At 35.3% G+C, this 115,343-nt stretch carries 101 protein-coding genes (2 of these 101 only partly in view); 45 read left to right on the plus strand and 56 right to left on the minus strand.

The features are described from left to right. The 3 genes from OLM58_RS13615 to OLM58_RS13625 form a co-directional block, all read left to right on the plus strand. Nucleotides 1–692, plus strand: the 3' portion of a protein-coding gene (locus OLM58_RS13615) for a UDP-3-O-(3-hydroxymyristoyl)glucosamine N-acyltransferase (protein ID WP_264529340.1). The gene continues 253 nt to the left of window position 1, outside the view; only the last 692 of its 945 coding nucleotides appear in the window; its start codon lies beyond the left edge, outside the window; its stop codon occupies nucleotides 690–692. Nucleotides 693–768: 76 nt separating this feature from the next. Further along, nucleotides 769–1,767 carry a UDP-3-O-(3-hydroxymyristoyl)glucosamine N-acyltransferase gene (gene lpxD / locus OLM58_RS13620; protein ID WP_264529341.1) on the plus strand — a complete coding sequence of 333 codons (999 nt, stop codon included), beginning with the start codon at nucleotides 769–771 and terminating at the stop codon, nucleotides 1,765–1,767. Nucleotides 1,768–2,017: 250 nt separating this feature from the next. After that, nucleotides 2,018–2,164 carry a hypothetical protein gene (locus OLM58_RS13625; RefSeq protein ID WP_264529342.1) on the plus strand — a complete coding sequence of 49 codons (147 nt, stop codon included), beginning with the start codon at nucleotides 2,018–2,020 and terminating at the stop codon, nucleotides 2,162–2,164. Nucleotides 2,165–2,355: 191 nt separating this feature from the next. On the opposite strand, the gene OLM58_RS13630 is transcribed toward OLM58_RS13625, so the two are convergent. Then, nucleotides 2,356–2,820 (minus strand): DUF1456 family protein, encoded by a 465-nt coding sequence (locus OLM58_RS13630; RefSeq protein ID WP_264529343.1) that lies wholly within the window; start codon nucleotides 2,818–2,820, stop codon nucleotides 2,356–2,358. A gap of 515 nt (nucleotides 2,821–3,335) precedes the next feature. On the opposite strand from OLM58_RS13630, the gene OLM58_RS13635 reads away from it, so the two are divergent. Both OLM58_RS13635 and OLM58_RS13640 read left to right on the plus strand, forming a co-directional pair. After that, nucleotides 3,336–6,467 carry a SusC/RagA family TonB-linked outer membrane protein gene (locus tag OLM58_RS13635; protein ID WP_264529344.1) on the plus strand — a complete coding sequence of 1,044 codons (3,132 nt, stop codon included), beginning with the start codon at nucleotides 3,336–3,338 and terminating at the stop codon, nucleotides 6,465–6,467. A 10-nt stretch (nucleotides 6,468–6,477) separates the two neighbouring features. Continuing rightward, nucleotides 6,478–8,010, plus strand: coding sequence for a SusD/RagB family nutrient-binding outer membrane lipoprotein (locus OLM58_RS13640; RefSeq protein WP_264529345.1), 1,533 nt, complete (start codon nucleotides 6,478–6,480; stop codon nucleotides 8,008–8,010). 40 nt (nucleotides 8,011–8,050) lie between these two features. On the opposite strand, the gene OLM58_RS13645 is transcribed toward OLM58_RS13640, so the two are convergent. From OLM58_RS13645 to OLM58_RS13655, 3 genes are read right to left on the minus strand one after another with little or no spacing between them, the layout of a single operon-like run. Next, entirely contained in the window at nucleotides 8,051–9,082 is a 1,032-nt protein-coding gene (locus OLM58_RS13645; protein WP_264529346.1) for an aminotransferase class I/II-fold pyridoxal phosphate-dependent enzyme, read from the minus strand. Nucleotides 9,083–9,087: 5 nt separating this feature from the next. After that, nucleotides 9,088–10,098, minus strand: coding sequence for a dipeptide epimerase (locus tag OLM58_RS13650; protein WP_264529347.1), 1,011 nt, complete (start codon nucleotides 10,096–10,098; stop codon nucleotides 9,088–9,090). A gap of 16 nt (nucleotides 10,099–10,114) precedes the next feature. Further along, complete coding sequence (locus OLM58_RS13655) at nucleotides 10,115–10,918, minus strand: alpha/beta hydrolase (protein WP_264529348.1); 804 nt, start codon at nucleotides 10,916–10,918, stop codon at nucleotides 10,115–10,117. Nucleotides 10,919–10,974: 56 nt separating this feature from the next. On the opposite strand from OLM58_RS13655, the gene OLM58_RS13660 reads away from it, so the two are divergent. Further along, nucleotides 10,975–11,376 (plus strand): hypothetical protein, encoded by a 402-nt coding sequence (locus OLM58_RS13660; RefSeq protein ID WP_017495447.1) that lies wholly within the window; start codon nucleotides 10,975–10,977, stop codon nucleotides 11,374–11,376. 24 nt (nucleotides 11,377–11,400) lie between these two features. On the opposite strand, the gene OLM58_RS13665 is transcribed toward OLM58_RS13660, so the two are convergent. From OLM58_RS13665 to OLM58_RS13720, 12 genes are all read right to left on the minus strand, one after another. Next, nucleotides 11,401–12,630 (minus strand): hypothetical protein, encoded by a 1,230-nt coding sequence (locus OLM58_RS13665; RefSeq protein WP_264529349.1) that lies wholly within the window; start codon nucleotides 12,628–12,630, stop codon nucleotides 11,401–11,403. Between the two features lie 123 nt (nucleotides 12,631–12,753). Continuing rightward, complete coding sequence (gene uvrB / locus OLM58_RS13670) at nucleotides 12,754–14,748, minus strand: excinuclease ABC subunit UvrB (protein WP_264529350.1); 1,995 nt, start codon at nucleotides 14,746–14,748, stop codon at nucleotides 12,754–12,756. 562 nt (nucleotides 14,749–15,310) lie between these two features. Further along, nucleotides 15,311–16,183 carry a T9SS type A sorting domain-containing protein gene (locus OLM58_RS13675; protein ID WP_264529351.1) on the minus strand — a complete coding sequence of 291 codons (873 nt, stop codon included), beginning with the start codon at nucleotides 16,181–16,183 and terminating at the stop codon, nucleotides 15,311–15,313. Between the two features lie 463 nt (nucleotides 16,184–16,646). After that, entirely contained in the window at nucleotides 16,647–19,766 is a 3,120-nt protein-coding gene (locus tag OLM58_RS13680) for a TonB-dependent receptor (RefSeq protein ID WP_264529352.1), read from the minus strand. Between the two features lie 337 nt (nucleotides 19,767–20,103). After that, the gene (locus OLM58_RS13685; RefSeq protein WP_264529353.1) at nucleotides 20,104–21,066 is read right to left on the minus strand and encodes an alpha/beta fold hydrolase; all 963 of its coding nucleotides are present in this window, start codon (nucleotides 21,064–21,066) and stop codon (nucleotides 20,104–20,106) included. 89 nt (nucleotides 21,067–21,155) lie between these two features. After that, nucleotides 21,156–22,115, minus strand: a complete 960-nt coding sequence (rlmF, locus tag OLM58_RS13690; protein WP_264529354.1) for a 23S rRNA (adenine(1618)-N(6))-methyltransferase RlmF — start codon at nucleotides 22,113–22,115, stop codon at nucleotides 21,156–21,158. Nucleotides 22,116–22,172: 57 nt separating this feature from the next. Next, on the minus strand, nucleotides 22,173–22,835 hold the full coding sequence (locus tag OLM58_RS13695) for a thiamine diphosphokinase (RefSeq protein WP_264529355.1): 663 nt from the start codon (nucleotides 22,833–22,835) through the stop codon (nucleotides 22,173–22,175). A gap of 173 nt (nucleotides 22,836–23,008) precedes the next feature. Then, a complete protein-coding gene (locus OLM58_RS13700; protein ID WP_264529356.1) occupies nucleotides 23,009–23,452 on the minus strand; it encodes a DinB family protein in 444 nt (147 codons plus the stop codon). A 5-nt stretch (nucleotides 23,453–23,457) separates the two neighbouring features. Then, the gene (locus OLM58_RS13705; protein ID WP_264529357.1) at nucleotides 23,458–23,940 is read right to left on the minus strand and encodes a GyrI-like domain-containing protein; all 483 of its coding nucleotides are present in this window, start codon (nucleotides 23,938–23,940) and stop codon (nucleotides 23,458–23,460) included. A gap of 3 nt (nucleotides 23,941–23,943) precedes the next feature. Continuing rightward, a complete protein-coding gene (locus OLM58_RS13710; protein WP_264529358.1) occupies nucleotides 23,944–24,765 on the minus strand; it encodes a DUF4249 domain-containing protein in 822 nt (273 codons plus the stop codon). Between the two features lie 37 nt (nucleotides 24,766–24,802). Continuing rightward, nucleotides 24,803–27,184 carry a TonB-dependent receptor gene (locus OLM58_RS13715; protein ID WP_264529359.1) on the minus strand — a complete coding sequence of 794 codons (2,382 nt, stop codon included), beginning with the start codon at nucleotides 27,182–27,184 and terminating at the stop codon, nucleotides 24,803–24,805. A 215-nt stretch (nucleotides 27,185–27,399) separates the two neighbouring features. Further along, nucleotides 27,400–29,622, minus strand: coding sequence for an NADP-dependent isocitrate dehydrogenase (locus OLM58_RS13720; protein ID WP_264529360.1), 2,223 nt, complete (start codon nucleotides 29,620–29,622; stop codon nucleotides 27,400–27,402). A gap of 398 nt (nucleotides 29,623–30,020) precedes the next feature. On the opposite strand from OLM58_RS13720, the gene OLM58_RS13725 reads away from it, so the two are divergent. Further along, entirely contained in the window at nucleotides 30,021–30,434 is a 414-nt protein-coding gene (locus tag OLM58_RS13725) for a helix-turn-helix domain-containing protein (RefSeq protein WP_264529361.1), read from the plus strand. Nucleotides 30,435–31,389: 955 nt separating this feature from the next. Here the strand turns inward: OLM58_RS13725 and rplS are convergent. The 4 genes from rplS to trmD form a co-directional block, all read right to left on the minus strand. Then, entirely contained in the window at nucleotides 31,390–31,740 is a 351-nt protein-coding gene (rplS, locus tag OLM58_RS13730) for a 50S ribosomal protein L19 (protein ID WP_017495434.1), read from the minus strand. Between the two features lie 240 nt (nucleotides 31,741–31,980). Beyond that, entirely contained in the window at nucleotides 31,981–33,111 is a 1,131-nt protein-coding gene (locus tag OLM58_RS13735) for an agmatine/peptidylarginine deiminase (RefSeq protein WP_264529362.1), read from the minus strand. A 113-nt stretch (nucleotides 33,112–33,224) separates the two neighbouring features. Beyond that, nucleotides 33,225–34,049 carry an AraC family transcriptional regulator gene (locus OLM58_RS13740; protein ID WP_264529363.1) on the minus strand — a complete coding sequence of 275 codons (825 nt, stop codon included), beginning with the start codon at nucleotides 34,047–34,049 and terminating at the stop codon, nucleotides 33,225–33,227. A 103-nt stretch (nucleotides 34,050–34,152) separates the two neighbouring features. Next, nucleotides 34,153–34,833, minus strand: coding sequence for a tRNA (guanosine(37)-N1)-methyltransferase TrmD (gene trmD / locus OLM58_RS13745; protein ID WP_017495431.1), 681 nt, complete (start codon nucleotides 34,831–34,833; stop codon nucleotides 34,153–34,155). A 277-nt stretch (nucleotides 34,834–35,110) separates the two neighbouring features. Between trmD and OLM58_RS13750 the strand changes: the two genes are divergently transcribed. From OLM58_RS13750 to OLM58_RS13780, 7 genes are all read left to right on the plus strand, one after another. Continuing rightward, nucleotides 35,111–35,440, plus strand: coding sequence for a hypothetical protein (locus tag OLM58_RS13750; RefSeq protein WP_264529364.1), 330 nt, complete (start codon nucleotides 35,111–35,113; stop codon nucleotides 35,438–35,440). Between the two features lie 104 nt (nucleotides 35,441–35,544). Beyond that, complete coding sequence (locus tag OLM58_RS13755) at nucleotides 35,545–36,000, plus strand: nuclear transport factor 2 family protein (protein ID WP_264529365.1); 456 nt, start codon at nucleotides 35,545–35,547, stop codon at nucleotides 35,998–36,000. Nucleotides 36,001–36,328: 328 nt separating this feature from the next. Then, nucleotides 36,329–36,790, plus strand: a complete 462-nt coding sequence (tnpA, locus tag OLM58_RS13760) for an IS200/IS605 family transposase (RefSeq protein WP_264529366.1) — start codon at nucleotides 36,329–36,331, stop codon at nucleotides 36,788–36,790. 116 nt (nucleotides 36,791–36,906) lie between these two features. After that, on the plus strand, nucleotides 36,907–37,257 hold the full coding sequence (locus tag OLM58_RS13765; protein ID WP_264529367.1) for a cupin domain-containing protein: 351 nt from the start codon (nucleotides 36,907–36,909) through the stop codon (nucleotides 37,255–37,257). Nucleotides 37,258–37,399: 142 nt separating this feature from the next. Next, nucleotides 37,400–38,545 carry an MFS transporter gene (locus OLM58_RS13770; protein ID WP_264529368.1) on the plus strand — a complete coding sequence of 382 codons (1,146 nt, stop codon included), beginning with the start codon at nucleotides 37,400–37,402 and terminating at the stop codon, nucleotides 38,543–38,545. Between the two features lie 51 nt (nucleotides 38,546–38,596). Continuing rightward, nucleotides 38,597–39,529, plus strand: coding sequence for a peptidylprolyl isomerase (locus OLM58_RS13775; RefSeq protein WP_264529369.1), 933 nt, complete (start codon nucleotides 38,597–38,599; stop codon nucleotides 39,527–39,529). Between the two features lie 92 nt (nucleotides 39,530–39,621). Further along, nucleotides 39,622–39,933 carry a c-type cytochrome gene (locus tag OLM58_RS13780; protein ID WP_070907020.1) on the plus strand — a complete coding sequence of 104 codons (312 nt, stop codon included), beginning with the start codon at nucleotides 39,622–39,624 and terminating at the stop codon, nucleotides 39,931–39,933. 112 nt (nucleotides 39,934–40,045) lie between these two features. Here the strand turns inward: OLM58_RS13780 and OLM58_RS13785 are convergent, their stop codons facing one another. Then, nucleotides 40,046–40,441: a GreA/GreB family elongation factor gene (locus OLM58_RS13785; protein ID WP_264529370.1), complete on the minus strand. Its 396-nt coding sequence runs from the start codon at nucleotides 40,439–40,441 to the stop codon at nucleotides 40,046–40,048. A gap of 333 nt (nucleotides 40,442–40,774) precedes the next feature. Then, a complete protein-coding gene (locus OLM58_RS13790; RefSeq protein ID WP_264529371.1) occupies nucleotides 40,775–41,338 on the minus strand; it encodes a thioredoxin family protein in 564 nt (187 codons plus the stop codon). A 215-nt stretch (nucleotides 41,339–41,553) separates the two neighbouring features. On the opposite strand from OLM58_RS13790, the gene OLM58_RS13795 reads away from it, so the two are divergent. Further along, the gene (locus OLM58_RS13795) at nucleotides 41,554–41,889 is read left to right on the plus strand and encodes a tRNA-binding protein (protein ID WP_264529372.1); all 336 of its coding nucleotides are present in this window, start codon (nucleotides 41,554–41,556) and stop codon (nucleotides 41,887–41,889) included. Between the two features lie 87 nt (nucleotides 41,890–41,976). Here OLM58_RS13795 and OLM58_RS13800 read toward each other — a convergent pair whose 3' ends face one another. The 3 genes from OLM58_RS13800 to OLM58_RS13810 form a co-directional block, all read right to left on the minus strand. Further along, the gene (locus OLM58_RS13800) at nucleotides 41,977–42,522 is read right to left on the minus strand and encodes an RBBP9/YdeN family alpha/beta hydrolase (RefSeq protein ID WP_264529373.1); all 546 of its coding nucleotides are present in this window, start codon (nucleotides 42,520–42,522) and stop codon (nucleotides 41,977–41,979) included. Between the two features lie 144 nt (nucleotides 42,523–42,666). Then, a complete protein-coding gene (locus tag OLM58_RS13805; RefSeq protein WP_017495419.1) occupies nucleotides 42,667–43,035 on the minus strand; it encodes a PUR family DNA/RNA-binding protein in 369 nt (122 codons plus the stop codon). Nucleotides 43,036–43,103: 68 nt separating this feature from the next. Continuing rightward, nucleotides 43,104–44,882 (minus strand): ABC transporter ATP-binding protein, encoded by a 1,779-nt coding sequence (locus tag OLM58_RS13810; protein WP_264529374.1) that lies wholly within the window; start codon nucleotides 44,880–44,882, stop codon nucleotides 43,104–43,106. Between the two features lie 205 nt (nucleotides 44,883–45,087). Here OLM58_RS13810 and OLM58_RS13815 point away from each other — a divergent pair, with 205 nt between their 5' ends. From OLM58_RS13815 to yajC, 3 genes are all read left to right on the plus strand, one after another. After that, entirely contained in the window at nucleotides 45,088–46,197 is a 1,110-nt protein-coding gene (locus OLM58_RS13815; protein ID WP_319802345.1) for a Glu/Leu/Phe/Val family dehydrogenase, read from the plus strand. A gap of 256 nt (nucleotides 46,198–46,453) precedes the next feature. Further along, complete coding sequence (nusB, locus tag OLM58_RS13820) at nucleotides 46,454–47,365, plus strand: transcription antitermination factor NusB (RefSeq protein WP_264529375.1); 912 nt, start codon at nucleotides 46,454–46,456, stop codon at nucleotides 47,363–47,365. A 113-nt stretch (nucleotides 47,366–47,478) separates the two neighbouring features. Beyond that, nucleotides 47,479–47,754 (plus strand): preprotein translocase subunit YajC, encoded by a 276-nt coding sequence (yajC, locus tag OLM58_RS13825; protein WP_202704413.1) that lies wholly within the window; start codon nucleotides 47,479–47,481, stop codon nucleotides 47,752–47,754. Between the two features lie 196 nt (nucleotides 47,755–47,950). Here yajC and OLM58_RS13830 read toward each other — a convergent pair whose 3' ends face one another. The 3 genes from OLM58_RS13830 to OLM58_RS13840 form a co-directional block, all read right to left on the minus strand. Further along, nucleotides 47,951–48,529 (minus strand): YdeI/OmpD-associated family protein, encoded by a 579-nt coding sequence (locus OLM58_RS13830; protein WP_264529376.1) that lies wholly within the window; start codon nucleotides 48,527–48,529, stop codon nucleotides 47,951–47,953. A 10-nt stretch (nucleotides 48,530–48,539) separates the two neighbouring features. Continuing rightward, nucleotides 48,540–49,817, minus strand: coding sequence for a peptidase T (gene pepT / locus OLM58_RS13835; protein ID WP_264529377.1), 1,278 nt, complete (start codon nucleotides 49,815–49,817; stop codon nucleotides 48,540–48,542). 225 nt (nucleotides 49,818–50,042) lie between these two features. Continuing rightward, on the minus strand, nucleotides 50,043–51,173 hold the full coding sequence (locus OLM58_RS13840) for a formylglycine-generating enzyme family protein (RefSeq protein WP_264529378.1): 1,131 nt from the start codon (nucleotides 51,171–51,173) through the stop codon (nucleotides 50,043–50,045). 351 nt (nucleotides 51,174–51,524) lie between these two features. Here OLM58_RS13840 and OLM58_RS13845 point away from each other — a divergent pair, with 351 nt between their 5' ends. After that, complete coding sequence (locus tag OLM58_RS13845; RefSeq protein WP_264529379.1) at nucleotides 51,525–52,559, plus strand: quinone-dependent dihydroorotate dehydrogenase; 1,035 nt, start codon at nucleotides 51,525–51,527, stop codon at nucleotides 52,557–52,559. Here OLM58_RS13845 and OLM58_RS13850 read toward each other — a convergent pair. Together OLM58_RS13850 and OLM58_RS13855 are read right to left on the minus strand one after the other, a co-directional pair. Beyond that, the gene (locus tag OLM58_RS13850) at nucleotides 52,545–53,261 is read right to left on the minus strand and encodes a DUF3307 domain-containing protein (protein ID WP_264529380.1); all 717 of its coding nucleotides are present in this window, start codon (nucleotides 53,259–53,261) and stop codon (nucleotides 52,545–52,547) included. The genes OLM58_RS13845 and OLM58_RS13850 overlap by 15 nt on opposite strands. Continuing rightward, nucleotides 53,258–53,872, minus strand: a complete 615-nt coding sequence (locus OLM58_RS13855) for a SatD family protein (protein WP_264529381.1) — start codon at nucleotides 53,870–53,872, stop codon at nucleotides 53,258–53,260. Before OLM58_RS13855 ends, OLM58_RS13850 begins: the two co-directional genes overlap by 4 nt. A 208-nt stretch (nucleotides 53,873–54,080) precedes the next feature. Here OLM58_RS13855 and OLM58_RS13860 point away from each other — a divergent pair, with 208 nt between their 5' ends. The 4 genes from OLM58_RS13860 (at nucleotide 54,081) to guaB (ending at nucleotide 58,642) form a co-directional block, all read left to right on the plus strand. Then, nucleotides 54,081–54,947, plus strand: coding sequence for a hydroxymethylglutaryl-CoA lyase (locus OLM58_RS13860; protein WP_017495408.1), 867 nt, complete (start codon nucleotides 54,081–54,083; stop codon nucleotides 54,945–54,947). An 80-nt stretch (nucleotides 54,948–55,027) separates the two neighbouring features. Next, on the plus strand, nucleotides 55,028–55,582 hold the full coding sequence (locus OLM58_RS13865; protein WP_264529382.1) for a hypothetical protein: 555 nt from the start codon (nucleotides 55,028–55,030) through the stop codon (nucleotides 55,580–55,582). Next, nucleotides 55,579–56,982 (plus strand): DUF5723 family protein, encoded by a 1,404-nt coding sequence (locus tag OLM58_RS13870; protein WP_264529383.1) that lies wholly within the window; start codon nucleotides 55,579–55,581, stop codon nucleotides 56,980–56,982. Before OLM58_RS13865 ends, OLM58_RS13870 begins: the two co-directional genes overlap by 4 nt. Nucleotides 56,983–57,169: 187 nt before the next feature. Continuing rightward, entirely contained in the window at nucleotides 57,170–58,642 is a 1,473-nt protein-coding gene (gene guaB, locus OLM58_RS13875; RefSeq protein ID WP_264529384.1) for an IMP dehydrogenase, read from the plus strand. Nucleotides 58,643–58,708: 66 nt separating this feature from the next. Here the strand turns inward: guaB and OLM58_RS13880 are convergent, their stop codons facing one another. The 17 genes from OLM58_RS13880 to OLM58_RS13960 form a co-directional block, all read right to left on the minus strand. After that, on the minus strand, nucleotides 58,709–59,863 hold the full coding sequence (locus tag OLM58_RS13880; protein ID WP_264529385.1) for an FAD-dependent oxidoreductase: 1,155 nt from the start codon (nucleotides 59,861–59,863) through the stop codon (nucleotides 58,709–58,711). A gap of 474 nt (nucleotides 59,864–60,337) precedes the next feature. Further along, on the minus strand, nucleotides 60,338–60,952 hold the full coding sequence (locus OLM58_RS13885) for a L,D-transpeptidase (RefSeq protein WP_319802346.1): 615 nt from the start codon (nucleotides 60,950–60,952) through the stop codon (nucleotides 60,338–60,340). Nucleotides 60,953–61,038: 86 nt separating this feature from the next. Further along, complete coding sequence (locus OLM58_RS13890; protein WP_264529386.1) at nucleotides 61,039–62,532, minus strand: S41 family peptidase; 1,494 nt, start codon at nucleotides 62,530–62,532, stop codon at nucleotides 61,039–61,041. Nucleotides 62,533–62,571: 39 nt separating this feature from the next. Next, the gene (locus OLM58_RS13895) at nucleotides 62,572–63,153 is read right to left on the minus strand and encodes an NUDIX domain-containing protein (RefSeq protein ID WP_264532442.1); all 582 of its coding nucleotides are present in this window, start codon (nucleotides 63,151–63,153) and stop codon (nucleotides 62,572–62,574) included. A 56-nt stretch (nucleotides 63,154–63,209) separates the two neighbouring features. Then, the gene (locus tag OLM58_RS13900; RefSeq protein ID WP_017495398.1) at nucleotides 63,210–64,481 is read right to left on the minus strand and encodes an adenylosuccinate synthase; all 1,272 of its coding nucleotides are present in this window, start codon (nucleotides 64,479–64,481) and stop codon (nucleotides 63,210–63,212) included. Between the two features lie 95 nt (nucleotides 64,482–64,576). Beyond that, the gene (locus OLM58_RS13905) at nucleotides 64,577–65,035 is read right to left on the minus strand and encodes a Fur family transcriptional regulator (protein WP_017495397.1); all 459 of its coding nucleotides are present in this window, start codon (nucleotides 65,033–65,035) and stop codon (nucleotides 64,577–64,579) included. Nucleotides 65,036–65,238: 203 nt separating this feature from the next. Next, entirely contained in the window at nucleotides 65,239–67,461 is a 2,223-nt protein-coding gene (locus OLM58_RS13910) for a RelA/SpoT family protein (RefSeq protein WP_264529387.1), read from the minus strand. A gap of 322 nt (nucleotides 67,462–67,783) precedes the next feature. Then, entirely contained in the window at nucleotides 67,784–69,322 is a 1,539-nt protein-coding gene (locus OLM58_RS13915; RefSeq protein ID WP_264529388.1) for a serine hydrolase, read from the minus strand. 16 nt (nucleotides 69,323–69,338) lie between these two features. Then, nucleotides 69,339–70,130, minus strand: coding sequence for a TrmH family RNA methyltransferase (locus tag OLM58_RS13920; protein ID WP_017495394.1), 792 nt, complete (start codon nucleotides 70,128–70,130; stop codon nucleotides 69,339–69,341). 240 nt (nucleotides 70,131–70,370) lie between these two features. Further along, the gene (locus OLM58_RS13925) at nucleotides 70,371–71,456 is read right to left on the minus strand and encodes a phosphoglyceromutase (protein WP_264529389.1); all 1,086 of its coding nucleotides are present in this window, start codon (nucleotides 71,454–71,456) and stop codon (nucleotides 70,371–70,373) included. Nucleotides 71,457–71,620: 164 nt separating this feature from the next. After that, the gene (locus OLM58_RS13930; protein ID WP_264529390.1) at nucleotides 71,621–72,952 is read right to left on the minus strand and encodes a DUF58 domain-containing protein; all 1,332 of its coding nucleotides are present in this window, start codon (nucleotides 72,950–72,952) and stop codon (nucleotides 71,621–71,623) included. Nucleotides 72,953–72,983: 31 nt separating this feature from the next. Beyond that, complete coding sequence (locus OLM58_RS13935) at nucleotides 72,984–73,598, minus strand: hypothetical protein (protein WP_264529391.1); 615 nt, start codon at nucleotides 73,596–73,598, stop codon at nucleotides 72,984–72,986. A 68-nt stretch (nucleotides 73,599–73,666) separates the two neighbouring features. Beyond that, a complete protein-coding gene (locus OLM58_RS13940; RefSeq protein WP_264529392.1) occupies nucleotides 73,667–74,677 on the minus strand; it encodes an AAA family ATPase in 1,011 nt (336 codons plus the stop codon). Nucleotides 74,678–74,716: 39 nt separating this feature from the next. Then, on the minus strand, nucleotides 74,717–75,928 hold the full coding sequence (locus OLM58_RS13945) for a DUF4350 domain-containing protein (RefSeq protein ID WP_264529393.1): 1,212 nt from the start codon (nucleotides 75,926–75,928) through the stop codon (nucleotides 74,717–74,719). After that, entirely contained in the window at nucleotides 75,921–76,697 is a 777-nt protein-coding gene (locus OLM58_RS13950; RefSeq protein WP_264529394.1) for a DUF4129 domain-containing protein, read from the minus strand. The genes OLM58_RS13945 and OLM58_RS13950 overlap by 8 nt, the downstream gene beginning before the upstream one ends. Continuing rightward, nucleotides 76,690–77,640, minus strand: a complete 951-nt coding sequence (locus OLM58_RS13955) for a hypothetical protein (protein ID WP_264529395.1) — start codon at nucleotides 77,638–77,640, stop codon at nucleotides 76,690–76,692. The genes OLM58_RS13950 and OLM58_RS13955 overlap by 8 nt, the downstream gene beginning before the upstream one ends. Then, nucleotides 77,640–78,605, minus strand: coding sequence for a stage II sporulation protein M (locus tag OLM58_RS13960; RefSeq protein WP_264529396.1), 966 nt, complete (start codon nucleotides 78,603–78,605; stop codon nucleotides 77,640–77,642). Before OLM58_RS13960 ends, OLM58_RS13955 begins: the two co-directional genes overlap by 1 nt. Before the next feature lie 20 nt (nucleotides 78,606–78,625). Here OLM58_RS13960 and OLM58_RS13965 point away from each other — a divergent pair, with 20 nt between their 5' ends. The 9 genes from OLM58_RS13965 (at nucleotide 78,626) to OLM58_RS14005 (ending at nucleotide 87,160) form a co-directional block, all read left to right on the plus strand. Continuing rightward, complete coding sequence (locus OLM58_RS13965) at nucleotides 78,626–79,369, plus strand: RDD family protein (RefSeq protein WP_264529397.1); 744 nt, start codon at nucleotides 78,626–78,628, stop codon at nucleotides 79,367–79,369. 188 nt (nucleotides 79,370–79,557) lie between these two features. Next, nucleotides 79,558–80,421 carry a hypothetical protein gene (locus OLM58_RS13970; protein ID WP_264529398.1) on the plus strand — a complete coding sequence of 288 codons (864 nt, stop codon included), beginning with the start codon at nucleotides 79,558–79,560 and terminating at the stop codon, nucleotides 80,419–80,421. A gap of 94 nt (nucleotides 80,422–80,515) precedes the next feature. Further along, nucleotides 80,516–81,118, plus strand: coding sequence for a trimeric intracellular cation channel family protein (locus OLM58_RS13975; RefSeq protein WP_017495383.1), 603 nt, complete (start codon nucleotides 80,516–80,518; stop codon nucleotides 81,116–81,118). 173 nt (nucleotides 81,119–81,291) lie between these two features. Next, nucleotides 81,292–82,263, plus strand: a complete 972-nt coding sequence (locus OLM58_RS13980) for a GNAT family N-acetyltransferase (RefSeq protein ID WP_264529399.1) — start codon at nucleotides 81,292–81,294, stop codon at nucleotides 82,261–82,263. 14 nt (nucleotides 82,264–82,277) lie between these two features. Then, nucleotides 82,278–83,378 (plus strand): DegT/DnrJ/EryC1/StrS family aminotransferase, encoded by a 1,101-nt coding sequence (locus tag OLM58_RS13985; RefSeq protein WP_264529400.1) that lies wholly within the window; start codon nucleotides 82,278–82,280, stop codon nucleotides 83,376–83,378. Nucleotide 83,379: 1 nt separating this feature from the next. Further along, nucleotides 83,380–84,654 carry an O-antigen translocase gene (locus OLM58_RS13990; protein WP_264529401.1) on the plus strand — a complete coding sequence of 425 codons (1,275 nt, stop codon included), beginning with the start codon at nucleotides 83,380–83,382 and terminating at the stop codon, nucleotides 84,652–84,654. A gap of 34 nt (nucleotides 84,655–84,688) precedes the next feature. Beyond that, a complete protein-coding gene (locus tag OLM58_RS13995; RefSeq protein WP_264529402.1) occupies nucleotides 84,689–85,774 on the plus strand; it encodes a glycosyltransferase in 1,086 nt (361 codons plus the stop codon). A 149-nt stretch (nucleotides 85,775–85,923) separates the two neighbouring features. Continuing rightward, a complete protein-coding gene (locus OLM58_RS14000) occupies nucleotides 85,924–86,751 on the plus strand; it encodes a glycosyltransferase family 2 protein (protein WP_264529403.1) in 828 nt (275 codons plus the stop codon). Next, the gene (locus tag OLM58_RS14005) at nucleotides 86,741–87,160 is read left to right on the plus strand and encodes a sugar 3,4-ketoisomerase (protein ID WP_264529404.1); all 420 of its coding nucleotides are present in this window, start codon (nucleotides 86,741–86,743) and stop codon (nucleotides 87,158–87,160) included. Before OLM58_RS14000 ends, OLM58_RS14005 begins: the two co-directional genes overlap by 11 nt. Here the strand turns inward: OLM58_RS14005 and OLM58_RS14010 are convergent. Genes OLM58_RS14010 through OLM58_RS14020 form a run of 3 tightly spaced genes read right to left on the minus strand, consistent with a single transcriptional unit; the run spans nucleotide 87,147 to nucleotide 89,654 of the window. Then, on the minus strand, nucleotides 87,147–88,082 hold the full coding sequence (locus OLM58_RS14010) for a glycosyltransferase family 2 protein (protein ID WP_264529405.1): 936 nt from the start codon (nucleotides 88,080–88,082) through the stop codon (nucleotides 87,147–87,149). The two genes, OLM58_RS14005 and OLM58_RS14010, sit on opposite strands and share 14 nt — an antisense overlap. Before the next feature lies 1 nt (nucleotide 88,083). Then, nucleotides 88,084–88,971, minus strand: coding sequence for a glycosyltransferase family 2 protein (locus tag OLM58_RS14015; protein ID WP_264529406.1), 888 nt, complete (start codon nucleotides 88,969–88,971; stop codon nucleotides 88,084–88,086). Continuing rightward, complete coding sequence (locus OLM58_RS14020) at nucleotides 88,971–89,654, minus strand: cell division ATP-binding protein FtsE (RefSeq protein ID WP_026109865.1); 684 nt, start codon at nucleotides 89,652–89,654, stop codon at nucleotides 88,971–88,973. The genes OLM58_RS14015 and OLM58_RS14020 overlap by 1 nt, the downstream gene beginning before the upstream one ends. Nucleotides 89,655–90,017: 363 nt before the next feature. On the opposite strand from OLM58_RS14020, the gene OLM58_RS14025 reads away from it, so the two are divergent. From OLM58_RS14025 to OLM58_RS14050, 6 genes are all read left to right on the plus strand, one after another. After that, on the plus strand, nucleotides 90,018–93,032 hold the full coding sequence (locus OLM58_RS14025) for a tetratricopeptide repeat protein (RefSeq protein ID WP_264529407.1): 3,015 nt from the start codon (nucleotides 90,018–90,020) through the stop codon (nucleotides 93,030–93,032). Between the two features lie 108 nt (nucleotides 93,033–93,140). Beyond that, nucleotides 93,141–94,004, plus strand: coding sequence for a PhzF family phenazine biosynthesis protein (locus tag OLM58_RS14030; RefSeq protein WP_264529408.1), 864 nt, complete (start codon nucleotides 93,141–93,143; stop codon nucleotides 94,002–94,004). Nucleotides 94,005–94,124: 120 nt separating this feature from the next. Then, nucleotides 94,125–95,876: a TonB-dependent receptor gene (locus OLM58_RS14035; RefSeq protein ID WP_264529409.1), complete on the plus strand. Its 1,752-nt coding sequence runs from the start codon at nucleotides 94,125–94,127 to the stop codon at nucleotides 95,874–95,876. A gap of 150 nt (nucleotides 95,877–96,026) precedes the next feature. Then, nucleotides 96,027–96,557, plus strand: coding sequence for a GNAT family N-acetyltransferase (locus tag OLM58_RS14040; RefSeq protein WP_264529410.1), 531 nt, complete (start codon nucleotides 96,027–96,029; stop codon nucleotides 96,555–96,557). 262 nt (nucleotides 96,558–96,819) lie between these two features. Beyond that, nucleotides 96,820–97,167, plus strand: coding sequence for an SH3 domain-containing protein (locus tag OLM58_RS14045; RefSeq protein ID WP_264529411.1), 348 nt, complete (start codon nucleotides 96,820–96,822; stop codon nucleotides 97,165–97,167). Between the two features lie 63 nt (nucleotides 97,168–97,230). Then, nucleotides 97,231–97,680 carry a hypothetical protein gene (locus OLM58_RS14050; protein ID WP_264529412.1) on the plus strand — a complete coding sequence of 150 codons (450 nt, stop codon included), beginning with the start codon at nucleotides 97,231–97,233 and terminating at the stop codon, nucleotides 97,678–97,680. Nucleotides 97,681–97,693: 13 nt separating this feature from the next. On the opposite strand, the gene OLM58_RS14055 is transcribed toward OLM58_RS14050, so the two are convergent. The 3 genes from OLM58_RS14055 to OLM58_RS14065 are packed head-to-tail and all read right to left on the minus strand — an operon-like array spanning nucleotide 97,694 to nucleotide 99,025. Then, a complete protein-coding gene (locus tag OLM58_RS14055) occupies nucleotides 97,694–98,149 on the minus strand; it encodes a MarR family winged helix-turn-helix transcriptional regulator (RefSeq protein WP_264529413.1) in 456 nt (151 codons plus the stop codon). 38 nt (nucleotides 98,150–98,187) lie between these two features. Beyond that, a complete protein-coding gene (locus tag OLM58_RS14060) occupies nucleotides 98,188–98,604 on the minus strand; it encodes an EVE domain-containing protein (protein ID WP_264529414.1) in 417 nt (138 codons plus the stop codon). After that, nucleotides 98,597–99,025, minus strand: coding sequence for an SRPBCC family protein (locus OLM58_RS14065; protein WP_264529415.1), 429 nt, complete (start codon nucleotides 99,023–99,025; stop codon nucleotides 98,597–98,599). Before OLM58_RS14065 ends, OLM58_RS14060 begins: the two co-directional genes overlap by 8 nt. A 489-nt stretch (nucleotides 99,026–99,514) precedes the next feature. On the opposite strand from OLM58_RS14065, the gene asnB (OLM58_RS14070) reads away from it, so the two are divergent. From asnB (OLM58_RS14070) to OLM58_RS14100, 7 genes are all read left to right on the plus strand, one after another. Then, nucleotides 99,515–101,191 carry an asparagine synthase B gene (asnB, locus tag OLM58_RS14070; RefSeq protein ID WP_070906979.1) on the plus strand — a complete coding sequence of 559 codons (1,677 nt, stop codon included), beginning with the start codon at nucleotides 99,515–99,517 and terminating at the stop codon, nucleotides 101,189–101,191. A 314-nt stretch (nucleotides 101,192–101,505) separates the two neighbouring features. Beyond that, entirely contained in the window at nucleotides 101,506–103,122 is a 1,617-nt protein-coding gene (gene asnB / locus OLM58_RS14075; RefSeq protein WP_264529416.1) for an asparagine synthase B, read from the plus strand. Nucleotides 103,123–103,483: 361 nt separating this feature from the next. Next, the gene (locus OLM58_RS14080; RefSeq protein ID WP_264529417.1) at nucleotides 103,484–106,219 is read left to right on the plus strand and encodes a M16 family metallopeptidase; all 2,736 of its coding nucleotides are present in this window, start codon (nucleotides 103,484–103,486) and stop codon (nucleotides 106,217–106,219) included. Between the two features lie 353 nt (nucleotides 106,220–106,572). Continuing rightward, nucleotides 106,573–108,513, plus strand: coding sequence for a DNA topoisomerase (ATP-hydrolyzing) subunit B (gene gyrB / locus OLM58_RS14085; protein ID WP_017495356.1), 1,941 nt, complete (start codon nucleotides 106,573–106,575; stop codon nucleotides 108,511–108,513). A gap of 109 nt (nucleotides 108,514–108,622) precedes the next feature. After that, nucleotides 108,623–109,558 carry a malate dehydrogenase gene (gene mdh / locus OLM58_RS14090; RefSeq protein ID WP_264529418.1) on the plus strand — a complete coding sequence of 312 codons (936 nt, stop codon included), beginning with the start codon at nucleotides 108,623–108,625 and terminating at the stop codon, nucleotides 109,556–109,558. Between the two features lie 227 nt (nucleotides 109,559–109,785). Next, entirely contained in the window at nucleotides 109,786–112,761 is a 2,976-nt protein-coding gene (secDF, locus tag OLM58_RS14095) for a protein translocase subunit SecDF (protein WP_264529419.1), read from the plus strand. Nucleotides 112,762–112,845: 84 nt separating this feature from the next. After that, the gene (locus OLM58_RS14100) at nucleotides 112,846–113,460 is read left to right on the plus strand and encodes an acyloxyacyl hydrolase (RefSeq protein WP_264529420.1); all 615 of its coding nucleotides are present in this window, start codon (nucleotides 112,846–112,848) and stop codon (nucleotides 113,458–113,460) included. A gap of 381 nt (nucleotides 113,461–113,841) precedes the next feature. Here the strand turns inward: OLM58_RS14100 and lgt are convergent, their stop codons facing one another. The 3 genes from lgt to cysS form a co-directional block, all read right to left on the minus strand. Beyond that, entirely contained in the window at nucleotides 113,842–114,774 is a 933-nt protein-coding gene (lgt, locus tag OLM58_RS14105) for a prolipoprotein diacylglyceryl transferase (RefSeq protein WP_070906974.1), read from the minus strand. Between the two features lie 64 nt (nucleotides 114,775–114,838). Further along, nucleotides 114,839–115,078 (minus strand): membrane protein insertion efficiency factor YidD, encoded by a 240-nt coding sequence (yidD, locus tag OLM58_RS14110; RefSeq protein ID WP_070906973.1) that lies wholly within the window; start codon nucleotides 115,076–115,078, stop codon nucleotides 114,839–114,841. Between the two features lie 22 nt (nucleotides 115,079–115,100). Next, nucleotides 115,101–115,343 carry the final stretch of a cysteine--tRNA ligase gene (cysS, locus tag OLM58_RS14115; protein WP_264529421.1) on the minus strand. It continues 1,236 nt past the right edge of the window, so the window shows 243 of its 1,479 coding nt (coding positions 1,237–1,479); the start codon falls outside the window, past its right edge — the gene reads right to left on this strand; its stop codon occupies nucleotides 115,101–115,103.

Consider the following 115,343-nt stretch of genomic DNA (forward strand, 5'->3'; position numbering starts at 1 on the left):
ATTTTAATAAACTAACGAAGCATTTTAGACCATTTCAGGCAGCACAGGCAGCAATAGCATCTTCTTCGACTATTGGGGAAGGAACCGTAATTATATCCAATTGTTTTGTAGGGAATCACGTGACTATTGGGGGTAATTGTTTACTCTATCCGAATGTTGTTCTTTATGATCATACGGTAATTGGCGATAACGTTACTATTCAGGCCGGAACAGTTTTGGGATCGGATGCTTTTTATTATAAAAAAGGCGCGGATGGTTTTGATCAGTTACTATCCGGCGGAAGAGTTGTGATACAAGACAATGTCAACATTGGAGCGCTTTGTACGATTGACAGAGGAGTTTCAGGAGATACCATAATTGGAGAAGGAACTAAGCTGGATGATCAAATTCATATAGGGCATGATACCGTCATAGGGAAAATGTGCCTGATTGCTTCACAGACCGGTATTGCGGGTTGTGTGCGTATTGAATATGAAGTTACGATCTGGGGACAAGTGGGGATTATAAGCGGGGTTACAATAGGAAAGAAAGCTATACTATTGGCACAATCGGGAGTTGGTAAATCTTTAGAAGGTGGCAAATCTTATTTAGGATCACCAGCAATTGAATCCCGAAAAATGATAAAGCAATTAGTCACTTATAATAAACTTTCTGAAACTATAAGTAAACAAAATACAGAATCAGATATATAATAATTTCTGGAGCTGACGAAGTGTGGTTTAGGATGTCAGTTTCCCAGTTTGAATTTTCTCATAAAAAAATAAAAGGATGAAATCGTATTCTATTCAGGAATTGAGTGAGGTTGTTAATGGGATTATCTGGGGCACAGCCTTGTTGTCGCAGAGAATTAATGGTGTGGAGCAATTAGATAAAGCTATCAATACAGAAATATCATTTATTGGAAGTAAAAAATATGAAAAGGAATGGAAGAATTCCAAAGCAGTTGTAGCTGTTGTTAACGAAGATATTTCGATAGATCCCGGAGAAGACCGTGTATTTATAAAAGTCGGGAATGCCGATTTGGCAATGGCACAAATATTAGGTCTTTTTGCCCCTTCTGCTCCAATATTTCGCAATAATATTCATGTTACTGCTGTTGTGGATGAATCCGCAATTATAGGTAAAAATGTTCGTATTGGAGCAGGATGTTATATCGGATTCGGAGTAAAACTGAGTGATAATGTAACTATTTACCCCAATGTAACTATTTTTGACGCATGTGAGATCGGAGAAAATACTATTATTTGGTCTGGAACCGTAATGCGGGAACGCTGTTATATTGGCAGTGATTGTGTCATTTATCCTAATGTGACTATCGGAGCAGATGGTTTTGGTTACCGCCCCTGTAAAGAAAAAGGATTGGTTAAAATTCCTCAGATCGGAAATGTAATTATCGGAAATGAAGTAGAGATTGGCGCTAACACCTGTATTGATCGGGCAAAATTTAGTTCCACTGTTATTGGAGATGGCTGTAAAATTGATAATTTGGTCCAGATAGGTCACAACTGTAAACTGGGTAAGTTTTGCATTATAGCAGGAAGTACTGCTTTAGGAGGTTCCGTAACTTTAGGAAACGGTGTAATCCTTGCAGGAGGAGTTGGTGTAAAAGATCATGTTACTATTGGCGATGGAGCCGTAATTGGAGTAAGGTCGGTAGTTATCAGTAATGTTGCCTTTGGAAAAACAGTGTTAGGTTATCCAGCCATAGAATCACGTAAAGCTTTAAAACAATGGGGGTTGTTAAAAACAATGGTTTCAGAGGGATAGGGAAATTACTGTTTCGACTTTTTACGTATCTAAAAATGTCATTTTTGAGTTATTTTTATCTGCTGTAATTTTAATTTATGTCAGTCATAATTTTAAGGTAGAATAAAGTAAATCTTTCCATTTAGATGTTGAAAAAGAAACGGTTTAAAATAAAAACTAAGTATATGATTATAGGGTCAACAAATCATAAATATTAGATATTTATATTTAAAAATATACTTAAATTGTTGTCTGAAAGAAGTTTGTTCAGATGCATAAAATTTATGTGGTGGTTTTAAAACAAATAGAATCTTATAGACAAGATAGTTTCTCCGTTTTTATAAATGGCAAAGAACTCCCGATTGGGGCAACTTTTAAAGATGCTTTTTTTGAAAAAATAGAAGGGAATAAAATTTAACCGCAAAGGGCGCAAAGTTTTTTCTTAGATTGCGCTTAGTAACCGCAAGGAGCGCAAAGTTTTTTTCTTAGATTGTGCTTAATAAACGCAAAGTTCGCATAGCTTTATCCATTATAGCTTTGCGAACTTTGCGTTTGTATAGATTCTTATAGTTAAAAATCCTTGCGCTCTTTGCGGTTAAACAAACAGTGCTATTTTTTATTCTTACCGTTTTTATATACTACTTTCTCTACCACTACTGGTTTTCCATTGCCTTTTGGAAACTCTTTCTTCTTAGGTCTTTTATCAGCTGAACTTGATTTTGATGGACTTTGATCGCCTCTTGCTCTTTCAGAATCTTTAGGAGCGGCTTTAAATTCAGGTCTGTCCTTTGTGCTGTCTTTCTTTGGAATCTGAGCTTTGTGCTTGGCTAAAACATCATTCGGGTTTTTCGGGTTTTCTTTCGTTCCTCTTAAATGAATTACCAGTCCGTTTAAGAAATTACGTAAAACCTGATCACCACATTCCATATAATTTGGGTGATCTTCGGCTCTAAAAAAAGCGCCCAATTCTGATTTTGAAATTCTGAAATCTACTAATTCTAAAATTTCTACTATTTGGTCGTCACGAAGCATCAAAGCCACGCGAAGTTTTTTTAGGATATCGTTGTTTGTCATTTTTTGTTTTTTAGTTTCAAGTTTGTTTTAAGTTTCAAGTTCCCATAATCTTCGTCGGAATCACAAACTATACACTTAATTTTTTACAAAGGTACATTTTAAAAGTAATTATTATGATACAGGGTGTTTTAATTTTTTTTACAACGAATCGTAAGAATTAAAATTGGAACGCAATATAGCTAGTGAAAATTCATGTATTCGCGGCAGGTTCTTTCGCTTTTATTTAAAATTACAATTGTTTAAGATATTTATTAATTGATCTAAATCGGATTTTAAGTGTTGGGCTGTAATTACAATTCGATTACTATCTCTCGAATTTTTTTGATACCTGAAATTGGCAATAATAATTTTATTTGCTTTTAATGTTTCGATTGGATTTTCATCTTTTAAATAAAGCAAAATATATTTATAAGAAATATCTTTAAATTTTGATGTAAAAACGAATTTTAGTAAAATAAAGTCTGTAAATTACAGGTCTAACAAACCAAATTATTAACCATTATTAACTAAAATTTATGAAACAAAAGAATTTCACCTTTTCCTTCGTTTTGTTCTTACTCGCTTCAGGCATGCTGTTTGCACAAAAAATAACGGTAAAAGGAAGCGCAACAGATGAGAGGGGTGTTTCAATGCCAGGTGTAAATATCCAGGAAAAAGGAACATCCAATACTACTACTTCAGGTTTAGACGGGGATTTTGCCATTAGCGTAAATAAAGGATCAGTCTTGTTATTTTCGTTCGTTGGGTACAAAATGAATGAAGCTACTGTAACCCGAAGTATTTTGAACGTAAAAATGAATCCGGATTCTAAAGAGTTGGATGCAGTGACGGTAACCGCTTTTGGCATAAAAAATAAAACAAAATCTTTGGGTTATGCCAGCCAGACTTTGAAGGCCTCAGATATAGAAAGACCGGGCCAATTAAATGCTCTTGAAAGTTTGCAGGGAGGAGTAGCAGGAGTAACCATAAGTAAAACTTCCGGAGGAGTTGGTGCTGGTATAGACATTGTTATTCGCGGTGTCTCTTCTTTGGATCCGTCTAATAATAATCAGCCTTTGATTATTATTGATGGTAACCCTGTAAATAACGCTACAGCTATAGGAAATGTAGCTCCCTCAAAAGGTTCTAATTCTGTGAGTAGCGGAGAACAGTTTTCATTTTCCAACAGAGCAATAGATATCAATCCGGAAGATATAGAAAGCTACACTGTTCTTAAAGGAGCCGGTGCTACAGCATTGTATGGTATTTTGGCTGGTAATGGTGTGATTATTATCACTACCAAAAGAGGGAAAGAAGGAAAACCAAAAATTAATATCAATTCCAGTATTACTTTTAGTGAGGTAAATCATTATCCGGAGCTGCAATCCAAATACAGAGAAGGTCTAAACGGAGCTTCTTATGTAAAAAGTACCGTATCGGATAGCGCTAGTGGTTTTGAATGGGTAAATCCTGCAAGCCCGGGAGGGTTCTGGAGTTTTGGACCGGAATATTCCAGTTCAGATGGTGCAGGAATTAAATACAGAAATTTTTATAAGGATTTCTTTAAAACTGGTGTGACTCAAAACTTAGGCGTGAGTGTAAGCGGAGGAACAGAGAAAATCAATTATTTTGTGTCTGCTTCTACCAGTAAAGACGAAGGCATTGTACCAAACACTTCTTACCAAAGAAAAACTTTCAAAGCAAATGGAGGGTATCAGATTTCTGAAAAATTTAAAATTGGGTCCTCTTTTGCTTATACAAAATCCGGAGGTATAAGATCTAATAATGGAGACAAATCGGTTATGAGTTCTCTGGCATATTGGTCACCCTCTATTGATGTAAATGATTATCTTACCGCTGCCGGTAAAGAAAAAGATTATACAAATGGTATTATCGATCAGCCAAGATATTTTACCTCTGTAAGTAATTTAAAAGATGATGTAAATCGTATTATTGCTTCGGCCGATTTTAATTATCAGGCAACTTCATGGTTAAACTTTGTTTATAGAGCTAGTGTGGATAATTATTCTGAAACGAGAAACCGATATGTTCCTGCTAATCTCGATGTGGGAACAGCAGTAAATGGTTTTATTCTGGATGAAAATATTGGTTTTACGGGACTCAATTCTAGTTTTGTGATCACTGCCAATAAAAAATTTGGAAATTTTAATACTACCCTTACCTTAGGAAATCAAATTTTGGACACCAAAAATACGTATTCAAATGTGAGAGGGGAAGGAATTTTTATTACAGATTTTAATAATATTTCTAATGCGACCAATTTGTTTGCTTATAATACGGGTGAAGAGCGTGTAAGAAACGTGGGTAACTTTTTTGAAGCAAAAGCAGATTATAAAGAAATTATTTACCTTGGGGTTACGGGGCGATACGATCAGGTGTCTACTTTGCCGGTAAAGAATAATAAATTTGATTATTATTCTGCTAATTTGTCTTTTCTTTTTGGAGACCTGATCGATCAAAACAAATCTATTTTGTCTTATGGAAAATTAAGGACCTCCTGGGCACAAAGCGGAAAAACGCCCCCGTTTGCGATCTTTAGAAAAAATATAAAAGATGTAAATTTTCCATTCAACGGAGTTGGAGGAGTATCTGCCACATCTGTGGATGCCAATCCAAATTTGAAAGCCGAAATTATATCGACTTGGGAAATAGGTACGGATTTGCGTTTTTTTAGAGACAGGATCCGATTGGAATACACTTATTTTAACAGAGTTAGTGAGGATCAGATTATTCAAAGAATTGTGCCACAATCCTCTTCAATTACGGCATTCTGGGACAACGGCGGATCTTTAAAAACAACTGGAAACGAATTGACTTTAGGTGTAGATTGGTTTAAAAATCCAAAGTTCAGCTGGACCTCTACGCTAAATTTTACACAATACAAAACTAAAGTTACAGCATTGCCTTTTGAAAATATTATTTTCGGATATGACTCTCAGGCTACCAATATAACTTCACAAGTACGTTTGGGCGATGCAGCGGGAACACTTTATGGCCAGTCCTGGCAACGAGTAGACGGTAAAGTAGTGATTGGTGGAAACGGATTGCCTGTTTTTAATAAAACAAGTACGGGAGCCATAGCAATAGGTAAGATTGGTGAGGCTTTTCCGGACTGGGTAGCTACGCTAAACAATACCTTTAAAATTAAAAATTTTGATATCGGTTTTTTGCTGGAATATAAAAAAGGCGGAGACGCGTATGATACAGCCAGAAGAAACGGAATTAGAAATGGTGTTTTGGGAGTTACTGCTGACAGAAGCGAAACTGCTGTTTTAGACGGTGTAAAATCGGATGGAGCAGGAGGATATGTACCTAACGACATCCCTATAAATAAATCGTTACGAAACAATTATTATAACAATACGATTTACAATACAGCGGCGGATGCTCTTATTCAGGATGCCTCCTGGTTTAAGCTTAGAAATGTGTCGGTTACTTATAATATGACCAAAGAAGCATTAAAAATCATTGGTGTTTCTAATTTGTCTTTTACGGTATCGGGGAGTAATTTCCTGATTTGGACACCCTTTGATGGTTTTGATCCGGAAGGTTCCAGTTACAGTGCCGGTACCAATGTTTACGGATTTACGGGTTTGACGACTCCGCTTACACAATCATATTCATTTAGTATTAATCTAGGATTTTAATTTATAAAAGATGAAAAATATACTCAAAATATTCTTGATCATAATCATTGCCCTGACAACTTATAGCTGTAGCGATGATTATTTTGATGTAAATACACCAGGAAATGTAATACCTGATGCTAATAAGAATCTAAAAGATTTATTGGGCCCTGCAATTTACTACACATTTGATGCTCAGTACTCGGCCGCGACCAGAGTTTCTTTACTAACGCAATATACTTCCTCTGCACTTAATTCGTCAGTAGGGGTAGACAATCATTACGAAGAATCCTTAGATAGTTATTGGTCTTCTGCGTATGTAAAAGCTTTAGGAAACCTGAAAGAAGTAGCCGATAAAGCCGATGAAACAAAATCATCACATTACAAGGGCATTGTTCAAATTTTACAAGCAGTAAATTTTGGATTACTGGCGGATCTGTACGGAGATATACCTTTTTCGCAGGCGTCGTTGGCATCACAGAATTTTAAGCCGGAATATGACAGTCAGGAAGAGGTCTACAAAGGTATAAACAACCTATTAGATCAGGCAATTGCCAATTTATCAGCTCCTAACACATCCTCTTTTGCTCCGGGAAAAGAAGACCTTGTTTATGGCGGAGATGTAAAAAAATGGATAAAAGCCGCCTATACCTTTAAAGCGAGATATGCGCTGCACTTATCAAAAATTAATGCGACAACTGCTGCCAGTACGGTAGTTTCTTATTTAGCAAAAGGAATAACATCTAATGCTGATGACTTTCAATTGATTTACAATAAAGTACAGACAAATCCGTGGTATAATAATCAATTAGGACTTAATACCGGAAATGCATCTTATTTGATAACCAAGCAATTTATTGGTTTTATGAACGGAAACACGTTTGCTTTTAAAACGGTAACGATGGATCCCAGAATGCCATTACTGATTGATCTTAGAAGTTATCCTGTAACAGATGGGGTTGTGAATCCTAAAGATCCAAATCCTAATGTTCCGGGGAATTATATTGGTGGAGAACCTGGCCAGGGATCAAAAGGAACACCGGCACCTAATGCTAAAATAGGGCTGTATTCTTATTATTCAAAAGTAGATTCGCCAGTTGTTATTTTATCCTTTTCTGAAGTTAAACTAATGCAGGCTGAAGCACAATTTATTTTAAATGGAGGTAATGCGACAAGTACCGGAACAAATGCAATAGGGTATAGCGCCTATATGGATGCTATTGGTGCAAATATGGATAAATTGGGAGTTTCCGCTCCGGATAAAAATGCTTATTTGGGAGATGCTTCTATAAACAAAGGTGCCGCCAGTTTGCAGTTGAAAGATATTATGAGGCAAAAAAATATAGTACTTTATTTGAACTGCGAAACATTTAATGATTACAGAAGGTATGATTTTTCTACAAACGTTTTTCCGGGATTAGCCCTGCCAAAAGCTGCTGATCCTGCTAATGGAGGAAAATGGATAAGAAGATTTATTTATTCAACCAACGAAAGAAACGCGAATAAAGCAAATTATGAATTAAACTTTAAATCAATGGTCACACCGGTTTGGTGGGATAAATAAAAACTAGAACGGCTCTGATTTTTTGATCAGAGCTGTTTTTTTATACACTTTTGCTTTGATTCAAAATTTCAATTACCTGGTCTAAATCATCTTTAGTGTGATTGGCTGTAATTACAATTCGATTAATATCTCTCGAATTTTTTTGATACCTGAAATTGGCGATAATAATTTTATTTGCATTCAGAATATCCGTTATACGTTCCATTTCAATGTAAATCAAAGGATACGTTTTATCAAATTTTATATGCTCACTTTTGATAAGTTTTGTATCCAGATAATGTAGATTCTCCATTAATTTTTGATGCTGAACACGATAAATATCCGATGCATCGGCCAGTGTCTGAACAAAAGCGGGATTCATTCCGGCAGCCGATATAAAAGTATCCGTGTTTTTTATCTGATCGATGAAAGAAGTATCACTGCCAATAACACCGCCATTTAAGCCGAACGCTTTTCCTAGAGACGAAACCATAATTTTACGCTTAATGGGAAGGTTGATCTGTGAATAAATTCCACAGCCATTTTCTCCTAAAATTCCAAACGAATGGGATTCATCGATAACTAAAGTGACTTCTTTATGACTTGGGATTTCCTTTAAAACTAACAAATCAACAGCTTTGGTTTGATAGGAAGGGACTCCATCAGTAAGAATCGTAATTTTCTCTGCTTTAGAATCTGTCAGACGTGGATGTATTTGATGGTTCAAAAATATTGGTAAACTGTTTGGTGTTTTAATTGCGGTATGCAAATCTGAAAAATGAAAGAAACAATCGGTGGTTTTAGTCAATTGTTCTGTAACTAATTTTCCGGCCAGCATTCCTGAAGACACTGTAACGGCATTTTCGGCCTGTATGTGACGGGCGAGAAAAGCCTCACCATTTTCATAAGCCGTTAGTTTTATATTGGCATTGCGGGAGCTTCCGTAAGTAGTTCCCCATTTTCGTATATTTTGAATGACCAATTCCTGAAAAGCCTTATTGGTGGGCAATCCCAAATAAGCAGTTCCGCCAAAATACAAGTATTGCTTCTGATTGATTTCAATAGTTCTGTCCGGAAATTGATCTACGTTCATAAAAATTAGATTAAGGTTACTCCCGTGCCGTTAAGATCAGAATAATGAATTACACCCTTTTTTATGGTTACTCCGGTGGCAATATCCTGGGCTAGAAGTAAGGCTCCGTCCATATCCACATAATCCAGCTGAGGGAGCAAATGGGCAATAGCCGAGATTCCCACAGTCGATTCGGTCATGCAGCCCACCATCGTTTTGAGTCCTAATTTTTTGGCTTCTTCGATCATACGTTTCCCCGGAGTCAGACCTCCGCATTTTACAAGTTTTACATTTACACCATGAAAATGATTGAAACATTTTGCGACATCTTCTTCAATAATGCAGCTTTCGTCGGCTATTACAGGTAAGACAGAATGTTTAAAAACTTCCTTATGGGCTTCCCAGTCATCGGCTTTCATGGGCTGCTCGAGAAATTCTACACCTAGTTTTTTGAGCTCAATGGCGTTGTTTATGGTTTCTTCAACATCCCAGCCGCAATTGGCATCGATTCTGAAAATGGCATCGGTATGTTTTCGAAGTTCTTTGACAATAGCAATATCTTCTTTGGTGCCCAGTTTAATTTTGTAAATAGGCCACGGAAGTTCCTGCATTTTTGAAACCATTTTTTCGATAGAAGCAATACCAATGGTGTAATCCGTAAGCGGATTTTTTTCGGTGGAGTAATTCCATAATTCATATAGTTTCTTGCCTTTTTTGCGTGCGTACAAGTCATTATAAGCCATGTCTAAAGCGCATAAAGCAAACATGTCCTCTTTTAAATACGGATAGATTTTGGACCAGAAAATTTCGGGAGTTTCAGTGGTTGTACTTTCGATAAGGCTTCTAATTTTTTCTAAATCCTGAATCATTACCGGAACAGTTGTTTTGTAATACGGATTTGAAGTGGCTTCTCCAAAACCTGAAAAACCATCGCTTTTAAGTTCCACAATCAATGAAGGCTGAAAATCAATTGATTCTCTGGAAATGGTAAAAGTATGTTTGAGCTTTAAATTGTATTCTCTTAAAATTAATTCCATAAGTCTGTTTTTTTATTTAATAACCCAGCCAGATTATTGCTTTTGCAAAACCATCACGCCAAAGTTTTTCATTATGTTCGCCTCCTTTTACAATTTTAGATTTGGTGAGATGAAGGCAATAGCAGCGCTTAGTGTCCAGAAGACGTTCCATTTTTGTCATATCTCTTACCATATCGTCACTTTCTTTGTCTCCGCATAAAAAGTAAATTTTAGTTTTGACTTTAGGAGTTTGTTCCGTCAAAGTATAAATGTTGTTTGAAAACCAGAAAGATGGCGAGAATACACCTGCTTTTCCGAAGATTTCGGGATATTTTAACACGGCATAATACGAAACCAATCCGCCAAGTGAACTTCCCATAATCAGGGTGTTTTTTGCCTTAGTTTTGGTTCTGTAATTTTGGTCGATATAAGGTTTTAGCGTTTTTACAATAAAATCAAGATAATTATCGGCATCACCCCCGCCGTATTTTTCATTTTTATAGGGAGTTAATTCGTTTAAACGTTTGTCATTTCCATGTTCAATGCCTACTACGATTACGGGTGCTTTCAGACTGTCCAGTTTTTCATCTACATTCCATTCGCCCGCGTACGAGGTTTTGCCATCAAACAAATTTTGGGCATCGTGCATGTAAATCACGCTGTATCTCTTTTTGGCCGAAGCGGCATATCCGTCAGGAAGATATATCCATATTTTTTTAGTTGTTTTTAGCTGAGGAGCTTCGATTGTAAAGGCAGATACGTTTTTTGAAGCAGTACTCTCTTGTGCGCTTGCGACAGCGGTTACCCATAAGAAAATAAAAAAGAAAAATCTCCTAATCATGAGTACTGTTGCGTTTTAGAGTTAAAAACAATATTTTAGCTAAAAATAATAAATTGATGAATACCGAAGCCGAAAAGATAAGTTTACTTTTAGAAATGATTGCTTTCTCTACCGTTGACGGACAGTTGCATAAAAGAGAGTATGAGTTTTTGTGGCTGGTGGCTCAGGAACTAAATATTAGTCCCGATGTTTTTCGTGATTTATTTCATCAGGAAAGTGCCGGATCAGTTATAAAATCGGAGTTTCAGCGCATTCAGCAATTTTATCGACTGGCACTGATTATGTATTGCGATGGTATCTTGCATGAAAAAGAAGCCAAAGCCATACAGCAAATTGCGATCGAAATGGGTTTGAATCCCATTGCAACCCGACGTGTTCTCGATTTAATGAAAAAAGCGCCCAATGCTATAATCGATCCTAAGCTTTTACTGAAAGTATTTCAGGAACAGCACAATTAACGGTATAAGATTTTGATCAATTAATTACCTTTTTTTAATCGACATTTTTAAACCAATACCGGTTTGAAAATCAGGTGCATTGTCCAGATTTAAATCTTCTCTGAAATAGACAAAGTAAGAAAAACGTTTGGTGGAGTAGGTGCAGATAAAATTCCATCCCTCTAAGTCTTCGTATAAATGTGAAATCGTTTTTTGCCAATGCGTCTTGATTCTTTGTCCGGTCAGAACGGTATGATCTTTTTCTGTTTTCTTATTGTAAGAGCTTTGAAAATTGTAATTGATCGCATACGAAATACGGTTGTTGTTCTTCAGTTTTACCTTATAATCAATAAGACCTTCAAGACTATATAAGAAATCCCGGCTGCTGATATTTACGCGATCTCCATATTCTAAAAAATGCTGACGTAAAACTCCTGCACTGGCACCAAAAGTGAGAATGTTTTTGTTTTTAATGATCTTCTTTTTTAGAATAGAAGAAGAAATCCCAAAATCGGCCACAGGATTGTATTGCGAAGTATTGATACCGAGCTGTGTTCCAAAATTCAAATAGATATGATGTTTTTCATTCATTTCTAATTTGGGATAATAGTTGTAATTGATGTCAATTCCGGGAATGGTAAAATTACCGTTATGCATTGTGAGAACCCTGTCATTTTCATCTTTATAAGATATTCCGGCTTTATTTAAACCATAGTAACGTCTTGAGAAAGGATCTTCTCCTCCGGCAATGTTACTGTGAAACCATTCGATTGTTTCATCAGAAGTAAAAATAGAGTAGGGATATTTTCCTCCATCCAGCGAATTTATACGTAAACCGAAATTAAGTTCGTGATGAACCGTGATAGGCAATGTAAAAGTAAATCGATACGATCGAATCACACCATCGGCGGTGAACTCTTTAGTATTGTGTGGAACTTTATTTAAGTCAAAAGCATACTCCCGAGCATGCCAGGGCATATTTTCTGCCGTCTTTTGATCGTTGGGATCTGTTAATTCATATGATTTTACATAAGGAAGAGCGACATTGCCGCTCGAGAATTCAAATGAAAAAGAGTATTTGTCGGGAGAACGAACATTGAAATTATGATTTAATCTGGAAATATAAATTCCTAACGGGTGATTGGAAAGAATATTCGGTTTGATGATATCCGAAGAATTTTCTATTTCTTTATTCCAAAAATCGTTATTTTCAGATTGTGCGACAGCGTGAGCGTTGAAAACAAAAAAAACAAAAAGGAAGAGGTGGTATTTCATCTTGGAGTTTGAAAATTTTGTTAAAACTAATCAATTTGAAATTCCGTATAAAATATTTCTTAAATAATTTTAAGTATAAATTCCTCCTTTGTTTTTTAGGTTCGTTATTTTAAAATGATGTATTTAAGATAGTTGCTCCTGCAGTTTTTTAATGTCGTCACGCAGTTTTGCAGCCTGTAAAAAGTCCAGTTCTTTTGCCGCTTTCTCCATTGATTTTCGTTTTTCACGAATCATTTTTTCCAATTCCGTTTTCGATAAATAAGCCGTTTCCGGTTCTGCTGCAGCTGCCGGTAAAGTATGTCCTAATTCGTATTCAACCAGAGGATTTTTAGTAAAGGCACTATCGATTTTTTTATTTAAGGCCTGAGGAGTGATATTGTTTTGAGTATTATAATTGATTTGTTTGGTTCTGCGATAACTGGTCTCATCGATTGTTTTTTGCATACTGGCGGTGATCTTATCAGCATACATAATAGCTTTCCCGTTAAGATTCCTTGCGGCACGGCCAATAGTTTGTGTCAATGATCTGTGGTTTCTTAAAAAACCTTCTTTATCGGCATCTAAAATAGCAACAAGCGAAACTTCAGGTAAGTCCAAACCTTCACGCAGTAAGTTTACCCCGATCAAAACATCAAAAATTCCTTTGCGTAAGTCCTGCATAATTTCGATACGCTCCAGTGTATCCACGTCGGAATGAATATAACGACAACGAATGTTGACTTTGGTCAAATATTTGGCTAGTTCCTCGGCCATTCTTTTGGTCAGAGTGGTTACCAGAACTCTTTCGTCTAATTCGCAGCGAACCTGAATTTCTTCGATCAAATCATCAATCTGATTCAAACTTGGGCGGATCTCAATAATGGGGTCTAATAATCCTGTCGGACGAATGATCTGCTCTACATAAACCCCGTCTGTTTTCTGAAGTTCATAATCAGCGGGTGTTGCAGACACGTAAATAACCTGATTTTGCATGGCTTCAAACTCCTCAAATTTCAGAGGTCGGTTGTCCATTGCGGCAGGCAGACGGAAACCATATTCTACCAGATTTTCTTTTCGGCTGCGATCGCCTCCGTACATGGCATGAACCTGCGAAACCGTCACGTGACTCTCGTCTACTACCATCAAATAATCCTTTGGAAAATAGTCCAATAAACAGAAAGGACGGGTTCCGGCATCTCTGCCGTCAAGATATCTCGAATAATTTTCAATTCCGGAACAATATCCTAATTCGCGAATCATTTCTAAATCAAAATTTGTACGCTCTTCCAGACGTTTTGCTTCCAGATGTTTACCGATTTCTTTAAAATAATCGACTTGTTTGACTAAATCCTGCTGGATTTCCCAAATAGCACCTTGTAAAACATCAGGTGAAGTCACAAACATATTGGCAGGATAAATGGTTAGTCTGGTGAATTTTTCAATGACTTGTGAGGTTTTGGCATCAAAGGACTCTATTTCTTCTATTTCATCACCAAAAAAGTGAATTCTATAGGCGTCATCGGCATAACTTGGGTATACTTCAACCGTATCTCCTTTGATTCTGAAGTTTCCGGGAGTAAAATCTGCTTCCGTTCGGGAATATAAACTCTGAACCAGGCTGTGTAGTAATTTCGTTCGGGAAATGACCTGATCTCTTGCTATTTCGATGACATTTTTCTGAAATTCAACAGGATTTCCGATACCATACAAACAGGAAACCGAAGCGACAACCAATACATCACGACGCCCTGAAAGCAGGGAAGAAGTAGTGCTCAGACGCATTTTTTCCAGTTCTTCATTGATGGATAAATCCTTTTCGATAAATACTCCGGTAACCGGCATAAAAGCTTCCGGTTGGTAATAGTCGTAGTAAGAAACGAAGTATTCCACAGCATTATTTGGAAAAAATTGTTTAAACTCAGAATACAATTGTGCCGCGAGCGTTTTGTTGTGCGCCAAAACCAAAGTAGGTCTCTGTACTTCCTGAATAACATTGGCTACCGTAAAAGTTTTTCCGGAACCGGTAACTCCTAATAAAGTTTGGTATTTTTCACCGTCTATAATGCCTTGTGAAAGTTTTTCTATTGCTTGTGGCTGATCACCTTTTGGACTGTATTCAGAGGATACCTGGAAATTCATTTTTGGATGATGAAAGATTAGTGTTGTAAAGATACGAGTTTGATTTCTTTTTTTGCTCAAAGGGGAATTCAAAAAAATGCACTGTCCAAAAAGCCAGAAACTATTTGAGCAGTGCATTTTTTATCAATTAAAAAGTCAATTACTACTTCATTCAGAGCTTGATACGGATCAATACTTGGATTGATTGGATGGATGCAATCTGTTTACGGCTCAAACTTCAATTTTCGAATATAATCTCCCCGTACAGGTATTCCAGGTAATAAAGTAATGATAGGTTTGATTTTGAAAATCTTTAAAACTAATTATGTCTGTCTAAACCTATCTAGCAACGGTTTTGAATTAGTCGAGGGTGTACAGAAGGAAATGGAATATTACAGCATTACAACACATTATATAACTAAACAAAAATTGAATAACAATACAATGAAAAATTATTGATAAGAGTGACTTAATTAATACTTAAAACATACTGAAGTTTAACTTAAAAACAAAACCAATTGATCTAAGAAATAGAGCATATTACACTTTTGAGAGTGTTTTTCTAATTATAAATATAGACATATTACTCTTTAATAAATCTTTTTGTAAAGTTTCCGCCATCTGTTTCCACATTTAATAAGTAAGTGGCGGCCGCCAGATTTTTAACATTAATCTTGTCCCCTTCCAGCTTAACATTAATCTTCTTGCCTGAAATCTCATAAACTTTAATGGATTTAATTTTTGTTGGTGATTTAATATTGATATAATCTGTAGTTGGATTTGGATAAACGGATATGTCAGAATATTTTAAAAATTCTTGCACAGATAATTTACTTTCATTATTAATCTTAATGTTATCGATATAGGCACTACCGGAAGAATTTGGACTTTGTCCAAATGCCATTCCTGTTATCTCCGAAGTTTTATTTGTGTCTTTTATTAATGTTCCATTCAAATAATAGCTAATTTTCGATGCTGTTCTTTCAACTTTTACCCTATACCACGTATTTGTAGTCCATGTTGCCGTCGCGTTTGTAAAATTTCCAGTGTAATCAGTAAAATTTCCATCGTTATTAAATATCAGTATATCATACCCACGATTAGTAGGGGAATCAATACCGAAAAAAAAAGAGGAGGAAGTTGGTGATTGCTCAGTTATTTTAATATCAAAAGATATTGTAAAATTACCTGGGAAAGCTATAGGAAGATCTTTGTAAGCCCCTATATATGGAGTATAAGGTTTACCTAAATTAGGGTCATTTGTTATTTTTAAAGCATTATTTCCATCAGTTTGATTTCCCTGAGTAATAATCTGATTTTGTCCTACTGTTGTCCATCCATTTTGTCGATTTATATCACCAAGCGTAAAACCTTCTGCGTTTTCAAAAGAAATTGTTTGTTGCGAGAAACTCAATGTCGAAATTAGCAACGAAATAAATAAATAAACCTTCTTCATAATGTAAAAAATATATTGTTAAATATTTTGTGAATTTACAAAACAAAGTATTGTCTTACAAAAAAAAGCACTTATAATTTAAAAGGTGTCAATAAAAGGAAAAGAATTAAGAAGATCATTCCCTTCATAAGTTTATAGTTAAACATTCAGGAGACTGGTTGCCGAAGAATCTGAATAGGGTTTATTTCTTAAGACGGAACTTCGTCGACGTTATAGAGTACCGGACACCTAATAAAGTTTGGTATTTTTCACCGTCTATAATGCCTTGTGAAAGTTTTTTAATGGATCACCTTTTGGACAGTATTCCGAGGTATCTGGAAATTTATTTTTAGACGATGAAAGATTAGTTTGTACTTCTAACGACGATTTTTTATGTGTCGTTATTTCAGAACTAGACTTATGATTCAAGAAAAAACCGTCAACAAATTTAATGTTGACGGTCTTTTTTATAGTTGAGAATGATTTAGAAGCTAAGGCTTAATCTTGCAAAAACAAAACGTCCGTTTTGACCAAATTGCGATACATTTCTGGAATACACAAATTGATTTTGGTTGGATAAATCAATAGCAGTTGGAGTAGCGGCATAGGTTATATTTCCATTTGCGTCAACGCCATTGGCTCTTCTTGCTGTTTGCGGTCCCAGGTTTTTGTCCGGATAAATATCAAAAACATTGTTAGCACCGATTATAATTTTAGCGATAGGACTAATTTTAAAACCTACAGACATATCGGTAATCACTCTTCCTCCCCAAACAGGATGTTCGTTTTCCACCGCTTTTCCATTTACAATAGTGGCGCCTATAAAACCATCACCGTTTACGTCAGCAACGTTTGGATCTGTTACATCTCCAAAGTAAACGTTTCTTAAGAAGAAATCGAACTTTTTGTAAGTAAGGCCGTTTGTCAGATTTACTTTTACTCGCGGTACTGCTTCTTCTAAATAAATTCTTGAAGATTCTGAAAAATAAGTATTTACCTGACCTGCCGCTTCCAGTATAGGAGAGGCATGGATGTTTCCTATTTTACGTGTTTTTGAAAAGGTACCGGACAAGTCATTTTTTAAAGTCAGATTTTCATTTAGGTTCATTTTGTTGGTAAGTACCACATCAATTCCTTTAGATTCGGTATCAATTGCATTGGCGAAGAAAGTTGCCGCATTTGCGCCAGCCTGATCATATAAAGGCTGAGTCAGAGGAGTTGGCGTAAACTGATCGGTAAGTACTACTCTGTCGTTTATTTTGATGTAATAAGCGTCTGCAGTTATGGTAAGGTTGGCTGATGGAATTTTAGCTGTAAATCCGGCACTAACACTGGTTGACTCTTCTTGTTTTAATTTCGGAATTCCAAGTAATTTTGCGATTTCAGAATCATTGCTAAAAGTTCCTACTTCAAAAGGGACTCCTCCTGTAAATTGTGTTGCAGTGGATTCATAATAAATTTGATGTAAGGATGGAGCTCTGAATCCTGTTGAGAAAGCACCCCGTAAATTGATGTTGTCTGTAAGTTTATAGCGGGTTGCAATTTTAAAATTAGTAGTGCTTCCAAAATCGGAATAATTTTCAAAGCGGACAGCTCCGTTTAATAACCATTTTTCGGTTACATCTAACTCTAAATCTGTATAGAGAGCCACACTGTTTCTTTTTTCGGTTTTTGCATTTTCTGCTCTGTAACCCGGAAAAACCTGTGCTCCACCTGGTCTGGCGGCGCCATAAAAATCCGTTACTCTTATGTTGGCAGGTGTTGTGCCGGTAACTACATTTCCGTTGATATCGTATTGGCTGTAAGAATCAGGAACTCCGGCATTGATACCGTACTGTTCGTAGCGATATTCGGCACCAAAAGCGACATTCAGGGTATTGATTTTTTTGCTCATATCAAAATTTGTTGTGTTTTGAGCAAAACGTAAACCTCCTGCATCAAATTCAGTAGGGGAACCTTCTCTTAAAGTAGCATTTACAGTATTTTCGATGTTATAATCAAAGGAATTTCGGCCATATGTATTGCTCAAATCAAAATGCCAGTCTTTGAAAATGGTCCCCCTAAGTCCTGTTGCAGCAGAAAGGTCATTAATGGTCGAATGAATTTCGGGTAAAAAGCCATTTAAGTATAAACCGGTGTAAGATCTCGATTGATTAGGTCTTCTGAAAAAACCAGCAGATTCACCATTTCTATAACTGGTTCCACCAAAAACGTAAACTTCTAATTTATCATTTATGGGATAGGCGGCATTCAAAAAGAACTGAACACTTTTAAATTCAGATTGTCCTATTCTCATATTAAAGTTCCTTCTTTCAAGTTTTCGGTAAGCCAGTTCTCCGTCCGTAGCATCAAAATTTAAGGCCGTTTGTAATTGCGAAATAGTTGTGGCATTACTGATATTCGTTTGTTGTGCCCCGGTAAAATAACTTACTTTGGGAGCATAGTTTTTTATTAAACTTACAATTTGAGCAGAATTAGGAGTATTGGTAATGTTTCCGTACAGAGAATTTATATTTATTCCGTCTTCTGAAGCTCTTTGCTCAATCGCATTATAAGCGTTATAGATGGTACCTGTGGCATCATTAGCCCTGCTTGTAGCATCTCTTAATTGCAAGCTTCCCGTTAAATTAATAAAACTTTTTTCTTTGCCTAAATTTGTTCCGTAATTAACATCCATTTGGTAATTGTTACCATCATTTCCTCCCCTGTGATCGTTAGCATTTCGTGAAAAATTACTTCCTGAAAAGAGATTAATATCTATTTTTTTAGTGTCTTTTTTTACGTTAAGATTAATTACCCCTGCTATAGCGTCTGAGCCATATTGAGCAGAAGCACCATCTCGCAGTACTTCTATTTTTTCAAGAGCGAAAGCGGGAATTGCATTCAAATCGGTTCCTACTGATCCTCTTCCCGGGGTTCCGTTTATGTTAACTAAAGAGGAGGTATGCCTTCTTTTACCATTTACCAAAACCAATACCTGATCAGGGCCTAAACCTCTTAATTGCGCCGGATCAAGGTGATCCGTTCCGTCAGCTACCGTTTGGGTATTTGAGGTAAAGGAAGGTGCCACCATGTTCAAAATCTGGTTCAGGTTGGTTTGTGCGCCTTGTGTTGCAATATCCTTCATTGCAATAACATCTATAGGAACAGCTGATTCTGTAACAGTTCGGGTAGGGTTACGCGAACCAATGATCACTACATTCTCCAGGCTTTCACCACTGCCTCCCGACAGCGTAACATTTACAGTTGATCCGTTAACTGTTACAGTTTTGGTTTGTAACCCTACGTATGAAAATTGCAGAACGTCACCAACTTTGGCCTCAATAGTATAGTTCCCGTCAATATCGGTAACGGCTCCTTTTTTGGTACTGATGACCAAAACAGTAACTCCCGGTAAAGAGGCTCCTGTGTCATCGACAACTTTTCCTTTGACAAGATCGATTTGTTTGTTTTGATTGGTCTGAATGGTATTTTTTCGGTTTTTCGTATTTTCAGCAGCAGTAAGATTGTTGCCGTTCGCTAAAAGAATAGTGAATGCAAAAGGTGTGAGTAACACTTTTTGGAGTCGTAAATACATTTGGTTTTTGAATAGATTCTTCTTCATAATTCTGGTTTATATTAGTTTGGTTTAAATTAATATGAAAGCAAAAAAATAAATAGCAAGCCGGTCTACTATAAATTATTTTGAAATTGAATTTGTTTTGGAATTTTTATTCAATAAATCTCTGAACCATATGGTTATTGTCACTTTTTTAATTTAGGACTGGTCCAGTAGATTGAGGGGGATGGTTCGCTCTATTTTGACGATTTTTTAAAATAGTTTTGCTGTAATTGTAAATATATATAATTTTAAGTTAAAACTATTGATTAGTTTATTTTAAAAGTTATTTTTTAAGTTTTTAATATTTAATTCGTATTTACGTTGCGAAAAATATTTTTCTTTAAGGGTTTGAGTTTGTTTTCTTAGGATTTAAAAACTCAATTATTTCTTCATTTACAGCTTTAGATTGATCTATGCTTAAAAAATGACCCGCATCATGAATCGTTTTTGTTTTACCGTTTACTAAAAGTTTCTGAGCTCTTTCGAGGGTTTCTTGTGAATTGATAATGTCTTGATCTCCAATTAAAACCAGAACCGGATTGGTGATGGATTTCAGTTCATCATCTGAGAAAGGACGCATTTTCAGCATGCTTGAATTTGACTTTGCATATTTGTTGGCCAAATAGAATTGTCTTTTGTAAACCGGACTGATTTTTTCAGGATGAATAGAAAAAATTTTTAATGTTCTTTCGAATTTCTTTTCATTGGGGAAAAGTTTCAACATCAAAGCAGGAGTCATCTTTCTTACTTTGTCTATAGATTTAAAGGTTTGTGCTGGGCTTAACAGCACTATTTTATCAATTGAATTTTCTTTTTGAGCGGCTAGTAATGTTGCGATCCAGCCACCGCGGGAGGCTCCTATAAGATCAATTTTTTTTAATTTGTAATGATTGAAAATTTCATTGTGCAAACGGACTATTTCTTCTGAAGAGAGCGGTTTAGAAGTCAAAGTAGATTTTCCGGGTTCCATTATAAAATCAATGGCATAAATGCGGTGTGTTTTGGAGAGTGCTTTTATGTTGGGATACCACATGGTCGAACTTGCATCCATTCCGTGAAGCAGAACCAGGTCTTTGCCATCTCTTAAACCGGTAACAATTACGTGGGCAGTTCCGTAAGTGGTTTGTATGTTTTCTTCCGTATAAGGAATGTCCCAAAGTTTCAACGCCTGATCGTATGAATCGATATAAGCTTGTTTTTCGCTTTTTGTTTTAAAAACATAATCGTCAAATTTTGCCTTTTTTGAAGAGGCACAACCTGCAAGCAAAAAAAATAATACTACTATAAAGATTTTTTTTGGCATAGGAATAAAATTCAAATTACTTTAAAGGTACAAAAAATGTAAACCCTAAGATTATCAGGATTTAATTTTAAAGTATTAGAATTTCAATGTTAGACGTTTTCAGACTTCCAGGCCTTTTGCTGTGCCTCACTTAAAAAAGTCCAGGCTACAATTCGGCTTGTTTTTTGTCCCTGAGCCATATCGATTGTTTTGATAGAAGCAGCATTTACTTTGTTTAATGTTTTATAAATGCTGGAAAGATTGTCTCTTTTTGAAACCAGAGTGGTAAACCATAAGCACTGCATGGCATATCTGGCGCTTTCATAAATCATTTGAGTTACAAAACCAATTTCACCTCCATCGCACCATAATTCGGCATTTTGACCTCCGAAGTTTAAAACGGGATTTGTTTTTTTCTTTTCCTTCGGATTTAAATTCGAAACTTTGCGAACGGTACTCTGGTTGGCCTCTTCGGCAGAAGAATGAAAAGGAGGGTTACACATCATAAAAGTAAAACGATCTTCGGGTGTGATGATATTTTTAAAAATGAAACGTGATTCTGTTTGCCGCTGAAGGCTTATGGCTTCAATCAGTTTTGGATTGGCTTCAATAATTTTGCTGCAATTTGCAATCGCTTTTTCGTCGATATCTGTTCCTACGAAACTCCAATCGTAAATTGCATTTCCTAAAATAGGGTAGATACAGTTAGCCCCTGTTCCGATATCCAAACCTAATACTGATGCCCCCTGAGGAATATTTCCATCGTTGGTTTCGGCTAGTAAATCGGCCAGATAATGAATGTAATCTGTTCTTCCGGGAATAGGCGGACAAAGATAGTTTTTAGGAATATCCCAGTTTTGTATGTCGTAATAAGTTTGTAGTAAAGCCTTGTTCAGCAGTTTTACTGAAAGAGGATTACTGAAATCAATAGTTTCAATTCCGTGAATGTTTATGGCAACCTGTGCTTTTAACTCAGGACAATTCGCGATAAGAAGTTCGAAATCATAACGCGAGCGATGTAGATTTCGAGGATGTAAATTGTTTTTTTCGGAATTGTCTGTTGTTTTCATTTTTGTAAATTTCCGTGCAAAGATAGGCATTCCTTTTTTAGGAAACGTCTTGTAAAATTAATCCATGCATTCCATCAACAGCAAATCACCGTTGGTGTGGGCGATTGTCACTAAACCATCCTGAAGAACTGAATTGCTGCTTCCGGTTCTGTAGCCAATGGTTAAGGTATCGTTTTCCAGAGGATATTGTAAATTGGTTGAGTAAATTCCGTTAACCACCCCAATCGGAATCAAGGAGATAGGAGTTTTTGCGGTGTACCACTTCTCGAATTTGCGAGGCAGTAAGAATACTTTTGAATGATCGTCGAGAATAACAATTTTAAGCAAATCGCGGTAACGGGCAATATTGGTGATATTGGTTATGGTATGGTCTGCACGTTTTCCGGTGGCCCAGAGAACATTTACAGCAGGTATTTTGCGATCGATTAAATAATCAAAAGCTTTCTCTAAATCGGTTTTGTCCTGATCGGGAGTATGAACGATCTCGATAGGATATTGTGTTGTCTTGTAAATTTCAGGATCAAAACCACGGTCGAAATCGCCCAGAAGGACATCGACTTTGATGCCCAATTCAATTACTCTTTCAATGGCCGAATCAAGTACGATAACCAGAGGAGACCATTCCAGTAATTGTCCTAATAATTCCGGATTACATGCTGCTCCGTTGGCTATAATTAAAGCAGGTTCCTGGTCGTCGCGTACGATATGGTGTGAAGACATTTAGTTTTTTAATTTGAAATGTGCTGCAAATGTACAAAAGTTAGTGTTTAGTCGCAGTATTCAGTTTACAGTCTCAGTTTACAGTATTTCGAAAACCGTTACTGCGACTGAAACTGAACACTGTGACTGTAAACTGCGACTGAGAACTGAGACCGAACACAACGACTGTAAACTTAAAAAACTAATCTTCTATGGTAATTGATTTGCCCTAAATGATACGCTAAATGGGTAGAAAGATGCACTAAAAAGAAACCGGTTGTCATTTCTTTTTCGAAAACAATTTGCGGATAGATAAGCTCTAAATCGGCTTCGGTTAAGCTGTCAAGGGTATTGTTTACCACCAAAATAGTACGTTCAATTTTGCTGATGAGCTCTGATCTCGGAATATCTTTCAGGGAAAATTCCAATGGACGATCACGAACATAATCTGTTTTTCCTAATTCGGCACCAATATAGGTATTTATATTTCCTATCAGATGCAAACAAAGATTTCCGGCTGAATTGGAAATGTCAGGTGCAATTGTCCAAATCAGAGCCTTGTTTTGATAGGATTCGATTTCAACTTTTAATTTGTTCAGGTCTCTGTTAAAAAGAATTTTTAAGGTATCGATCAACATAGTTTTTAAGCTTTTTGGGTTATCGGAATCCAGATTTCTTCTTCCGAATCCGGATCTTCTTTTTTGTATTTTTCACCCATTACGGCAAAGTGCGGTCTTTCATCAACCGTATACGCTGAATTGGGGAGCCAATCTACAAAAATTTCACGATACGTTTTGTGGCCTTCGCTTTGAGGGCCTTTATGAACAAAAACAGCATACAATCCTTCAGGAATTACCAAAGATTCCATTTCCTGTGGTACTTCATCAAATGCAGAGACTTCGACTGCAGCCCATTTCTCGAAGGTATTTCCGGGATCAAAATTGTCAAAATGTGCCGTTGGAAAAACTTCCAGAGAATACAAGTTGGCATCGATCATGTTCTTAATTTCTTTTCGTTTCGGCATAAACGAACTCCATAATTCATGGGTTTTGTTTTCCAAAAATGACATTATTACGTATTTACCAATTAGTTTTTTTCCGGATAAAATCTGAATTCTGGCTTCCATTCTTTATTGAATTTTGTATTTTTTGTAATCGGTTTCACTAAGCGAAAAATAACCTAACGGAAAATTAGCCTTATCGGCCGTATTGATAATATTTCCTCTTACGGTTGCGGGAGGAGACTGAAAAGGTCCGCCAACATTGTTTCCGGCAATACTCACCAGAATACTCATATAATTGTAATATTGTTTAGAGATGCCGTAATGTGTCATTTCGACTTCATTTCCAACTTTTAAATCGTCATCATCAGAAGTGCTGAAATATTCATTTCCCTGAAAAAATTTGTCTTCAGTAACGTAATAAGTTGAAGTAATTTTCGTCGAATATACATATTTAAAAAGATAAAAATTATCGGCATTGGCAGGATCGTTAAAATAAGCACGGGTTTCCACTTTTTTTCCTGAAAAACCGCCCTGATTGTTTTGTTCCACCCGGGTTATGGGAGTGACTGATTTCATAGATTCAGTGGCAGTATAAGTAATTCCGCCGGAAACTACCGTTAAGGTATAGATTTCGTCAATTACCGGAATGAAATTCGAGCAAACATAACGTCCGGTTTTCGGAACTTCACTAAAATTGAACTTTATATTCTGGCTGTTCGTGATAAATACGGTTGCGCCTGAAACAATTGGAATAACATTTTGAAAATAACCTGTAGTGGTGGTCAGTTTTATGGTTTGTTGCTTTCCTGTAGTTCCTTTTTGCCAGTTTATAGCCGCTTCAATAACTAATTTTGGCGGGGCAGTATCCAGATTAACATCCACAACTTCTTCACAGCCAGTGAAGAAAATCGATATAAAAAGGACAATTAAAAGAGTTGCTTTTTTCATGATCTGTTTTTTATTTTCTTTGGAGGGAAGGTTGGTCTTAAAATTTAAAATTATAGCTAACGGCCGGAACAATTCCGAAAATTGAAGTTTTTACGGCTTCATTTGCAGCGGTATCGGTATTTTGGCGGAAATTAATCGAGGCCGCATTCTGGCGGTTGTATAAATTGTAAATACTAAAAACCCATTCTGCTTTCCACTTCCTGTCTTTGTTTTTTCGGGGTGTCAAAGTTGCCGAAACATCTAAATGGTGATAGGCCGGCAAACGATTGTCGTTTCTTAAACCATAACTAGGCACCGTAATTCCTAAATACTGATATTGTCCATTTGGATAGGTAACAGGCTGTCCTGACTGAAGCGCAAAATTAGCTCCAAATGACCATTTCTCGTTCAGGTTATAAGCTGATGTCACGGCTAAATTATGCGTTTTATCATAGGCAGAACTGTACCATTGTCCGTTGTTGATACCGGTCTCTTCAGGAGTTCTTCCCGGAGTCTGCTGTTGTGATTTGGATAAAGTATAGGAAATCCATCCGTTGAATTTGCCTTCATTTTTCTTAAGCATAAATTCGACACCATAAGCTCTCATTCTTCCGTTCAGAACTATTTGTTCGATCGCATTATTCGCAATCAAATCGGCACCATCGATATAATCAAGTCGGTTTTGAATCTTTTTGTAATATGTTTCTACTTCAACGGTATAGGCGCCATTATTAATATTTCTAAAATAGCCCAAAGCAACCTGATCTGCAATCTGGGGTTTGATGTAGTTATCACTAGGCATCCACACATCAAGCGGAGTAGGTGATGAGGTATTCGAAATCAATTGAAGATACTGCGCCATGCGGTTATAGCTTGCTTTAATAGCCTGATCGTCGTTTAACTGATAAGAAACCGAAAGCCGCGGTTCGAAATTGTTGTAATCCTGAATGACCTTGTTTTTACCGAAGTATTTTGTTGAGACAGGGATTCCTTTTTCGTAAATCTGCATATTATTATTGAAGGTAACGGCTTCGTTATTGTTGTAATAATTAATAGTAGAAGTACCTAAGCGATAGAAAAGACTGTAGCGCAAGCCGTAAGCTAGTGTGAGTTTTTTTGAAAGCTGATTCTCGGCTTCGATATAAACAGAAGGTTCAAAAGCATATTTTTTGTCCAGTTGGTCCGGATTAATTCCGGATTTTTCATTACTTGGTTTAATGGTTCCGGGATTAAATTCATAGTAAATTCCGTTTAAACCGTAGTTCAGTTTGAATTTATCTGAGATATAGTTTTTGAAATCGTATTTGATGTTATAATTTTTAATTCCGGAGTCCCATTTAAAGCCTACAAAATCTAAGTCAAGACCGTAATAGTAATCGCTGTAAATCAGAGATAAATTGGCAAATAATTTATCGGAATATAGGTGATTCCAGCGCAGGTTTAGGGTCGAATTTCCGTAAATATTGGTAAAGCTCTTGTTCAGACTAAATACGTCACGGCCAAAATAACCCGATAAATACAAGCTGTTGTTTTCGTTTAGCTTATAACTCAATTTAGTATTCAAATCATAGAAATAAGCAGCGTTGTTTTTTTGATCTTCGGATAACTTTAGAAATAAATGAGCGTAAGAAGCTCTTCCTCCAATAAGGAATGAACCTTTGTCTTTCACTAGCGGGCCTTCGGCTAAAATTCGACTTGAAATTAATCCAATTCCACCATTGACATGAAATTCTTTGCTGTTTCCGTCTTTTTGATAAATGTCTAAAACAGAAGAGGCTCTTCCGCCATAGCGGGCCGGAATTCCGCCCTTATATAATTTTAAATCTTTGATGGCATCCGGATTAAAAACGGAGAAAAAACCAAATACATGAGAAGAATTAAAGATAGTAGCTTCGTCTAGCAAAATCAAATTCTGATCGGCACCCCCGCCACGTACATTGAACCCCGAAGCTCCTTCACCTGCGTTGGTAACTCCCGGGAGTAGTAAAATTGATTTTAAGACATCGACTTCACCTAAAACAACCGGCATTCTTTTAATCGTGGCAATGGAGAGCTTATTGGCACTCATTTCAGGCGATTTGATGTTGATTTTACCTTTATTATCAGTAATTATGACCTCCTTAAGCTCTTCACCACTTTCGATAATGGCAAAATTATTTTTTGTGTTTTGATTTAAAATAATGGTCTTTTGAAGAGTCTGATAACCAACATAACTAATTTCAATTTGATATTCGCCCTGTGGAACAGTTAGAGAATAAAAGCCATATTCATTGGTGGTAGTACCCATTTTCAAGGCCGGAATATAGAGGTTTACACCAATTAAAGTTTCATTGTTTTTAAAGTCGGTGATGGTACCGCTCAGTGTGAATTTTTCCTGAGAAAATGATGTTAAAATGGTAAATAGAAAAAACAAAAAAGTGGTATTTTTTTTGGTGGTCATTGTCTTGGTTTTGAGTCACATAGTTAGTGATTCTTGTTAAATATTTCTGCAGAACGTTTGTTAAAGATTAGTTAAGAATGGCTCTTTTTCTGAGGTTCAAAGGTGTAGGGGTTCAAAGGTTCAGAGTTTTTTTAGTTTGACTCATAAAAAAAGACAACTGTTGAAAGTTGTCTTTTTAGGGGAGATACGTTTTATATCTCTATCATTTCATTATACTATTTTATTTGGGCGATAATGGAGTTGAATGTTTCGCTTGGTCGCATTGCTTTGCTTACTAACTCCGGAGTTGGTTGGTAATAACCACCAATCGTTTGAGGCTTTCCTTGTGCACCAATTAATTCAGCATCGATTTTAGCTTCGTTAGCTTCAAATTCAGCAGCAATTGGAGTGAAGATCGCTTTTAATTCAGCATCTTTGTTTTGAGCAGCCAAAGCCTGAGCCCAGTAGTATGCAAGGTAAAAATGAGAACCACGGTTGTCAATCTGACCTACTTTACGAGCTGGAGATTTATCATTGGCAAGGAATTTATCATTTGCCTGGTCTAAAGTTTCAGACAGAACAATTGCTTTAGAATTGTCTAAAGTTTGTCCTAAATGCTCTAAAGAAGCTCCAAGGGCTAAAAATTCTCCTAATGAATCCCAACGTAAATATCCTTCTTCTGTAAATTGCTCTACGTGTTTTGGCGCTGAACCTCCTGCACCCGTTTCAAACAATCCACCGCCGTTCATTAACGGAACGATAGATAACATTTTAGCCGAAGTTCCTAATTCCAGAATTGGAAACAAATCGGTTAAATAATCACGTAAAACGTTTCCGGTTACCGAGATGGTGTCTAAACCTTTGATGATTCTGTCTAAAGTAAATTCAGTAGCAGCAACTGGGTTTAAGATGCGAATATCCAGATTTACGGTATTGTGATCTTTTAAATATTTTTGAACTTTTGTGATCAATTCTCTGTCATGCGCTCTGTTTTCGTCTAACCAGAAAACGGCAGGAGTATCAGATAAACGTGCTCTGTTTACAGCTAGTTTAACCCAGTCCTGAATTGGAGCGTCTTTGGCCTGACACATTCTGAAAATATCATTAGTTTCAACGCTTTGTTCCATTAAAACAGTTCCTTTGTTGTCTGTTACACGAACAACTCCGTCAGCTTTTATTTGGAATGTTTTGTCATGAGATCCGTATTCTTCTGCTTTTTGAGCCATCAAACCTACGTTAGGAACACTTCCCATTGTTTTAGGATCAAAAGCACCGTGTTTTTTACAGAAATCGATAGTAGCCGTGTAAATTCCAGCGTAAGAGCGATCCGGAATAACTGCAATAGTATCTTGTTGTTTTCCTTCTTTATTGTACATCTGCCCTGAAGTACGAATCATTGCTGGCATAGATGCATCAACAATTACATCCGAAGGTACGTGTAAGTTTGTAATTCCTTTATCAGAATTCACCATTGCCAAAGCAGGACCGTTTTCGATTGCTTTAGTAATGTCAGCTTCCACTTCCGCTTGTTCAGGTCTTCCTGCAATTTTTGCATAGATGTCACCTAAACCATTTCTGGTGTCAATGTTTAATTCTGCAAATAAAGTTTCATATTTTTTGAAAAGATCAGCAAAGTATACTTCAACGATAGCACCAAAGATAATTGGATCTGATACTTTCATCATGGTCGCTTTTAAGTGTACCGAAAGTAAAACACCTTCTTTTTTAGCATCAGCGATAGCATCAGCAGCAAAAGCTTTTAATTTTTTTACACTTAAAACAGAACTGTCAATGATCTCACCTGCTTTAAGCGGAGTACTGGCTTTTAATACAGTAGTTGTACCGTCTTTTGCAACGAATTCAATTTTTACATCATTAGCTTCTGCAACTGTAAGCGATTTTTCACTTCCGTAGAAATCACCGTTTGACATTGAAGCTACTTTTGTTTTAGAATCAGCAGACCATGCACCCATGGAGTGTGGATTTGATTTTGCAAAGTTCTTTACTGCTCTTGGTGCTCTACGATCTGAGTTTCCTTCACGTAAAACCGGGTTTACAGCAGAACCTAAAACTTTAGCATATTTTGCTTTAATTTCCTTTTCAGCATCATTTTGCGGATCTTCAGGATAATTTGGAATTCCGTAACCATGTGACTGTAACTCAGCAATAGCCGCTTTTAATTGCGGTACCGATGCAGAAATGTTTGGTAATTTGATGATGTTAGCATCAGGCTGTGTTGCCAACTGACCTAATTCAGCCAAGGCATCTCCGGTTTTTTGAGCAGCTGTTAGAAGCTCAGGAAAATTAGATAAAATTCTGCCAGCCAAAGAGATGTCTCTGGTTTCAATAGCGATACCAGCAGTACCCGTAAATGCTTGAACAATAGGTAAAAAAGAATAAGTCGCTAACAAGGGCGCCTCATCAGTTAAGGTGTAATAGATTTTCGAATTCTGTGTCATTTTTTTTTTTTTTATAATCGTATCGCCAGAGAATGGCAATGTAAAAGGTATAGTCGGCTCAGAATGAGCGGAGCAAATATAATAAAAACAGTCCGAAAACGGTGTAGTTTTCAGGAGAAATGCCGAAATTATCAGATTGTTATTTCGAGGTCTTTAAATTGTCAAATCGGCGATTTTGGTATTAAAAAATTACGGTTTTGATGGATCACTAAGAAAAGTGGGCGATTTCGAAACAGAGAAACCTTTCCAGTTGTATAAAATCATTTTAGTGCTGTCCTTTTGTCTGAAAAATTGTATTTTTGGTTTAATGAATGAATGAGCGACAAAGGGTAAGTTACATTGTTTAATATGTTTTTTACCAGTTGCTTGTTATTAAACTTAATCATTATCTTTGAATTATGAGCACACTAACAAAACCAAGCCATATAGGTCGAAAAATTAGCCGTATCCGTGAACTTCGAGATATGAAACAGGAAGCTTTGGCGCAAGCTTTAGGCACAAGCCAACAAACAGTTTCAGCGATTGAAAATAGTGAAACAATAGATGATGAAAGACTTGCTGAAGTTGCAAAAGCGCTTGGCGTAACCGTAGAAGCAATCAAAAATTTCTCGGAAGACAATATGATTAATTATTTTAATAGTTTTCATGATAACAGTTTTACAAATGGAGCATTCAATGCAAATCATTGTACTTTTAATCCATTGGATAAATTAATTGAAACTTTCCATGAAAAAGAAAAGCTTTACGAGCGTTTGCTACAAGCAGAAAAAGATAAAATCGAGTATTTAGAAAAAGTATTAAAAGGAAAGTAATAGTCTCGAAAGAGAATTTTTATAGTAAGAATGCGCAAATGTCTTTTGGAGACTTTTGCGCATTTTTGCTTTTATCAAATGATTTTTTTGCATTTACACGAGCGTGGGAGCCTTTTTTATTTTTGTGGCAAATTTTATTTTTATTTTTGTTTTGCCACAAAAGCTGTAACAATTTTTAATTTATTTTCATTTTGTTACAGAAAGTGTGACAAAATAATTTTTTGTTTTCATTTTGCCACAGTAAAAAATTCCTTGTAAATCTTTTTAGGATGAAGTATAAATAGGTAAACTTTTTTCAGGAATAGAAAAGGAAAAAAAACGCAAAGCTTGAAAAGATTTTCTTTTCTCATTTTATGTCATTTCGACGAAGGAGAAATCACACGCGGGATTTGGCAAAGATTGACGATTTTGATTGCGTCCCGAAGCTCAACAGTAATCCGTATAGTTTGTCATTTCGAGGAACGAGAAATCTTCGCAAGAAACTCTACAAAGATTGGCGGCTTTAGGAAAGGAGTTTCTTGCGGAGATTTACTTCGTCTGTTCGATATCGCTCGGGTCTCGTTCCTCGAAATGACAAGATTAAGCTGATGAAATCCGTTTTAATCTGTGTTTACGCTTTAGCGAATCAGTAAAATCAGTGTCTAATTTTGACGCGGATGAAACAGATTTACTTCGTAAAAACGCAGATAAAAACGGATTTTAATCCGTTGAAATGATGTATGTCGCGCAATCTTAAAAACCCGACAGGTTTTTAAAACCCGGGTTTGGCGTAAACTAAAAGCTCTTATGCAAATGATTGTCTTAGCCCCGATAGCAGTGGAAATCCTTTTGCTTTTTTTTTTTAAAGCAAAAGATTGAAACGAATAGCGGGATTAGCTCCTGAAAATTTTAAAAAACAGGCAAAAAAAAACCCGTTTCAAATGAAACGAGTTCTTTATAACCAATAGATAAATGATTATCTTCTTTTATCTTTAATCTTAGCTTTTTTACCAGTAAGTTCTCTGAAGTAGAAAATTCTAGCTCTACGTACAGCTCCTTTTTTGTTGATTTCAATTTTTTGTAAAGCTGGCAAGTTCACTGGGAAGATACGCTCAACTCCAATAGCTCCAGACATTTTACGAATAGTGAAAGTTTCTGTGTTACCAGAACCTCTTCTTTGAATAACAACTCCTTTAAAAAACTGAGTTCTTGTTTTTTCACCCTCTTTAATTTCGTAGTAAACTGTGATAGTATCTCCAGCTCCGAAAACAGGGAAATCTTTTTTAGCAACGAATTCGTTTTGAACGAACTTTAATAAATCTGCCATGATAATTTTTATTATTGTTTATTTAGAGTAACATTCACGTATTTCGCCAGAGGTTAGTCTAATTCGGGTGCAAATGTAAAAAATAATTGTAAATTATGAATTATAAATTGTAAATTATTTTAAGTTGCTGATAAATTGAAGGTTAAGAGTTTCAGGTTTCAAGTTTCAAGTTTCAGGTTTCAAGTTTTGATTGCGGATCATAAGAACCTGAAACTTGAAACTTGAAACAAAAGAAACTTTTTATTTTGGCTGCTGCTGCGTCACACAGTGGATCATTCCTCCATTAGCATACAAATTACGAACGTCGATACCAATTACCTTTCTGTTAGGATACAAGCTTTGAATCAATTGATTGGCAACAGCATCATTAGGGTCATTGTAATTAGGAACCAATACAACTGTGTTTCCAATGTAGTAATTAACATATGAGCCTTTGTAGCCTAATTTTTTTCCATAGGTCGTTACCACTTTGTTTTGAGTCAAAGGCAGTTTTAGGAAATTGTATTTTTTACCTTTTAAATCTTTTGAATTGTACAAAGTAGGAATGTCTCCTTCTGGTACTTCCCAGTACAGTAAATCATCTTCGCTCATCGTCACGATGGTGTTGTCATTACCAAATCGTGCAAACCCGTCAATGTGCATGTCAGTAATTTCTTTTCCTGCTTTTCCGTTCAGCCAGATGAAGTTAGACACTCCTAAATATTTTTTAAAAATGGCTTCAGCTTGTGCCTGACTCATTCCGGGATTACGATTTGAGTTCAGAATAGAGCTTTTAGTAGCTAATAAGGTTCCTTTTCCATCTATTTCTACAGCTCCTCCTTCGTTGATCATGATCGCATTTAAATCTACAACTGTTGTACTTTGATCTGCGGCAATTTGTGCAGGTATGGTGTTGCAGTTTTTAAAATCAGCTTTTTCTCCCCAGCCATTAAAGCCCCAGTCCTGAATTACCAATTGGTTGTTTTTGTCTTTTACATAAATAGGACCATTATCTCGTACCCAAACATCATCTGTTTTATAGATTTTAAAATCGATGGAAGAAAGAGAAACTCCTGCATTTTGTAATAAAGTTGTAATTCTGTTCTTTTCGTTGGTATTGTAAGCAACGATATGCACCTTTTCACTTGTCGACAATGATTTTGTCATGGCAACCCATGTAGCGTCCAGATCATCTCTATAGTTTATACCGTATTGATATTGGTGTGGCCATTGCAGCCAGGTTCCTTCATGCGGAGCAGATTCTTCAGGCATGGTATACATAATCTCGCTTTTAATGGATTCAGTTGGTTCGTTTGGTGTTGCAGACATTCCGTCTTCCTGGCAGGAAGTGAACAAAGGAAGTAGTACTATTGGTAAAAATAATTTTTTCATCTTAATTTGAGTTTGTTGTGGATTAACTTGTTTAGTGTCATTGTGTTACTAGTGTTTTGACGATGCAAAGATAGTATCAAGCGATAAACGGTTAGTTGTCCAAAATGGACAAATCAAATAAGCGGAATAAAAATCGCTGTGAGATAGTCAGATTCGTTATCACAATTGTCGCTGGTTTTTAGATATTGTTCAATAACAGGCAAATGTGAAAGTTCAAAATCATGGGTTAGAAACCAGCCACCAAAGATTTGATTATACGTTTCTTCAAGGGTGTTGTAGCTTCCATGGTGAAAAAAGCGAGCATATTTGCCTCCAAAAATTTGCTTCTTTGGAAGATTTTTAAGAACAGCAGTTGTAGCAATGCAGGCTTCGTAAGTGCAGTTTATTTTTTCGGTAATTAAAATATCATCCGTTATAACTCCGAAGAAATGAGCATCAGTTTGAGGGAATTCATTTTTTAAAAGAGTGTCCCAAAGATTTTCTATTTCGGGATTAATATAATGCGTTTTGGAGCTAAGATAATAAACAGCTGTTTCCGGAATTACAAGTATTTCAGGCTTTAAAAAGGAGGTAAAAGATTGAAGAATACCCGTATCGTTTAATAAAAGTTCTTTTTGATTGCGGGCTAGTGAAGGAGCGCAGTCGAAATGTTTTTTGAAGGTTTTTGAAAAAGACTGTACATCGGCAAAACCTACTTCAAGCGCAATTTCTGAGATTTGTTTGTTCGAATAGATTAGTTTTTTGTACCCGTTTTCTACTTTCAATCGGGTTTGATAAGCGCCGATGGTTTCATTGAATAAAGAATAAAAAATGCGTTGCAAATTCCTGTAGGAGTAACAGGAAATACGCTCCAGAGAATTTATTGAGATGATTTGATTGTAATTCATCTCAATATAATTCCGTGTATTGTAAATATGTTTCAGATTAAAATCGCTCATTTTTTAGCTTTTAGAAAGAAGTAACAAAAAAGGATAACGATAATTACAGCTTTCAAGTATGATGGAGAAGAATCACTAAAAAGAAATGAGGAGGGAATATTTTTTATTTTTCTTCCAATAAATCCGGACGTCTGTTTTTAGTATGTTCGTAGGCCATATCCTCTCGCCATTTGTCAATTTTAGCAAAATGTCCGCTCGTTAATACTTCGGGAACTTTCCAGCCTTTATAATCTGCAGGTCTTGTGTATATAGGTCCCGAAAGCAAATTGTCCTGAAAACTGTCAGTCAATGCTGAAGTTTCGTCGCTCAAAACACCAGGAATCAGTCGGATTAAAGCATCAGATAATACTAAAGCGCCTAATTCTCCACCGGATAATACATAATCGCCAATTGAAATTTCTTTGGTAATAAAATGATCACGTACACGTTGATCTACCCCTTTATAATGTCCGCAGAGAATGATAATGTTTTCATACATCGACATCGTATTGGCCATTTTTTGATTTAGAGTTTCTCCATCAGGTGACATATATATAATTTCATCGTACTCGCGCTGGCTTTTTAAATGCGTGATACAGTCATCAATAGGCTGAACCGTCATTACCATTCCGGCACCTCCGCCAAACGGATAATCGTCAACACTTTTTTGCCTATTTGTGGTATAATCACGCAAATTATGAAAATGAACTTCTACTAAACCTTTGTCTATGGCACGTTTCATAATCGAAGCCTCAAACGGACTCTTTAATAATTCAGGTAAAATCGTAATAATGTCAATTCGCATTTTTTTTCTTCAATAGTTCTAAGATGCAAAGATACAAAGTTAATTTTTGTGAATTTTCAAGATTTGAAAATGAGAGAAAATAATTAAGAGGCTGGTAAGAATGAGTTGCTAACCAGCGTGTTATTTAGTGAATTGTGTTTAAGTATATGTTTTACAGTTGAATAGATGATGATTATATAACATTGAACTACTAAAATGTAAAAAAAAGATGTCTAATTTTAAGTAATATTACAATTCAATTATTCCACTGTGTACAAGATACTTAAAAAAAAAACTCATGAAAAAGCTACTCTTACTAACAATTATATTGATTTTACAGGCATGTGCAACAGCTAAAAATCCAAACGATCAATGGATTGGTCAGTCTAAAAAAAATCTTATAAAGGCGTGGGGACCTCCCATACGTACTATAAACAATCAGGATCATGGCGAAATATTAATTTATGCAGATCAGGTATATGCAAATACAGATACAAGTGAAGGTACCAGAATTGCCGGTCCAAATTATTGGAACTATACCTATATATACACCCATAAAGACGGGAAAATTTATTTGTATAAAACCGATAAACAACAGCAGCCACCACAAACGATTGCTGTAAAATAAATGGATTGATTGTTTTTTATCAGAAAATAGCGCTGATTTATCACTTCGGTGAAAATCATTTGAGTATATTTATACTGATCTTAAGTAACTTAAAATGATAAATCATGAGAAAAATAGCAATACTAATGGTGTTTTTTCTAATTATTTCCTGTAACAATCAAAATCAATCAAAACCTATGGATGCCACAAAAAATGAACAATTAATCAAACAGTATTTTGAGCATTTTAACAACCACGATTGGAAGAAGATGTCAGAAATGTACACGGATACCGCTGATTTTAAAGACCCTTCGTTAGGGCCGGGAATTGTAAAACAAACCCGCAAACAAATTGCAGATAAGTATGCGGAGCTAAATGCTGCATTTCCGGATCTGCACGATAAAGTGATTCAGGTTTACCCGTCGGGAGACAAACATATTATTGTAGAATTTGTTTCAACAGGTACAGCACCTGATAATTCAAAATTTGAACTGCCAATCTGCACTATTTTTACCATTGAAAACGGATTGATAACCAAAGATTTTACCTATTTCGATAATTTTGAAGAAGAAGAAAACTAAGGGCAGCTGCTAACTGTAAAAAGAGGTGTTGTCCCTACGGGACAGTGTTGACGATGGATTACCGATATTTTGCTCCTGACGGAGCATTTTTTTTGCTAATAAGTAAAATAAATTGAGGGAAGTAATATTTAATGATAAAATATTTGTAGCTTTATTCTTTCATTTTAAATGATCTAAAATTATTCCGTCAGGAATTAAATTTGGCTATCAAAAAAATATGTTTTACACATCACAAATTATTCCGTCAGGAATTAAATATTGGTAGTAGAATCAAAAAAAATATGTTTTACACATCGCAAATTATTCCGTCAGGAATTACATATCGGTAATGGCAAACACATACACCCAAATACATATTCATTTTGTTTTCGCAGTAAAATTCAGACGGGCGTTAATAGACAAGGAATGGAAAGCCGAATTATATCAATATATAGCGGGAATTATAAAAAATAATGAGCATAAGCTTCTGGCGATAAATGGCGTATCGGACCATATTCATATTTTGATCGGGATCAGACCTGCGCAATCAATTTCCGATTTGATGAAAAATATTAAACAGGATTCTTCAAAATGGATTAATAGTAATAAATTGTCTAAGAGTCATTTTCAGTGGCAGGAAGGTTATGGAGCGTTTTCATACAGTAAATCTCAACTGAGTACTGTAATCAGGTATATTGAAAACCAGGAAGCGCACCACAAAAAGAAAACTCTGAGAGAGGAGTATATTCACTTTTTGCAAAAGTCTGAAGTCGATTATGATGAAAAGTTTATTTTTAAAGAATTAATTTAGAAGTAAGCGATAAGAAAACAGATTGGCTTAAATTTGATAAAAATAGCCGGAATGAAAAGACGTTAGCCGGTTAATGGAATTGGCAAGAAACGAAAAGTTAATTAAACACAGAGAAAATGCAGCATCTAAAAACAAGCAAAGAATTTATAAAAGGAGATGAAATCGAATGGGAGATCGTAGGAGAAGGAATCAAACGTAAAATTCTGGCTTTCGATGAAAGAGTGATGTTGGTAAATGTACATTTTGAGAAAGGCGGAATCGGAGTTTTACACGAGCACTATCATTCTCAGGTAACGTATGTTTCCAGTGGGAAATTTGATGTTACCATTAACGGCGTCACCCAAACGCTAAAAGAAGGAGACAGTTTTTACATTCCGCCTCATGCTATTCATGGAGTAGTTTGTCTGGAAAGCGGACTTCTGACAGATGTTTTTAGTCCAATGCGAGAAGATTTTATACAATCGTAAGAGTTTAAAATCCATTAAAAGCGATAAAATAAGAACCGGATTGGCTTTGAAACCTTTAAAAATTATAATTTTTTTAAAGTTTTGGTAATAATTAGATTGGTATTTTTGCAAAATGAATTTATCCAAAACGAATGTCTTATTTATGGCAGCTTGCACCGGACTTATAGTTGCAAATCTGTATTACTGCCAGCCTTTAATTGTTTTAATTGCCAACGAATTTAAAATTCCTGAAGCCAGTGCGGGAACAATAACCTATCTAACCCAAGCGGGTTATGCTATAGGGCTGTTTTTCATGGTTCCACTAGGAGATAAAATCGAACGTAAAAAGCAAATTTTAATCACCACTTTTGCTTCTGTAATTGCCTTGATTGTGGCAGCTACAGCAAAAAGCTTCTTCCTTTTGCAGATAGCTTCTTTGTTAATCGGAATTACTTCAATTGTACCCCAGTTAATTTTACCATTGGCAGCATCTTTAAGTGCGCCGGAACAACGTGGAAAAGTAGTCGGAACCATAATGAGCGGTTTACTTGTGGGGATATTGCTTTCCAGAACTTTAAGCGGATTTATCGGTCAGTTGCTAGGTTGGAGGTCTATGTTTTATATTGCTGCAGGTATTTGTTTACTGATCTTTTTTGTGATTCAGAATAAATTCCCGGTGAATAAACCACAGTTTGAAGGAACTTACGGACAGCTGATTCAATCCCTTTTTACACTTATAAAAACACAGCCGGTTTTGCGTGAAGCGACATTGATAAATGTATTTAGTTTTGCACAATTCGGAGCTTTTTGGACCACTATGGTTTTGCTGCTTTCGGGAGAGCCATTCGGTTTTAACAGTGCTACAATTGGACTATTTGGAATCGTGGGAGCTTCAGGAGCTTTGGCAGCGCCGTTAGTAGGAAAAATGGGAGACAAAGGAAATTCAAGAATTGCAGTAGGTTATGGCTGTTTATTGATTTTAATTAGTTTTCTGGTTTTTTATTTTTCAATAGAAAGTGTGATCGGAATTGCGATTGGAATTGTATTTATTGATATCGGAATTCAGGGAGTTCATATTTCAAATCAAACCCGCGTGTATTCCTTACTTCCGGAAGCCAGAAACCGATTGAATACCGTCTTTATGTCTTTTAGTTTTTTAGGAACAGCAGCGGGATCGGCTTACGGATTGTTGTTATGGAAACTGGGCGGATGGCACGCAGTAACCATTGGATGTGTTGGATTATCGGCACTGGCATTTACGGTTTATGGCCTTACTTACAAATCAAAGTCTAAAAAACAGAAAGCATAAATTGATATAAAATTAATTTGTAAATTTGCAATCAAATAAAAAATAACAACCATGGAAAACGGAATATACGCTAAATTCAACACTAGTAAAGGTTCGATTTTAGTAAAACTTACACATGATTTAACACCTGGGACCGTAGGGAATTTTGTAGCTCTTGCAGAAGGAAATATGGAAAATAAAGTAAAACCTCAAGGACAAAAATTCTATGACGGATTAACTTTTCACAGAGTAATTCCTGATTTTATGATTCAGGGAGGATGTCCAAAAGGAACCGGAACCGGAGATCCTGGATACAAATTTGATGATGAGTTTCACCCAAGCTTGAAACACGATCGTCCGGGAGTTTTAGCAATGGCAAATTCAGGTCCGGCAAGTAACGGTTCTCAATTTTACATTACTCACGTTCCAACTTCATGGTTAGATGGAAAACATACCGTTTTTGGTCATGTAATCGAAGGACAGGATGTTGTTGATGCTGTAGCTCAGGGTGATAATCTTGATGCAGTAGAAATCATCAGAGTAGGTGAAGAAGCTCAAAAATGGAATGCAATCGAGGCTTTTATCTCTTTAAAAGGAGCTCGTTTGAAGCGTGATGCTGCTTTAAAAGCTGAATCAGAAGCAAAGATGGAGCAATTGGCTGCAGGTTTTGATAAAACAGAGAGTGGATTGCGTTATAAAATGATTCAAAAAGGAGAAGGTAAAAAAGCGGAAGCAGGTAAAACTGTTGCAGTACATTACGAAGGTTCTTTAGAAAACGGAAAAGTATTTGATTCCTCTTACCCACGTAAAAAACCAATCGAATTTAGATTAGGTCAGGGTCAGGTTATCGAAGGATGGGACGAAGGTATTGCTTTATTACAAGTAGGTGACAAAGCTCGTTTTGTAATTCCATCTGATTTAGCTTATGGAGCTTCAGGTGCAGGAGGAGTTATTCCGCCACACGCAACTTTGATTTTTGACGTTGAATTAATGGACGTAAAATAAGACTTTACAGCAATTTAGTATTGTTTTAAATAGCAATCCCATTCGCGAGCCGAATGGGATTTTTTTTATATTTACTTAAAAAAACAAGAACAATGAAATTAAGGATCCTAACTTTAACCGCTGCGACATTGCTTTTGATTTCGTGCGGTACAAAAAAAGCTGCTCCGGTTGCAACAGCCACTCCGGCTGCAACTGAGACGGCAAAAACTACAGAGCTAACTCCTGCATTGGCAGAAGGTAAAAACTTGTACGAAAACAGTTGTGCAAGATGTCATAAATTGTACGATCCGAAGAAATTTAGTCAGGAAGACTGGAAACCAATTCTGGTAAGAATGCAGAAAAAAGCGAAGGTAGACGATACTCAAATTGCTTTAATATCAAACTATATAACTTCTCAATTGTAAGGAGTAGCAATTTAAAAAGCATAAAAACTATTCATATTATTTTTGAATAGTTTTTTTTTTTGCTCCAAACTGAGCATAAAAAAACACCTTCACGCGGGAGGTGTTTAGAAAATTAAGAAGCGTTTTCAGAAGAATTGTCAACCGCTGCTATTTTTAAAGTTTTTATTCCGGCCGGTAATTCCCAATCGACAACATCGTCTTTTTTAAAGCCAATTATGGCAACACTTAGTGGTGCTAATATTGATATTTTGCCCTCTTTTACGTCTGCAAATGAAGGAAGGACAATTTGAATTTTCATTTGTTTTTTTGCTTTTACATCTTCAATAATAACATGCGAATTAATGCGTATAGTGCTGCTGTCTAATTCACTTTCTTTACGGATAACAGCACGGTCCAGTTCGTGTGAAAGCTGCCCGATTTCTTTGGCATTGGTTGCGTTTTTACTTTTTAGGATCAATTCTCTTAAAAATTGATAATCTGACTTACAGAATGTAGGTGTTGGTTTCATATCTATTCTAATTTATTGTGGGTTGACTGTGTAGAATTTTCAGAAACAAATTATAGCTACGGTCATTTCTGGCGGTCTGTAAATAAAGACTGCTGCAGAAAACTGAAGATTGTAAACTGAAAATTTTAAAAAAAAATAATCCTCCGTCTGAGAGAAGAAATTGAAATAGACGGAGGCCTAATTGATAAAGGCCTTACTATGTGAAATAAATACAGTCGGGTACGCTCTTCTCGTCAGAAAATGCGATACCGGAGAAACTGTAAATAGATTTATAGTAGTCACTGTGGAAATAATTAATTTGATTTGTAAAGATAAGCAAACTTTTTGAAAACACTAAAGTGATGTTTTCCATTTGATGTTGCAGCCAATACTTGGTTTTTGAGGATCTTTCAGACTTCTGTTATAGATAAGAGCATCAATTGCACTGCGAAGATCACTTCCGCTTAACGGAATTCCGTTTCCGGGTCTTGAATCGTCCAATTGGCCACGGTAAAACAATCGATCCTGATTGTCAAATAAATAAAAATCAGGAGTGCAAGCCGCTTCGTAAGCTTTGGCTACTTCCTGGCTTTCGTCGTACAAATACGGGAAATCGATTTTGTTCTGAAAAGCAAATTCAGTCATTAACTCAGGAGCATCTTGCGGATACTTTTCAATATCGTTGCTTGAAATGGCAATTACACCAATTCCCTGTACGCGATAATCATTGGCAATCATAACAACCTCTTTGATAACATGAAGTACAAATGGGCAATGGTTGCAGATAAACATAATCAACGTACCTTTTGAGCCCCTCAAATCGTCCAATGAATACTCATTATTCGAATTGGTATCTCTTAATTTGAAATCTGGAGCAATTGTTCCAAGAGGAATCATATTAGAAGGAGTTCGTGCCATTTTTGTAGAAATAAGTTCCTCAAAAATAACTTTAAATTTCTGTAAAAGAAAGGATATAGACTTGTTTTTGATTTTTGGAGTATATTTTCTTTTTTGAGATCAGAACAACAATATGATTTCTAAAATGAGGAAAACAACTCAAAAAATAGTTATGAAATTGGCGGTTATAATGGTAAAATTAATAGGTTTGTAAAACATCAAACAGTAAAACAAAAATGGATTTAACCTGGAGTGAATTTGAAAGAACTGATATGCGTGTCGGAACAATTATAGAAGTAAATGATTTTCCTGAAGCCAGAAAACCGGCCTACCAGCTTACCATTGATTTTGGTTCCGAAATAGGAATGCGTAAATCATCAGCCCAAATAACGACACATTATAAAAAAGAGGATTTGCTAAACCGACAAATTATATCAGTCGTAAACTTCCCCCGAAAACAAATAGGGAAATTTATGAGTGAATGCCTGGTTCTTGGTGCCATAGGCAAGGAGGGAGATGTTATTTTACTGGCTCCTGATTTTAAAATCGAAAATGGGCTGCGTATAGGTTAGTTTACAGTCTTCAGTCACAGTCTTCAGTCACAGTTTACGGTCTCAGTTTTCAGTATGTAGGCTGTGACTGAAGACTGCGACTGAAAACTATTTTATTTTCTCGATCAATTGTTCCAAAATCAATTGTCCTTCTTCCCAATATTTTAAATCCGAATCGGAGTTGATGTGTCCTCTTTGTCCCACATTGACAAGATCGCTTCCCCACATTTCGGCAAAGTATTTTTTTCGCTCAAAAGTCGCATAAGGATCGTTTTCGCTCGCTACGACAATAGAAGGAAAAGGCAGTTTTGAGGTTGGCATGGGTGAAAAGTTCCGAATAGATTCCGGTGTGTGTGCAGGTGAATCTACATCGGCAGGTGCAACCAGTAAGGCACCCACTATGTTTGGATTGTTATTTTTCTGTGCCCAATGCAGAACAAGTGAAACAGCTAAGCTGTGTGCTACTAGTATTGTTGGACCATTAAGTCTGGAGATTTCTTCTTCTAAACGCTCAAGCCATTCTGCGCGAATAGGCTCCTCCCATTCATCGTGAACGATGCGGGTTGAGTTTTTAAATTTCTCATGCCAAAATGTTTGCCAGTGTTTGTCTCCCGAATTTCCAAGACCTGGCAGAATCAATAGTTGTATTTCCATTGTTGCTTTTTTATCAAGATAGCTGAATTACTTATTTTAAAGCACAAATAAATATTCTACCAAATTGGTAGAGTTTATGTGTTAAAAAAAAGTCCAAAATGCAAAACACTATGGACTTATACTTTTAAAAAAGTCTTCCGTCGACTAAATATCGTCAAAATCTATATCAGTAAAACTGGTTCTTTGTCCTTCAGGTTTATCAGAACCATATTCTTTTTTGAAATCTTTTTGATGTCTTTCAGAGATTACTTCTTCGCCCTTGTGGTTCAGGACATAGGAAGTCATTTCTTCAAGTATTTCGGCAAAAGCACTAAAGTCTTCTTTGTACAAGTAGATCTTGTGTTTCTTAAAATGAAAGGAACCATCCTCCTCAGTAAATTTTTTACTTTCGGTAATTGTGATATAATAATCATCAGCTTTAGTAGCTCTCACATCAAAGAAATAAGTTCTTCTTCCTGCTCGTAATACTTTAGAAAAAATCTCTTCTTTTTCTAACATGTCATTTTCTCTCATAATACGTTCTATCATTTTTGGAATTAATAGTACTCAAAAATCATAAAAAATTATCGATTACGCAACAATTAAAGTAATTCTTTTTCCGAAAGTTGTTTTAAATATAACGATGCATAATAGCCTTCCTGATTTATTAATTGATTATGAGAGCCTTGTTGAATGATCTTCCCGTCTTCCAGAATGATTATTTTATCGGCATTTTTTGCCGATGACACCCTGTGACTCACTATTATTGTAGTTTTATCCTTACAAATTTCAAATAAATTGCTAAGAATCGTTTCCTCAGTTTCTGTGTCTACTGCCGACAAACAATCGTCGAAAAGTAAAATCGCCGGATTTTTAATAATGGCGCGCGCAATAGAGACACGCTGCTTTTGTCCGCCTGAGAGAGTGATTCCTCTTTCTCCTAATACAGTATCGTATTGTTTGTTAAAAGCGATAATATTATCATGAACTACCGCATTTTTGGCCGCTTCGATTACTTCTTCATCTGTAGCGTTCTGATTGCCGAATTTTATATTATTTTTAATAGTGTCCGAGAATAGAAAAGCGTCCTGTGGTACAATTCCAACATTATTACGCAAATCATATAGATTCAGACCACTAATTTCGTTCTGATCAATAGTGATTTTCCCTTTGGTTACATCATATAAACGGGAGATTAATGATAATATTGTGGACTTCCCGGAACCGGTTTTTCCTAAAATGGCCAGTGTCTCTCCTTTTTTGACAGTAAAAGTTACATTTTTAAGCGCTTCGATATTGGTGTCTTCATAGGTATAGCTTACATTTTCAAAAGAAATTGTGCCTTCGATATTGGAATGATTCTCGTTATTGTTTTTTATTTCAGGTTCGATTTTTAAAAATTCATTCAAACGTTTCTGAGAAGCTTCGGCCTCCTGTACCATTGATGAAACCCATCCCAATGAAGCTACCGGCCAGGTCAGCATATTTACATATAAAATAAACTCGGCAATCGTTCCAATATTCGGAATAGTTCCGTTGATGTACATGACACCTCCAAAATAAATGACTACAAGGTTACTGATTCCGATTAAAGCAATCATCAAAGGACCAAATAAGGATTGTACTTTGGCTAAATCTAAGCTCTTTTTTTTGCTTTCGTCAGCCAGAGCGACCATGTTGTTTTGATGCTGATTTTCCAGTGAGTTGGCTTTTATAACACGGATACCGGAAAAGATTTCCTGTGTAAAGCTGGAAACTTTAGATAAATATTGCTGAAAAGTGGTACTTCTTTTATTGATTTCTGAGCTTAGTTTGAAAATACAATAAGAAAGAATTGGTAAAGGTAAAATAGTATACAGTGTCAATAGTGGTGAGACATTGTACATATATATAATGACAATGGCAAAACGAATAAAAGTATTGATCGTATACATTACGGCAGGCCCCACATACATACGAACTTTTGAAACATCTTCGCTAATGCGGTTCATTAAATCTCCGGTGCGGTTTTGTTTGTAAAAATTTTGTGAGAGTCTTTCGTATTGTTTGAAAACCTCATTTTTTAAATCAAACTCGATATGACGCGACATTACAATCAAAGTTTGACGCATTAAGAAGGTTAAGAATCCTGCTACAATGGTAGTGGCTATGATTAACAGTACGTTATGGATTAATCCTTCGCGGTACGAATCAATGACGATTTGTGAAGATTGATCGGCTTTTGGCAGTTTGTCAAACTTTTCGATAGCGTTTAACGACTTGCTAATAAGCTTTGGAGTAAACAGAGAGAATATTTGTGCGATTATGGTGATTAAAATACCTAAAGAGAAACTATATTTATATTTGATGAAATATTTGTTTAAATAACTTAATTCTTTCATTTTTTTAAGAGATTCAATGTTAAAATGCTTTGATTTGATGAAATATTATGAATAAAAATTAATGCAATATATAATTTTATCAAAACAAAACGATTGTTAGATTGTTATTTTAAAGATAATAAATTAGCACATGTATATTTTTTATATAAATTTGAGAAGTCTTTTTGACATATTCATAATTTTAACAAAATAATATAGTAGCGCTATGGATGCAACTTTCGCAACTGGAAAAGAACTTCAGAAAATGGATCCTGTTTTTGGTCAATTGTCTTTTGACGATCACGAACAAATTGTATTTTGCAATGACAAAGATACAGGTTTAAAAGCAATTATTGGTATTCATAATTCGGTTATGGGGCCAGCTTTAGGAGGTACTAGAATGTGGAATTACAATACTGAATGGGAAGCATTAAACGATGTTTTGCGTCTTTCAAGAGGTATGACCTATAAATCAGCCATTACCGGATTGAATATCGGTGGAGGTAAAGCAGTAATTATTGGTGATGCTAAAACGCAAAAAACACCTGAATTAATGCGTAAGTTTGGTGAATTTGTTCACTCTTTAGGCGGTAGATATATTACAGCTGAGGATGTTGGAATGGAAACAAAAGACATGGACACTGTTAGAGACGTAACGCCTTATGTTACGGGTATCTCTGAAGAAAGAGGTGGTTCAGGAAATCCTTCTCCAATAACTGCTTACGGTGTTTATTTAGGAATGAAAGCTGCTGCTAAAAGTCAGTTTGGTACTGATGTTTTAGAAGGTAAAAAAGTTTTAGTTCAGGGAATTGGCCACGTAGGTGAGGCTTTGGTTGAGTATTTAACTAAAGAAGGAGCAATCGTTACAATTACTGATATCAATGAAGAGAAATTGTTTCAGGTAGCTTCAAAATACAATGCTTCAATCTATTCTGGTGAAGATTTGTATACAGCTGATGTTGATATTTATGCACCATGTGCAATGGGAGCAATCATCAATGATGCAACTGTAGATAAAATTAAAGCTAAAGTTATTGCCGGAGCAGCTAACAATCAGTTGGCTGATGAGAATGTTCACGGAGCAAGATTACAGGAAAGAGGGATTTTATATGCTCCGGATTTCTTAATCAACGCTGGTGGAATTATCAACGTATATGCTGAATTAGAGCATTACGGTAAAGCTGAAATCATGTCAAAAACCGAAAATATCTATAACACAACTTTAGAGATTATCGATTATGCTGTGAAAAACGGAATGACAACGCACAAAGCGGCTTTGACAATTGCTCAAAATCGTATCGATTTGAGAAAAATTGAAAACGCTGCTAAGAAGTAATTTTTAGTTTACGCACTTAAAATAAGTCTAAATCCCGGTGTTCAGTCGCAGTTTTCATATGAAACTAAGATTGAACACCGGGATTTTTTTTACAGTTTAAATAATACTGAGTACCACGACTGAGAACTGTGACTGAGAACTGCGACTTTTTTTATCGTTTTAATTTTATTATAAAGAGTTAAATACTTACTTTTGCAGACTAATTTTTAAATGTTCTTACAAGGTGGTAAATAGAAGACACATACGCGTTAAAGTAATGCAATCCATTTATGCAATGCATCAAAGCGGTTCTGATAATATGGAAAAAGAAGAGAAGTTTCTTTTTTACAGTATTGATAATATTCAGGATCTATATCTTATAATGCTTTCTTCATTGATTGAAATTTGCAAAAAAGAGTCCGTTTTTTTACATCTTTCAAGTAAAAAACATCTTGCAACCGCTGCAGAACGTAATCCGAATGAAAAATTCATTAAGAACAAAATTTTTCAACTCCTAGCCGAAAGCAATTCACTTAGTATTGCTTTAGAAAATCGTAAAATCAACAACTGGAACCTAAATGACGATTATATCATTTTACTTTTAAATGATATCAAGTCAAGTGCTTTGTATGCGAAATACATGAGTACTACAACCAATACTTTTGAAGAGGACAGACAATTTGTAATTGATTTGTTTGCTGAAGTAATTGTTCCAAATGAAAAATTGTATGAGTATTTAGAGGATGATAAATTAACCTGGGTGGATGATATTCCGGTTGTAAATACGCATATCATCAAACAGTTAAAAGCGATCAAAACAGAAGATCCGGACGATTTTAGAGTGCCTAGATTGTATAAAGACGTTGAGGATAAAGATTTTGCTAAAGATTTGTTCAGAAGAACAGTTTTAAACGAATCGGTTTTGGCAAAAGAATACGATGATAAAACACCAAACTGGGACAGCGAAAGGATTGCAGAAATTGATACTATTATTTTAAAAATGGCTATCTGCGAATTCTTAAAATTCCCTTCTATTCCGGTAAAAGTAACTCTTAACGAATATTTAGAAATTGCAAAAGAGTATTCTACACCAAAAAGTAGTATTTTTATCAACGGAATTTTAGATAATCTGGTTAAAGAGCTTACAGCGAATAAAAAGATGATTAAAGTGGGAAGAGGGTTGATGTAATTCGACTTGACTCTATAAATAAAATTCAAACTCCGGTTCATGTTATATCACTCTAAGTGAAATTCAGGAACCCAAAGCACGAATATTAATAACAAAAATAAAAACTGAATACTATGCAAGATTTAATGAAATTTGCGCCTTATTTACTAATGTTTGTCGTGTTGTATTTCTTTATGATCCGACCACAACAAAAAAGAGTAAAAAACGAAAAAGAATTTGAAAGCAGCCTAAAAGTAGGTGATAAAATAATTACTAAAAGTGGTTTTCATGGTAAAATTGTTGAGCTTGCTGACACTAGTGCAGTAATCGAAACAATGTCTGGAAAATTGAAAATTGAGCGTTCAGCAATTTCTATGGAAATGAGTGCTGCTTTGAATAAAAAAGCTTAATTTTTTTTCGCAGAAAAAATAAATTTCAAAATTGTAAATCCCAAATTCCAAAAGGAGTTTGGGATTTTTTTTAATTGTCATTTCAGTCGAAATGACAATTCTTTGTGTAAAGAAAAAACCTTTATCAAAGTTATAAACTTTGATAAAGGTTTTGTGTAGCTTGGAATTTGGAGCTTAAAAAAAATGAAATTTAAGCCTATCTGTATTTGTCATTCAATCCGATGTTTTCCAGTATCATCGGAATTACTTTTTCGATTCTCGAAAGTTTGGTTTTGTCTTGCTTGGCAGTTTCAATGTACTCCAGAAATTCATATTGCTTGTAAGGACTGAATTTTTGAAATGCCTCCGCGAGAGCGGGGTTCTGATCCAGTTCTTTCTGAAAAAGCTCAGAAACAATAGCTTCTTTCTTTGAAGGTTTGATGACTTTTCCTTGTTTTTCGTTCTCAATGGCTTCTGAGATGTAGGCTAAAACTTCTGCCTCGTTTACCTGATCTTTTGAAGTAAAACGCCATTGGCGGAGAGATTTTGTTTTATCTTCCTGAGCATTGATGAGTTTCTTTTTCTCATCTTTCAGGAAAACCCCGTTGAAGAACCAAATCGTAAAATACTCTTTGAAACCACCTATGCCGATAACGTTTTTTTTGTTGTATACATAAACGGGACCGCCCCATTTTACGGTTTCAACCAGTTCGGTTTTGTCAATAATAGCTTTTAGGAAAAGAAGTTCTTCTTCCCAATTGTTGACTTTATCCCAAACGTGTTTTTTATCGGACATACTTTTTGGTTTATTTTTTTCTTTTAGGTTTCTCGGGAACGTCAAAAATACCTGGAATTGCTGTTAATTCGGCAATCTTTACAATAACATCAGTCGCTTTTTGCATACTTTCGGCAGGAACATACTCGTATTTTCCGTGAAAGTTATGACCACCGGCAAATATATTCGGACAAGGAAGTCCCATGAAAGAAAGTTGCGACCCGTCCGTTCCACCGCGAATAGGCTTGATGATAGGTTTGATACCTAATTCTTTCATTGCTTTTTCGGCAATATCAACGATATGTTTAACAGGAAGTACTTTTTCTTTCATATTATAGTACTGGTCTTTTACTTCAGCAATTACAATATCTTCTCCGAATTTTTTCGCAAATTTCTTATTGATTTTTTTGGCAATTTTGGCAATTAAATCTTTGCGTTTTTCGAATTTTTTCTTGTTGTGATCACGAATAATCAATTCTAAAACAGTTTCTTCAATACTTCCGGTAAGATGATGTACATGGAAGAAACCTTCGTAGCCTTTCGTTTCCTGAGGAGTTTCTCCTTTTGGAAGTTCGTTGATGAAATCGTTGGCAATCAACATTGAATTGATCATTTTTCCTTTGGCGTAACCCGGGTGAACGCTCTTTCCTTTGAAAGTGATTTTTGCTCCGGCTGCATTGAAGTTTTCGTATTCTAATTCGCCAATTTGGCTTCCGTCCATAGTATAAGCCCAGGCTGCGTCGAATTTTTTTACATCAAAATGATGTGCACCACGGCCAATTTCTTCGTCAGGAGTAAAACCAATTCTAATTTTTCCGTGTTTAATTTCCGGATGCTGAATTAAGTATTCCATAGCGGAGACAATTTCGGTAATTCCTGCTTTGTCATCGGCTCCTAATAAGGTTGTTCCATCAGTTGTAATAATGGTTTGTCCTTTATATTGTAATAAATCTTTAAAATAGTTGGGTGATAAAACGATGTTTTTCTCGGCATTCAAAACGATATCCTTCCCGTCATAGTTCTCAACGATCTGAGGCTTTACATTTGCTCCGCTAAAATCAGGAGAAGTGTCAAAATGAGATACAAAACCAATAGTCGGAACTTCATGATCGACATTAGAAGGCAATGTGGCCATAATGTAAGCTTTGTCATCTATGGTAACATCTGATAAACCAATTGTCTTTAATTCTTCGACTAATTTATTGGCAAGATTCCATTGTTTTTCTGTACTTGGAGTTGTTTTTGAATTTGGATCTGACTCAGTGTCAATAGTTACATAACTAACAAAACGATCTATGATATGTTGCATTTTTTTATTTTATTTTTAGGCAAATATAAGTAAATAGTTAGGCGTTGTAAAGCTGTAGATTATGAAAACTATAAATTAGGCTGAAAAAAGTTTGTCCCACATTTTACTGATTTGTAGTAATTATAGAAAGATAAAATCCAATTTCACAAATTTAAATTGGTGAAATTGGATTTGTAAGCACTATGACAAAGATTTTAATTTGTGTTCGTAGGGACTAAAAAAATCTTATTGAACACATCTAAAACCAATATGATTGGCGGGTGATTTGTAATCTCCTTTTCCTCTGGTGCCTACCATATAACGGGTACAATACTGATCGGTACATAAAAAGGATCCGCCACGCTGTACTTTTTTGGGTAGTCCGGGTTCTGAAGGATCGTAAGAAGATTCAGGACCCTGAGGGTTTTTAACAACCTGATCCTTTTTGCTGGTTATTTTGTAATAGTCTGCAGTATACCAGTCATTGGTCCATTCCCACACATTTCCGCCAATATCATAAAGACCATAAGAATTAGGGGCAAATTTAGCGGTCGGTGCAATGCCAATATAGCCGTCTTCGCCGGTGTCTCCTTTTTCCAGAGGGAAGTGTCCCTGATAAATGTTGGCTTGAAATTTCCCTTTTGGTTTTAAGGTATTTCCCCAGGCATATAATTCCCCTGATTTTCCGCCACGGGCAGCAAATTCCCATTCAGCTTCTGTTGGTAGTCTTTTTCCGGCCCATTTGGCGTAAGCGGCGGCATCATCATAGGAAATTTGAACAACAGGGTAGTTGCCTTTTCCTTTTATTGAGCTTCCGGCTCCTTCCGGATGTCTCCAGTCAGCACCATGCACATAAGTCCACCATTGCATATAATTGTTTAAATCAACCTGGGCAGGGGTAGGAGTAAACACGGCCGATCCGGCAACGAGATTTTCCAAAGGAGCATCGGGATATTCCTCATGAGTGGGTTTTATCTCTGCTAAAGTAACATAACCTGTTGCTTTTACAAAAGTTTCAAATTGGTCGTTTGTAACTTCGGTTTTGTCCATGTAAAATCCATCCACATAAACGCGGTGTATTGGGGCGGCATCTTTGGTAACACCTTTTATACTGCACAAACTTTCGTCCTCAATATTACTTCCCATAGAGAATTCCCCACCCGGAATCCATACCATCCCTGCAGGAGTTTTACCGACAGGTTTGTTTTTATTTTCAATTGTTGGTTTGAACAATGCCTCTTCAGTTGTATTTGGAACCTCGTCACAATTCATCGCCGTTAACTTTTGTTTCGGTGCTATAAGTTTTGTATAGCCGTAAGTAATTGTAATAGCAGATAGGATTAGAATGGTAAAAATCCAATACTTTTTATTTTTCATGACGAATGTTTTTATCGAATAGTAGTTGCGGGTAAATTTAAGAATAAAGTTGATAAAGTATTCTTTTTAAGTTCTATTTATTTTGTAAAGTTAATAGTGTTTTATTGCTGTTTTGTTAAAGTATTGATATGGTTGTGGTTAGTTTTATGGTTGTGGTGTTTGAGGATTTTGTTTTCTGTTTCCAATGTTGTAATGCAATTATGAAAAAGAGTACTTTTGATTGCAGTAAAGATCATTTGAACAGAGAAATATAGGGGCAAAACCCGATGTAATTTGTTTTAGCAAAAAGAAGACGTTTTCAAAGTATTATAGTTAAATTTGCACCCGAAAAAACAACAACAACACACTACTATGTATAAATCGATAATTCGCCCGATACTTTTTGGGTTTGATCCTGAAGAAGTCCATTACTTTACTTTTTCATTTGTTAAATTCATTTCAAAAATCCCTGGAGTTTCATCAATTATCAGATCAGTATACGAAGTAAAAGACAGTCGCCTGGAACGTGAAGTTTTTGGAATTAAATTTAAAAACCCGGTAGGTTTAGCGGCAGGATTTGACAAAGATGCCAAACTGTATAAAGAATTATCGGATTTCGGATTCGGATTTATCGAAATTGGGACCGTAACTCCTGTTGGACAGGAAGGGAATCCTAAAAAACGTTTGTTTCGATTAAAAGAAGACCAGGCAATTGTAAACCGAATGGGATTCAACAATGGTGGGGTTCTGGAAGCTGTAGAGCGTTTGAAAAAGAATTCCGGAGTTTTGATTGGTGGTAATATCGGAAAGAACAAGGTGACTCCAAACGAAAATGCGGTAGACGATTATATTATTTGTTTTGATGCTTTGTTTGATCACGTAGATTATTTTGTAGTCAATGTAAGTTCGCCAAATACGCCAAATTTACGCGCATTACAAGACAAAGAACCTTTGACGGCTCTGTTGCAAACGCTTCAGAACAGAAATACAGAGAAACAAAAAACAAGCACGCAAAAGGTAAAACCAATTTTGTTAAAAATTGCTCCGGACCTTACAGACGAGCAGTTATTAGATATTATTGATATTGTAAAAACAACTCAGATTGCGGGTGTGATAGCTACCAATACGACGATTTCACGTGACGGATTGCAATCTGCCAATAAGATAGAAACAGGTGGATTGTCAGGAAAACCACTAACAAAACGTTCGACAGAGGTGATTCGTTTTCTTTCGGAAAAAAGCAACAAAGCTTTCCCGATTATTGGAGTAGGAGGAATTCATACTGCCGATGACGCGATCGAGAAATTGAATGCAGGAGCCAGCTTGGTACAATTGTATACCGGTTTTATTTATGAAGGACCGGCTTTGATCAAAGCAATTAATAAAAAGGTTTTAAAGCAATTGTAAAAGCAGTACCTGAACGATTAGTCCGGTAGCAATAGCACTTCCAAAACTGATCAGCGTACCAATTAAAACATATTCGGTTAGTTTTCGGTCTTTGGCTTCTTTTAAATCGCCAAATCTAAAAATAGATTTTGCGGCTAATAGGAAACCAATGGCCTCGAAATGTCCCGTTAGAATAAAACAGAAGACAAATAATCTTTCTAATATGCCAATATAGTTTCCGGCTTTGGAAAGTGAGTTTTCATTGTGGCTGGTTTGACTTTCAGGATTCCAGATCGATATAATGGTTCTAATCAGGACAGAAGTTGGTTTTGTGATGAATAAAACTCCTGTAGCTAAAATCCAAAATTGATTGTTGAGCCATAGAAAATGAACGGTTTTACCATTGTAGAGAAAAACAACGCCAATCAAAACTAAAAGGTGCAGTGCCTGATCTGCTATAAACCAACTGCGTTTTGTTTTGTTTTTCTGAAAATAGAGTTTGATCAGGTCGATAACGCCATGAGATACGGCAATTAGCAAAGCGTAAGGAAGGAATTGAATTTCTCCAACTAAAACGGCTGCTAAAATGCCATGTAAAAGAATATGAAGATACAAATAAATACTTTTGTGTTTTTTGGCTTCTTTATCGACTACCCAGGAGTTGGGTTGTGCTGTGAAATCGCCCAGTAAATGCGCTAAAAGTAGTTTTATGAATAAAATCATAGCGTTGTAAGTTGTTTTATTTGTGTTCTGAAATAGCGGTCTAAACTCAATATTAAATCAAACTGTGCCCGTTTTTGTCTTCGGCTTACGGCAGCTCTTTTGATTCCTAATTTAGGGGCTAATTCTTCTTGTGATAAGCTTGGATTTTCTATCGCAATTGCAACAAATTCCGCAGATTGAGCGGGCCAATTATCCATAAAAGTAAGAGCAAGCTGAAGCATTAAATTCATTTTTTCATCGATAGCGGGATCGCCGGTTCGCAAGGCTAAATTTACTTTTAGTTTCTTTAAAGTCTCAAAAAGTTCACCTGAGTGTATAAAGGCAGAACCATTGCTTTCAGAAACTTTCTCAGCATTGTGTGTTTTATCTCCAATACCAATACTCATTCGGGCATTAAGTTTTAAAGCTTTTAAATGTGCTTTAATGAGGATGGCTGCCAATAAAGCTTCTTCGGGATTTTTTATTTCAATTTGAAATTCGTCCCCTCTGTAAATTTCCCATTGAAGAGGCGTATCTCCAAAAGGAGCCAAGATTTCCTTTAAAGATTCTACCCAGTCTTTTGATTTTTGCTTTCTGGAATCGATTATATCCCCCGTAATTACACTAGTCATAGTTTCAAATATAAATAAAAAGAATAATAATAGTATTACAAATGTAGCTAATATTTTTTAATGTTACGTTTTTGTGTAACATTGCTAATTGTTACGTTTTTGTGTAACATATTAAAGTGTTACCATATCATGTAATACAATTAAAGAAAATTATAACTTTTATTTCTTTAAAAAAGAAACTAACTTAGCCTGCATAAAAGAGTAAGCTTTGAATAAAGAAATCAAGATTATCGAATGTCCACGTGATGCTATGCAAGGCATCAAAACTTTTATACCTACTAAAAATAAGGTTTCCTATATACAGTCTTTATTGAGAGTGGGGTTTGATACTATCGATTTTGGAAGTTTTGTGTCTCCAAAAGCAATTCCTCAAATGCAGGATACTGCCGAAGTTCTGGCTCAGCTTGATTTGTCGCAAACAACGAGCAAATTGTTAGCGATTATTGCCAATACACAAGGGGCAGCGCTAGCCGCAGCACATGAACCTATTCAATATTTGGGATTTCCTTTTTCGATATCTGAAAATTTTCAGATGCGAAACACACATAAAACAATCGCTGAATCTTTAATCACGCTAGAAGAAATTCTTGAAATCGCCGATCAGAAAAATAAAGAAGTAGTTACCTATCTTTCTATGGGGTTTGGAAATCCTTACGGTGATCCTTGGAATGTAGAGATCGTGGGTGAATGGACGGAAAAACTTGCGGGAATGGGAGTTAAAATATTATCGCTTTCGGATACCGTTGGTAGTTCTACACCGGAAGTAATCACATATCTTTTTTCCAATTTAATTCCGAAATACCCTCAAATTGAATTCGGAGCGCACCTGCATACCACGCCAAACAGTTGGTTTGAGAAAATAGAGGCAGCTTCGAATGCAGGCTGTACTCGTTTTGACGGTGCTATTCAGGGGTTTGGAGGCTGTCCGATGGCAACAGATAAGCTCACTGGTAATATGCCTACTGAAAAGTTGATTTCGTATTTTACATCCAATAAAAAAGTGACAGGTTTGAACTCTTTAAGTTTTGAGAGTGCTTACAATGAAGCATCAAAATTGTTTGGAAAATTTCATTAGAAAATAATTATATTTACTTATGAAAGTAAAATAATAACTAGTATCAAAGTATCGTTGTTAATCTTTAGATATGTAAAGCCATGAAACCAAATTTCATAAAGAGAATCTCTCAGATACTATTTTTATCTGTTCTATTTTCATCATGTTCCAGTGATCTGGATTTTGATCAGACTAAAGATTTTAAGCTGGAACCTGCTTTTGTAGCGAATTTGGCTTATTTTAATGTTCCGGCAACTTCCTTTGTCGATAACGGTACAGAACAGCAAATAGGATTTGATGTTCAGGAATTTGATGTTTTCAAAGAAAAATACTTCAACGATCATCTCGTTAAAGCCGAATTTAATTTTGAAATGGAGAATACTATAAACAGGGCTTTTACCCTGAATGTATTACTTCTGAATGATAATAATCAAATTCTTCAAACCATAACACTGGCAGTTCCTGCTTACTCAGGAGGAACAAATGTTATAAAATATCCTACCGAAGTATTCGAAAATCAACGATTAGATTTATTGAAACAGACCCGTAAACTTGGCTTTGTAGTGGTTATGGCGCCAGGTCCGCCTTTAAACGGAAGCAGTACAGGCAGTTTAAAATTACGCTCAAGTGCAACCGCTTATATGGTAATTCAATGAGAAAATTATACTTAGTTCTGATAGTCGTGTTTCAGCTTTCTTGTTTTGGTCAAAATAAAGAATTACTGTATAATTTTACCGCCATTCCGCAATCTTCCCTTGTGAATCCGGGAGCAGATGTTGCTTATAAATTCTATTTTGGAGTTCCTGTTTTATCCGGAATTTCAGCAAATTTAGGATCAAGCAGCTTTTCGGCCTATGATTTATTTGCGAATAACGGGGTGAATTTCAATGATAAAATCCGAAACGTGATTAATAAGTCATCCAGTAGAGATAAAACGCAGATCAATCAGCAGCTGGAACTGTTTTCAGGTGGTTTCAGAGTGGGAGGAAAAGACAGTCAGTCGTATCTTTCGTTTGGTGCTTATCAGGAATTTGATTTTTTAATGTACGTTCCGAAGGATCCCGCTATATTGGCATTAGATGGAAATAAAGATTACATTGGAAAGTCATTCAACTTGTCCGACTTAAATTTAAGAGCCGAAATACTCTCTGTATTTCATGTCGGATTTCATAAAAAAGTAAGTGAGAAACTGGTTCTGGGAGGTCGCGCCAAAATCTATTCGAGCGGAGCAAATGCAACATCAACCCGAAATTCAGGATATATTTATACCGGCCAGGCTGCGGGAACTCCTAATTTATATACCCAAACGATTTCGTCTAATTTAGAAATAAAGACTTCTGGTATTGCCGCATTTACAAAAGACGAGTACGAAGGGAGTATTCCAAGTGATATCGCACACAACACTTTTTTTAACGGAAGTTTAGGTTTAGGACTTGATGCGGGTTTCACTTATTATTTTAAAGATAATCTTCAGCTTACCGCAAGTATTGTTGATCTGGGTTTTGTGAGACAGTCTAAAGATATCGAAACCTTAACCTATAAAGGAACGTATCACTATGAGGGTGTGAATCCGAATTTTGATAATTCAAATGAACCGAAGAATATCTTTGATGATTTTGATAAAGCCATACCACGCGATACACTTTATAACAAATACACCACCCTCAGACCAACAAAACTTTATTCTTCCCTTCAGTATTCCTTTGGCGAATCACGTTCTGATGAAGATTGTAATTGCCATGGTAAAGTCACCCGAAAATATGTCAACGGTGTAGGAGGACAGCTGTTTGCAATGTCTATGCCTGTAGAACCTTTTGTGGCGTTAACCGCTTTTTACAGACGCAGTATTTTCGAAAAATTAGATGTAAAAGCTACTTATACAGTTGATTCTTATTCAAGTAAAAATATTGGTTTAGGACTTGCAGGTACACTCGGAAAACTGAATATGTATGTTCTGGTCAATAACCTCTTAGAATTAAAAGATGTTTCAAAAGCCAACAGTATGGCATTTCAGTTCGGATTTAATTTTGTATTTAATGATAATCCGGAAGAATAATGTTTTTAAAAAATCCAAATTTCAAGTTTCAGGTTTCAAGTTTCAGGTTTCAGGTTCTAACAATTGGAATTTATTATACTGTTCATTTGTAAGATTAATTCCTTAACTATAAATTTAAGAATAACTTAGCATCCAAGTTATCAATTTTTTTACTATATTTGCACGCAATTCAACTAGAAATTGCACCATGATAGCACACAACTCCAAGATTATCGGCGAAGGTTTAACTTACGACGATGTATTATTAGTACCTAACTACTCGAATGTGCTTCCCCGCGAAGTGAGTATTAAATCAAAGTTTTCACGAAATATAACGCTAAATGTTCCAATAGTATCAGCTGCTATGGATACCGTTACTGAAAGTTCTATGGCAATTGCTATGGCTCAGGAAGGCGGAATTGGTGTTTTGCATAAAAACATGACGATCGAGCAGCAAGCTGCGAAAGTTAGAAGAGTAAAACGTGCAGAGTCCGGAATGATTATCGACCCGGTAACTTTACCTACAAATTCAACTATTGCAGATGCTAAAAATGCAATGAAAGAATTCGGAATTGGTGGTATTCCAATCGTTGACGAGAATAAAATACTTAAAGGAATCGTTACCAACCGTGATTTACGTTTTGAGAAAAACGGAGCAAGACCAATCGCTGAGGTAATGACCAGTACAAACTTAGTGACTGTTGCTGAAGGAACTTCATTAGAGCAGGCTGAAGTAGTTTTACAAGGACATAAAATCGAAAAATTACCGGTGGTAAATGCTAATAATGAATTAGTAGGTTTAATCACTTTTAGAGATATCACAAAACTGACTCAAAAACCAATCGCTAACAAAGATGTTTACGGACGTTTGAGAGTTGCAGCGGCAATTGGAGTAACCGGAGATGCTGTTCAAAGAGCGGAAGCTTTAGTGGCTGCGGGTGTTGATGCAATTATCATCGATACTGCCCACGGACATACTGAAGGTGTCGTAAATGTGTTAAAAGAAGTAAAATCAAAATTCCCACAAATAGATGTAGTAGTTGGAAACATTGCTACTCCCGAAGCGGCTAAATATTTAGTAGAAAGCGGTGCTGACGGTGTAAAAGTGGGTATCGGACCTGGTTCTATCTGTACAACCCGTATCGTTGCCGGTGTTGGTTTTCCTCAATTCTCAGCAGTTCTTGAAGTAGCTGCGGCTATCAAAGGAAGCGGTGTTCCGGTAATTGCCGATGGTGGAATTCGTTACACAGGAGATATTCCTAAAGCGATCGCTGCAGGAGCTGATTGTGTAATGTTAGGTTCATTACTGGCAGGAACAAAAGAATCTCCGGGAGAAACAATTATCTTCGAAGGAAGAAAATTCAAATCGTATCGCGGAATGGGGTCTGTTGAAGCTATGCAAGGTGGGTCTAAAGACCGTTACTTCCAGGATGTTGAAGACGACGTTAAAAAATTAGTTCCGGAAGGAATTGTAGGGCGTGTTCCTTATAAAGGAGAATTAAACGAAAGTATGCTTCAGTTCATTGGTGGTCTTCGCGCCGGAATGGGATACTGTGGTTCAAAAGATATTCCAACTTTACAAGAGTCAGGACGTTTTGTTAGAATTACTTCAAGCGGAATCACTGAAAGTCACCCGCATAACGTAACCATTACAAAAGAAGCTCCAAATTATTCAAGATAATTTTTAGTTTTCAATATAAAAATAAAAGGCATAAGATTTAGTTTCTTATGCCTTTTCTTATTTTAATTACTCGATCTTTAAACCAATCCTGCTATTTAAAATGTCTTCCGTTGTGTTGTCAGAGTGTAGTAAAATTTCCATTTTGGAAGTTTCACGCTGTGCTTCTAAAGCGTAGCCAAACATTTTTTGTTCATAGTCATCAATAGCATCCTGAAGGGTGATAAATTTTCCGTTGGTTAAATTTTCGGTTAAATGATAAGCATCAAATAATCCCATATTGACACCTTCACCGGCAAAGGGAGGCATTAAATGAGCTGCATCTCCAACAAGTGTAATGTTGGAGTGCTTTTTCCAGGAATCTTCTAATGAGAACAAACGTAAAGGCAATCCGGAAAAATCAGTTGCAGTATTAAAGAATTTTTTATAATCATCGCTCCAGTTTTTAAAGGTTTCATTCAAAAAAGCTCTTACTGCGGTGAGGTCTTCAAAATCAATTCCATTGTTTGAAATCCAATTTTCATCTGCTTTGAAAGAAACTCCAAAATGTACCGAACCATCACGTAATGTGTGAGTGTAGAACATTTTGTGTTCGCCCATAGCCATTACATTTCCATCACCATATTTAGGTTTGAATTCCGGATAATCACGATCCGGATCGGCAATTTCTCCTTGAATAATATAGGTTCCTGAAAGTTGAGGTTCCAGATCGGTTACAAATTTTCGGGCATTCGATCTTCCGCCGTTAGCTACAATTACAAAATCAGCGGTCGTGGTGGTACCATTCTTGAATTCTAAATGATATTGCGCTCCGGTTTTCTTTATATGGGTTAAATGACTGTCCCAAACTACTGTATTTTCGTTTAGATTCTCCAGCATGATTTTTCGTAAATCATTGCGGTCGATTTCAGGTCTTGAATAGGCATTTTCTTCAGTAGGCATTTCACTCGAAGTAATGTTACCGTGCATGTCGGCCATTTTTTCGCCGGTTGGACGTGCATACTGATAGAATTCGTCCATTAAATCCGCTTTTTCAATTGCTTTTTGGCCTGAATCGGAGTGAATGTCCAATGTCCCGCCCGAAGTTCTGGCTTGAGCGTTTAAATCTCTTTCGTACACCGTTACGTCGGCGCCATTAATTTGTAAAATTCTCGCTGTGGTTAAGCCAACAGGGCCGCCACCAATAATGGTGATCTTTTTGTTTTTTATTAGGGAATTATTCATGTCTTGTTGAATTAGGCAACAAATATATAAATAATAAATGAACGTTTATTCATTTATATGTTAAATAGTTTCAAAGGTTAAAAGGTTAAAAGGTGCAAAGGTACAGAGGCTCAGTGGGGCGTAAATTTTATAAAAAAAAATCAGTCAGAACCTTTTAAGAGATGGTTTTGACTGATTGTAATGATGTTGATTTTTTATAAAATAGAGTTAAGGCGTAGCAGTTGGTTCGGCTTCTCTTAGTTTTTGATTTTCTAGGATCTCCTGTATAAAGGACAGGGTTTGGGGTTTTATTTCTGATTCTGATAGATCCAGTGCTTTAGGATTTTTTACTAATGCATACCAGGGTTTTGGTGCGTCAAAAGGATAATTTCCAAAAACAATGACCGGAGTTCCTTTTACTTTTATGTTTTCGCGGTCTTTTAAGATCCATTCATCAGCCCATTTATAAAGATCTTTGGCGTCGTTTTCCTGTAATCACAAACAGGAATGTGATGCTGGATATCCCGGTAAATCATACTGGTGGAAACCGACTCCTAATTTATTTTCGATATTAAAATTCCATTTTAAGTCCCATTCGTCATTGAAGGTACTGGTTGTTTTTTCGGCTTTCCAATTGGTAAAGAATAATCCGGTTGGGGTAGGATCTTTTTTTCGCCCCATATTAGTTGGGCCTGCGTATATTAATTCTCCATTTTCATAAGCAGCAAACGCCTGTGAAGGGTAAGAAAAAAGAATCACTTTCGAAACTTCTTCTAAAGCGGCCACATGCGTGGGAAACGGAAGGTAATAGACCAAATCACCTGTAAAATCAGTAGGAATAATAACCGAGTCCATTTTGACGAAGTTCTTTTGATCTGTTCGGTTTATGGCATAGGCAATGCGAAGTTTACTGCTATCGGAGGCATTGGTTTTAAGCCATTCTTTGGTGTTTTCAAAATGATAGGAGACCGATTTCGGTTTTTTATACTCGATCTTTTTTTTGGGTTTCACTTTGTCCTTCGTTTCGGTTGTTGCATTCTTTTTACAAGAACTTATTAAAACCAAAACGATCAGTAGTAAAATACTTGAGGGGTATCGTAACTTTCTCATAATTGTATTTTTTATACTAGTAAAGTTATTTGATTACTAGTCAAATCGTTTATACAATTACCTGAATAGTTTGCTGGATTTTCATTTTACTTCTGCTCAATTAATTTCAAAGTATATTCAAAAGGCGTATCCTTATTTTGTACAAAATCATCAATGGTTTGTTTGACTTCATGATCGGGAATTACACCTCTGCCAAAAATCTGATTTGGTTTTTTAGGGGCATCCTGTTCGAGGTTAACGATCGAGAATTGGGTTTTAATTTTAGTATTCGGAAGTTCGTATTGAACGGGTGTGTGTCCGTTATGGCCATAATAACCTCCCATTGTCTCTTCTCCAATAATTATAGCGTTGGTATGGCCTGCGACTAAAGAAGCAAAGAGTGATCCTGCAGAGGCTATTCTGGGGCTTATTAATAGATAAATCTGCCCTTTAAAGCTGTTTTTATCGGGCTGTAACAAACGATTGAATTTAGGATCTTGCAGGTACTGTTGCCCTTTCGGTTCAGGGTATTCTTCTTTAAGTTCAGCTTCAAATTCATGGAGTTCTTCAATCTTTTTTTGTGGTTCAGTTTCTTGATAGACAAAATACTGAGGGTAGGGAACCTTTTGGAAATTAATAAATGCCGATGTGTTTTCCCGATACGGTTTTTGTGTCAGATAAGAAAAAGCGACAAGGTCGTTAGGATCGCTTCCACCGCCATTACTACGAACGTCTACAATTAAGTTTTTAATTTCGGGATGAAGCGAGAGAAACTGAAAGCAGCTGTCCAGATATTTTTTATAGACTAAATGCTCTTTGTCCTCTGCATTCATGCCAATTGCAAAAGTAGGTATAGAAAGTAATGCCGTTTTAGGAGTTGCGAGTTTGAAAGTGTATTTGTTTTTAATTTCTCCATAATACAAACTATCAATAGGTAGAGAATGTCGGTTTTTAAAGTTTTCTTTTCTTGTCTCGTTTGAAACAGCAAGAACTTTTTTGGATTGTTTTTGAGTTTGATCAGGAAGCGAATATTCGACCAAAAAATGATCTTTCGGACCGTATTCCAGTTCGAAATACCTTCCAAATGAAGCGCTGATTCCGATTGATTTCCCAGAAAGATTATAACCGTCCGTCGTGTAATATTTATAGAAACCAGAGATTATTTTCTCGGTTTTAATGCCGTTGATTTTATGAATTTGAGATCCAATTGGAATTTCTGAATTCTTAAAATTGACAATTATTTTATTACCAAGTAGTTTTACAGGATACGGAAAGAAAACTTTTCCTGATGTATATTTTTTTTGAAATTCATCAGGAAGAGAGGTGTTATTGTGTACGCTGCCTTCAAAATCAGTGATTTTGAGGACTATTTTGTAAAAATCCAGTAGCGATTTAGGATTTTTTAATTCTGAAAACGCCCACGAATAAATACTGTCTATTTGTTTCTTTGTACGGTACTTATAAACTCCTGAATTGGCTTTTTCTCTAATCTCTTTAAAGGTGGATAAGTCCTGTTTTAGTTTTGCAGCAGGCCATTTTTCATTTTGTGAAAAGAGCAGGCAAGGAAAAAACAGAATAAGAAAAATTTTAAAATAATGCATTTGATCAATTTTATTTTGTTAAATATATTAAAATAAATCTTACAACAAATTTTTTATTTTGGCATGCTGTAATAATAAAATCGTTTTTGCATCTGTGATTTCGCCGGATTCAATCATGGCATAAGCTTCGTCAAAAGTATATTCCAGAACCTCTATGTTTTCTTGTTCAGCGTCTAGTCCGCCGCCATCGTTTACTTTCATGGTCTCGTCATATTCTCCCACAAAAAGGTATAAAATTTCGGTTACTGATCCCGGTGACATATAGGTTTCGATAACTTTTTCTACTTTCTGCAGACGATATCCGGTTTCTTCTTCAGTTTCGCGAATAATAGCCTGCTCCGGATGATCCTGATCTAAAAGTCCGGCACAGACTTCAATCAGCATTCCGGTTTTATTTCCGTTTAGATAGGTAGGTAAACGAAATTGTCGGGTTAGAATAACGGTTTTTTTAGAGGTATTGTACAATAAAATGGCAGCTCCATTTCCGCGGTCATATACTTCACGGATATGAGATTCTATTTTACCGTCTTTCATTTCGTAATCAAAAGTTACTTTGTTTAGGAGGTACCAATTGTCTGATAATAACTGAGTTTCGGTAACTTTAATTTTTGGATTTTTCATCATAAGAAATGTTTGGTATAAAAAAAACGCTCTGATTATCAGAGCGTTTAGAGGTGTTATTTTGTTATTGTTTGCTTTCTGTCTGGTCCAACCGATACAATTTTGATCGGTACTCCAACTTCTGCTTCAATAAACTCAATATATTCTTTTAGCTCAACCGGTAATTGATCGTAAGTCGTCATTCCTGTTAAATCAGCTTGCCATCCTTTAAACTCTTTATAAACAGGAGTTACGTTTTCAGGCTCGATGTTGTAAGGAAAGTGAGAGATGTTTTCGCCTTTATAGTTGTATGCAGTACAAACTTTTAAAGTTTCAAATCCGGAAAGTACGTCACCTTTCATCATCATTAACTGAGTAACTCCATTTACCTGAACGGCATATTTTAAAGCTACTAAATCTAACCATCCACAACGTCTTTGTCTTCCTGTAACAGATCCAAATTCGTTTCCAACTTTTGCCATTGTTGCACCTACTTCGTCAAAAAGTTCAGTAGGGAATGGTCCGCTACCTACACGTGTAACGTAAGCTTTGAAAATTCCGTATACTTCTTTGATTTTGTTTGGAGCAATTCCTAAACCGGTACAAGCTCCGGCAGCTGTAGTGTTTGAAGAAGTTACAAATGGATAAGTTCCAAAATCAACATCTAATAAAGAACCCTGAGCTCCTTCACATAAGATTGATTTACCTGCTTTTTGAGCCTGGTACATGTATTCTTCACTGTCAATGAAATCTAGTTTTTTTAATTCTTCAATAGCTTCAAAAAACTCTTTTTCAAGTTCAGCCAAATTGTATTGAATCGCTACGTCATAAAAAGCAATCATAGCTTCATGTTTGTCAGCCAATGCTCTGTAACGCTCTTTAAAGTCTTCTAATTCGATGTCTCCAACACGCAATCCGTTTCTTCCGGTTTTGTCCATGTAAGTTGGTCCAATTCCTTTAAGAGTAGATCCGATTTTTGCTTTCCCTTTTGATGCTTCAGATGCAGCGTCTAATAAACGGTGAGTTGGTAAAATTAAATGAGCTTTTCTTGAAATGATCAGTTTGCTTTTGATATCAAGGTTAAATTTCTCTAAACCTTCGATTTCTTTTTGAAAAACCACCGGGTCTATTACAACACCATTACCAATGATGTTTACTGATTTTTTATGAAAAATTCCGGAAGGAATGGTTCTAAGTACGTGTTTAATTCCGTCAAATTCTAATGTATGTCCTGCGTTTGGTCCTCCTTGAAAACGTGCAATAATATCATAATTTGAGGTAAGTACATCTACAATTTTTCCTTTACCTTCATCTCCCCATTGTAATCCTAGTAATAAATCTACGGTCATTCTCTTTTTAATTTGCGTTGAGGCAATCCGTATTGCCCCACTGATTAATGTAGTTAATTTTCTTTTTTATATTTTCTGAATAAGACCTTTCGGAATTATTGTTTTTGCTTTTTGTTTCCGTAGAAATACAACGAATGATTTGTAATTTCAATATCAAATATTTCTTCGATTGTTTTTTTGATGGTCTGAATTCTTGGATCGCAAAATTCAATTACCTCACCAGAATCCGTCATGATAATGTGATCATGCTGTTTATCAAAATATGATTTTTCGTAGTAAGCCTGATTTTGTCCAAATTGATGTTTTCTAACCAAAGCGCAGTCTAACAAAAGCTCAATCGTGTTGTACAATGTAGCTCTACTCACACGATAGTTCTTGTTTTTCATTTTGATGTATAGGTTTTCTATGTCAAAATGTTCTTCGCTATCGTAAATTTCCTGAAGTATAGCATAACGCTCAGGAGTTTTGCGATGCCCTTTTTGCTCAAGATACAGTGTAAAAACATTTTTTACAATTTCTTGATTTCTAGTGTTGTCAGTTGAAATGAGTGTCATATCCGGCAAAGATAATTTTTTATTTTTAATGAATAAAAGTTTCGGGTTTAAAGTTTAGTTATAAAACCCTTATAGATAGGTTAAAAAAGTTATGCGTTGTGAGTTTTAGGTTTTAGGTTTCAAGTTTCAAGTTCTGGATATTAAACTCCGAGAGTCCGAAACCTGAAACTTGAAACAACAAACCGTAAACAATTAAATCATTCCTAAGTTCTGTACTCTCTTGTTACTTTATCAACTCCGTCGATTTTTTTAATGGCATTGATCATTTTCTTCAAAATGGTGTTGTTTTGAACGATGACAGCAATTTGTCCGTGAAAAATTCCGGCATCAGTGCTTAACGAAATGCTCTGAATGTTTACACTCATGTTGTTTGAAATGACTCTGGTCAATTGATTGGTAAGTCCTAAAACGTCCATTCCTGTTATGTTGATGATGGCTTTGAATTCTTCCTGAGAAGAGTCAATCCATTTGGCACTCATGATACGGTAAGCATAATTAGACTGCATGCCAATCGCATTCGGACAGTCTTTTTTGTGAACTTTGATTCCTTCATTGATGGTTACAAATCCAAAAACATCATCTCCCGGAATCGGGTTACAGCATGGGGAGAGTTTATAATCGAGTTTGTCATGTTCCGTTCCAAAAACCAGCATGTCGTAGTTGCTGCTGATGATTGGTTTGTGAATGTCTTCTGAAGCAGTGTTGTCTTTGTTTCGCTTAATTTTATTTTTGAAGAAATTGATAAACGTATTGCTTTTTTGCGCCGCATAATCTTTTAATTGTTGATTTTCGATCGCACCAATACCCACTCTGTAAAATAAATCTAAACTGGTTTTAAGTTTGAAAAAGTTAACCAATTCATTGATAACTTGTTCGTTAATGGTGATTTTAAGATGTTTTAATTTTCGGGTAAGGAGCTCTTTTCCTTCTTCGGCGATTTTTTTGGTGTTCTCGTTCAGAACATTTTTAATTTTGGTTTTTGCACGCGAAGTTGTTACGTATTCCAACCAGTTTATAGTTGGTTTTTGATTGGCAGAGGTTATAACTTCAACCTGATCGCCACTTTTTAATTCGTGATTTAAAGGCACTAATCGTCCATTGACGCGTGTTCCTCGGGTTTTAATTCCAATTTCAGAGTGTATGCTGAAAGCAAAATCAAGCGATGTGGCTCCTTTTGGCAGTGATTTGATTTCTCCTTTTGGTGTAAAGACAAAGATTTCTTTGGAATACAAATTCATTTTGAAATCTTCAACAAAATCTACTGCATTGGTTTCCTGATTTTCCAGTGCTTCACGAAGTAAATTCAGCCATACGTCCAGACCGCTTTCTTCGGTTGCACCATTTTTGTATTTGTAATGTGCGGCATATCCTTTTTCGGCAATTTCATCCATACGTTCGCTTCGAACCTGAACTTCAACCCAACGGCCTTTTGGTCCCATAACCGTAATGTGCAGGGCTTCGTAACCGGTTGATTTTGGAGAGGAAATCCAGTCACGCAAACGACTCGGGCTCGGTCTGTAATGATCTGTAACGATGGAATAGATTTTCCAGGCTACGAATTTTTCATCATGCTGATCTGATTTGTAAACAATTCTTAAGGCGAATTTATCGTACACTTCGTCAAAACTTACATTTTGAGCACGCATTTTTCGACGAATGGAGTAAATAGATTTTGGACGTCCTTTAATGACATAATCGACACCTTCACTGTCTAAAGATTTCTTTAAAACATCTGAAATGTCTTTGATATAAGCATCCTGTTCTTCTTTTGTCTCTCTGATTTTGCTTACAATGTCGTTGTATACATTTGGTTCTGTGTATTTAAGTCCTAAATCTTCCAGTTTGGTTTTGATATTGTACAATCCCAAACGGTGGGCAAGAGGGGCATAAATATAAAGTGTTTCTGAGGCGATTTTAGTTTGTTTGTATTCCGCCATCGAATCCATAGTTTGCATATTGTGCAAACGATCGGCCAGTTTGATCAGAATAACACGAACGTCATCGTTCAGTGTCAGGATCATTTTTCGGAAATTTTCGGCCTGCATGGAGGCATTCAGATCTCTCTGAACCAATGATATTTTGGTTAAACCTTCTACCAATTGTGCAACTTTCGGATTGAACAAACGCTCTATATCTTCTACTGTCAGAGGAGTATCTTCAACAACATCATGCAAAAGGGCCGCAGCGATAGAGGTCGCTCCCAAACCAATTTCGGAGGCAACAATTTTCGCAACTGCAATAGGATGAAAGATATACGCTTCTCCGGATTTACGTCTTTGTTCTTTATGCGCATCAACTGCAACATCAAATGCTTTACGGATAAGTTTTTTGTCGGTTGGACTTAAAGTCTGGTAACTGATTCGAAGTAACTCTTTATACTCTTGTGCAATTGCTTTATTTTCTTTTTCAATATCTATTTCTATCATAACGGCATAGTTCAAGTACTAAAAATAAGAATAAGTTTGAATATACGCAAGGGAATGGAGGGTTGATTTCAGATTTTAGATTTTAGATTTTAGAGGGGAGATTTTGGTCTGCGAAATCGAGCGGAGCAGGTGTTTTTTAGGGTAAAAAGGACTTCGACTCCGCTCAGTCTGACATCGACTCCGCTCAGTCTGACATCGAACAGAATGTATTAATTGTTAAAAGAATAAATGTAAATATTTTAATTTTTCAGTAAAGTTATTTCACAAACGCCTAAATTTCAATCTAAGAATCTAAGAATCTAAGAATCTAAAAATCTAAGAGTTATTCTTTCGAAAAATCCAAATCCTGAAAATCGTAACTAAAGTCAGTTAATTCAGAAATTGGAAGCATTTTTAAGTTAAGGACTTTGCCACTTTCGTCGTATTTGAAAAGCAGATGTGCATCGGCATGAAAGAAAGCATTGTTCCATTTCACGACGTAATTTCCGTCTTTATAGAAAAATACCTCACCAGCCAGTTGCGGAGAGCGTTTGGAAGCAAAATATACTTTTCCTTTTTTCTCGGTAATGGTTATTTCGCCAAACCAGTTGTCTTTGTAAGTTCCGATAATTTTAGAAAAGTCAGTTTTTAGTTTGTCTTTTTTGTTTTTAGCAACAGTTGCCCAAACTTCATCGGTTACTTTATCGGCCGATGCTTCGCTGTCTTTCATTCGGCTGCTGTAAATCGTTACATAGTCATCTGATTTAATACCCAGGTAACTGTCTTTTATCGTATTGGTAATGGCACTAAAAGCTGCTCCCGATTGCTGATTGGTTAAAACAATAATCCCTAATCCTAATTCCGGAATCAAAGTGGTTTGAGTTACATTTCCTTCCAGTCCTCCTGTATGTGAAACCTGCTTGTATCCTTTTACATCACTCAGGAACCAGCCTAAACCATAACCGGAGAAATGAGTGTTATACGGCGGTTTTGTTTTTGTTGGAATGATGGTTTGTAATTGCCACATTTCATTGTGTTCTTTTTCTGAAAACAGTGGTTTGTTATCGCCATATTTTCCGTTGTTGAGTTGTAGTAGAACCCATTTGCTCAAATCGTTTACACTGGAATAAATTCCGGCTGCTCCATCAAAAAGCGGGTTTTCATAACGTTTTATGGTTTTGAGCTTTCCGTCAACCGGAACATGAGGTGTGATAACATTTGTGGTGTCTTTTAAACGTTTCACTGAAGCTACACTATTGCTCATTTCCAAAGGTTTCATGATGCGTTCTTCTACAAATTCCGCCCAGGTTTTACCGCTTACTACATGTACAATTTCACCTGCAACGATATAGAGCAGGTTGTCATAATCGTATTTGGTTCTAAAATCAGAAACAGGTTTTAAATACCTTAGATTATGAACAATATCCTGTGCTTTAAAATCACTTCCATCGGGCCAGATCATCAAATCACCGGCTCCAAGTCCAAGTCCGCTTCTGTGGGTTAACAGGTCACGAATTGTGAATTCGCGGGTTACATAATCGTCGTACATTTTAAAATCAGGAAGGTATTTTACCACTCTGTCGTCCCATTTTATTTTACCTTCGTCCACCAGCATTGCAAGTGCTCCTGAGGTAAAAGCTTTACTGTTGGAAGCAATCCCGAACAGCGTATTGGCATCTACTTTTTGCTGTGTTGCAATTGATTTTACACCATAACCTTTTGCCAAAACTACTTTTCCGTCTTTTACAATGGCAACAGCAATTCCGGGCACATCAAATGCTTTTAGGGTGCGGTTGACCAGATCATCTACTTCCGGATTGGTTATTTGTGCTGAAATAGTAAAGCTAAATAAGAAGGCTAAAAGTGATAATTTGTAGTTCATGACGGTATGTTTTGGTTTAGTTAAATCCGCGTTGACGCTTGGCTTCGAAAATTAAAATTGCGGCAGCCACCGAGACATTCATGCTGTCGATTTCGCCCTGCATGGGAATGATGATATTCTGAGTAGCAGCATCTCGCCAGTCCTGCGTTAAGCCGGTAGCCTCTGTACCCACAACCAATGCGGTGGGAGTGGTGAAATCCTGTGTATGATACGAAGTGGAATTTTGAAGTGTAGCACAGTAAAAATCAATCTTCTTTTCTTTTAAAAAGGCTATGATTTCAGCTGTCGTTCCTGTTGCAATCTGATTGGTAAACAAACAGCCAACACTGGAGCGTACAATATTCGGATTGTATAAATCGCTTTTTGGATTGGCAATTAATACGGCATCAAGATTTGCGGCATCGGCAGTACGCAAAAGGGCGCCGATGTTTCCCGGTTTTTCCGGTGCTTCGGCCACTATAATCAATGGATTATCAGATAATTTCAGATCTGATAAAAGCATCGATTTGGTTTTGGCTATGGCCAGAACGCCTTCAGTAGTATCGCGATAAGCTAGTTTCTGATAAACTTCTTTATTGATTTCAATGAGTTGAACCGGACTGTTTACCAATTTATGAATCTGATTTTCAGTAACCAATTCAGGTAAAAATAAAACGGTTTCTATTTCGTAGCCTCCTTTTATTGCGAGTGAAATTTCACGTAAGCCTTCAATCAAAAATGTTCCGGTTTGTTTGCGGGCTTTGGCCTTTTCCTGTAGTAAAACAAGTGATTTTATAAACGGATTTTGTACTGAAGTAATTTGTTTCATTTTTTTTAAAGGGACTAAGGTTCTGAGGGGCTAAGGTACTGAGATTTTTTTAAAAAAGTTGGAAAGTTGGAAAGTTGGAAAGTTGCAGAGGTACAAAGGTTCAAAGGTTCAAAGGTTCAAAGTTGCAGAGGTTCAGAGGGGGAAATAAAGAAAAAATGCCACCAATTTCAGGAATTTCATCAGGAGTAAGTAAAATACTTATTCGTGTAAATTCGTGAAATTCGTGGCAAAAAAATCTTCTTATTTCTGAAGTACTTCTGAAATTTCGTTTGCTACCGGATGTGGAGCGGTGAAGGTGTATCCCATGATTTTTGCAATGGTTTGCGCTATTTGTTTTTGATACAGTTGAGAATCTGTTTTGATTTCTCCTTTTGGTGCGATTTCAGGTCCCATAGCAGCGAACCAAATTTGTGAGGCACCTTCAACATCGGCACCATGGTCTGTCCATTGTGCTTTTGTTTTATCTCCGCGACCGTGATCTACGGTGATTACCAGTGTAGTTTTATTTTTGTATTGAGGATCGTTTTGTACAAAATTCCAGATTTCTCTAATCCATTTGTCGACCTGGTTTGCAGCATCAAGATACGATCTGTAATGACCGGCATGTGCCCATTCGTCGGTTTCTCCGTAGGCGATGTAAAGTACTTTTGGCTTTTTGGTTTTAAGTTCGTTTAAAGCCTGATAGTGTGTAAAAACATCTAAACACTCATCCTGATGAAAAGGTTTAAACGAATTGTTGCGCATTTCATTCAATAACTTTTGAGTTTCTGTAGGTTTGTCTCCTCCCACATTATCGAAGGCAGAAATTACCGGAAAACCGCTTCTTTTCTCGTTTAAAATTCGATCAAAAGCATCCCAGGCTCCAAAAGCGGCAACTTTCCCTTTTAGTTTAGATTGCTGGTTTAAAAACTCCAGGACATTTACATTTGGATTGTTTTTGTAATGATTGGAGTTGATGGCAACATCAACATTTCCGGTCATAATTTCACTATATCCCGGATAACTGAACCAGTAAGGGTTTGAAACATCAACTTTACTTCCTACCTCGCGATTGCCATAAATTTGCCCTTTCGAAGCAATTTCTGACCATAAAAAAGGCATGATTTTTTTTCGGCTTTCTTTGGAGTCAGCATTTGCATAATTCTTGTAAATATAGGTACTGTCTCCCTGATTGAATTTTTTATCATTGGCAATTGCAGAGTCCATTCCTTTAAACACTTCCTGCCATCTAAAGCCGTCTGTGGTGATGATAATAATGTTCTCCGTTTTTTGGGCATGAGACATAAAGTTTGCAAGAACGAATACAAGTACAAGTAGTTTTTTCATTTTCTTAGAAATTACAAAGGTTCAAAAGAACAAAGGTTCAACGATTTTTTGACTAATCTTAATTTTTATAAAGAACTTGATGTTTTAATAATATTTGCAAAAAAACAATTGCAGTCATTTTACTTCTCACAAATCATTTTTCACAAAAAAAGCATTTCTCACTTCTACAAAATCCCTCTGGCTTTAATTTCCAGATATTTATTGATAGCGTCCAAAGTCAGATTTTCGGGCTGTGTTAAAACAGAGTGTATGCCGTATTTTTTGAGTTCGTTAGCAATTAAACGCTTTTCGAACATGAATTTTTCAGCGATCACTTTGTCGTAGATTTCCTGAATAGTGTCTGTTTTTTTGTTGATGATTGCATTTAGTTCGGTATTACTGAAAAAAACAACCACCAATAAATGGTTTTTTGCAATTCCTTTTAAATAAGGTAATTGTCGGTTTAAACCATCCATCGTTTCAAAGTTAGTGTACAAAATGATTAAACTTCTTTGATTGATGTTTTTTTTGATGTCCACATACAAACGGCTGTAGTCACTTTCGAAAAAATCGGTTTTAATATTGTATAAGGTTTCCAGAATTTTTTGCATTTGAGAAGCCCTTTTTTCGGCAAAAACACGGTTTTCTACTTTTTTAGAAAATGAAAAAATTCCTGCTTTGTCCTGCTTTTTCAGAATCACATTCGATAAAACTAAGGCCGAATTTATGGCATAATCCAGTAAACTTAAGCCGTCAAAAGGCATTTGCATGGAGCGGCCTTTATCAATTGCCATGTAAACAGACTGCGATTTTTCGTCCTGAAACTGATTGACCATTAAAGCATTTTTCTTGGCTGTGGCTTTCCAGTTTAAAGTTCGAAGGTCGTCACCCTGAACATACTCTTTAATTTGCTCGAATTCCATCGTATGGCCAATTCTACGGATTTTTTTGATTCCGTATTGGTACAGATTATTCGAAAAAGCCAGTAGATCGTATTTTCGCAGCTGAATATAAGACGGATAGGTGGGAACCATTTTGTCTTTATCGAACGAAAATCTTCTGGAAATTAATCTTAGCGGTGACGAAACATAAACGTTCAGATAACCAAAATAATATTCTCCTCGTTCTGTTGGTCGTAATTCGTAGCCAATTTCTTTTTGTTCAGAAGCTTTAATCGTTTTTGCAATTTTGAAATCACGTACCTGAAACTGAAACGGAATTTCGTCAATTATTTTAACTAAAATTTTAAAGGTATAATGGTTTTTAACGGTGATGGTTACGGGATTCAAATCTCCGTTTGAAAGTTTTTCCGGTGTGGTTCTTTCTGCTTCAATGCCTGTTTTACTGAGATAGAGCAGGAGTACGTCAAGCCCTAAGAAAGTAAATAAAATTAAAACCACAAACCAAACTGCATTATACAAATTTGGGAAAATAAAAGCACAGACAAACAATCCAATCATGCTCAGAAGCACATAGAAGAAGAAGTTATTAAGATAAAGGCTTTTGATGAATTTCAATTTTAATAAAATTAGGGTTAAAGTTTTTTTACTATATTTTAGTAAAGTTTTTATAATCAAAACCGTCTAAGGCGGCTATTTTCCAGATTCCATTTTCTTTAACTGCTGTTACTTTATACTTAGGACTATCTTTCCATTCTGTCCATGTCCAGTAAAATGTCGCTTTGTTATTTTGGATTTTTAAGTCGTTTACTTTTAATGTTTTCCAATAAGATTCCGGATTATCCTGACAATTACACCATGGGTTGCTATCGTTGCCGTATGGAGGTAATTCTCCAACCCAATATTCGATTTTACTGCTTTTAAGATCCTCCCCAATTTTCAGCGCAATTTTGTTATAATTGTCGATAAATTGCTGTGCAAAAAAATTAGAGTTTTTAAGTTCGCTTATTATTTTATGATGTGTTTTTGTATTTAACGCCACATATTTATCTCCCTTTTTATTTTCTATAACATCAAAGTCGCCTTGTGTTTTTTTGGTTTCGATCCATTCATAAGCTTTTTTTATTAACGATTCAATTTGTTGTTTGTCCGTTAAAAAATAAATTGATGTATTGGCAGTATCCGCTTGTTTAATATTCAAAGGTTTAAAACTTACCAATGTGATACCCAGAAGAAACAAAAAGAAAATTTTAGAATATTTCATTTAAAAAAGGTTTGTTATTAAGCATAGTACCGAAAACTGCAACTGAGACTGAAAACTGAGACCAATAACTACCTCGGAATTTCAACAGTCTCAATAATTTGTCTGATGATTTCTGAACTTGTGATGCCTTCCATTTCGCGCTCAGGGGCTACAATTACACGATGCTGTAAAACCGGAATGGCAGCTTCTTTTATATCTTCAGGAGTAACAAAATCACGTCCTCGGATGGCAGCAAAACCTTTGGCGGCATTCAAAATAGCGATTGAAGCACGAGGAGAGGCTCCAAGGTATAAGAACGCATTTTCACGGGTATTGACAACAATTCGTGCAATGTATTCTAACAGATTTTGCTCGACTCTGATTTGTTTTACCAAAGCCTGGTACTCTTTTATTTCGGCAGCAGAAAGTATTGTTTTAACAGCCTCTAATTTTCCGTGATTTTGTAGTAAATGCTCTCTTTGGATAATTAAAATTTCTTCGTCGAGTTTCGGATAATCGATGGTGATTTTGAACAAAAAACGATCCAATTGTGCCTCCGGCAAACGGTAAGTTCCTTCCTGTTCAATCGGGTTTTGAGTGGCAATTACCAGAAATGGAGTTTCTAACTGATAGGCCGATCCGTCAATGGTAATCTGACGTTCTTCCATTACTTCAAAAAGTGCTGCCTGTGTTTTGGCAGGGGCACGATTTATTTCGTCGATTAAGATTAAATTGGAGAAAATTGGACCTTGTTTGAATTCAAATTCAGAGGTTTTTAAATTAAAAATCGAAGTTCCTAAGATATCCGATGGCATTAAATCCGGTGTGAATTGTATACGGCTGAAGCCGATGTTCAGGGTTTTGGATAATAATTTGGCCGTAATCGTTTTGGCAACTCCCGGCACTCCTTCCAGTAAAACGTGTCCGTTTGATAAAATAGCCACCAAAAGCTGATCGACCATTTTGTGCTGTCCGACAATTACGGTTTCAAGTTCTTTTTTGATCGCGCTAACGTGATCTAAAAGAGGAGTTAAATTTATTCTGGTTTCAAAATTCACATTTTCATTTGTGATTTCAGATGTTGTATTGATATCGTCCATGATGGTCTCTTTTTCTTTTGTTGAATTCGGTTGTTTTTTTTAATGTAAAATCTTTTCGATGGCATTGTTTATTCGGATCAGATCTTCTTCAAGACTGCCGTGATAACTCTTTCGATGTTCGTTAATCAAAAATACGAGTTCCTGAATATCCGTTACATTTTTACCCGTTTTATGATGCAATTTTTGAATAAAATGATCGTCCAGTTTTGTGGTATCGATTAAATATTCATTTCTCATTTTCTCTAAAAAGTAAATGATTTTTTTATCAATAATATTAGTGTGATCGCCTTCCTGATAATATAAATTTCCGATAGTCTTTGTAAAATCAACGGTTAAATTGGGCAAAGGCTTTAATATGGGAACAATTCGCTGTTTACGCTTGGCATTAAAAATAATAAAAATCAGCATTCCAAACAGAAAGAAATACCAGGCCCATTTTAAACCGGGCTGACTTAAAATGTATCGCAGAGGCGATTCGGAAATGCGTTCGTTGTTTTGCCCTTTCGTATACCAAAAAATATCTCCCTCAGGCAAACAGGATAAGACGTTCTCTGTGTACTGATAATGGTTTGCTTTCAGTAAGTTGTAGTTTGTAAAAGCGACAGGCTGTGTGTGCAGGAAAAAATACCCCTGATAATATGGTATTTTTATAAAATTGACGTGCTTTTTTGCTTTTTTGATCGAAGAAAGCTGATAGCCCAAAACGGTGACTTTTGCGGTATCAATTTTAGAAAAATAATCTTCCAGTGTCTGTACAAACTTATATTTTTTGTCCTTCAGTTGGGAGTTAGCCAGCCATACGGTGGTGTTACCTGAATTGAGATAATCAGCATTTACTTCAACTTTTAAACTGTCTAATAGGTATTTAGGGAATTCTTTCATGCTCAAAAAAGCATTGTTTCCACGCGATACAAAGTAAAGAAGTTCATTTACAGATTCTTCATCAATGGTATTGGATTCGGAGATGTTTAAAAAAGTTCCTTTTATTTTGTAATTTTCTAGCAGACTGTCATTGTCATATTTTGAGTTCAAATACTCATAAGGAGTTAGGTCTGAAATTCGTTCTACAGTATGATTCTTAAAAAAATCATTGATTTCGTTGTTAAAAACATAGAGCCCGAAAGGAATTTTGTCATTAACAGAATAGGTCGGTGTCCAATCAATAGGTTTTGGCTGTTCCCGATCTGCTATCAGAATTAAAGCCAGAATAAGAACCAGTACAGCAATGTAAATTTTAAGTGTTTTATTCATTGCTAAAGGTTTTTAAGGCATTCTTAAATCGGTTTTCGGCTTTTCTGAAAGTGATTTCATCAATCTCAAACTCCCCGTACCAGATGTAGTTGTACAGATAAGACAAATAAGTAAACTCTTCTTTGTGGGCAGGCTTTTGAAGTTCGTATAAATAATCAGAATTGGTTTTTTCGATGTCCCATTCGATGTAATTATTTTGTGCCATTACTTTCAGAAGCCACAGATAGTAGTATCTAACGGCAGCTCTTTTTTCTCCTGATTGTATACTTTCTTTAATCAGCTTATCAAAATCTAAAAGATGAATGTTCTTTTCGATTTCTGAATAGATGATATTTTTTTTCTTAGCGTTTTTTCCAAAAATCCACTGTCCCTCTTTATTAATGATCGCTTTTACGATCAAATAAATAACAAAAATGATGATGAGAACGGCAAGTACTTTTATTAAAACCGAAACAAAATTAATAGAGCTTTGCGGAGTTTCAAAGTCGAACCAATCACTAAAAACACTGGCCAGCCATTCCTTAAAACGCTGCCATAAACCTTTTTCAGGAGTTTTAAATTCATAAACAAAGCTGGAACCGGTATACTTTTTTTTGAAATTTTTAGAGAAAGTTTTAATTTCTATAGTGCCGGAATCTACCCGAATATCTTTTTCAGTGTATTTTACGGATGTTATTTTGGGAGGTTCGGCTGTAGCCAAAGTATCCTGTGCCTGAACAATGCCGGAGAAAATAAAAAATGATAAAAGGAATAGGAAGATTTTATTCATTATCGGTTCCGATTAAATCAATGTCGCGATTTGAAATTTTTTCTTTTGCTCCCAAACTGTAATACATAATTCCCTGATTGACCATAATCATGTTGTTGAAAATATTACTCAGAGTAAATATGAGGATGAAAATCAGAGTCAGAAATACCAGCAAGAGCGGGGAATCACTCATCGCTTCTGTATTATAATTAGAACTTCCCATAGCGGTCAGGAAGACCATAAATATTCCGACGAAATAGAAAAACATGGTAATCGATCCCTGAATCATCTGAATCATGATGATGACTAAAAAAGTAGCACCAATTGAAGTCCAGAAATCTTCTTTTAGTAAAAGATAAGCATGGTTTAAGGATTGAAAGAAACTTTTATCTTCTGTCAGATACGCATAAAAACTAAAGTTTACCCAGGTAAATAAAGCGGGGATGGCAATTAGCAGAAGGGGAATCCCAACAATTAGAAAGCATAAAAAGAAGAGTATGATGATAACAATTAACAGCACCGGAACAACAAGAAAGGTAAGTCCAATACAAAATTTGATGATTTTCCAGATGTTTTGTCTGAAGATCGTGGTGATATCTTCTGTTTTAAAATCAGTTGTGTTCTTTTTCGCCACCAGTTTTAAGTACAAAATAGGGTAAGTCGAGTTGAAAAGCGATAAAGCAATCACAGCAATAAAAAAGAGGGCAACAAAGCCAATTAAGAGTCCAAAATTATCGTTAAAATAACCGGCAAGATTGTCAGAGCCGGGTTGGTTTAAGCTATCATTAAATACAGCCTGAAAATTACTTTTTAAAAAGAAAAATACCAAAGCCCCTACGATTAGGAGAAAGGCCCCGTTGATGATGAAAAAGATCTTAAAAAAGTGTTTTCCGAAAGTTTTAAAAAAGGAAAAAGTATCGATGATATAATCGCCCAGCTGTCGTTTTTTGTAAAGTTCAAACATTAGGATAAAGTTGTTTTTTTGTGAACAATAAAAGGGTAAATCAAATAATAAAATGAAATTATAGCTAAAGTAAGTAAAATGATAAAACTACTTAGCCAATTGGGCATGTCAATGGAATATCGTGTGATAAAACCTTCCAGAAAACCCGCACTGATGGTAAACGGAAAAGTACTAAGGAATATCTTGAAGCTATTTTTGAAGCCTATTTTAAAAGAATTCATTCTCGAGAAAGTTTTAGGAAACAGGATCGAAGCTCCCAAAATAAAGCCCGCAGTAGTTTCGATTACGATGGCGAAGATTTCCATGGAACCGTGAATCCAGATACCACGTACACTTTTCCAGAAAACGCCCTGTTCGTAAAAAAAGTACTGAAAAGAACCCAGCATGATACAGTTTTGAAGGAAAATGTAAAAAGTACCCAGACCTCCGAAAATCCCGTAAATGTAACATCTCGCACCGACATAAAGGTTGTTCATGGTGATGCCGATAAAACTTCCCCAGTTACTTCCGGAGCCGTATACAGCCATTGGATTTCCTTTTTTGATGTTTTCTAAGGTCATGTTCACATAAGAATCACCCAGAATAAGGCGAACAAAATCCTGATCGTATCGGGCAGAGACAACTCCAATTCCCACTGTCAGAAAAAATAACGCAAACGCATACAGTAAATAGCGTTTGTACTGGTACATAAGCAAGGGAACTTCGGTAACAAAGAATTCCAGAAACTTATTTTTTTCTGTTCGTTTTGTTTTATAAATTTTCTGATAAATTTGTGAAGCGAGATGATTGAGGTAAATAACGGTTTTGCTCTTCGGATAATACGTTTGGGCATACGACAGGTCATTCATCATTTGAATGTACAAATTAGCTAACTCGTCAGGATTTTTTTTAGCTTTACCAAAAATAGCTAGCTCAAATTCCAGCCATTTTTCTTTATTTTGTTTTATGAAGGCAACTTCTCTCATTGCAGGCTAAAATATAAAATATGTCAGAATTATCTATAAATACGACGCAAAATGTCAAAATAAATTTTATCGCCGCAACGATAGGGGAAAGAATAGGTTCTTATTTCATCGATTTGGCTATTAAACTGGCTTATGTGACCGTAATTTCCCTGGTGTTTTTTTACGGATTAAATTTCGATAAAGTGCTGAATACCTTAGATAACTGGTCGAGAATGTCTATACTTTTATTAATGTATTTTCCATTTATCATTTATACCATAACCTTAGAAAGCATTTTTGAAGGACAGACGATTGGCAAGAAATTAGTAAAAATAAAAGTGGTAAAAATTGACGGTTATCAGGCGGGATTCGGCGATTACTTAATGCGATGGTTTTTTAGACTGGTTGATATTTCTATTCTGGGAGGAATCGTGGGGCTGATATCCATAATTTCGAGTCAAAAAGGACAGCGACTGGGTGATATGGTTGCCGGAACAGCTGTGATTACGTTAAAAAATAAAATCAACATCAGCCATACTATTCTGGAGGAAATTGGAGATGCTTATGTTCCTACTTATCCTTTGGTGATTAAATTGTCAGACAATGATATGCGAATTATCAAAGAGACTTTTCAAAGTGCACTTGCCAAAAACGATCACGAAATCATTTATAAACTGGTTGCCAAAATAGAGAGTGTCACCGGAATTAAAAATCAGTCAGGCAATAATAGTGACTTTCTGAGAGTCATTCTCAAAGATTATAATTTTTATACGCAGAATATGTAGCGTTTAAAGGGGTAAAAAAAATGATGATAAATGTCATTTTATAAAGGTCATAATTTTTGTAGTTTTACTAATACTAAAATCAACTTGTGTAGTACTGATTTTTAGATTGCATTAGACAGGTAGTTCTTGATTTTAGAAAGGCGTTACCGAAAAGCTTTAAGAGTAGGATCATTTAAATTATAGAAATTATGAAAATTACAAAGGTTTTTGCAATTTTAATGTTGCTGATTTCCGTTACCAATTTTGCTCAGACCAGTAGCAAAAAACTGGATAAAATTATAAAAAGAGATTATCAGATTATTGAATGTACCATTGCAAAAATGTCAGATAAAACAGTTGAATATTCTTTACCTGGAGAAACACTGCAAATTTCACTTGACGTATCTCAGATTGCCAGAATTGATTTTGCGAGCGGGCGTTCTCAAACTTTTGATGTATCTGCAAATACCGTAGCATCAAACAATACGAGTTCAGGTAATTCAGGACAGGTGATTGCTGCCGCAGAAATGAAACCCAATACCATTGCTGTGCTGCCGGTACCTTATGTAAACTCAGGTACTTTAGAAAGTTCAGAAGAAATGGCAAAATTTGCTCAGAATGATTTGTACAACAAATTACTGGATAAATCGTCGAATATTTTTCCGTTAACGGTTCAGGATTTAAGAGTAACCAACAGTTTATTGCACAAAGCAGGGATAGATTATAAAAATATAGATGAAACCCCAATCGAAGATCTTCAGCAAATTTTAGGAGTGGATAATGTCATCGCAACAAAAGTGTCATATAGCATAACTGAAGGGTCAGTAGCTTCAACTTATAACAGCGGAAACGCTAAAGTGAGTGACAACAATAAAAAGCTGAAAACAAACGATATTTCAACTACAACCTCAAGTACACAAACCTACTACAATTACATGGTTTATTTTGACATGTATAAAAACGGAACGAAAATCTATTCGCAAACTCGTAAGCCATTCTTAAACATAAAAGACAGTTGGATGGATTCTGTTTCTTATCTTTTGAAAAGAAGTCCGATTTATGTAAAAAAATAAATAATCAGAGAGAAGAGGCACTAAAGAATATAAAAAAAAGCTCTAACCTTTGTACCTTTGCGGCTCTGCACCTTTTGCAGCTAAAAAGTATAAAATGTTTCATTTATTAGATATTATTGGTACAATGGCTTTTGCCATGTCGGGTGCTTTGACAGCGATGCATAAAAAGCTGGATCCGTTTGGTGTTTTTATCATTGCTTTTGTTACAGCCGTAGGTGGAGGAACGCTTCGTGATGTGCTGATTGGCAGAACACCTGTAGGATGGATGCTGGATTTGCAATATGTATATGTAATCATCCTGGGGTTTGGATTTGCTATCCTTTTCAGAAAAAAGTTCGACAGACTGCGTACTTCGCTATTCTTGTTTGATACCATCGGATTAGGTGTTTTTACCTTAATTGGACTCGAAAAAGGAATTATGATTGGTTTGCATCCGGTTATTTGTATTGCCTTAGGAACCATGACAGCTTGTTTTGGTGGTGTGATTCGGGACATTTTGTGTAACGAAATTCCAACCATTTTTAGAAGAGAGATTTATGCAACCATCTGTATTTTTGGAGGAATCGTATTTTTTATCCTGAAAAAACTGAATTTAGAAGACGATGTTTTGTATTTAGTAACTTCTGTCGTAATGATTGTTACCCGTTTATTAGCAGTAAAATACAAATGGTATTTACCAGCATTTGAACACAAGTAAGATTTTTAAACGATAGCAGTGTGCTGAAAATTTAAGAGCCGCGAATTCACAAACAGAATTTAAATTTTTGTTAGACAATAAAAATTAAATTTGTGAATTCGCGGCAAACTTTTTTATAAGTTTGTTTCAACAGAATTCAAAAAGAGAACCATAAAATTACTACAGAAAGCGGAATGAAATATACCGTAAGGAATTATCATAAAAACGATTACGAAATATGGAATGCATTTGTGGCGCAGGCTAAAAATGCAACATTCCTTTTCCATCGTGATTTTATGGAATATCATCAGGATCGATTTGAAGATTTCTCACTTTTGGTTTTCAAGGATGATAAGTTAAAAGCAATTTTACCGGCGAACAAAGTTGGAAATTCAGTTTACTCACATCAGGGATTGACTTACGGAGGCTTGGTTTATAGTGAAAAAACAAAACAAGTTGACGTTATTGAAATTTTTCAGGTGGTTTTGTTCTTCCTGAACGAAAATGAGATTCTGAAGCTGCATTATAAAACTCTTCCGTCTATTTATCATATAAAACCTGCAGAAGAAATTTTGTATGCTTTATTTCTGGTTGATGCGAAACCAGTACGTCGTGATTCACTTTCGGTAATCGATTTATCGCAGCAAAATGTCGTATCAAAAATTAGAAAGAGAGGTTTTAAAAAAGGAGTTTGTAATAAGTTGATAATTAAAGAAGAGATTGATTTTGAACCATTTTGGAATGAAGTTTTAATTCCCAATTTGAATAAAAGACATCAAGTGAATCCTATACACACAGCAGAAGAAATATGTTATCTGCAAAAACATTTTCCTCAAAATATTCATCAGTTTAGTGTTTATTTAGAAGATAAAATTGTTGCAGGAACTACAATTTTTGAAACTGAAACTACGGTGCATTGTCAGTATATTTCGAAGAATGAAAAAGGAGATTTGGGAAGCTTAGATTATTTGTATCATTATCTGATTCAGGAGAGATTTGCTCATAAGAGATTCTTTGATTTTGGAATTTCAAACGAAAATCAGGGGAAGTACCTGAATGAAGGTCTATCGTATTGGAAAGAAAGTTTTGGAGCTGGTACCATAGTTCATGATTTCTACGAAGTAGAAACTGCAAATTATAAGAAGTTAAATGGTGTTTTTGTTTAAATAGAAAAAAGAATATGATATCATTTCTGGACCTGAAGAAAATAAACAAACCTTATGAGACCGCTTTTCAGGAAAAACTGAAAACAGTTTTAGAGAGTGGTTGGTACATTTTAGGGAAAGAAGTGGAAACATTTGAAACAGCCTTTGCAAAATATTGCAAAACAGATTACTGTATCGGAACAGGAAACGGTTTGGATGGATTAACTTTGATTTTTAAGGGATATATAGCTTTAGGGAAACTGCAAAAAGGTGATGAAGTAATAGTTCCTGCCAATACTTATATCGCTAGTATTCTGGCCGTTTTACAGGCAGATTTGATTCCGGTTTTAGTAGAGCCAAGATTAGAAACTTACAATATCAATCCCGATTTAATCGAGGAAAAAATCAGTCCGAAAACCAAAGCCATTTTAGCCGTTCATCTTTATGGACAACTAGCTGAAATGGACAAAATAAATGAAATTGCAGACCGTAATAATTTATTAATAGTTGAAGATGCAGCCCAATCGCATGGTGCTTTTAACAATCAACAATCAACAATTAATAATTTATCCTCCGTATCAGCTTACAGTTTTTATCCCGGAAAGAACCTAGGTGCTTTAGGCGATGGAGGTGCCATTACGACAAATGACGCAGAGTTGGCAAAAGTACTTTTTTCGCTTCGCAATTATGGATCTGAGGTAAAATATCACAATGATTATATTGGGGTAAACTCAAGATTAGATGAACTTCAGTCCGCTTTTTTAAGTCTGAAATTGCCTCATTTAGATGCCGATAATGATAGACGACGCAAAATTGCTAAACGGTATTTGAGTGAAATAAAAAATGAAAAAATAGTACTTCCGTTTTGGGATTTTTCAAATAACCATGTTTTTCATTTGTTTGTGATACGAACTTCAGATCGTGAAGGGTTGCAGGCCTACTTATCCCAAAATAAGATACAGACCCTAATACATTATCCAATTCCGCCACACCAGCAAAAGGCACTTCTGGAATGGAATAATTTGTCATTACCTGTTACAGAAAAGATTCATCAGGAAGTTTTAAGCTTGCCTATTAGTCCTGTTTTGACGGAAACTGAGGTTGATTTTATTGTTGAGGTTTTAAATAGATATTAAATTGGGATTTGTAAAAAAAATAACACAAACTAACCTGTTTAAAATTACTTCTTTAAATAGTTTGAGCGTACTATTGAAAATAGGAATAGGATTTATTACTTCAAAATTAATGGCTATTTTTATCGGTCCGACGGGAATGGCTTTGGTAGGTAATCTTAGAAATTTTTCGTCATCATTAGAGAGCATATCTACTTTAGGGTTTACAAATGGAATTGTGAAATATGTAGCTGAAAATAAAGAAAATAAAATTCGTTTACGAGAAATAGTTTCGACAGTATTTATAAGTTTGTTGACAATTACTCTAGTTTTGAGTCTTGTTTTATATTTTTTTGCATCATTTTGGAACAATCAAATCTTTGGAAATAATTTCGATTATGATATAGTTTTTAAAGCCATAGCTTTAGTCTTGCCATGGTATGCTATTTCTATTTTTTTACTGTCGTTGATTAATGGACTAGGGAAATTTAAGTTAGTAATTTGGCTTAATATATTGGGAAATGCAATAGGTTTATTAGTTTCCATTTATATGATTTTAAATTTTAAAACGTTGGGAGCTTTGCTATCGATAGTTATTTCACCAGCGTTATTATTTTTTGCTACATTTTATTTTATCAATAAGGATTTTAATTTTTTTAAAATAATCAGGTTCCGTTATTTTGATGTTAATGTTTTAAAGAACTTATCGTCTTATTCTCTAATGGCTTTGGTCTCTTCAGTTTTAGGGCCATTGGTTTATTTAATAATACGAAAGAATGTAATTGAGACAGTTGGATTAGAACAAGCGGGATTTTGGGAGACAATTGTCAGAATTTCAAATTATTATATGATGTTTGTGACCACAATATTGTCTGTTTATTTCTTGCCAAAATTGGCTGTAGCCAAAAGTAATCAGGAGACAAAGAAAATTTTCTGGAGTTTTTATAGAAATATTTTGCCTCCTTTTGTAATTGCATTAATTGTAATTTATTACACCCGTTTTTTTATTGTTAAATTACTTTTCACAGATGAATTTCTACCGGTTACAACCTTGTTTTTTTGGCAACTAATTGGTGATGTTTTAAGAGCAGCTTCATGGATCTTGGGGTTTCAATTTTTTGCAAAAAAAATTACCAAAACGTTTATAATTTCAGAAATTACGTCTCTTCTTGTCTTATATTTTTTTAGTAGTTATTTAGTTGCTTTATTAGGAATTCAGGGGGTAGTTTTAGCTCAGGCATTAGATAATTTTATTTATTTGATAATTTTGGGGATTTATTTTAGGAAAAGTTTGTTTTAATTTTTTTTGATGAGTAATATAATCATGTAACAATATGAAAATTCTTTTATTAGGTGAATACAGTGCTCTTCATTCTACATTAGCACAAGGGCTAAGAGTATTAGGTCACGATGTTACAGTAACTTCAGATGGGTGCAAATGGATGGAAAATGACAGAGATATTAATTTGTTCCGTTCAGGATATGATTTTTATAACTCGATTAAATATTTAGGAAAAGTTCATCGTGTTTTTAGAAAATTTAAAGGTTATGATGTTGTACAAATTAAAAATCCTTCATTTTTAGATTTAAATATTAAAAGGAACCTTAATTTTTATAGGTATTTATTAAAAAATAATGAGAAAGTTTTTTTAGGTGCGTTTGGAACGGATTATTTTTGGGAGAAGTTATGTATCGAGAATAAAACACTTAGATATACGGATTTATTTGTTGGAGAAAAACCTCTTGATATATATAAATGCGAATGGCTGGGGGCACAATTTCAAGAAGCTAATATTGAAGTTGCAGAAACTTGTAATGGCATAATTTCTTGTTTGTACGAATACTATAAAGCATATGAACCCTATTATAAAAACAAATTAGACTATATTCCGTTGCCTATCAATACCGATTTGCTTTCTTATAAGGAAAAAAGAATTCAGAAGGATAAAATTAAGTTTTTTATTGGTATTCAAAAGCTCAAAACTAAGCTGAAAGGTACAGATTTGCTTCTTGAAGAAGTAATGAAAATCAAGAAAGCTTACCCTCAGGAAGTTTTAGTAAATAAAGTAACTTCTTTACCTTGGAATGAATATGTTAAAACTATGTCGGAATCGGATGTAATATTAGATCAAGTCTATTCATATACCCCCGCGATGAATGGCTTGATTGGCATGGCGCAAGGTTTGGTTTTAATAGGTGGGGGAGAACCTGAAATTTATGAATTGTTAAAGGAAAGTGATAATCATCCAATTGTTAATGTATTTCCTTCAAAGGAGGATATTCACATTAAGTTGGAAGAATTAATACAGAATAGAAAAAGCATTCCTGAAATCTCATATAATAGTAGAAAGTTTGTTGAGCAACATCATAATTATATAAAAGTGGCTCAGCAATATATTGATTTTTGGAATAGTAAATAGTATTTTATCGCTAGAAAGAAAATTTGAAATACTAAATTATTCTAAGATTTTATCCTTTTTATAGATAATAGTTTTTCAAGATCTTTTCCGTTATTCAGTTTTAATTTTGCTATCAAAAAACATTTATATTTGTGAGTATAAAATTAAAAATGATAAAGACTTTTACAGAAAATGATTGTGAGATTTTGGTTTCTACAATGAATCAAATTAGTCTTGATTTTTTACTTCAAATGTTTCCTTTTCAACATTTTTCTAATTATAATATCCTTATAATAAATCAGACTAAAACGAATAAATTATCTTCTGAATTTCCTTCTGTTAGGGTGATTAATAGCTTAGAAATAGGTTTGTCAAAGAGTCGAAACTTAGCAATAGAAAATGCAATTGGAAAAATTTTAATAATTGCAGATGATGATATAACTTATCAAAAGGATTTTATCGAAAAGATCATTGTTGCACATAGTAAATTGTATGAAGCGACGATAGTAAATTTTTGTGCAATCAAAGAAAATGGGGCCTATCTAAAAAAATATCCTACCGACTCAAAACTACAATTAAATACGATGGAAATTTTAAATGTCAGTTCTATTGAAATGACAATAAAGAAAGAAAAATTGGATTCAATAGGAATTAGATTTGATGAGAATTTTGGTTTAGGGAGTAGTTTTGAAATGGGAGAAGAGACTGTTTTTTTGTTTGATCTAAAAAGGAAAAATCAACAAATAGTTTTTGAAAATGAGGTTATTGTAGCCCATTATGGATTGACGTCTTCAGATAAAATAGGAAGTTTGCGAAGATACTATATTTATGGAGGATTAGTAAAAAGAGTTTTAGAGAAGAGTGGTGTGTTTTGGCTTATGGTAAAGATGTTTTTCGATATAAAACAAAAAAAAATGAAAATAAATCTTTTTTTTAAAGCGATTGATAATTTTAATAAAGGGAAACAAAAAATTGAAGCCATAAATTATGAAAAATGATAAGAGTAAAATAAAGTTGATTTCACTTCCTAAAATTGAAGATCGAAGAGGAAATTTATCAGTAATCGAAAAAGATATTATCCCTTTTGAAATCAAAAGAGTTTACTATGTTTATGATATTCCTAGCGGATCAGAAAGGGGAGGACATTCACACAAAGACTTGCAAGAGTTTTTAGTGGCTTTAAGTGGAAGTTTTGATGTTATTTTGAATGATGGAATCTCAGAAAAGACTATAGTATTAAACAAGCCTAATATTGGATTGCTGATTCCAGCAGGTATTTGGCGAGAGTTAAGGAATTTTTCTTCAGGCGCAGTTTGTTTAGTAGTAGCTTCAGAAGTTTATTTAGAAGACGATTACATTAGAGATTTTGATGAATTTATGTGCTCGAAAAAGACTACTGATAAATAGAAAAGTTAAAACCATTTTTTCTTAAAAGTCTTTTTATTTTGAGTAATGGTATTAACACGTATCTGGGCAGGCAGTATATAACTTTAGTTTTAAAAGAAATATTTTCTTTTAGGATGTTTCGAAGCAGTTCTTTCGATTTTTTGTTCTCACCGGCAATTTTATATTGTAAAGCATATTCTATCCTGTAAACGTCAAGATATTTTTTTAAGCTTGGATTGCTTTTTTCTTCTTGTTTATAGTCCTCAAAATTCTTTAATTTTTTTTCCAGTATTGGGGTTTTCGAAAGGCTGTTTTCGATGTAATGAAGGTAAGATGCTGTAACTTTATTGCTCAATACAACCGGATATTTTAAGGCAATTCGAATCCACATATCCACATCCTGGCCACTAGATATAGTGGGCTTAAAATCACCTATTTCTGTAAATATGTTTTTCGGAATTACAATTGAAGATGAGGTAGCAATAGGATAAGGCAAACTGGTTTCAAAGAAATCCGGAATAATGCCTTCAAAAGCAGTAGAGATTCCTTTAAACTTTGGAACATAATTTTTTCCATTACTAAATACTAACTCGTAACGCGAAGCAAAAATACCCGTGTCCGGAAATTTTTCTATTAAAGTTTTTAATGTCTCCAGATGATTAGGTGCCCACAAATCATCCGCATCTAAAAAAGCAATGTAATTACATCTTGCTTTTTCAATCCCGAGATTTCTTGCTATAGAGGCTCCCTGATTTTTTTCATTGTAAAGTTGTATACGGTCATCATTAAACCCTTGGACTTTTGCCATGCTATTGTCTGTAGATCCGTCGTTTATTACAATTACTTCAAAATCTGTAAAAGTTTGATCGAGAATGCTTTTTATCGTATTTTCGATATAATCAGCTTTATTGTATAATGGAATGACGACAGAGAAAAATGCCATGTTACTTGGTTTTTAAAGTGCAATAATAACCTAATTTATAAAAATCCAGTAGGTACAGATTAGGCTTTTTTGATATTAAATTAGCGAGTACCATGTTTTTGCTTTTTTCGTAAATTAACCTTGAAGCTCCTGTTAGATGAAACTTTTTTAAAGAGGCATAAATCCTGCTTAGTTTAATATCTTTTGAATCTATTTTTCGAGAAGAAATCAGGTTGTGAAGATTTTTGACAGCGCTTTCAGTTTTTCTTATAAAATCAATACTATCTTCTTGATTATGATGAATTAATATGTTTTCAATATGAGTAATCGGAACAGAATTTAATCGAAGTTTTTGTATAAAAATAGAATCTTCATAGCCATATTCATTCACGAATTCAGGAAAAGGAAACTGCAAAAGGATTTCTTTTTTTAGAAGTAAGTTCCATGTAAATACAAAATCATAATTGTCTTTAAATCTGTGTTCTAAAGATTTGATTTCCCTATTGATTCCATATTTCCATCGAAGTAATTTTTCTTTGGGAGGAACTGTGTCCGGATATTCAACACCTCCGAAGATTACTTTAGGTGCTTTTGATAATAAATGAATATAATTTTTGAGATAAAACTCATTCTTTGGTAAAGCATCGGCTTCCATAATCAAAACATATTCATATTTTGATTTATGGGCTAAAGAATTGATGTTTTTACCTCTGCCTAAATTTTCTTTATTAACAAAAAATGAGCAGTTTTCTAAGTAATTAATCTGGTTGTTTTCATTAATAAATTTAGTACCGGCATCATCCTGAGCGATAATTTCATATGCAATTCCTAAATTATCAGCCTGATGCTTCAGCTCTAAAACAAGCGGCAAAACATCATAGTTATAAACCGGAATTAAAATAGATAGCACTATACGCTGCGTTGTACCACTTCAAAAATTCTTTCGTCTTCACATTTTAGGGTTTTAGACGGGAATTTCATCAGTAAAGCATAATCGTGGGTCACCATGATCACTGTTTTACCGTTGGCATTGATTTTTTTAAGTACTTCAAGAACCTCTGAGCTGGTTTGCGGATCAAGATTTCCGGTAGGCTCATCGGCTAAGATAAATTCAGGATCGTTTAGTAAGGCTCTTGCAATGGCAACACGCTGCTGTTCACCTCCTGAAAGTTGATGTGGCATCTTGTTTAGGAATTCTTTCATGCCTACCTTATCCAGGACTTCATCGATTTTATGCTCCATGGCTTCTTTTTCAGACCAGCCAGTGGCTTTTAAAACAAAAAGCATATTGTCTTTTACAGAACGGTCCGGAAGTAACTTAAAATCCTGAAACACAATTCCGATTTTACGTCTCAAATAAGGGATTTCACTTTCTTTTAAAGTCGCCAGATCAAATTCAACGATATGTCCTTCACCCTCAGTTAAAGGTAAATCACCATAAAGCGTTTTCATGAAACTACTCTTTCCGGAACCTGTTTTTCCAATTATATAGATAAATTCACCATGCTGAACATCTAAATTAATGTGAGATAAAATTTTCTTTCCTTCCTGATATATAGTGACTTCTTTAAGAGACAGTACGGTTTGCGACATAATAAAATTAATTTGAATGGTAAAAGTAATAAGATAACGCTTGGATTCAAAATAAATTTTAATCATTTCTGTGAGGAATTTCAAAAAAACAGCCACAGATTAAAGAATTAGAATGATTTTATTCCTTTTATTAAAGTTAATTTTTCAATCTGTGAGAAGCTGTGAAATCTATGTCAAACATAACAGAATCGTTATTTTAATTGTAAAACAGAAAAATATTTCTGTAAAGTTTGAGAACCAATCTTTTGGCGTTTACTATGCGGTTTAATAATTACGATTAAAATATTTATTCATAATAAAGTCAAGGAACGTTTCGTTATAAACGGTATAAAATGATACATTTGAATACTAAATATAATTAAAATGCGTAAACTTCCCTGGTTCTTTTTACTCCCAATTATCCTTTTCTCAACCATAGTTTCGGCACAAAAATCAGCTATTTATACTTACGACTTAAAGGATTTTGACAAAGCACTGGCTTTGTACAATGACAAACAATATGCTTCGGCTCAACTTATTTTCGAGTATGTAAAAAATAATGCAACAACTGAGGAAGTTCAATCCGATTGTGCTTATTATATCGCCAATTGCGCTATTCGAACGAATAAAGTAAATGCCGATGCGCTGATGGAGAAATTTGTACACGATTATCCGACAAGTACAAAACAAAATCAGGCGTATATTGAAGTGGCTCAGTATTTTTTTGAGCAGGGAAATTACCCGAAAGCGTTGCAATGGTTTGATAAAGTAGATGAAAGTTACATGAGCAAATCAGACTCGGATAAATTTAATTTTCAGAAAGGATACAGTTATTTCAGTGCTAAAAAGAAAAAGGAAGCGACTACTTATTTTAACAAAGTGGTAAATTCTGCTGATTTTGGTTCTCAGGCCAAATATTACTTGGGATTTATGGCGTATGAAGGAGATGATTATAAAGAAGCAACGAAATATTTTGATGAAGTTTCAGGCGAAGAAAAGTACAAAGAAAAGCTTTCGTATTATCAGGCCGACATGAATTTTAAGTTGGGGAGTTTCCAAAAAGCAATCGATTTGGGGCAAAAAGCCATGAGTAAATCGAATGATTTGGAAAAGTCAGAACTGAACAAAATTATTGGAGAAAGTTATTTCAATTTAAAGCAATATGGTAAAGCGATTCCGTTTTTAGAGCAATATGCCGGTAAAAAAGGGAAGTGGAATAATACCGATTTCTATCAATTGGGATATGCGTATTACGAACAAAAAGAGTATGAAAAAGCAATTTCCCAATTCAATAAAATTATTGAAGGAAAAGATTTTGTCGCTCAAAATGCCTATTATCATTTAGGTTTAGCATATTTAAATACAGGTAAAAAGCAGGAAGCTTTAAATGCGTTTAAAAATGCTTCTGAAATGGATTTCAATGCGCAAATTCAGGAAGACGCAGCGTTAAATTATGCAAAACTGAGTTATGAAATTGGGAATGCCTATCAAACGGTACCAGGAATTTTGCTTGATTTTTTAAAGAAATATCCAAATAATTCAAGCAGATCTGAGGTAGAAAAATTATTGGTTGATTCTTATATTTCTTCTAAAAACTACAAAGAAGCACTTTTGTTATTAGAAAAAAACAGGTCGGCAGAGAATAAAGCGGCTTATCAAAAAGTGCTTTTCTACAGAGGTTTAGAATTGTACAATGAATCTAATTATCCCGAAGCAGGGAAAATGTTTAAAAACGCTGTCAGCGAACAAAAGACTCCTGAATTTACGGCTCGTGCGACTTTTTGGAAAGCCGAGACGGAATATATGACCGATGATTTTCAGAATGCTTTACTAAGCTACAAGCAGTTTGCAGGGTTGGCTGCAGCGAAAACTACTAATGAGTATAAAAACATCAATTATAATATTGGCTATGCTTATTTTAAACAAAAAGAATACGATCAGGCAGGGAATTCTTTTCAGGCACAAATTGACAATTCGAAGGAAGACAAAGTACGTTTGAACGATTCGTATTTGCGTTTGGGCGATTGCCGATTTGTGAGTTCGAAGTACAGTGCGGCAAATGAAGCGTACTCCAAAGCCATTGAAGCAAAAGGTGTTGACGCCGATTATGCACAGTTTCAAAAAGCAATTTCTTACGGATTTATGTCTAAAAATGATAAGAAAGCCGATGAATTGAGTAATTTCCTTCAGATGTATAAAAAGTCGTCTTATCGGGATGATGCTTTATACGAATTAGGGAATACTTATGTAACAGAGAAAAAGAACGATCAGGCACTTAAAACCTACGATCAGCTAATTTCAGAATTTAAAAACGGTTCTTTTACTTCGAAAGCCATTTTAAAGCAAGGATTGATTTATTACAATTCAGATCGTGATGATCAGGCTTTGGTGAAGTTTAAAAAAGTAGCAGCAGAGTTTCCTAAAACTCCCGAAGCTTTAGAAGCCGTTTCGACTGCCAGATTGATTTATGTCGACTCAGGAAAGGTGGATGAATATGCAACCTGGGTACGTACTTTAGATTTTGTTGCGGTTACTGATGCCGAATTGGATAATGATACTTATGATGCGGCTTTCAAACAATATAGTCAGAACAACAGTAAGCAAGCCATAACTGGTTTTACAGGTTATGTGAGTAAATTTCCGAAAGGAATGCATGCGCTGGAAGCTAACTTTTATTTAGCACAATTGTATTTTGCCGAAGGATCGGAAACAAAATCAGTGACAAATTATCAATATGTAATTGATCAGCCAAGAAGTGAATTTACAGAGCAATCGTTGAGCAGACTTGCTCAGATTTTCCTGAAAGCAAAAGATTGTGATCAATCGATCCCGGTTTTAGTACGTTTAGAAAACGAAGCTGATTTTCCTCAGAATAAAAACTTTGCACAGGCCAACCTGATGAAATGTTACTATGACAAAAAAGATTACGACAATTCTGTAGTGTATGCTGATAAAGTATTGCAAAACGCAAAAGCCGATGCAAATGTAAAGGCCGATGCACAAATTATCGTGGCGCGTGCGGCAATGCAAACTGGAAACGAAGACAAAGCCAAAACGGCCTATGCTAAATTATCGGCAACTTCGAAAGGAGAATTAGCAGCGGAAGCATTGTACTATGATGCTTATTTTAAAACTAAAGAAGGAAAATTTGATGCTTCAAATGTTTCAGTACAAAAGCTGGCTAAAAACTATTCGGCTTACAAATATTACGGAGCGAAAAGTTTGGTGCTGATGGCAAAGAATTTTTACGGATTAAAAGACAGTTATCAGGCAACTTATATTTTAGACAACGTCATTAACAATTTTACCGATTATCCGGATGTTGTTGAAGAAGCTAAGAAAGAGTTAAGTGCTATAAAACTAGAAGAGTCGAAAACGAATTCGTCGATCACGAAGTAAGTGTTATAGGGAGAAAGAGAATAGATGTAAGAGTAAAGAGGCAAGAATATAGAATAGAAGTCTTGTATCTTGGTTCTATCATCTAAATAAAAAAAAAAGAAAAAGTTTATGAGTTTACCATTTTATATAGTTGATGTTTTTGCCGATAAAAAATATACCGGAAATCAGTTAGCTGTTTTTACGGAAGCGGGGAATCTAAGTACTGAAGAAATGCAGCAGATAGCATGCGAGATTAATTTTGCAGAAAGCACCTTTATAACAAAGCTTGACAAAGAAAAAAATAAAGCAGAGATCAGAATATTTACCCCTGCTCATGAAATGCAATTTGCGGGACATCCTATAATTGGAACTTCATGGGTTTTAATCAACAAAATATTTGATAATTCCCCTGAGAATATCACATTAGAAGTTCCTATTGGACCAATTCCGATTCATCAGTCTGAAGATTTAATTTGGTTAAAAGCAGCACAGCCTAAGTTTTGGGATATTTATGCAAAGGAAGACTTCACCTTATTCAGCAATCTGAAAAAAGAAGATTTCGAGAATCAATTCCCAATTCAGGAAGTAACGACCGGAAGTGCTTTTGTGATGGTTGGACTGAGCAATAAAAGAGCATTGGAAAATTTGGTTTTAGATAAAGATAAAGCAGATGAATGGATGAAAAACAATTGCAAAACAGCTCACAGAGCCTTGTATTTTTATTATCTGGAAGACTCAAAATTGTTTAGCAGAATGTTGTGTATCGAACACAATCAATTGGTTGAAGATGCAGCAACCGGAAGCGCAAGTACTTGTTTACAGGCTTTTCTTTTAAAATATCATTTACCGCAATTTGAAATGATCAATTATCAGGGAGATTATATCAATCGTCCGTCTCAAATTTATTTTAAAGGGAAATTGACCGAAAATCAATTTGATATCAAAATAGGAGGGAAAGCTCAGTTTGTTGCAAAAGGAGAGTGGGAAGTTTAAGAAAATAGAGTAAAGAGAATAGAATAAAGAAGGTAGAATTATAGAGTAAAAAGAAAATTAAGAAAAGGAGGGAAGTCTGTACTCTTTATTCTATTCTCTTTCCTCTCAAAAAAAAGATATATGAAAATTAATTGCCAGAATAAAATCATCATTTTACTAGTAGTGTTTGTTGTCCAGCTTTCGTTTTCGCAAAAGAAGAATGAAACAATCGGTACAGAGACAGTAAACGTAGTAAAGCCCTATTCGCCAACGATTTCAGATGCTTTCAAAGTAAAAGAAACTCCTTCGCTTGACGATAGCGGAAATCAGCCAAAAGAAACGATAAAGTACAGTATTTTATCTGTTCCTGTCGCCTCTACCTTTACGCCTTCAAAAGGAAAAGCGGAAGGTGTTGAGAAATCTAAAAAAGAAAAATTATTTAACAATTATGCTACGCTAGGAGTAGGGAATTACGGAACTTTAAACGCTGAATTATTTGTCAATCAGGATTTAGGAAACAACGATTATGTGGCAGGTATGTTTCGTCACCATTCTTCTCAGGGAGGAATTAAAGGAGTAGAATTAAACGATGAGTTTTATGATACAGCATTGAATGTAGGATATGGGGTAAACAATCGTGATATGTCATGGAATGTCGATCTGGGTTATCAGAATCAATTGTACAACTGGTACGGTTTACCGGCTGATTTTGGGTCAACTTTAGCAGGACAAATGCGCGATGATTTAATAAGAGGAATTAATCCAAATCATTCGTATAATACCATTTCTTTAGGTGGTAATGTTGCTTTTACGGAAGGTGTTTTCAGTAAGATTTCGACAAAGTTTACGCATTTTTCAGATAGTTTTTCGTCATCAGAAAACCGTTTTTATGTAAAACCTTCTTTTAAGGTAGATATAATGGACCAGGCCATCAATACCAATATTATTGTAGATCACGTAAGCGGATCTTTCGAACATAATTATGCGTATGATAATACGAAGCCTTTGAAATACAGTCTGACTAATTTTGGAATTGAACCAAGTTTTGTAATGTTAGAAAATGATTGGACACTGGAGTTGGGAGCGGGTTTGTTTTATGGTTTGGATTCTGAAAACAGCGGAAACAAATTTTATATTTATCCAAAAGTAAATGCTTCCTATAAGCTGGTAGGAGATTTGATGATTTTTTATACAGGAGTAAATGGAGGTTTAAATCAAAATTCCTATGCTGATTTTGTGACTGAAAATCCGTTTTTATCTCCAACACTTTTAGTGAAACCTACCAATAATCAATATACTGTTTTTGCAGGTTTAAAAGGAAAGTTGGCCAACAATGTCAGTTACAATCTTACCGGTTCTTATTTAAATGAAAAAGATAAAGCACTATACAGAAGCAACGATTACACAGAAGATTTTTCTAATCAAAATTATGGTTTTGGAAACTCTTTTGGAGTGATTTACGATGATATCAGAACCTTCCGTTTTTATGGGGAATTAAAAGCTGATTTTTCTCAAAATGTTTCTTTCGGAATCAATGGAACCTTCAACAGTTACAAATATGATGGTATAGAAGCATGGAATTTGCCTTCTATGAAATTGAGTTCTAATCTGGATGTAAATATCACGAAACAATGGTATGCGGGACTGAATGTTTTCTTTGTGGGAGAACGAAAAGACATGCAGTCGAATGTAAATTTAGGAACCGATCCGGTGATTACAACACTAAAAAGCTATTTTGATGCCAATGCCCATCTGGGTTATAAATACAACGAGCGTTTGACCTGTTTCCTGAAATTGAATAATATAGGGAATCAGGCCTATGAAAAATGGCTGAATTATCCGGTACAAGGATTTCAGGTAGTAGTTGGAGCAAACTACAAATTCGATTTCTAGAAAAGGTTCTGGATACAAGGGCATAAAGTTTTTAAGCCACGAATTCACGAATAGTATTAGTTATTTTTGTGAATTCGTGGCTATTTTTTTTGAGACTGTATAAAAAACCTTTGCATCTTTGCATCTCAGAACCTTAGTGCCTTAAAAAAAATGGAAATTAAACTCAGACAAGAAAATCAAAACGATCACAAAAGTGTTTTTAACCTCATTGAGAAAGCTTTTGAAAAAGAAGAATATAGTGACCATAGAGAACAGTTTTTGGTTGAAAGATTAAGGAAATCGGATGCTTTTATTCCGGAATTATCTATTGTTGCCGAAGTGGAGAATGAAATGGCAGGGCATATTTTATTGACGAAATTAGAAATTAAAAACGATACAGAATCTTTTGAATCTTTGGCATTGGCTCCTGTTTCAGTGTTACCAAAATTTCAAGGAAAGGGAATTGGTTCGAAACTTATCGTGCACGCTCATGAAGTCGCGAAAGAATTAGGATATAAATCAGTGATCTTATTAGGACATCCCGATTATTATCCGAGATTTGGTTATGAACTTTGTGAAAAATACAATATCGAAATGCCTTTCGATGTTCCGGCAGAAAATTGCATGGTGATTCCTTTAACCGAAAATGGATTGTCAGGAGTAAGCGGAAAAGTAGTTTATCCAACGGCTTTCTTTGAATAAAAAATAAAACAAAGAGAAAAAACATTTGCAACTTTGTAACTTAGAAGCTCAGTATCTTTAGTAGTTGGGGTAAACTATAAGTTTAGTTTTTAGGAAAGATTCGAGAGAGAAAATGGTATAAAGTTTTTTAATCTACGTATTCGTGAATATTTTTTTGTGAATTTGTGGCTATCTTTTTTGAGACTGTATAAAACCTTTGCACCTTTGCAACTTAGAACCTCAGTACCTCCAAAAAAACTCATTTCATTAAAAGAGCTGTATAATGACAGAAGTATTTAAAATTCTTGAAACCTATAAAACACAATATAAAAATCCTATTACTCTCGATAAGGGTGAGATTGTAAAATTAGGAGAAGAGGAAACAGAAGAAAAGTGGAAAGGGTGGATTTGGGCAGATAACGGAATTAATGGAGGCTGGGTACCCATTCAGATACTTGAAATTTCTGAGGATAATAAAGAGGCTAAAGTTTTAGAATATTACACTGCAAAAGAGCTCGATGTTGATAAAGACGATGAAATTTTAAAAATTAAAAGTTTAAACGGCTGGACATGGGCAAGAAAAATTATAAGTAATGATGAAGGATGGATTCCTGATGAAATAATAGGTTAAGCGTGTTTTTTTTTCATTTCTAATTTTAACCTTTGCACCTTTGCAACTCAGAACCTAAAAAAAATGACTTTCAAACAAAAAATACACACACATTACCTGCAAATGGTTCAGGATCGAATTGATGTTTTTAGAGATATGATTTCGGCTCTGACCGAAGATTCTAAAAACGATGCAAAGGGGTCTGCCGGAGACAAGCATGAAACCGCTTTGTCTATGATGCATATTGAGCAGGAAAAATTAACGAATAAATTGAAAGAAGCAATAACTCAAAAAGCAGTTTTAGACAAAATTGATGCTTCAAAAACAACCGAAAATATCATTTCGGGAAGTTTGGTAAAAGCCAACGGAATCTTTTTGTATGTAAGTGTGGCACTTCCTAAAATTAATATTGAAGGCACAAATGTTATTGCTCTTTCACCTCAATCTCCTTTAGGCGCCCATTTAATGGGGAATAAAGTTGAATTTCAGTTTGAGATTAATAAGACGCATTATACTATTGAAAGTGTTGAATAATAAACGAAGCTTATTATTGCTTTAATAATGCGATAAGATTTTTATTTAGATTTTTAGTGTCTGAACCTAATATCGAAAAGAATTTTTTATCAAAATTTTCTACAGTTACGATTGCCTTTTTTGCAATTTCTTTGCCTAAATCAGTAAGTACAACAACTTTTGCTCTGGTATCTGTAGCGTGTTCTTGTCTTTTAATGTATTTTTTTTGTTGTAAAGTTCGAAGCACTGTAGAAGTTGTCATTGGATCTATTTTTGTGTGTGACGATAGTATAATTTGTGTCACTTCTTGTTTATGAAGAGTAAGCCAGTGTATACTCGCCATAAGCACAAATTGTGAATGAGTTATTTTGTATTGTTCTAAAGCTTTTTTAATTTCTCGCTGCCATAGATTAGTTACCTGCCACAACAAAAAACCAGAACTATCGTCTGGTTTCTCTACACTAAAAGTGTTATCTGTTGATTTAGTCATTTTAAGTTTTTTATTTTAAATTTATGAAGATCCTCTCATTATAAAATCATTTTTGAAGCTATAAAGTTAAAATCATTTTTATTTATTTCAAAGAAACCGTATCGAAATGGATAACCCCAATGTTTTTTGTACGGGATAAATTCAAGATTTTCAATTATTGGAAGTATAGAAACTTCATTGCATTTTAAGAATTCTATATTTCTTCTAAATGGCTTGAATTGTTCTGTCATTTGAAAGGAATAAATATGATCATCAATGACTTTTCCTATAGCAGTAAACATTTGGTACTTTTTATTTTCTTTCATTGTTATCTTAGAAGAATATATTATGATATAATCATCTTGTTTCATTCTTTTCAAAGGGGCTTCTTTTCCATGACAGACCTGAATGAAATTACCATTAATGGCTAGTTTTACATGTTTTTTTGAAATAGTAGCAATCCAATATCTACTCATTGTTGATTTTTTTTGCACTTTCAATTTGATTTTCAATGTCAGTTGGTAAATGCTTAACAATTCCTTTGGCAACTAATTTTACCCACAAAAATGATAAAATTCCTTTGACAGTCATCGTAACAGAAATTTTAAGTCCGTCTTCAGTATCCTCATAAGTATGCTCTCCATACATTTTGGCAAGCGGGAAAGTGGTTAAATCAGTGAATTTTTTGTATTCAACAATTTCAATAAGTTTTATTTTTATTTTAGGTCCCCCTTTTGGTTTAAGAAGAAAATAATTCCCAATTTTAAATTCTCCTAAAAGTTGAGAATCTTCAACAGTGTCATCCCATTTTTTCCAGTTATTAATATCTGTTGTCAGTTTCCAAATTTGCTCTTTGGTAACTTGTGTTGTAGTTATAGAATACGATTTTGTCCACATATCTTTTGTTTTAATAAGTACAAATATAGTAAGTGTACTTATTAAAAATGAAATTATTTTCTATTTTTTTTCAGAGTTTTTCATTTCGAGAAACGAGAAATCCCCGCAAGTAACTCCGCAATGTATATTGTCAATTTTTGTCGAGCTTCTCGTGGTGATTTCTCGTTTCTCGAAATGAAAATATTGAGTAAATAGTAATTTTTGAAAAGTTTTTGCTATTCTTTTTATGAAACTTTTAACGAATTTGAGTAATCTAAAGACTTAATTCAAAGAATTATGTTAAAATTTCAATTTTAAAGCGTTTTTTGGTTCCATATTGAAAATTTTAAGTTTGAGGCTTTTTTAAAAGCTGAAATTTTATGTTTTATATGTAAAAATGTGTTTTTAGTTTTAAATTGTAATTAAAATAGCTATATGTGTTTTTCAATTATAACTGATATTGCATCTTTGCTTTATCAAAATGAAGTTTAAAAATAAAAATATAGTGTTATGTGTGGAATTGTATGTGCCTTTGATCTAAAGCAAAAAGCCGAAACTTTAAGACCTCAAGTATTAGAGATGTCTAAAATTATCCGTCACCGTGGACCGGACTGGAGCGGAATTTATAGCAATGATAAAGCAATTTTATCACACGAGCGTCTGGCAATTGTAGATCCGGCTTCAGGAAAACAACCTTTGTTTACGGAGGATAAAAAATTGGTTTTGGCTGCAAATGGTGAAATTTACAACCACAGAGAATTACGCAAACAGTTTCAGGGAAAATACAACTTTCAGACCGAAAGTGACTGTGAAGTAATTTTAGCACTTTACAGAGAAAAAGGACCTCATTTTGTAGATGAAATGAATGGAATCTTTGGATTTGCAATCTATGATGTAGAGAAAGATGAGTATTTTATAGCTCGTGATCACATGGGAATTATTCCATTGTACATTGGTTGGGACCAGCACGGAACGTTCTATGTTGCTTCTGAATTAAAAGCCTTGGAAGGGTACTGCACAAAAATCCAATTGTTTCCTCCGGGACACTATATGACTAGTAAAGATGGCGAATTTGTGCAGTGGTACAAAAGAGACTGGACAGAATATGAAGCTGTAAAAGATAATGAAACCAGTATTCCTGAAATCAAAAAAGCGCTTGAAGCAGCAGTTCACAGACAATTAATGAGTGATGTTCCTTACGGAGTTTTACTTTCAGGAGGTTTGGACTCATCTATTACTTCGGCTGTAGCCAAAAAATTTGCACAAAAACGTATCGAGTCAGATGATACAACAGATGCGTGGTATCCGCAATTGCACTCTTTTTCAGTTGGTTTAGAAGGATCACCTGATTTAGCAGCAGCGCAGGTCGTAGCAAAACATATCGGAACCATTCACCATGAAATTAAATTTACCATTCAGGAAGGATTGGACGCTGTTCGTGACGTGATTTACAACTTAGAAACTTATGATGTAACAACCGTTAGAGCCTCGACACCAATGTGGTTAATGGCGAGAGTGATCAAATCAATGGGAATCAAAATGGTATTGTCAGGAGAAGGAGCAGACGAGTTGTTCGGAGGGTATTTGTATTTCCATAAAGCACCAAACGCGAGAGAATTCCACGAAGAAAACGTTCGTAAATTAGGTAAATTACACATGTACGATTGTTTACGTGCCAATAAGAGTTTAGCGGCCTGGGGAATTGAAGGACGTGTTCCGTTTTTGGATAAAGAATTCATGGATGTTGCCATGAGAATCAACCCACAAGATAAAATGATCAACAAAGAGCATCCAATGGAAAAATGGGTAGTTCGTAAAGCATTTGAAGACATGTTGCCTGAAAGTGTTGCCTGGAGACAAAAAGAACAATTTTCAGACGGTGTCGGATACAGCTGGATTGATACTTTGAAAGAAGTGGTAGCCCAAGAAGTTTCAGACGAACAACTGGCCAATGCAAAGTATAAATTCCCATTGCAGACACCAACATCTAAAGAAGAATATTACTATCGTTCTATTTTTGCAGAACATTTTCCAAGTGATGCCGCTGCATTATGCGTACCTCAGGAAGCAAGTGTAGCATGTAGTACAAAAATCGCTTTAGAATGGGATGAGGCTTTCAAAAACATGAATGACCCTTCAGGAAGAGCTGTAGCCAGTGTGCATGATGATGCATACGCTAAAGCATAAAAAGTATTTTTAGAATTAGTATATATATTTTCGAAAGACGTTCTCAGTACTGGGGACGTTTTTCTTGTCTTAGAATGTTAAAATGTATTATTTCAGTTAGTTAATAGTTTTTTTAAGCAATGATCTGATTTTACTTTTTTATATTTGGCATTCGCTGAAATAAAAATGGAAACAACTAAAAATGTAGCTGAATAAGTACATAAAATTCAGAAATAATATTTAGCTTAGCCAAACATTAGAAAAACATTAAATACTGGATTAACGTATTTAATGTATAAAAAAAATAAAGAGAATAATAAAAAATATAGAACAGTATGTCTGGATTATTAGCTGTTATAGGTAAAGGTAAAGACCCACAACTCGTAAAAGAGCTTTCTGCAAGAATGTCGCATCGTGGTCCTGATGAAAGTGATTTGCATATTATGGAAAATGGCAGTATTATTTGCCATGAAAGTTTGTCGATTATTGATTTAAAATCAGGTAAGCAGCCTATTCAGGGAACTAACAAGGCCTGGATGGTACATGATGGAGAGATCTACAATTATCAGGAACTAAAAGATACAGTCTTAAAAGAGCATAGCTTCAGAACAAAATCAGATTCAGAAGTTATCGTGCATTTATATGAAGAATTTGGACATAAGTTTTGTCATATGCTGGATGGTGATTTTGCTTTTGTAATTGTTGATGGAGATAATTATATAGCTGCCAGAGATGCAGTTGGTGTAAAACCGTTGTATTATGGACTGGATGAGAGAGGGAGAATTTATTTTTCATCAGAAATGAAGTCCATTTCAGATCAGTGCAAATCCTTTTCAACTTTTCCTCCGGGGCACTATTATACCGGTAAAACCGGTTTTGTAAAATACTACAATCCCGAATATGAAGACCACTCCAAAGCCAATCAAAAATTAGATTTAGATTTAATTCGTAATACTTTAATTGAAGCAACCCGTAAACGTTTAATGAGCGAAGTTCCTGTGGGAGTATTACTTTCAGGAGGATTAGATTCTTCATTAACATCAGCAATTGCTGCGCGATTATTGAAAGAAAACGGAGAAAAACTGCATTCGTTTTCTATCGGATTAGATGCTGATGCACCTGATAATAAAGCAGCAAGATCTGCGGCAGCATTTTTAGGGACAGAACATCACGAAATCTATTTTACAGTTGAAGAAGGAATCGAGGTTTTAGAAAAAGTAATCTATCATATTGAAACTTACGATATCATCTCGGTGCGATCAGGAGTGCCATTGTATTTGTTGTCAAAGGTAATTGCTGATAAAGGAATTAAAGTAATTCTTTCCGGTGAAGGTGCCGATGAGGTTTTTGGAGGTCATTTGTATTTTAGAAATGCACCATCGGCAGAGGAATTTCAGGATGAAACTATCGAAAGAGTACAAAAATTGTTTACTGCTGATTTGTTGCGTGCCGATAAAATACCAATGGCACATGGACTGGAAGCGAGAATTCCGTTTCTGGACAAAGAATTTTTAGAGGCGTCAATCCGAATTAAAACCATAGAAAAACAACCCAAAACATACGATGGAATTGAAAAATACATTTTAAGAAAAGCTTTTGATACGCCAGACGACCCTTATTTGCCAGAGGAAGTTTTATGGAGACAAAAAGAACAGTTTTCGGATGGAGTGGGGTACAACTGGGTAGATGAATTGATTGAATTCTGCGCCGGACAGGTTTCAGACGAACAGCTTGCAGGAGCAAGTGTCGAATTTCCGTATAATTCACCGACAACTAAGGAAGCTTATCTGTACAGATCAATTTTTCATAAATTCTATCCACAAGTTAGTTCAGCACAAACCGTTAGAAAATGGATACCGAAATGGCAGGAAAATCAGGATCCAAGCGGAAGAGCTAATGAAGCGCACGTCAAAGCAGGTGTTGAAGCTTCGAAAGCAGGAATTATTGCTTAATAAAATATGCAAAGAGTGCTGTTTCTTAATAGATGGAACAAAATTATTATTGAAAATAAATTTTAAAAAAAATCCGGAAAAACATGTCAAATGTAGTTCCGGATTTTTTTTTATGATTTGAAAGAAGAAAAACGTTTAGTTGCCAAAACCTAAAACTTGAAACCTGAAACCTAAAACCTGAAACTTGAAACCTGAAACTTGAAACTTGAAACTTGAAACCTGAAACCTGAAACCTGAAACCTGAAAATTAAGATTTGAATCTTTGAACATTTCTAAAAACTAAGTTAATTATCGCTCACCGTGTTTAGGAAAAATATTATATTTGGTTACCATTAATAACTAACCAATTTAAACTTTACCTATGAGAAACTTATTGCTTAGCAGTGTTTTGTGCTGCTCACTAGCTTCGTTAAGTCCGGTGTACGCACAAAAAACTGACGCGCCAAAATATATTAAAAATGTTGAAGGAGTAAAAGAATATTCTTTGAATAACGGATTGAAAGTGCTCTTGATTCCGGATGCTTCCCAGAGTAATATGGTGGTGAATATTGTCTACAATGTTGGTTCCAGAAACGAAGGTTACGGAGAGAAAGGAATGGCTCACTTATTGGAACACATGCTTTTTAAGAGTACCAAAAACCTTGGAGATATTAAAAAAATGCTTTCTGAAAAAGGAGGGGCTGCTAATGGTACAACCTGGCTGGATCGTACCAATTATTATGAGGTTTTTCCATCGAATGATGAAAATCTGAAATGGAGTATTGAAATGGAAGCAGACCGAATGATCAATGCGACTATTTTACAGACTGATTTAGACAAAGAGTTTTCTGTAGTGAGAAACGAGTTCGAAATAGGAGAGAACAACCCTGACGGTGTTTTGCAGGAAAGAATACTTTCTTCGGCTTATTTGTGGCACAATTACGGGAAAAGTACCATTGGAAGTAAAGAAGATATTGAACGCGTAAAAGCAAACAGACTAAGAGTTTTCTATGAGAAATATTATCAGCCGGATAATTCAACCTTGATAATCGCCGGAAAATTTGATGAGAAAAAAGCACTACAATATGTAGGTCAATATTTTGGAAGCATTGCAAAACCTAAAAGAGTTTTGGATAAAACGTATACAATAGAGCCGGCGCAAGATGGCGAAAAATACGTGGAGCTGAAAAGAGCCGGAGACAGCAAAAATATCGGAGCATTGTATCACACCGCAGCCTATGCAGATAAAGACTATGCAGCAATTGATGCTCTGGGTGAAATTTTAACAGCCGATCCATCTGGTTATTTGTACAAATCACTGGTAGAAACTCAAAAGATTTCCAGTATTTATTATTGGCAGCCAACCACCAGAGATGCCAGTTTTGTGTATTTTGGAGTAGCTGTTCCTAACGATAAAGATGTAGTGTCGACAAAAGAACTGGTAAGAGCCGAACTGGATAAAATTGGATCAACCAAATACACAGATGAAGACGTAAGCAGAGCTAAAGCTAAAATTATCAAGCAAATTGAAGGGATTAAAAATAACACCATTTCTTTTGCCATAAATCTTACCGAAATTATTGGTGCAGGTGATTACAGATTAGGTTTCCTGTATAGAGATGCAATCGAAAAACTTACAAAAGAAGACATACAAAGAGTTGCTGAAAAGTATTTTAAAAGTAACAACAGGACTGTCGGAGTATTTATTCCTTCAAAAGACGAACAAAGAGTTAAGCCGGTTGAATATACTGACGAGCAATTAGCGGCTTTTACTAAAGATTACAAAGGAAAAGCACTTGAAAAAGAAGCAGCTCCGTTTGAAGCTTCTATTAAGAATCTGAAACAAAATTTTGTTGAAGGAAAGCTAAGTAACGGTGCTAAGTATGGCTTGATTAAAAAAGAAATTAAAGGAGGAAAAGTTCAGGCAGCATTTAAATTTCCGGTAAGTAATGAAAAGGATTTATCCGGAAAAGCAGATGTTGGGGCTATTTTAGCTCAATTGTTAAAGACCGGTACAACTACACGTACGAAAGAACAAATTAGTGATCGTTTAGACCTTTTGAAATCAAGTTTGTCATTTGGTTTTTCAGGACAAACATTAACCGTGAATGTTAGTACCTATAAAGAAAGTTTTAAGGAAGTAATGGAGATTTTAGGAGATTTATTGACTAATGCTACCTTTCCGCAAAATGAGTTAACCAAAACAATCAGTGAATATAACACTTATTTAGAATCGAGTTTAAATGATCCTAATTCTGTGGCATTTATCGAGCTTTCCAAACAAACCTCTAAATATTCAAAAGAGAGTATTTTCTACACTGCGACTGTTCAGGAGCAAATTGATGCTTACAAAAAGATAAAACAGCCTGAAATTGTTGATTTCTATAAAAATATTTTAGGAGGAAATAATGGAGTAGGGACTGTAGTGGGAGATTTAGAGGCCAAATCTACGGCTCAGATTTTAGAAAGTGCTTTCGGTAAATGGAATTCCAAATCAAAATATGAAAGAGCAATACCGACATATTTTGAAACTAAAAAAATAGACAAAGATTATATTACTCCAGATAAGGAAAATGCTGTTGCAATGGGGAAAATCAGTTTTAAAATGACTCAGAAAGATGCTGATTATCCTGCTTTTGTGATGGCCAATGAAATGTTAGGAAGCGGAGGTTTTTTAAGTGCAAGAATACCGATGCGATTGAGAGAAAAAGAAGGAATCAGCTATGGAGCAGGATCATTTGTAAACGTACCTGTCACCAATGATGTTTCGTATTGGGCTTATTACGCATTTTTAAATCCAACTAAGAAAAATGCCGTTGAGATTGCTGCAAAAGAAGAAATTGCAAAAGCATTAAAAGAGGGCTTCACAGCAGAAGAGCTAAAATCAAATCTGGTGAGCTGGCTTAATGAAAGAAAAACCCGATTGGGTGATGACGGAACTTTAATGGATTTGACGAATGTTTATCTGCAATACGGAGTTCCTCTGGAAGATTATGATACTCTGGAAGCTAAAGTTAAAGCCTTGAAAATCGAAGAGGTAAATGCGGTTGTGAAAAAGTACTTAAGCTTAGATAAAATGACTTCTATTTATGCGGGAGATTTTAATAAAAAACAATAAAGTTTAGAAAAATCAATTTAAAAAATCCAAATTCCAATTTAAGGAGTTTTAAATTCAAGGAAACCGAAATGCATTTTAGAATGTTATTTCGGTTTTTTTATACGGTTTAAAAAAATGGGCGTTTTGCAATTTAGGCTTTATAAAATCAATTGATTTTTTACTGCATTCTAATTTTTTGGAATTTGGAATTTAAGAAAATTGGAATTTAAGTGTTCTTTTAGGCATATTTTTAGGTTTTTCAGACAATTGTGTTGATAACTTAAGTGCTTTAAATAGTAATTTAACGGATATATAATTTGCGTTTTTATATATTTGCGTGTTAGACAATAAATACATTTTTTAGAATAAATTATATGAGCGAAGAAATCAAGAAGAACAATTATTCAGCAGATAGTATTCAGGCATTAGAAGGAATGGAGCACGTAAGAATGCGTCCATCGATGTATATTGGAGATGTGGGAGTTCGAGGGCTTCATCATTTGGTTTATGAAGTTGTAGATAACTCTATTGATGAGGCGATGGGAGGACATTGTGATACCATTGGTGTTGCAATAAACGAAGATGGATCAGTAACAGTTGAGGATAATGGTCGTGGTATTCCGGTTGATTTACATAAAAAAGAAGGTGTTTCTGCGCTTGAGGTTGTAATGACTAAAATTGGAGCCGGAGGTAAATTTGATAAAGATTCTTATAAGGTTTCCGGAGGTTTGCACGGAGTAGGGGTTTCGGTTGTAAATGCCCTTTCTGTTCACATGAAATCTACCGTTTTTAGAGAAGGAAAAATCTACGAACAAGAGTACGAGAGAGGTAAATCATTATATCCGGTAAAACAAATAGGAGAAACAGAAAAAAGAGGTACACGTCAGACTTTTTACCCTGATAATACTATTTTTACACAAACTACAGAGTTTTCTTATGATACTTTATCCGCTCGTATGCGCGAGCTATCTTTTCTGAACAAAGGAATTACAATCACTTTTACAGATAAAAGGGAAGTAAATGAAAAAGGAGAATTCAGAAGCGAAGTTTTTCATTCTACAGAAGGACTAAAAGAGTATATTCGTTATTTAGACGGTAATCGCGAGCCAATTGTTTCGCATGTAATCAGTATGGATCACGATAAAGGAGAAATTCCGGTTGAAGTGGCACTGATTTACAATACAAGTTATACTGAAAATATTTTCTCTTACGTAAATAACATCAATACACACGAAGGAGGAACGCATTTACAAGGTTTTAGAAGTGGTTTAACAAGAACCCTTAAAAAATATGCTGATGCATCCGGAATGTTGGATAAATTGAAATTCGAAATTGCGGGAGATGATTTCCGTGAGGGATTAACTGCTATTATCTCGGTAAAAGTTGCAGAACCTCAATTTGAAGGTCAGACCAAAACAAAATTAGGAAATAGAGAAGTAGTTTCTCCGGTTTCTCAGGCTGTTGGAGAGATGTTGGAGAATTATTTGGAAGAAAATCCAAATGATGCCCGAGTTATCATTCAAAAAGTAATTTTGGCAGCTCAGGCGCGTCACGCGGCTAAAAAAGCCCGTGAAATGGTACAGCGTAAAACCGTTATGGGCGGTGGTGGATTACCGGGAAAACTTTCAGATTGTTCAGAGCAGGATCCTGCAAGATGTGAGGTTTACCTTGTCGAGGGAGACTCGGCGGGTGGAACTGCTAAACAAGGTCGTGACAGAAACTTTCAGGCAATTTTACCCTTACGTGGTAAGATTTTGAATGTGGAAAAAGCGATGCACCATAAAGTATTCGAAAATGAAGAGATTCGAAATATCTTTACTGCTTTAGGGGTAACAGTTGGTACTGCAGAAGACAGTAAAGCCTTAAATATTGAAAAATTAAGATACCACAAGGTAATCATCATGTGTGATGCGGATGTCGATGGTAGTCACATCTCTACCTTAATATTAACGTTCTTCTTCCGTTTCATGAAAGAGCTGATCGAAGAGGGTCACGTTTATATCGCTGCACCGCCTTTGTACTTAGTTAAAAAAGGAAACAAGAAAGAATATGCATGGAATGATGTTCAGCGCGATCAGGCCAACGAGAGAATGGGTGGAAGCGCCGCAATTCAGCGTTATAAAGGTCTTGGAGAGATGAACGCGGAGCAATTGTGGGAAACAACAATGGATCCGAACTTCAGAACTCTGCGTCAGGTAACCATTGATAGTTTGGCTGAAGCTGACCGAGTTTTCTCTATGTTAATGGGAGATGAGGTGCCGCCACGTCGAGAATTTATCGAGAAAAATGCAGTTTACGCTAATATCGATGCGTAATAAATTTTAATCATCAATTCGTTTAATTGTTTAAATTTACTTAAACGATTAAACGAATTGTCGATTTATCAAACAAACAAATTAATTAATAACCGATAAAGTATAAAATATGAAAGTTACCATTGTAGGAGCAGGAAATGTTGGAGCTACCTGTGCAGATGTTATTTCTTATAGAGGAATTGCAAGCGAAGTAGTGTTGTTGGATATTAAAGAAGGTTTTGCCGAAGGGAAAGCGTTGGATATTATGCAATGTGCCACAAATACAGGTTTTAATACCAAAGTATCTGGGGTGACCAATGATTATTCTAAAACTGCCGGAAGTGATGTAGTAGTTATTACATCTGGAATTCCAAGAAAACCAGGAATGACCCGTGAAGAATTAATAGGTATAAATGCAGGAATTGTAAAAACAGTTGCCGAAAACGTACTGAAATATTCTCCGGACACTATAATAGTTGTAGTTTCTAATCCAATGGATACGATGACGTATTTGGCATTGAAATCTACGGGAGTACCAAAAAACAGAATTATTGGTATGGGTGGAGCGTTAGACAGTTCTCGTTTCAGAACCTATCTTTCATTAGCTTTAGATAAACCGGCAAACGATATCTCGGCAATGGTTATAGGAGGGCATGGTGATACTACTATGATTCCATTAACCCGTCTGGCTTCTTATAACGGAATTCCGGTAACTGAATTTCTTTCGGAAGAAGTATTGCAAAAAGTAGCTGCCGACACTATGGTGGGCGGAGCAACACTTACAGGTCTTTTGGGAACATCAGCATGGTATGCACCCGGAGCTTCTGTAGCTTATCTGGTAGATAGTATTTTGAATGATCAGAAAAAAATGATCGCCTGCTCTGTTTTTGTGGAAGGTGAGTACGGGCAAAATGATATCTGTATAGGTGTACCTTGTATAATTGGTAAAAACGGAGTGGAAGAAATATTAGGCATTCAGTTAAACGATCATGAAAAAGCCTTATTTGCGAAAAGTGCAGATGCGGTGAGAAGCATGAATGACGCTTTAAAATCGATTTTAGTATAACGAATTTCGTAAAAAGAGGAAAAGGCTGCACTTTTGCAGTCTTTTTTTTGAGATTAATTAATAAATAAATTGGTTAATCTTTTCGTTAATTATATATTTGCTCGGGTTAAAAAAAATGTTGTAATTCGTGATCTTGATTTTTTAGTTCTTAAAAATCATATCAGGGCTTATTCTATGGGACTTTAAAACAAAAACAAACAATAAAAAATAATTAATTTTTAGTAATAATGCAGAATAAAGGACTTATTAAATTTTTCGCAATTCTATTTGCATTGGTAAGTATTTACCAACTCTCGTTCACTTTTGTGGCCAATAGTGTCAAAAGTGAAGCTAAAGCTTTTGCAGGAGATAATCCTGATAAAGAATTAAAATACTTAGATTCTATTGGAAAAGAAAAAGTGTTAAACCTTGGTTTTACTGATTTTACTTATAACGAAGTAAAAAACAAGCAACTTAACAAAGGTCTTGACTTAGAAGGAGGAATCAATGTGATTCTTCAAATCTCTGTTAAAGACGTTTTGAAAGGATTAGCAAACAATTCTAAAAATCCGGTATTTAATAAATCATTAGCTGATGCAACTGCAAATTTAGAAGGAAACAAAACCTATTTAAATAAGTTCTTTGAAGCTTTTGAGGCTAACTCAAAAGGATCGGTAAAATTAGCTTCACCTGATATTTTTGCAAACAGAAGTTTGCAAGGAGAAGGTGGTGTAGATTTTCAAATGTCTGATGCGCAAGTTCAAAAAGTAATTAAGAAAAAAGTTGACGAATCTATCGAAAGTGCTTACAAAGTACTTAGAGAGCGTATCGACAAATTTGGTGTTACTCAGCCAAACATCCAAAAATTAGGAGAAACAGGAAGAATCTTAGTAGAGCTTCCAGGTGCTAAGGATGTAGATAGAATTAAGAAATTATTAGGAGGAAAAGCTCAGTTAGAGTTTTGGGAAACTTTTAAAATCGAAGAAATTGGTAATTTCTTAGTAGCTTCTAATGAGGCTTTGAAAAAGACTGAAATCAAAAAAACAGAAACTAAAGCTGTTGTTAAAGATTCATTGAATGCTTTATTAACGGATAATGCTAAAGATTCAGTTGATACTAAAAAAGGAAACAACCCATTATTTGACAAAATGTTAGGTCAGGGTGGTGGACCAGTTTTAGGATATTTTGCTCCTAAAGATACTGCTGCTGTAAATGCTTACTTTAAAAGAGCAGATATCAGAGTTTTATTGGGTGCTGACCAACACAATGCAAAATTTGTTTGGAGTAAACCAACTACAATTAAAGATGCAAAAGGAAAAGATATTGAAGCAGTTGAATTATATGCTTTAAAAGGAAACAGAGATAACGTTCCTGCGATGAGCGGTGGAGTGGTTACAGATGCAAAAGATACTTTTGACCAATTAGGAAAACCAGCTGTTTCTATGCAAATGAACAGCCAGGGAGCTAAAGTTTGGGAAGAATTAACAGGAAGAGCTTTCTCTCAAAAAGGATACATTGCTATCGTTTTAGATAATATTGTTTACTCTGCGCCAGGTGTTACAAGCGGACCAATTGCCGGAGGTAGATCTGAGATCACCGGATCTTTTGATGTTGCTGAAACTAAAGATTTAGCTAACGTATTAAATGCAGGTAAATTACCGGCTTCTGCTGATATTATTCAATCAACAGTTGTAGGACCATCTTTAGGTCAGGCAGCAATTGATGCAGGTACAATTTCTTCTGTATTAGGATTCTTATTGGTTTGTTTATGGATGGTATTCTATTATGGTAAAGCTGGTTGGTATGCTAACCTTGCGTTATTATTAAACTTACTTTTCCTTTTTGGAATTATGGCAAGTTTTGGTTTTGTATTAACATTACCAGGTATTGCAGGTATCGTATTAACATTAGGTACTGCGGTAGATGCGAACATTATTATATTTGAAAGAGCAAAAGAAGAATTACGTGAAGGTAAATCATTGTCTGAAGCGGTTGTAGCTTCTTACGGATGGCACGGAGCAATGCGTTCTATTATTGATGCAAACGTAACGCACGTTTTAACTGGAGCAATCTTGTTTATTTTCGGTACAGGACCAATCAAAGGTTTCGCATTAACATTATTGATTGGTATCGTAACTTCATTGTTTACATCCATCTTTATCGCAAGAATTTTTATTGACAGAAACATTGCTGGAAAAGGAGATTTAACTTTCTCTACAAGTGTTACTAAAAACTGGTTTACAAACTTCCACTTTGACTTTATTAAAATCAAAAAATTCACATACATCTTCTCTTCAATTGTAGTTGTTGTGAGTTTAGTTTCTATCTTTTTCGTAAACGGATTAGATGAGGGTGTTGATTTTGTTGGAGGAAGAACATTCCAGGTGAAATTTGAAAAACCTGTTGATGCTACTGTAGTATCAGATGAATTGTCTGCTGCTTTCGGTACTCCGGTTGAGGCGAAAATTTTAGGTGATGACGATCAGTTGAAAATCACAACTAAATATAAAATTAAAGAAGATGGTGTAGCTATCGATGAAGAAGTGAACCAAATTTTATACAAGTCGTTAACGAAATATTTCCCTAACACTTCTTACGAAAAATTCATCAACTCATTTGATGGTAAAAAGATTGGTGTTGTACAGCAATCTAAAGTTGGAGCTTCTATTTCTGAGGATATCAAAACAAACTCTTACTGGGCTGTATTAGGTGCAATGGCAGTTATTTTCTTATACTTAATGATCTCTTTCCGTAAATGGCAATATTCATTAGGTGCAATTGCAGCGGTAGCGCACGACGTTATCTTTGTATTAGGAATCTACTCTTTATGCTACAAATTTATGCCTTTCCACATGGAAATGGATCAGCACTTTATTGCGGCTATCCTTACCGTAATTGGTTACTCTATGAACGATACTGTAATTGTATTCGACAGAATTAGAGAGTTCATCATCGGAAACCGTAAAGGAAGTTTTGAAGATATCGTAAATGCTTCTATTAATACTACATTATCAAGAACATTGAATACGTCATTAATGATGATCATTGTATTATTAACAATGTTTATCTTTGGTGGAGAATCTATCAGAGGATTTATCTTTGCAATGTTAATTGGTATCGTAGTAGGAACTTATTCATCATTATTTATCGCTACACCAGTATTGGTTGACACGATTTCAAATGATGATAAACATACAATCGAAGACAAACACAATAAAGCATAATCAGATGCTTAAGATATAGAAAAAGATCCGGTGAAAGCCGGATCTTTTTTTTGTGCTATATTTAGGGTAGTAAAAAAAGTATTTATGGGGAGAAAATTACTAGTGATTCTAATTGTTATTTTTAGCACATTTAAAGCCTTAGGACAGACTAAAAACGAAAAGCTGGCCATAGGAATCAATTATGGTTTTGGGAGCGAATTTAACAATAGAAATTTCACGTTTACCAATCATTTTTATAAGATGGAATTGCGCTATCGGGTTAATGAATCAAAGTATTTTAAATATGAGGTTTTGGTACAGCCCGAAGTTAATTTTGGAAGACACCAACTGATGAATTTTTACTTTGTAAAGCCGGACAGACGTGATTATCTTGAAAAGAGGGAAGAGTATACGAAGTTGAAGGATGTGCATGAGTATGTGTTGAATCTTGGCTTTTTGGTCAGGAAACCAATTGGAAAAGTTTTCTCTGTTTATGCTTCAGGAAGTATTGGACCAATGATTACAGATACAGAAACAGAAAGAATGTCTAAAGGTTTTGCTTTTGCAGATGTTTTTGCGATGGGTTTTTCGGTTCAAATGAATCGCTTACAGCTGGATGCCCGTGGTAACGTTCGGCACGTTTCAAATGGAGGGCTAAATGCTGAAAATGCGGGATATAATACCAGAAATATTGAATTAGGTATTTCGTATTTCCTGTAAATAATAACGAATCTATGAAATTGGGATTTGCTCTGAAAGAGCTATGGCAATAGCATAGTGCGTAGCATTATGAATGATGATGGCAATTATGAGTTACGCCCTGAAAGGGCAAAAGCCTGATGGCAAAGAAAATCTTCCAGCATATTTTGTATGAGATTCCCTAAGAATTTGAATGTTTTTTTGTTGAGATTTAGGTGCGAAAATGGCTTTTGCCCTTTCAGAGCAATTTTATATCTTAATCTAACTTATAGTGCTTCGCACTATGCTTATGCTTTTAGGACTTTCGGTTCTATTCTCTCTCAACTTTTGCTCCTGATCCAAAAAAAGTGTCCGATAAATTGAATTATCGGACACTTTTTTTATAGTTTTTTATCGAATGGATTAAGATTCTGCTAAAGGATTTCTTTGTGCTCTAATGATAAAGAAAAGCCCGATAATGATAAACGGAATACTTAACCATTGTCCGGTAGAAAATAGACCTAGTTCGTTTTCAAATCCGCCCTGACTTTCTTTTACAAATTCTACCACAAAACGTACTGCAAATAAAAGTACCAGGAACAGTCCGAACAATAATCCTGATTTTAGTCTTGCGTTCGTTTTCCAGTATAAGAAAAACAAAATCGCAAAAACAAATACATAGCTGATAGCTTCATATAATTGTGTTGGGTGTTTTGCCGGAACCTGAGCCAGTAAATCGGCAAATTTAGGATCTGTTGCGATAGCGGTGTATGCAGCTTTAGGATCTGCAATTTGAGTAGCATTTACAGCTTCGTTTTTACTAAATTGATCGTGTAAAAAACGAATTCCAAAGGCAGATTTTGTTTCATGTCCGATAATCTCAGAATTGAAAAAATTTCCTAGACGAACAAAAATAGCACCACTGGCAACCGGAATTACAACACGGTCTAAAATCCATAATAATGGACGTTTCAAAATCATTTTGCTATAATAATACATGGCAGCAATGATGGCAATAGCTGCGCCATGGCTCGCTAATCCCTGAAATCCGGTAAATTCAAATTTTGGCTCGAATCTAACAGGTAAGAATATCTCAAGTAAATGATTTCTGAAATATTCCCAATCGTAAAATAAAACATGTCCTAATCGGGCACCTATTAACGTCGCTAAAACAGTCCAGACAAATAAAGAATCTAATTTGTCGATAGATTCGTTTTCGCGTTCGAAGATCTTTTTCATTAAAAACCACCCTAGTCCGAAAGCAATTACGAACATTAAACTGTAATAACGAATCATAAAAAATCCTAGATCGATTCCTTCTGAAGGATTCCAAACGATATTTAGGGGCTGTGTCATGTGCTGTTGTTTTTTGTATTTTGTAAAAATAGATATTTAAAGTAGTGTTGCTCTTTATAAAAAGTTAATGTTTGTGTGAACATTTCTTCTCAGGAACGGGGTCGTAACCAGTTCTTCCCCAAGGGTGACAGCTTAAGATTCTTTTCATGCCCAGATAACCTCCATAAAATAAACCATGAGTCTGCAGGGCTTGGATCATGTAAGTGGAGCATGTAGGTTCAAATCTGCAACTCGCCGGAGTAAAAGGCGATATTGCAGATTGATAAAAGCGGACTAATAAAACAAATGGAGTGATTACTTTCATGATTTATTAGGAAATGAGTGATTTATATAGAGAAGCTGGTTCCTTCTTTTCCGTCTTTCAATTGAATTCCCAGACCAATCAATTGATCGCGAATCTGATCTGAAAGAGCGAAGTTTTTATCAGCTCTGGCCTGATTTCTCATAGCGATAAGCATGTTTACAGTTCCTTCCAGTTTGTCGGTATTTCCGTCAGCAGCTTTGTCATTGGCTAAACCTAAAACATCAAAAACAAAAGCATTAATTGCAGTTGTGAAGGTGTTTAAATC

The sequence above is a fragment of the Flavobacterium sp. N502540 genome (genome assembly GCF_025947365.1).
Taxonomy (GTDB): domain Bacteria; phylum Bacteroidota; class Bacteroidia; order Flavobacteriales; family Flavobacteriaceae; genus Flavobacterium.

Coding starts and splice junctions, on each gene's coding strand:
- OLM58_RS13635 (WP_264529344.1), top strand. CDS start 3,336: ATGAAACAAAAGAATTTCACCTTTTCCTTCGTTTTGTTCTTACTCGCT.
- OLM58_RS13785 (WP_264529370.1), bottom strand. CDS start 40,441: ATGAAACCAACACCTACATTCTGTAAGTCAGATTATCAATTTTTAAGA.
- OLM58_RS13680 (WP_264529352.1), bottom strand. CDS start 19,766: ATGAAGAAGAATCTATTCAAAAACCAAATGTATTTACGACTCCAAAAA.
- asnB (WP_070906979.1), top strand. CDS start 99,515: ATGTGTGGAATTGTATGTGCCTTTGATCTAAAGCAAAAAGCCGAAACT.
- OLM58_RS13715 (WP_264529359.1), bottom strand. CDS start 27,184: ATGACCACCAAAAAAAATACCACTTTTTTGTTTTTTCTATTTACCATT.
- OLM58_RS14050 (WP_264529412.1), top strand. CDS start 97,231: ATGACTTTCAAACAAAAAATACACACACATTACCTGCAAATGGTTCAG.
- OLM58_RS13950 (WP_264529394.1), bottom strand. CDS start 76,697: ATGAATAAAATCTTCCTATTCCTTTTATCATTTTTTATTTTCTCCGGC.
- OLM58_RS14045 (WP_264529411.1), top strand. CDS start 96,820: ATGACAGAAGTATTTAAAATTCTTGAAACCTATAAAACACAATATAAA.
- OLM58_RS13905 (WP_017495397.1), bottom strand. CDS start 65,035: ATGACACTCATTTCAACTGACAACACTAGAAATCAAGAAATTGTAAAA.
- OLM58_RS13830 (WP_264529376.1), bottom strand. CDS start 48,529: ATGTCCGATAAAAAACACGTTTGGGATAAAGTCAACAATTGGGAAGAA.
- OLM58_RS13855 (WP_264529381.1), bottom strand. CDS start 53,872: ATGACTAGTGTAATTACGGGGGATATAATCGATTCCAGAAAGCAAAAA.
- OLM58_RS13750 (WP_264529364.1), top strand. CDS start 35,111: ATGAAAAAGCTACTCTTACTAACAATTATATTGATTTTACAGGCATGT.
- OLM58_RS13885 (WP_319802346.1), bottom strand. CDS start 60,952: ATGAGAAAGTTACGATACCCCTCAAGTATTTTACTACTGATCGTTTTG.
- nusB (WP_264529375.1), top strand. CDS start 46,454: ATGCAATCCATTTATGCAATGCATCAAAGCGGTTCTGATAATATGGAA.
- trmD (WP_017495431.1), bottom strand. CDS start 34,833: ATGCGAATTGACATTATTACGATTTTACCTGAATTATTAAAGAGTCCG.
- OLM58_RS14065 (WP_264529415.1), bottom strand. CDS start 99,025: ATGTGGACAAAATCGTATTCTATAACTACAACACAAGTTACCAAAGAG.
- OLM58_RS13650 (WP_264529347.1), bottom strand. CDS start 10,098: ATGGAATTAATTTTAAGAGAATACAATTTAAAGCTCAAACATACTTTT.
- OLM58_RS13870 (WP_264529383.1), top strand. CDS start 55,579: ATGAGAAAATTATACTTAGTTCTGATAGTCGTGTTTCAGCTTTCTTGT.
- OLM58_RS13810 (WP_264529374.1), bottom strand. CDS start 44,882: ATGAAAGAATTAAGTTATTTAAACAAATATTTCATCAAATATAAATAT.
- OLM58_RS13655 (WP_264529348.1), bottom strand. CDS start 10,918: ATGATTAGGAGATTTTTCTTTTTTATTTTCTTATGGGTAACCGCTGTC.
- OLM58_RS13735 (WP_264529362.1), bottom strand. CDS start 33,111: ATGAAAAAATTATTTTTACCAATAGTACTACTTCCTTTGTTCACTTCC.
- OLM58_RS13995 (WP_264529402.1), top strand. CDS start 84,689: ATGAAAATTCTTTTATTAGGTGAATACAGTGCTCTTCATTCTACATTA.
- OLM58_RS13710 (WP_264529358.1), bottom strand. CDS start 24,765: ATGAAAAAAGCAACTCTTTTAATTGTCCTTTTTATATCGATTTTCTTC.
- OLM58_RS13890 (WP_264529386.1), bottom strand. CDS start 62,532: ATGCATTATTTTAAAATTTTTCTTATTCTGTTTTTTCCTTGCCTGCTC.
- OLM58_RS13915 (WP_264529388.1), bottom strand. CDS start 69,322: ATGAACTACAAATTATCACTTTTAGCCTTCTTATTTAGCTTTACTATT.
- OLM58_RS13795 (WP_264529372.1), top strand. CDS start 41,554: ATGGATTTAACCTGGAGTGAATTTGAAAGAACTGATATGCGTGTCGGA.
- OLM58_RS14005 (WP_264529404.1), top strand. CDS start 86,741: ATGAAAAATGATAAGAGTAAAATAAAGTTGATTTCACTTCCTAAAATT.
- OLM58_RS13645 (WP_264529346.1), bottom strand. CDS start 9,082: ATGAACGTAGATCAATTTCCGGACAGAACTATTGAAATCAATCAGAAG.
- OLM58_RS14100 (WP_264529420.1), top strand. CDS start 112,846: ATGGGGAGAAAATTACTAGTGATTCTAATTGTTATTTTTAGCACATTT.
- OLM58_RS13765 (WP_264529367.1), top strand. CDS start 36,907: ATGCAGCATCTAAAAACAAGCAAAGAATTTATAAAAGGAGATGAAATC.
- OLM58_RS13675 (WP_264529351.1), bottom strand. CDS start 16,183: ATGAAGAAGGTTTATTTATTTATTTCGTTGCTAATTTCGACATTGAGT.
- OLM58_RS13755 (WP_264529365.1), top strand. CDS start 35,545: ATGAGAAAAATAGCAATACTAATGGTGTTTTTTCTAATTATTTCCTGT.
- lpxD (WP_264529341.1), top strand. CDS start 769: ATGAAATCGTATTCTATTCAGGAATTGAGTGAGGTTGTTAATGGGATT.
- OLM58_RS13805 (WP_017495419.1), bottom strand. CDS start 43,035: ATGAGAGAAAATGACATGTTAGAAAAAGAAGAGATTTTTTCTAAAGTA.
- OLM58_RS13945 (WP_264529393.1), bottom strand. CDS start 75,928: ATGAATAAAACACTTAAAATTTACATTGCTGTACTGGTTCTTATTCTG.
- OLM58_RS13965 (WP_264529397.1), top strand. CDS start 78,626: ATGTCAGAATTATCTATAAATACGACGCAAAATGTCAAAATAAATTTT.
- OLM58_RS14035 (WP_264529409.1), top strand. CDS start 94,125: ATGAAAATTAATTGCCAGAATAAAATCATCATTTTACTAGTAGTGTTT.
- OLM58_RS13895 (WP_264532442.1), bottom strand. CDS start 63,153: ATGAAAAATCCAAAAATTAAAGTTACCGAAACTCAGTTATTATCAGAC.
- yajC (WP_202704413.1), top strand. CDS start 47,479: ATGCAAGATTTAATGAAATTTGCGCCTTATTTACTAATGTTTGTCGTG.
- OLM58_RS13970 (WP_264529398.1), top strand. CDS start 79,558: ATGAAAATTACAAAGGTTTTTGCAATTTTAATGTTGCTGATTTCCGTT.
- OLM58_RS13960 (WP_264529396.1), bottom strand. CDS start 78,605: ATGAGAGAAGTTGCCTTCATAAAACAAAATAAAGAAAAATGGCTGGAA.
- yidD (WP_070906973.1), bottom strand. CDS start 115,078: ATGAAAGTAATCACTCCATTTGTTTTATTAGTCCGCTTTTATCAATCT.
- OLM58_RS14080 (WP_264529417.1), top strand. CDS start 103,484: ATGAGAAACTTATTGCTTAGCAGTGTTTTGTGCTGCTCACTAGCTTCG.
- OLM58_RS14040 (WP_264529410.1), top strand. CDS start 96,027: ATGGAAATTAAACTCAGACAAGAAAATCAAAACGATCACAAAAGTGTT.
- OLM58_RS13770 (WP_264529368.1), top strand. CDS start 37,400: ATGGCAGCTTGCACCGGACTTATAGTTGCAAATCTGTATTACTGCCAG.
- OLM58_RS13925 (WP_264529389.1), bottom strand. CDS start 71,456: ATGAAAAAACTACTTGTACTTGTATTCGTTCTTGCAAACTTTATGTCT.
- rplS (WP_017495434.1), bottom strand. CDS start 31,740: ATGGCAGATTTATTAAAGTTCGTTCAAAACGAATTCGTTGCTAAAAAA.
- secDF (WP_264529419.1), top strand. CDS start 109,786: ATGCAGAATAAAGGACTTATTAAATTTTTCGCAATTCTATTTGCATTG.
- lgt (WP_070906974.1), bottom strand. CDS start 114,774: ATGACACAGCCCCTAAATATCGTTTGGAATCCTTCAGAAGGAATCGAT.
- OLM58_RS13705 (WP_264529357.1), bottom strand. CDS start 23,940: ATGGAAGCCAGAATTCAGATTTTATCCGGAAAAAAACTAATTGGTAAA.
- OLM58_RS13980 (WP_264529399.1), top strand. CDS start 81,292: ATGAAATATACCGTAAGGAATTATCATAAAAACGATTACGAAATATGG.
- OLM58_RS13800 (WP_264529373.1), bottom strand. CDS start 42,522: ATGGAAATACAACTATTGATTCTGCCAGGTCTTGGAAATTCGGGAGAC.
- OLM58_RS13985 (WP_264529400.1), top strand. CDS start 82,278: ATGATATCATTTCTGGACCTGAAGAAAATAAACAAACCTTATGAGACC.
- OLM58_RS13840 (WP_264529378.1), bottom strand. CDS start 51,173: ATGAAAAATAAAAAGTATTGGATTTTTACCATTCTAATCCTATCTGCT.
- OLM58_RS13660 (WP_017495447.1), top strand. CDS start 10,975: ATGAATACCGAAGCCGAAAAGATAAGTTTACTTTTAGAAATGATTGCT.
- OLM58_RS13630 (WP_264529343.1), bottom strand. CDS start 2,820: ATGACAAACAACGATATCCTAAAAAAACTTCGCGTGGCTTTGATGCTT.
- OLM58_RS13700 (WP_264529356.1), bottom strand. CDS start 23,452: ATGTTGATCGATACCTTAAAAATTCTTTTTAACAGAGACCTGAACAAA.
- pepT (WP_264529377.1), bottom strand. CDS start 49,817: ATGCAACATATCATAGATCGTTTTGTTAGTTATGTAACTATTGACACT.
- OLM58_RS13880 (WP_264529385.1), bottom strand. CDS start 59,863: ATGAATAATTCCCTAATAAAAAACAAAAAGATCACCATTATTGGTGGC.
- OLM58_RS13910 (WP_264529387.1), bottom strand. CDS start 67,461: ATGATAGAAATAGATATTGAAAAAGAAAATAAAGCAATTGCACAAGAG.
- asnB (WP_264529416.1), top strand. CDS start 101,506: ATGTCTGGATTATTAGCTGTTATAGGTAAAGGTAAAGACCCACAACTC.
- uvrB (WP_264529350.1), bottom strand. CDS start 14,748: ATGAATTTCCAGGTATCCTCTGAATACAGTCCAAAAGGTGATCAGCCA.
- OLM58_RS14010 (WP_264529405.1), bottom strand. CDS start 88,082: ATGGCATTTTTCTCTGTCGTCATTCCATTATACAATAAAGCTGATTAT.
- OLM58_RS13900 (WP_017495398.1), bottom strand. CDS start 64,481: ATGACCGTAGATTTATTACTAGGATTACAATGGGGAGATGAAGGTAAA.
- OLM58_RS13720 (WP_264529360.1), bottom strand. CDS start 29,622: ATGACACAGAATTCGAAAATCTATTACACCTTAACTGATGAGGCGCCC.
- tnpA (WP_264529366.1), top strand. CDS start 36,329: ATGGCAAACACATACACCCAAATACATATTCATTTTGTTTTCGCAGTA.
- OLM58_RS13955 (WP_264529395.1), bottom strand. CDS start 77,640: ATGTTTGAACTTTACAAAAAACGACAGCTGGGCGATTATATCATCGAT.
- OLM58_RS13740 (WP_264529363.1), bottom strand. CDS start 34,049: ATGAGCGATTTTAATCTGAAACATATTTACAATACACGGAATTATATT.
- OLM58_RS13725 (WP_264529361.1), top strand. CDS start 30,021: ATGAGCACACTAACAAAACCAAGCCATATAGGTCGAAAAATTAGCCGT.
- OLM58_RS13940 (WP_264529392.1), bottom strand. CDS start 74,677: ATGGACGATATCAATACAACATCTGAAATCACAAATGAAAATGTGAAT.
- OLM58_RS14055 (WP_264529413.1), bottom strand. CDS start 98,149: ATGACTAAATCAACAGATAACACTTTTAGTGTAGAGAAACCAGACGAT.
- guaB (WP_264529384.1), top strand. CDS start 57,170: ATGATAGCACACAACTCCAAGATTATCGGCGAAGGTTTAACTTACGAC.
- OLM58_RS13790 (WP_264529371.1), bottom strand. CDS start 41,338: ATGGCACGAACTCCTTCTAATATGATTCCTCTTGGAACAATTGCTCCA.
- OLM58_RS13695 (WP_264529355.1), bottom strand. CDS start 22,835: ATGTCTTCACACCATATCGTACGCGACGACCAGGAACCTGCTTTAATT.
- OLM58_RS13775 (WP_264529369.1), top strand. CDS start 38,597: ATGGAAAACGGAATATACGCTAAATTCAACACTAGTAAAGGTTCGATT.
- gyrB (WP_017495356.1), top strand. CDS start 106,573: ATGAGCGAAGAAATCAAGAAGAACAATTATTCAGCAGATAGTATTCAG.
- OLM58_RS13935 (WP_264529391.1), bottom strand. CDS start 73,598: ATGAAATATTCTAAAATTTTCTTTTTGTTTCTTCTGGGTATCACATTG.
- OLM58_RS13625 (WP_264529342.1), top strand. CDS start 2,018: ATGCATAAAATTTATGTGGTGGTTTTAAAACAAATAGAATCTTATAGA.
- OLM58_RS13850 (WP_264529380.1), bottom strand. CDS start 53,261: ATGATTTTATTCATAAAACTACTTTTAGCGCATTTACTGGGCGATTTC.
- OLM58_RS14030 (WP_264529408.1), top strand. CDS start 93,141: ATGAGTTTACCATTTTATATAGTTGATGTTTTTGCCGATAAAAAATAT.
- OLM58_RS13845 (WP_264529379.1), top strand. CDS start 51,525: ATGTATAAATCGATAATTCGCCCGATACTTTTTGGGTTTGATCCTGAA.
- OLM58_RS13665 (WP_264529349.1), bottom strand. CDS start 12,630: ATGAAATACCACCTCTTCCTTTTTGTTTTTTTTGTTTTCAACGCTCAC.
- OLM58_RS14000 (WP_264529403.1), top strand. CDS start 85,924: ATGATAAAGACTTTTACAGAAAATGATTGTGAGATTTTGGTTTCTACA.
- OLM58_RS14020 (WP_026109865.1), bottom strand. CDS start 89,654: ATGTCGCAAACCGTACTGTCTCTTAAAGAAGTCACTATATATCAGGAA.
- rlmF (WP_264529354.1), bottom strand. CDS start 22,115: ATGAAAACAACAGACAATTCCGAAAAAAACAATTTACATCCTCGAAAT.
- OLM58_RS13815 (WP_319802345.1), top strand. CDS start 45,088: ATGGATGCAACTTTCGCAACTGGAAAAGAACTTCAGAAAATGGATCCT.
- OLM58_RS14060 (WP_264529414.1), bottom strand. CDS start 98,604: ATGAGTAGATATTGGATTGCTACTATTTCAAAAAAACATGTAAAACTA.
- OLM58_RS13920 (WP_017495394.1), bottom strand. CDS start 70,130: ATGAAACAAATTACTTCAGTACAAAATCCGTTTATAAAATCACTTGTT.
- OLM58_RS13780 (WP_070907020.1), top strand. CDS start 39,622: ATGAAATTAAGGATCCTAACTTTAACCGCTGCGACATTGCTTTTGATT.
- OLM58_RS13975 (WP_017495383.1), top strand. CDS start 80,516: ATGTTTCATTTATTAGATATTATTGGTACAATGGCTTTTGCCATGTCG.
- OLM58_RS13865 (WP_264529382.1), top strand. CDS start 55,028: ATGAAACCAAATTTCATAAAGAGAATCTCTCAGATACTATTTTTATCT.
- OLM58_RS13640 (WP_264529345.1), top strand. CDS start 6,478: ATGAAAAATATACTCAAAATATTCTTGATCATAATCATTGCCCTGACA.
- OLM58_RS13685 (WP_264529353.1), bottom strand. CDS start 21,066: ATGCCAAAAAAAATCTTTATAGTAGTATTATTTTTTTTGCTTGCAGGT.
- mdh (WP_264529418.1), top strand. CDS start 108,623: ATGAAAGTTACCATTGTAGGAGCAGGAAATGTTGGAGCTACCTGTGCA.
- OLM58_RS14025 (WP_264529407.1), top strand. CDS start 90,018: ATGCGTAAACTTCCCTGGTTCTTTTTACTCCCAATTATCCTTTTCTCA.